This window comes from Collinsella sp. AM09-41 (genome assembly GCF_003473245.1).
Taxonomy (GTDB): Bacteria; Actinomycetota; Coriobacteriia; order Coriobacteriales; family Coriobacteriaceae; genus Collinsella.
Genome location: NZ_QRMJ01000006.1, coordinates 18,247 through 133,589, shown reverse-complemented (window position 1 = coordinate 133,589; position 115,343 = coordinate 18,247). Strand labels below are relative to the sequence as shown.

The 115,343-nt window shown below is 60.7% G+C and carries 106 protein-coding genes and 2 tRNA genes (1 of these 108 running past the window's edge); 17 read left to right on the top strand and 91 right to left on the bottom strand.

Features of this window, described 5'->3' with window-relative positions:
• The 41 genes from miaA to pyrR all read right to left on the bottom strand — a co-directional run.
• Positions 1-910: the 5' portion of a tRNA (adenosine(37)-N6)-dimethylallyltransferase MiaA gene (gene miaA, locus DW112_RS08095; protein ID WP_118328718.1), read on the bottom strand. Its footprint begins 29 nt before the window's first position; the window shows 910 of its 939 coding nt (coding positions 1-910); the start codon lies at positions 908-910; the stop codon falls past the left edge of the window.
• Positions 910-2,280 (bottom strand): tRNA (N6-isopentenyl adenosine(37)-C2)-methylthiotransferase MiaB, encoded by a 1,371-nt coding sequence (gene miaB / locus DW112_RS08090; protein WP_022094691.1) that lies wholly within the window; start codon positions 2,278-2,280, stop codon positions 910-912. The genes miaA and miaB overlap by 1 nt, the downstream gene beginning before the upstream one ends.
• Before the next feature lie 45 nt (positions 2,281-2,325).
• Complete coding sequence (locus DW112_RS08085) at positions 2,326-2,643, bottom strand: stage V sporulation protein S (RefSeq protein ID WP_006235982.1); 318 nt, start codon at positions 2,641-2,643, stop codon at positions 2,326-2,328.
• Positions 2,644-2,717: 74 nt separating this feature from the next.
• Positions 2,718-3,803, bottom strand: a complete 1,086-nt coding sequence (locus DW112_RS08080) for an ATP-binding protein (RefSeq protein WP_117806327.1) — start codon at positions 3,801-3,803, stop codon at positions 2,718-2,720.
• A 1-nt stretch (position 3,804) separates the two neighbouring features.
• Entirely contained in the window at positions 3,805-5,355 is a 1,551-nt protein-coding gene (rny, locus tag DW112_RS08075; RefSeq protein ID WP_089573375.1) for a ribonuclease Y, read from the bottom strand.
• 257 nt (positions 5,356-5,612) lie between these two features.
• Complete coding sequence (locus DW112_RS08070) at positions 5,613-6,305, bottom strand: regulatory protein RecX (RefSeq protein WP_118328717.1); 693 nt, start codon at positions 6,303-6,305, stop codon at positions 5,613-5,615.
• Between the two features lie 11 nt (positions 6,306-6,316).
• The gene (recA, locus tag DW112_RS08065; protein WP_022094695.1) at positions 6,317-7,465 is read right to left on the bottom strand and encodes a recombinase RecA; all 1,149 of its coding nucleotides are present in this window, start codon (positions 7,463-7,465) and stop codon (positions 6,317-6,319) included.
• 257 nt (positions 7,466-7,722) lie between these two features.
• A complete protein-coding gene (locus DW112_RS08060) occupies positions 7,723-8,253 on the bottom strand; it encodes a CinA family protein (protein WP_117639874.1) in 531 nt (176 codons plus the stop codon).
• A gap of 12 nt (positions 8,254-8,265) precedes the next feature.
• Positions 8,266-8,814: a CDP-diacylglycerol--glycerol-3-phosphate 3-phosphatidyltransferase gene (gene pgsA, locus DW112_RS08055; protein ID WP_233545897.1), complete on the bottom strand. Its 549-nt coding sequence runs from the start codon at positions 8,812-8,814 to the stop codon at positions 8,266-8,268.
• A 99-nt stretch (positions 8,815-8,913) separates the two neighbouring features.
• Positions 8,914-10,263 carry a 30S ribosomal protein S12 methylthiotransferase RimO gene (rimO, locus tag DW112_RS08050; RefSeq protein WP_117776236.1) on the bottom strand — a complete coding sequence of 450 codons (1,350 nt, stop codon included), beginning with the start codon at positions 10,261-10,263 and terminating at the stop codon, positions 8,914-8,916.
• Positions 10,264-10,290: 27 nt separating this feature from the next.
• Positions 10,291-10,788: a YajQ family cyclic di-GMP-binding protein gene (locus tag DW112_RS08045; protein ID WP_117758513.1), complete on the bottom strand. Its 498-nt coding sequence runs from the start codon at positions 10,786-10,788 to the stop codon at positions 10,291-10,293.
• Between the two features lie 26 nt (positions 10,789-10,814).
• Positions 10,815-12,326: a helix-turn-helix transcriptional regulator gene (locus tag DW112_RS08040; protein ID WP_118328715.1), complete on the bottom strand. Its 1,512-nt coding sequence runs from the start codon at positions 12,324-12,326 to the stop codon at positions 10,815-10,817.
• Complete coding sequence (locus DW112_RS08035) at positions 12,326-15,106, bottom strand: DNA translocase FtsK (RefSeq protein ID WP_233545896.1); 2,781 nt, start codon at positions 15,104-15,106, stop codon at positions 12,326-12,328. Before DW112_RS08035 ends, DW112_RS08040 begins: the two co-directional genes overlap by 1 nt.
• 1 nt (position 15,107) lies before the next feature.
• The gene (locus DW112_RS08030) at positions 15,108-16,778 is read right to left on the bottom strand and encodes a ribonuclease J (protein ID WP_089573381.1); all 1,671 of its coding nucleotides are present in this window, start codon (positions 16,776-16,778) and stop codon (positions 15,108-15,110) included.
• A 375-nt stretch (positions 16,779-17,153) separates the two neighbouring features.
• Positions 17,154-19,400 (bottom strand): polyribonucleotide nucleotidyltransferase, encoded by a 2,247-nt coding sequence (locus DW112_RS08025; protein WP_118328714.1) that lies wholly within the window; start codon positions 19,398-19,400, stop codon positions 17,154-17,156.
• A gap of 149 nt (positions 19,401-19,549) precedes the next feature.
• Complete coding sequence (gene rpsO, locus DW112_RS08020) at positions 19,550-19,828, bottom strand: 30S ribosomal protein S15 (protein WP_035138510.1); 279 nt, start codon at positions 19,826-19,828, stop codon at positions 19,550-19,552.
• Positions 19,829-19,966: 138 nt separating this feature from the next.
• Positions 19,967-20,716, bottom strand: coding sequence for a DNA repair protein RecO (recO, locus tag DW112_RS08015; protein ID WP_118328713.1), 750 nt, complete (start codon positions 20,714-20,716; stop codon positions 19,967-19,969).
• Positions 20,717-20,731: 15 nt separating this feature from the next.
• The gene (era, locus tag DW112_RS08010) at positions 20,732-21,799 is read right to left on the bottom strand and encodes a GTPase Era (protein WP_233545895.1); all 1,068 of its coding nucleotides are present in this window, start codon (positions 21,797-21,799) and stop codon (positions 20,732-20,734) included.
• Positions 21,800-21,811: 12 nt separating this feature from the next.
• On the bottom strand, positions 21,812-22,189 hold the full coding sequence (locus DW112_RS08005; protein WP_099431794.1) for a diacylglycerol kinase family protein: 378 nt from the start codon (positions 22,187-22,189) through the stop codon (positions 21,812-21,814).
• Between the two features lie 9 nt (positions 22,190-22,198).
• On the bottom strand, positions 22,199-22,708 hold the full coding sequence (gene ybeY, locus DW112_RS08000; protein ID WP_117736687.1) for an rRNA maturation RNase YbeY: 510 nt from the start codon (positions 22,706-22,708) through the stop codon (positions 22,199-22,201).
• Positions 22,705-23,691 (bottom strand): PhoH family protein, encoded by a 987-nt coding sequence (locus DW112_RS07995; protein WP_118328712.1) that lies wholly within the window; start codon positions 23,689-23,691, stop codon positions 22,705-22,707. Before DW112_RS07995 ends, ybeY begins: the two co-directional genes overlap by 4 nt.
• Positions 23,672-24,964 carry a MiaB/RimO family radical SAM methylthiotransferase gene (locus DW112_RS07990; protein WP_117839851.1) on the bottom strand — a complete coding sequence of 431 codons (1,293 nt, stop codon included), beginning with the start codon at positions 24,962-24,964 and terminating at the stop codon, positions 23,672-23,674. The genes DW112_RS07995 and DW112_RS07990 overlap by 20 nt, the downstream gene beginning before the upstream one ends.
• A gap of 9 nt (positions 24,965-24,973) precedes the next feature.
• Complete coding sequence (gene dnaJ, locus DW112_RS07985) at positions 24,974-26,122, bottom strand: molecular chaperone DnaJ (RefSeq protein ID WP_118328711.1); 1,149 nt, start codon at positions 26,120-26,122, stop codon at positions 24,974-24,976.
• A gap of 81 nt (positions 26,123-26,203) precedes the next feature.
• A complete protein-coding gene (locus tag DW112_RS07980; RefSeq protein WP_199575467.1) occupies positions 26,204-27,307 on the bottom strand; it encodes a DnaJ domain-containing protein in 1,104 nt (367 codons plus the stop codon).
• Positions 27,308-27,365: 58 nt separating this feature from the next.
• Positions 27,366-28,598 (bottom strand): radical SAM family heme chaperone HemW, encoded by a 1,233-nt coding sequence (gene hemW / locus DW112_RS07975; protein WP_118328710.1) that lies wholly within the window; start codon positions 28,596-28,598, stop codon positions 27,366-27,368.
• A 2-nt stretch (positions 28,599-28,600) separates the two neighbouring features.
• Positions 28,601-29,644: a tRNA dihydrouridine synthase DusB gene (dusB, locus tag DW112_RS07970; protein WP_118328709.1), complete on the bottom strand. Its 1,044-nt coding sequence runs from the start codon at positions 29,642-29,644 to the stop codon at positions 28,601-28,603.
• A gap of 4 nt (positions 29,645-29,648) precedes the next feature.
• Complete coding sequence (lepA, locus tag DW112_RS07965) at positions 29,649-31,460, bottom strand: translation elongation factor 4 (RefSeq protein WP_118328708.1); 1,812 nt, start codon at positions 31,458-31,460, stop codon at positions 29,649-29,651.
• A 96-nt stretch (positions 31,461-31,556) separates the two neighbouring features.
• Positions 31,557-31,823: a 30S ribosomal protein S20 gene (gene rpsT / locus DW112_RS07960; RefSeq protein WP_022094714.1), complete on the bottom strand. Its 267-nt coding sequence runs from the start codon at positions 31,821-31,823 to the stop codon at positions 31,557-31,559.
• A gap of 133 nt (positions 31,824-31,956) precedes the next feature.
• Entirely contained in the window at positions 31,957-32,919 is a 963-nt protein-coding gene (holA, locus tag DW112_RS07955; RefSeq protein ID WP_117758522.1) for a DNA polymerase III subunit delta, read from the bottom strand.
• A 78-nt stretch (positions 32,920-32,997) separates the two neighbouring features.
• Complete coding sequence (locus DW112_RS07950; RefSeq protein ID WP_118328707.1) at positions 32,998-35,301, bottom strand: DNA internalization-related competence protein ComEC/Rec2; 2,304 nt, start codon at positions 35,299-35,301, stop codon at positions 32,998-33,000.
• The gene (locus DW112_RS07945) at positions 35,298-36,011 is read right to left on the bottom strand and encodes a ComEA family DNA-binding protein (RefSeq protein WP_158571744.1); all 714 of its coding nucleotides are present in this window, start codon (positions 36,009-36,011) and stop codon (positions 35,298-35,300) included. The genes DW112_RS07950 and DW112_RS07945 overlap by 4 nt, the downstream gene beginning before the upstream one ends.
• Before the next feature lie 213 nt (positions 36,012-36,224).
• A complete protein-coding gene (gene thiI, locus DW112_RS07940) occupies positions 36,225-37,469 on the bottom strand; it encodes a tRNA uracil 4-sulfurtransferase ThiI (protein WP_118094257.1) in 1,245 nt (414 codons plus the stop codon).
• Positions 37,470-37,751, bottom strand: coding sequence for a DNA-directed RNA polymerase subunit omega (locus DW112_RS07935; protein WP_035138532.1), 282 nt, complete (start codon positions 37,749-37,751; stop codon positions 37,470-37,472).
• Between the two features lie 5 nt (positions 37,752-37,756).
• Positions 37,757-38,326, bottom strand: a complete 570-nt coding sequence (gene gmk, locus DW112_RS07930) for a guanylate kinase (protein WP_006236131.1) — start codon at positions 38,324-38,326, stop codon at positions 37,757-37,759.
• Positions 38,327-38,635, bottom strand: a complete 309-nt coding sequence (gene mihF, locus DW112_RS07925; RefSeq protein ID WP_006236130.1) for an integration host factor, actinobacterial type — start codon at positions 38,633-38,635, stop codon at positions 38,327-38,329. It abuts the gene before it with no gap.
• A 239-nt stretch (positions 38,636-38,874) separates the two neighbouring features.
• Entirely contained in the window at positions 38,875-39,591 is a 717-nt protein-coding gene (pyrF, locus tag DW112_RS07920) for an orotidine-5'-phosphate decarboxylase (RefSeq protein ID WP_117564271.1), read from the bottom strand.
• Positions 39,585-40,493 (bottom strand): dihydroorotate dehydrogenase, encoded by a 909-nt coding sequence (locus tag DW112_RS07915; RefSeq protein ID WP_006236128.1) that lies wholly within the window; start codon positions 40,491-40,493, stop codon positions 39,585-39,587. The genes pyrF and DW112_RS07915 overlap by 7 nt, the downstream gene beginning before the upstream one ends.
• Positions 40,494-40,507: 14 nt before the next feature.
• Positions 40,508-41,275, bottom strand: coding sequence for a dihydroorotate dehydrogenase electron transfer subunit (locus tag DW112_RS07910; protein WP_118094258.1), 768 nt, complete (start codon positions 41,273-41,275; stop codon positions 40,508-40,510).
• Positions 41,276-41,391: 116 nt separating this feature from the next.
• Positions 41,392-42,681: a dihydroorotase gene (locus DW112_RS07905; protein WP_118094259.1), complete on the bottom strand. Its 1,290-nt coding sequence runs from the start codon at positions 42,679-42,681 to the stop codon at positions 41,392-41,394.
• Positions 42,665-43,645: an aspartate carbamoyltransferase catalytic subunit gene (locus tag DW112_RS07900; RefSeq protein ID WP_222847472.1), complete on the bottom strand. Its 981-nt coding sequence runs from the start codon at positions 43,643-43,645 to the stop codon at positions 42,665-42,667. Before DW112_RS07900 ends, DW112_RS07905 begins: the two co-directional genes overlap by 17 nt.
• Positions 43,614-44,198, bottom strand: a complete 585-nt coding sequence (pyrR, locus tag DW112_RS07895) for a bifunctional pyr operon transcriptional regulator/uracil phosphoribosyltransferase PyrR (RefSeq protein ID WP_117654814.1) — start codon at positions 44,196-44,198, stop codon at positions 43,614-43,616. The genes DW112_RS07900 and pyrR overlap by 32 nt, the downstream gene beginning before the upstream one ends.
• A gap of 450 nt (positions 44,199-44,648) precedes the next feature.
• On the opposite strand from pyrR, the gene rpmB reads away from it, so the two are divergent.
• Entirely contained in the window at positions 44,649-44,837 is a 189-nt protein-coding gene (rpmB, locus tag DW112_RS07890) for a 50S ribosomal protein L28 (RefSeq protein WP_022094725.1), read from the top strand.
• A gap of 218 nt (positions 44,838-45,055) precedes the next feature.
• On the opposite strand, the gene DW112_RS07885 is transcribed toward rpmB, so the two are convergent.
• Positions 45,056-45,832 carry a transposase gene (locus DW112_RS07885; protein ID WP_118328705.1) on the bottom strand — a complete coding sequence of 259 codons (777 nt, stop codon included), beginning with the start codon at positions 45,830-45,832 and terminating at the stop codon, positions 45,056-45,058.
• A gap of 330 nt (positions 45,833-46,162) precedes the next feature.
• On the opposite strand from DW112_RS07885, the gene adhE reads away from it, so the two are divergent.
• Together adhE and DW112_RS07875 are read left to right on the top strand one after the other, a co-directional pair.
• Positions 46,163-48,811 carry a bifunctional acetaldehyde-CoA/alcohol dehydrogenase gene (adhE, locus tag DW112_RS07880; RefSeq protein ID WP_117758530.1) on the top strand — a complete coding sequence of 883 codons (2,649 nt, stop codon included), beginning with the start codon at positions 46,163-46,165 and terminating at the stop codon, positions 48,809-48,811.
• Positions 48,812-48,899: 88 nt separating this feature from the next.
• Positions 48,900-49,664: an aminoglycoside phosphotransferase family protein gene (locus DW112_RS07875; protein WP_006236119.1), complete on the top strand. Its 765-nt coding sequence runs from the start codon at positions 48,900-48,902 to the stop codon at positions 49,662-49,664.
• Between the two features lie 176 nt (positions 49,665-49,840).
• Here the strand turns inward: DW112_RS07875 and DW112_RS07870 are convergent, their stop codons facing one another.
• The 26 genes from DW112_RS07870 to rpsP all read right to left on the bottom strand — a co-directional run bounded on the left by DW112_RS07870 (position 49,841) and on the right by rpsP (position 76,590).
• Positions 49,841-51,562 (bottom strand): proline--tRNA ligase, encoded by a 1,722-nt coding sequence (locus DW112_RS07870; protein WP_233545894.1) that lies wholly within the window; start codon positions 51,560-51,562, stop codon positions 49,841-49,843.
• Complete coding sequence (gene ispG, locus DW112_RS07865; RefSeq protein WP_117779087.1) at positions 51,563-52,645, bottom strand: flavodoxin-dependent (E)-4-hydroxy-3-methylbut-2-enyl-diphosphate synthase; 1,083 nt, start codon at positions 52,643-52,645, stop codon at positions 51,563-51,565.
• Between the two features lie 13 nt (positions 52,646-52,658).
• The gene (locus DW112_RS07860) at positions 52,659-54,020 is read right to left on the bottom strand and encodes an RIP metalloprotease (protein WP_118328704.1); all 1,362 of its coding nucleotides are present in this window, start codon (positions 54,018-54,020) and stop codon (positions 52,659-52,661) included.
• Between the two features lie 25 nt (positions 54,021-54,045).
• Entirely contained in the window at positions 54,046-55,233 is a 1,188-nt protein-coding gene (dxr, locus tag DW112_RS07855; protein ID WP_117635266.1) for a 1-deoxy-D-xylulose-5-phosphate reductoisomerase, read from the bottom strand.
• Positions 55,233-56,147 (bottom strand): phosphatidate cytidylyltransferase, encoded by a 915-nt coding sequence (locus DW112_RS07850; RefSeq protein ID WP_233502990.1) that lies wholly within the window; start codon positions 56,145-56,147, stop codon positions 55,233-55,235. Before DW112_RS07850 ends, dxr begins: the two co-directional genes overlap by 1 nt.
• Before the next feature lie 2 nt (positions 56,148-56,149).
• Positions 56,150-56,944 carry an isoprenyl transferase gene (locus tag DW112_RS07845; protein WP_117635267.1) on the bottom strand — a complete coding sequence of 265 codons (795 nt, stop codon included), beginning with the start codon at positions 56,942-56,944 and terminating at the stop codon, positions 56,150-56,152.
• Position 56,945: 1 nt separating this feature from the next.
• Complete coding sequence (gene frr, locus DW112_RS07840; RefSeq protein ID WP_006236112.1) at positions 56,946-57,482, bottom strand: ribosome recycling factor; 537 nt, start codon at positions 57,480-57,482, stop codon at positions 56,946-56,948.
• A 2-nt stretch (positions 57,483-57,484) separates the two neighbouring features.
• Complete coding sequence (gene pyrH, locus DW112_RS07835; protein ID WP_117583224.1) at positions 57,485-58,207, bottom strand: UMP kinase; 723 nt, start codon at positions 58,205-58,207, stop codon at positions 57,485-57,487.
• Positions 58,208-58,325: 118 nt separating this feature from the next.
• Positions 58,326-59,195: a translation elongation factor Ts gene (gene tsf, locus DW112_RS07830; RefSeq protein WP_022094736.1), complete on the bottom strand. Its 870-nt coding sequence runs from the start codon at positions 59,193-59,195 to the stop codon at positions 58,326-58,328.
• Positions 59,196-59,240: 45 nt separating this feature from the next.
• Entirely contained in the window at positions 59,241-59,969 is a 729-nt protein-coding gene (gene rpsB, locus DW112_RS07825; RefSeq protein ID WP_006236109.1) for a 30S ribosomal protein S2, read from the bottom strand.
• A 219-nt stretch (positions 59,970-60,188) separates the two neighbouring features.
• Positions 60,189-61,097, bottom strand: a complete 909-nt coding sequence (locus DW112_RS07820; protein ID WP_369831357.1) for a tyrosine recombinase — start codon at positions 61,095-61,097, stop codon at positions 60,189-60,191.
• Between the two features lie 8 nt (positions 61,098-61,105).
• Positions 61,106-62,443, bottom strand: a complete 1,338-nt coding sequence (gene trmFO / locus DW112_RS07815) for a methylenetetrahydrofolate--tRNA-(uracil(54)-C(5))-methyltransferase (FADH(2)-oxidizing) TrmFO (RefSeq protein WP_118328703.1) — start codon at positions 62,441-62,443, stop codon at positions 61,106-61,108.
• A gap of 14 nt (positions 62,444-62,457) precedes the next feature.
• Entirely contained in the window at positions 62,458-63,390 is a 933-nt protein-coding gene (locus tag DW112_RS07810) for a DNA-processing protein DprA (protein ID WP_117637281.1), read from the bottom strand.
• On the bottom strand, positions 63,390-64,913 hold the full coding sequence (locus DW112_RS07805) for a YifB family Mg chelatase-like AAA ATPase (RefSeq protein ID WP_118328702.1): 1,524 nt from the start codon (positions 64,911-64,913) through the stop codon (positions 63,390-63,392). The genes DW112_RS07810 and DW112_RS07805 overlap by 1 nt, the downstream gene beginning before the upstream one ends.
• On the bottom strand, positions 64,913-65,398 hold the full coding sequence (locus tag DW112_RS07800; protein ID WP_117637238.1) for a YraN family protein: 486 nt from the start codon (positions 65,396-65,398) through the stop codon (positions 64,913-64,915). The genes DW112_RS07805 and DW112_RS07800 overlap by 1 nt, the downstream gene beginning before the upstream one ends.
• 189 nt (positions 65,399-65,587) lie before the next feature.
• Entirely contained in the window at positions 65,588-66,376 is a 789-nt protein-coding gene (locus DW112_RS07795; protein ID WP_055250018.1) for a ribonuclease HII, read from the bottom strand.
• Positions 66,377-66,469: 93 nt separating this feature from the next.
• Positions 66,470-66,811, bottom strand: a complete 342-nt coding sequence (rplS, locus tag DW112_RS07790; RefSeq protein ID WP_006236098.1) for a 50S ribosomal protein L19 — start codon at positions 66,809-66,811, stop codon at positions 66,470-66,472.
• Positions 66,812-67,021: 210 nt separating this feature from the next.
• A complete protein-coding gene (ppdK, locus tag DW112_RS07785; protein ID WP_117637237.1) occupies positions 67,022-69,772 on the bottom strand; it encodes a pyruvate, phosphate dikinase in 2,751 nt (916 codons plus the stop codon).
• A 346-nt stretch (positions 69,773-70,118) separates the two neighbouring features.
• On the bottom strand, positions 70,119-70,994 hold the full coding sequence (locus DW112_RS07780; protein ID WP_117637236.1) for a pyruvate, water dikinase regulatory protein: 876 nt from the start codon (positions 70,992-70,994) through the stop codon (positions 70,119-70,121).
• Between the two features lie 34 nt (positions 70,995-71,028).
• The gene (gene glyS, locus DW112_RS07775) at positions 71,029-73,125 is read right to left on the bottom strand and encodes a glycine--tRNA ligase subunit beta (protein ID WP_118328701.1); all 2,097 of its coding nucleotides are present in this window, start codon (positions 73,123-73,125) and stop codon (positions 71,029-71,031) included.
• A gap of 3 nt (positions 73,126-73,128) precedes the next feature.
• On the bottom strand, positions 73,129-74,040 hold the full coding sequence (locus DW112_RS07770) for a glycine--tRNA ligase subunit alpha (RefSeq protein WP_006236091.1): 912 nt from the start codon (positions 74,038-74,040) through the stop codon (positions 73,129-73,131).
• A 59-nt stretch (positions 74,041-74,099) separates the two neighbouring features.
• Positions 74,100-74,663 (bottom strand): signal peptidase I, encoded by a 564-nt coding sequence (lepB, locus tag DW112_RS07765; protein ID WP_118328700.1) that lies wholly within the window; start codon positions 74,661-74,663, stop codon positions 74,100-74,102.
• Between the two features lie 2 nt (positions 74,664-74,665).
• The gene (gene trmD / locus DW112_RS07760) at positions 74,666-75,424 is read right to left on the bottom strand and encodes a tRNA (guanosine(37)-N1)-methyltransferase TrmD (RefSeq protein ID WP_117639941.1); all 759 of its coding nucleotides are present in this window, start codon (positions 75,422-75,424) and stop codon (positions 74,666-74,668) included.
• Positions 75,425-75,434: 10 nt separating this feature from the next.
• Positions 75,435-75,926: a ribosome maturation factor RimM gene (rimM, locus tag DW112_RS07755; protein WP_233506183.1), complete on the bottom strand. Its 492-nt coding sequence runs from the start codon at positions 75,924-75,926 to the stop codon at positions 75,435-75,437.
• 34 nt (positions 75,927-75,960) lie between these two features.
• Complete coding sequence (locus tag DW112_RS07750; RefSeq protein WP_171021534.1) at positions 75,961-76,206, bottom strand: KH domain-containing protein; 246 nt, start codon at positions 76,204-76,206, stop codon at positions 75,961-75,963.
• 42 nt (positions 76,207-76,248) lie between these two features.
• Positions 76,249-76,590, bottom strand: a complete 342-nt coding sequence (gene rpsP, locus DW112_RS07745; RefSeq protein WP_022094749.1) for a 30S ribosomal protein S16 — start codon at positions 76,588-76,590, stop codon at positions 76,249-76,251.
• 201 nt (positions 76,591-76,791) lie between these two features.
• On the opposite strand from rpsP, the gene dinB reads away from it, so the two are divergent.
• On the top strand, positions 76,792-78,045 hold the full coding sequence (dinB, locus tag DW112_RS07740) for a DNA polymerase IV (RefSeq protein ID WP_187365005.1): 1,254 nt from the start codon (positions 76,792-76,794) through the stop codon (positions 78,043-78,045).
• A 98-nt stretch (positions 78,046-78,143) separates the two neighbouring features.
• Here dinB and rsfS read toward each other — a convergent pair whose 3' ends face one another.
• The 19 genes from rsfS to DW112_RS07645 form a co-directional block, all read right to left on the bottom strand.
• Complete coding sequence (rsfS, locus tag DW112_RS07735; protein ID WP_118328699.1) at positions 78,144-78,599, bottom strand: ribosome silencing factor; 456 nt, start codon at positions 78,597-78,599, stop codon at positions 78,144-78,146.
• A 28-nt stretch (positions 78,600-78,627) separates the two neighbouring features.
• Entirely contained in the window at positions 78,628-79,161 is a 534-nt protein-coding gene (yqeK, locus tag DW112_RS07730; RefSeq protein ID WP_197736885.1) for a bis(5'-nucleosyl)-tetraphosphatase (symmetrical) YqeK, read from the bottom strand.
• Positions 79,162-79,247: 86 nt separating this feature from the next.
• Positions 79,248-79,925 (bottom strand): nicotinate-nucleotide adenylyltransferase, encoded by a 678-nt coding sequence (gene nadD, locus DW112_RS07725; RefSeq protein ID WP_117637231.1) that lies wholly within the window; start codon positions 79,923-79,925, stop codon positions 79,248-79,250.
• A gap of 3 nt (positions 79,926-79,928) precedes the next feature.
• Positions 79,929-81,395 (bottom strand): GTPase ObgE, encoded by a 1,467-nt coding sequence (obgE, locus tag DW112_RS07720; RefSeq protein WP_199585344.1) that lies wholly within the window; start codon positions 81,393-81,395, stop codon positions 79,929-79,931.
• A gap of 84 nt (positions 81,396-81,479) precedes the next feature.
• Positions 81,480-81,737, bottom strand: coding sequence for a 50S ribosomal protein L27 (rpmA, locus tag DW112_RS07715; RefSeq protein WP_006236075.1), 258 nt, complete (start codon positions 81,735-81,737; stop codon positions 81,480-81,482).
• Between the two features lie 33 nt (positions 81,738-81,770).
• Positions 81,771-82,145, bottom strand: coding sequence for a 50S ribosomal protein L21 (gene rplU, locus DW112_RS07710; protein ID WP_035138585.1), 375 nt, complete (start codon positions 82,143-82,145; stop codon positions 81,771-81,773).
• Positions 82,146-82,212: 67 nt separating this feature from the next.
• Positions 82,213-83,025: a TIGR03936 family radical SAM-associated protein gene (locus tag DW112_RS07705; protein WP_118328697.1), complete on the bottom strand. Its 813-nt coding sequence runs from the start codon at positions 83,023-83,025 to the stop codon at positions 82,213-82,215.
• Complete coding sequence (locus DW112_RS07700) at positions 83,022-84,899, bottom strand: TIGR03960 family B12-binding radical SAM protein (protein WP_118094270.1); 1,878 nt, start codon at positions 84,897-84,899, stop codon at positions 83,022-83,024. Before DW112_RS07700 ends, DW112_RS07705 begins: the two co-directional genes overlap by 4 nt.
• Positions 84,900-84,909: 10 nt before the next feature.
• Positions 84,910-85,839: a YcjF family protein gene (locus tag DW112_RS07695; RefSeq protein ID WP_118328696.1), complete on the bottom strand. Its 930-nt coding sequence runs from the start codon at positions 85,837-85,839 to the stop codon at positions 84,910-84,912.
• 18 nt (positions 85,840-85,857) lie between these two features.
• On the bottom strand, positions 85,858-87,084 hold the full coding sequence (locus DW112_RS07690) for an FtsW/RodA/SpoVE family cell cycle protein (RefSeq protein WP_118328695.1): 1,227 nt from the start codon (positions 87,082-87,084) through the stop codon (positions 85,858-85,860).
• A gap of 9 nt (positions 87,085-87,093) precedes the next feature.
• Positions 87,094-89,163 (bottom strand): penicillin-binding protein 2, encoded by a 2,070-nt coding sequence (gene mrdA, locus DW112_RS07685; RefSeq protein ID WP_118328694.1) that lies wholly within the window; start codon positions 89,161-89,163, stop codon positions 87,094-87,096.
• Between the two features lie 13 nt (positions 89,164-89,176).
• Positions 89,177-89,743: a hypothetical protein gene (locus DW112_RS07680; protein ID WP_118328693.1), complete on the bottom strand. Its 567-nt coding sequence runs from the start codon at positions 89,741-89,743 to the stop codon at positions 89,177-89,179.
• An 11-nt stretch (positions 89,744-89,754) separates the two neighbouring features.
• The gene (gene mreC, locus DW112_RS07675; RefSeq protein WP_118328692.1) at positions 89,755-90,696 is read right to left on the bottom strand and encodes a rod shape-determining protein MreC; all 942 of its coding nucleotides are present in this window, start codon (positions 90,694-90,696) and stop codon (positions 89,755-89,757) included.
• A gap of 78 nt (positions 90,697-90,774) precedes the next feature.
• Entirely contained in the window at positions 90,775-91,806 is a 1,032-nt protein-coding gene (locus DW112_RS07670; protein WP_006236061.1) for a rod shape-determining protein, read from the bottom strand.
• Between the two features lie 127 nt (positions 91,807-91,933).
• Positions 91,934-93,238: a tetratricopeptide repeat protein gene (locus tag DW112_RS07665; protein WP_233503136.1), complete on the bottom strand. Its 1,305-nt coding sequence runs from the start codon at positions 93,236-93,238 to the stop codon at positions 91,934-91,936.
• Between the two features lie 11 nt (positions 93,239-93,249).
• Entirely contained in the window at positions 93,250-93,792 is a 543-nt protein-coding gene (locus DW112_RS07660; RefSeq protein WP_055249980.1) for a peptidylprolyl isomerase, read from the bottom strand.
• Between the two features lie 107 nt (positions 93,793-93,899).
• Positions 93,900-95,042: a zinc ribbon domain-containing protein gene (locus DW112_RS07655; protein WP_158571743.1), complete on the bottom strand. Its 1,143-nt coding sequence runs from the start codon at positions 95,040-95,042 to the stop codon at positions 93,900-93,902.
• Positions 95,043-95,145: 103 nt separating this feature from the next.
• Positions 95,146-97,863, bottom strand: coding sequence for an HAD-IC family P-type ATPase (locus DW112_RS07650; protein WP_118328690.1), 2,718 nt, complete (start codon positions 97,861-97,863; stop codon positions 95,146-95,148).
• Positions 97,864-97,939: 76 nt separating this feature from the next.
• Positions 97,940-98,016 (bottom strand) — tRNA-Arg (locus DW112_RS07645).
• A gap of 204 nt (positions 98,017-98,220) precedes the next feature.
• On the opposite strand from DW112_RS07645, the gene aroF reads away from it, so the two are divergent.
• The 10 genes from aroF (at position 98,221) to DW112_RS07595 (ending at position 108,239) form a co-directional block, all read left to right on the top strand.
• A complete protein-coding gene (aroF, locus tag DW112_RS07640) occupies positions 98,221-99,246 on the top strand; it encodes a 3-deoxy-7-phosphoheptulonate synthase (protein WP_117757147.1) in 1,026 nt (341 codons plus the stop codon).
• A gap of 3 nt (positions 99,247-99,249) precedes the next feature.
• A complete protein-coding gene (locus tag DW112_RS07635) occupies positions 99,250-100,164 on the top strand; it encodes a prephenate dehydrogenase/arogenate dehydrogenase family protein (protein ID WP_118328689.1) in 915 nt (304 codons plus the stop codon).
• Between the two features lie 36 nt (positions 100,165-100,200).
• Positions 100,201-101,307 carry a 3-dehydroquinate synthase gene (aroB, locus tag DW112_RS07630; protein ID WP_118328688.1) on the top strand — a complete coding sequence of 369 codons (1,107 nt, stop codon included), beginning with the start codon at positions 100,201-100,203 and terminating at the stop codon, positions 101,305-101,307.
• Positions 101,301-102,620: a 3-phosphoshikimate 1-carboxyvinyltransferase gene (gene aroA, locus DW112_RS07625; protein WP_118328687.1), complete on the top strand. Its 1,320-nt coding sequence runs from the start codon at positions 101,301-101,303 to the stop codon at positions 102,618-102,620. The genes aroB and aroA overlap by 7 nt, the downstream gene beginning before the upstream one ends.
• A gap of 1 nt (position 102,621) precedes the next feature.
• Entirely contained in the window at positions 102,622-103,719 is a 1,098-nt protein-coding gene (gene aroC / locus DW112_RS07620; protein ID WP_118328686.1) for a chorismate synthase, read from the top strand.
• Positions 103,720-103,762: 43 nt separating this feature from the next.
• Positions 103,763-104,908 (top strand): prephenate dehydratase, encoded by a 1,146-nt coding sequence (pheA, locus tag DW112_RS07615; RefSeq protein ID WP_118328685.1) that lies wholly within the window; start codon positions 103,763-103,765, stop codon positions 104,906-104,908.
• Positions 104,909-106,159 (top strand): shikimate kinase, encoded by a 1,251-nt coding sequence (locus DW112_RS07610; protein WP_118328684.1) that lies wholly within the window; start codon positions 104,909-104,911, stop codon positions 106,157-106,159. It abuts the gene before it with no gap.
• A gap of 64 nt (positions 106,160-106,223) precedes the next feature.
• The gene (gene aroQ, locus DW112_RS07605) at positions 106,224-106,661 is read left to right on the top strand and encodes a type II 3-dehydroquinate dehydratase (RefSeq protein WP_118328683.1); all 438 of its coding nucleotides are present in this window, start codon (positions 106,224-106,226) and stop codon (positions 106,659-106,661) included.
• A 118-nt stretch (positions 106,662-106,779) separates the two neighbouring features.
• Complete coding sequence (locus DW112_RS07600) at positions 106,780-107,241, top strand: DUF4869 domain-containing protein (RefSeq protein ID WP_369834953.1); 462 nt, start codon at positions 106,780-106,782, stop codon at positions 107,239-107,241.
• Positions 107,241-108,239, top strand: a complete 999-nt coding sequence (locus DW112_RS07595) for a translation initiation factor 2 (RefSeq protein WP_118328681.1) — start codon at positions 107,241-107,243, stop codon at positions 108,237-108,239. Before DW112_RS07600 ends, DW112_RS07595 begins: the two co-directional genes overlap by 1 nt.
• A gap of 357 nt (positions 108,240-108,596) precedes the next feature.
• Here DW112_RS07595 and DW112_RS07590 read toward each other — a convergent pair.
• The 3 genes from DW112_RS07590 to DW112_RS07580 all read right to left on the bottom strand — a co-directional run bounded on the left by DW112_RS07590 (position 108,597) and on the right by DW112_RS07580 (position 110,352).
• A tRNA-Arg gene (locus tag DW112_RS07590) sits at positions 108,597-108,673 on the bottom strand.
• Between the two features lie 54 nt (positions 108,674-108,727).
• Positions 108,728-109,495 carry an ABC transporter ATP-binding protein gene (locus DW112_RS07585; RefSeq protein ID WP_117766691.1) on the bottom strand — a complete coding sequence of 256 codons (768 nt, stop codon included), beginning with the start codon at positions 109,493-109,495 and terminating at the stop codon, positions 108,728-108,730.
• A gap of 11 nt (positions 109,496-109,506) precedes the next feature.
• Complete coding sequence (locus DW112_RS07580) at positions 109,507-110,352, bottom strand: ABC transporter permease (RefSeq protein WP_233502550.1); 846 nt, start codon at positions 110,350-110,352, stop codon at positions 109,507-109,509.
• A 160-nt stretch (positions 110,353-110,512) separates the two neighbouring features.
• On the opposite strand from DW112_RS07580, the gene DW112_RS07575 reads away from it, so the two are divergent.
• Genes DW112_RS07575 through DW112_RS07565 form a run of 3 tightly spaced genes read left to right on the top strand, consistent with a single transcriptional unit; the run spans position 110,513 to position 114,844 of the window.
• Positions 110,513-111,475 carry a glycosyltransferase family 2 protein gene (locus tag DW112_RS07575; protein ID WP_118328680.1) on the top strand — a complete coding sequence of 321 codons (963 nt, stop codon included), beginning with the start codon at positions 110,513-110,515 and terminating at the stop codon, positions 111,473-111,475.
• A 5-nt stretch (positions 111,476-111,480) separates the two neighbouring features.
• Positions 111,481-112,449: a glycosyltransferase family 2 protein gene (locus DW112_RS07570; RefSeq protein ID WP_118328679.1), complete on the top strand. Its 969-nt coding sequence runs from the start codon at positions 111,481-111,483 to the stop codon at positions 112,447-112,449.
• Positions 112,433-114,844: a YfhO family protein gene (locus tag DW112_RS07565; protein ID WP_118328678.1), complete on the top strand. Its 2,412-nt coding sequence runs from the start codon at positions 112,433-112,435 to the stop codon at positions 114,842-114,844. The genes DW112_RS07570 and DW112_RS07565 overlap by 17 nt, the downstream gene beginning before the upstream one ends.
• 37 nt (positions 114,845-114,881) lie before the next feature.
• On the opposite strand, the gene DW112_RS10105 is transcribed toward DW112_RS07565, so the two are convergent.
• Entirely contained in the window at positions 114,882-115,325 is a 444-nt protein-coding gene (locus DW112_RS10105) for a sugar nucleotide-binding protein (RefSeq protein ID WP_255413650.1), read from the bottom strand.
• Positions 115,326-115,343: the final 18 nt, after the last annotated feature.

The following is a 115,343-nucleotide window of genomic DNA, read 5'->3' as shown; positions in this document are numbered from 1 at the left end:
CCTCAACGACCTCATCGATCGTACATTCATCCATATCAAACCACACGATACGGTCATCGCGCTTAAACCACGAAAGCTGACGCTTGGCATAACGACGCGAACGCATCTTAATGAGTTCGCGAGCCTCATCCATGCTCATCACGCCATTGAAAGCATCAATGATCTCTTTATAGCCAATTGCCTGCATCGACGTCAGGGCATCTCCCAGCCCCTGGCCCATAAGACCGCGGACCTCATCGACAAGACCCTGCTCAAACATCAGATCGACGCGCAGATTAATGCGCTCGTAGAGCACCTCGCGATTACGCGTCAGACCAAACCAAAGGGCATGATAATGCTCGTGCGGAACACTAAACTGCGACTTTTGCTGCGCATAGGAGACGCCATCATCATGCATCTCGAGCGCACGAATCACACGGCGCACGTTATGGGGATGAATAACAGCAGCCGATTCTGGATCGCGCTCGGCAAGCAAGGCATGCAGTTCTTCCTCGCCAATACGCTCGGCAAGCTCCTGATAGCCCGCACGACGATCGTCCTCAAGTTCACCCGAGGGAAAGTCCATCTCATCGAGGGCGGCCTTGAGATACAGCCCCGTACCTCCGCAAAAAACCGGCAGGCAACCCGAACCAAGGAGACGTTCAACATGCGCGCGAGCGTCGGCCTGATAAAGCGCAGCAGAATATGCCACACCCGGCTCTACAATGTCGACGAGACGCAGCGGCGCCGTGCACTCATCGGGCGCCATCTTTGCGGTACCGATGTCCATGCCGCGATAGATTTGCATCGCATCGCACGACAGCACTTCGGACGAAAGACGAGCTGCCAAACGGTCGGCAACATCACTCTTACCAACCGCCGTCGGACCGACGATCGCAACGGCGGAAAGACCTGCCCCGGGAGAAACCATTAGCGCGGCTCGCCCACAACGGAGCCGGACAAATACCAGGTCTTGGCAACGTCAACGTCAACATCAACGATCTTACCAACAAGCTGATCGATGCTGTAACCCTCGGGGATAGGCGCATGCACGGTCTGATTCTTGGGACTCTTGCCCAGCAGGACCGCGTCGTTCTTTTTACTCGTTCCCTCAATGAGCGCCGGAACCACAGTATGAAGCTCACCCTGGTTATACTCGTGTGCCGTGGTCTCGATAACCTTAACCAGGCGGTTGAAACGCTCGAGAATAACCTCATGCGGCGTAGGATCGTCAATCTCGGCGGCCGGGGTACCGGCGCGCTTGGAATAGATGAAGGTATAGGCCTGAGCATAGCGGACCGTCTCGGCAAGTGAGAGCGTCTGCTCAAAGTCTTCTTCAGTCTCACCCGGGAAGCCAACGATAATGTCGGTCGAGAGCGCGATATCGGGCATGCGGTTGCGAATGCGATCGACCAGGCCCAGATAGTCCTCGCGTGTATAACGGCGATTCATCTCTTTGAGGATCCGCGTCGAACCTGACTGGACGGCCAGGTGAAGCTGCGGCATAACGGCAGGCGTCTCGGCCATGGCGTCGATGGTCTCGGGCAGCAGATCCTTGGGATGCGAAGACGTAAAGAAGATGCGCTCCACGCCCGTATCGCCCACGGCACGCAGCAAATCGGCAAAACGCGGCTTGCCAAACAGATCGCGACCATATGAGTTAACGTTTTGGCCCAACAGCGTAATCTCACGCACACCCTGGCGTACCAAACCGGTCACCTCGTCGACAATCTCCTCGAAGGGGCGGCTCTTTTCGCGACCACGCACGTACGGCACGATGCAATAGGTGCAGAAATTATTGCAGCCCGTCATGATGGGCACCCAGGCGTGATACTGAGTCTCGCGATGCCACGGCATGCTCATTGCATCCGTATCCTCATGCTCATTGGTACGGATATGACGCTTGCCATCAAGGAACGCCTCGGCAATGAGCTCGGCCACATGCGCGATGGAATGCGTGCCAAAGATGACATTGACGTTATCGACGTTGGTGAGCAGGCCCTCGCCATCGCGCTGCGCGATGCAGCCACCAACGGCAACCACGCGCTTGCCCGAAGGCGAAGGCGGCAGGCTTTTGCAGGAATTGCACTGACCGTACAGGCGAGTATCGGCGGCCTCGCGCACGCAGCACGTCATGAAGACAACGATATCGGCATGCGCGGGATCGAGCGCCATGAGGCAGCCATACGAATCAAGCAGACCGCTCACGCGCTCGGAATCGTGCTGATTCATCTGGCAGCCAAAGGTGCGGATAAAGTAGGTTTTACCGGCAAGAATATCGCGTACGGAACGCTGGTCCATGTGCATAAGTCCTAACGATGGGGAGCAAAACGAGGCAATCAGAAGCTATGCCACAGGCTTAACATCATCCATGACGACGTTATCCATAGCAGCTCGATTGATCTGGTGAACGTAGATAGAAAGGCGGATGGCCGTGCGCGACTCCCCGTTAATGAGGATGTCGGAGAACACGGGCGCGCAGGAAATATCAAAACCGGTTGGAATCAAAAAACCGCGCGCGATAGCAACGGCCTTAATGGCCTGGTTGACGGCACCGGCGCCGACACACTGGATGTTGACGGGTACACCATCCTTGACCATGCCGGCGATGGCGCCGGCAACGGACGCGGGCGATGATTTGCTTGATACCTTCAGGCAATCCATGAAGAAACTCCTGCATTTAAAAGTACGTTTTAACTGCAATAACTGTATCGTACCGAGTGGACTCGGTAAAGGCACTATTCCTCTTTGGCAAGATCAAAGGTCACGGTGATTCGATCACGCGAAACACGAATCTTTGGGTCGCCGCAAAGGTTGAGATAGTACCGGGCAGCAAGGTCATTAAAGTCGCGCTCCACAGCACGCGAAAACTGTGCAATGTCATCCTTGGCAATACGTAGCCCGCGACGATCCTTCGCGAGATCGACAGGAGCCGGCGCATGCGAGGACGAATCACGCTCGCGCAGCAGACGCGCGGCCACACCGCGAACGGGCTTAATCTGCCCCGCCAAAATGCGATGGGCCGTGCGCTCGGACATCTCAAGACCCAAACCCGAACAGATACGGATAAAGTCCTCGGCATCAGAAGCAAGGCCTAAACGATCGACAACCGGAAGCTCGCTCTCGTCATCAATGAACAGGAGACGAGACGTATCAAGCCGGCTTGACGCCTGAGCATAAAGGGTCGCGGCAATCTCAGACGGAGAACCAAGATAGACATCGCAACCACGCAACTCCTCGAGCGCAAACTCACATGCAGCGCGAATAATATTATGCGGACCGCGAGCACAGACATAACGTCCGTCCTCATCCTTGACGGCCTGGGGCCAGCTGGACTGATCGGCACGCTCACTGAGGCGGTCGGCCGCGACGCTCACCTTAAAGGCTGAACCAAGATCGACACCGGACGTGACCACACGGGCCTCATCGGTGTTCTGCTTGATCGAAAACAATGCCATGCCACGACCGTGAACGCCCCAACGGTCCATCTTCATGCTCTCGAGCTTGGAGGTAACGCGGGCATCAAAGATTCGCTCTTGCATATCCTGCGGAACGCCCGAACCGTTATCCAGAAAGACAAGCGTGCGGACGCCGTCTTCCTTGGTCGTGGCGAGATAGACCTTGTCGGCGCCGGCATCGCGAGCATTACGGAGCATTTCGATGACGATATCCTCGACATGCTGAATGTCGTGCTTTGCCTGGCGCCGCTCGGCCTCCGAAACGCGGAGGCGGACATACCCCTCGCCAAGGTTCTCCTCGACGCGAAGGTTGCCCTCCCCCGACATCGACGCGATAAATGAGATGAGCTCGTTCGCGTCGCTCATGTTATTTAGCGATATCGACAGCGCGGCTCTCGCGAATCACGACGACGCGCACCTGACCGGGATACTCCATCTCTTCCTCGATCTGATGGGCGATATCGTGAGCCAGGACCGTGGACTGGGCATCGGAGATCTTGTCCGGCTGAACCATGACGTGGACCTCGCGACCAGCCTGCATGGCATAGGTGCGCTCGACGCCGTCATGGGAGTTGGCGATCTCCTCGAGCTTCTCAAGACGCTTGATGTAGTTCTCGGCAGACTCGCGACGGGCACCGGGGCGAGAGGCAGAGACAGCATCGGCGGCCTGCACCAGGACATCGAGCACCGTGTTGGGGTCGACATCGGCATGGTGAGCCTCGATAGCGTGGACGATAACGGGCTTCTCGCCATAACGGCGGGCCAGCTCGGCGCCGATGACGGCATGCGGGCCCTCGACGTCGTGGTCGATTGCCTTGCCCAGGTCATGAAGCAGGCCGGCGCGCTTGGCGGTCACAACGTCCAGGCCAAGCTCGGAAGCCATCACGCCGCACAGATCAGAGACCTCGAGGGAATGCTGAAGCACGTTCTGACCAAACGAGGTACGGTAGCGCAGGGCACCAAGGGTCTTGACGATCTCGGGGTGCAGATCGTGGATGCCGGTATCGAAGGCAGCCTGCTCGCCAGCCTCGCGCACGCGCTGCTGAACCAGGTCGGCGGCCTTGTGATACATCTCCTCGATACGGGCAGGGTGAATGCGGCCGTCGGCGATGAGGTTCTCGAGGGCGACGCGGGCGGTCTCACGACGGACCGGGTCGAAGCTCGAAAGAACGACGGTCTCGGGCGTGTCGTCGATCACGAGGTTGACGCCGGAAACCTGCTCGAAGGTCCGGATGTTGCGACCCTCGCGACCGATGATACGGCCTTTGAGGTCATCAGAGGGAATGTGCACGGAGGTAACGGTGACCTCGGCAGTGTGATCGGCAGCGCAGCGCTGAATCGCCAGAGACAGAATCTCCTGGGCGGTCTTGTGGCACTCGGCGCGAACCTGCTGCTCGGACTCGCGAATGATCGTGGCGGCCTCGTGGGTGACCTCGCCGCGAACCTTATCAAGGAGCTCCTTGTGCGCGTCCTCGCGGGTAAGGTCGGCGATACGCTCGAGCTCGGAGGTCTGCTTTGCGCAGAGCTCCTCGAGCTCACGGGAGCGCTTCTCGACCTGACCGGCCTGGCTGGACAGTTGATGCTCGCGCTTGTCGAGAGCGTCGTTGCGGCGATCGAGAGATTCCTCGCGCTGCATCACGCGGTTCTCGAGCGTACGAATCTCGTTCTTACGCTGCTTGTCCTCGGCCTCAGCGGCCTGCTTGTTCTTGATGATCTCCTCTTTAGCCTCGAGCAGAGCCTCTTTTTTGAGGGTCTCGGCCTGACGCTTAGCATCACCGATCAGGGACTCAGCCTGTGCGTGTGCCGACTGGATTTTTTCGTCGGCCTCGTGAAGACTACCCTGCTTGGCGGTGCGCATGTAGGCAATGGCGGCGATGGCACCCAAAACGATGCCAACGAGCGCTGCGATGATAGGCATGCTCACTCCTTTTTATGGATTCGTTACACAACAAAGCGAACCGTCCTTACGAACGGCTCGCGACATTTGAGTAATATGGGCGCAGCTTATGCGGGTCGGATACAGATAAACATATAAACAAACTCATCACAGATGAGCACATATCACAAAGCAAATGACAGTGTTTATCGTACGTTGAACCACAACAACTGTCAAATAAATGCCCCCAGCACGGCGGCTAAAACGCGGTGAACGGCAGGGCCACAAAACGCATACGCCTAAACCGCACATTCCTCGCGCTCGGCATTAAGACGTGCCTTAACGGCATCGGCGGCGATGTGATACGAGAAGCCCTTGCCCATCAAAAACCGAACCAGTTTTTCGAATCCGCGCGTCTCTGGAACACGCCGCTTGGCGAGCAGGGCTGACGCACGCGCCAAATCGTCTTCGACGGCAAAATAATCCTCGGGATAACCGGGAATGTCATCGAGCACGACATGACGGCGCTTGAGCTCGGTCTCGATTTTACGCTGTCCCCAACCGCGCCGCTTGCGTTCCTCGATAAAGTACGAGCAAAAGCGGTTCTCGTCTAAAAAGCGATACTCGGTGGCGCGCTCGACGGCGAAATCGATCGCGGGCTGGCGAAAGCCGTAGCGTGCCAACTTGTCACGGACCTCACCCGTCGCATGGTCGCGGCGCGATAGCATCTCGGTCACCATGGTAAGTGCACATTTACGCTCGATGAGCTGCACCGCTTCACGAAAGTTATCCCAATCACAGGGAAGATCGGGGCGATTTTTGACATACAAGCGCGCGACCCGCACGGGAATCCAAATGGACCGCTCAAAACCGCCCTCAAGCTCACAATCGATATGTGCGCAAGGCTTTTTGGACGCATACCCGCTCGAGAGCGAGGAGGCCGCCTTCTTATCGGGAAAGACGACCGTGGCCTCGGTCACAGTATACGACATGAGCGTAACCGCTACTCGTCGTCATCATCGAGCATGGCGGAACCATCGATGGCGTAAAGCTCGTCAAACTCCTCAGGCGCAGGCTGATCGGTCAGCTCGACCTCGGACGGAGCATCGTCGTCAAACTCAAGCCCGCAGGCAAGGCGGACCTTATGCTCAATCTCGTCGGCGCAATCGGGGTGTTCGCGCAGGAACGCCTTGGCGGCCTCGCGACCGTTGCCGAGCTTGTCCTCGCCATAGGCAAACCAGGAGCCCATCTTCTTGCAAATGCCGCACTCGACAGCCATGTCCAGAATCGAGCCCTCCTTAGAGATGCCCGTACCGTACATGATGTCGAACTCAGCAGAACGGAACGGAGCTGCCACCTTGTTCTTAACGACCTTGGCGCGCACGCGGTTACCGATAACCTCATCCTTAAGCTTAATGCTGTCGATGCGGCGAATGTCGATACGCACCGAAGAGAAGAACTTAAGGGCGCGGCCGCCCGTCGTGGTCTCGGGGTTGCCGAACATGACGCCGATCTTCTCTCGCAGCTGGTTAATGAAGATGCATGTCGTGTTGGACTTGGACAGCGAGCCGGCGAGCTTGCGGAGCGCCTGACTCATCAGACGAGCTTGCAATCCGACCGTGGTATCGCCGATCTCTCCCTCGATCTCGGCACGCGGGGTCAGCGCGGCGACGGAGTCGACGACGATGGCATCGATGGCGCCGGAACGCACGAGCATGTCAACAATCTCGAGCGCCTGCTCACCCGTATCAGGCTGGGAAATCAGTACCTCGTCGATATCCACGCCAATGCGCGCGGCATACGTGGGATCGAGCGCGTGCTCGGCATCGATAAATGCCACCACGCCACCCATTGCCTGGGCTTCGGCCAGGATCTCGAGCGAAAGCGTCGTCTTACCGGAGGACTCAGGACCGTAAATCTCGACGATACGGCCACGCGGCACACCGCCGATACCCAGAGCGGCATCGAGTGCCAGAGCGCCCGTGGGGATGGCCTCAACCTCAAGCTCGGGGCCGCCGTCACCATACCTCATGATGGAGCCTTGACCGAACTTCTTCTCGATCTCGGCCTTGGTGGTGGCGATCATCTCATCGCGCTCTTTACCCGTCGTGCGAGCATGAACGGTACGTACGGGACCTGAATTCTTGGCCATGAATAGCCCTCCTCTTAACAACCTGCATCGATAATAAACGAACGGCTGTTCGTGGTCAACCGTTCAGGCTAATCATATGCAGGCAGTCTTTCCAAAACCCAACCAAACGCCGACCAAACACTGACCAAATGCTTGACCACAAAGGGCCGAATAAGAACAAGGAAGGCAAGAATACACCTATAACCAGCGCAAACGCTAAATTCGTCAGGGGTCCCTATCTCCACAATTAAGGGGCCCTAAGGCCCCTGAAAACACGTCTATTCCATAGAGTTGAGCACAAGGGCAATGCGTCCCAATGCCTCCGCGACCGCATGGGCACGAACACACGAACGGTCGCCCTCATAGTGGCAGCGCACAGAGTCCACGACCGGCACTTCCCCATCAGCCGCGCGATACGCCCAGCCAATATAGAAAGTGCCAGCCGGATCGTCCTCAGTGCCGCCGCCGGGGCCGGCATAACCCGTTGCGCTCACTGCAATATCGCTCTGGTACAGCTCCAGCGAACCCGCCGCCATCTCGCGCGCGGTCTGATGCGACACCGCGGTATAGCGGTCGAGCGTCTCCTGATCAACGCCCAAAACGCGATGCTTGATCTCATCGCAGTAGGTCACCGCACCGCCACGCAGCACCGCCGAGGCGCCCGGGATATCGGCAATCGTCGAGGCGATCATACCTGCCGTCAGCGACTCAGCCGTCGAAACCGTCACGCCCCGAGCGCTCGCGCGCTCGACAATATGACGCGCCAGCTCCTCGTTATGTGCGGAAATCTGCTCAAAAGAGTCCGTCATACCCACCAGGACCTAGACCGAAAAGACGATCTTGCGGCAGTTCCAGAAGTACTGGGCGCCCGAGATAACGGTCAGGACAACGGCAACGGCGTACAGGAAGCGCGACACCGAGTAGATGCCGAGCGTCAGCGCCAGCGGGCCAAGGTGCAAGCCGGCCATCGCAAAGACGCACAGGTAACCGCAGATGGAGACCATCGTAGTCGCCGTCTTGTACTTGCCAAGCTTATCGGCGGCAACGACCACGCCGGCGGCACACGCGACCATGCGAAGGGCGCTCACCAGAAGCTCACGGAACAGGATAATGAACACGGACCACACGGTCACAGCGCCAAAATCCAAGAACAGCAGCAGAGCCGAGAACACCAGCAGCTTATCGGCGATGGGGTCCAAGAACTTACCGAAATCGGTAATCTCGTTGCGCGAGCGCGCCAGATAACCGTCGACCTTATCGGTGCACGACAGGATAACATACAGAATGAAGGCAGCGGCGGCGAGCGGGCCGTCGAAGGTGCTCCAATCTGTACCGGCAACACTCGTGTGAGAAAGCGCCGACACGATCATGAACACCGGGATAAAGACGATGCGAACGCACGTCACGATGTTGGCGGGCGTCCAAACACTCGTCAGTTCCTTATTGCTCTCGTTTGCCACGATGCTCTCCTACTCCACAACATGGCCGATAAGCTCATAGCAGAAGCTATCGGTAAACTCGACCGTCAGAATATCGCCCACGGACGCCTCGCTGGCGTCCAAGTGCACCGCGCCATCGGAATCGGGCGCCTGGAACCAAGCATGGCCGATCAGCTCGGCGCCGTCCTCGGTCTCCTCGATGCCGTCGACGATCACCTGGGCGCGCTCGCCCACATGTGCGGCGGTGGCGGCAAAACCGAGCGACTCGGCCAGGTCCATGGCCTCCTGGGCGCGCTCGAGCTTGACCTCCTCATCGACCTGACCCTCCATCTTGGCGGCCAGGCTGCCCTCCTCCTGCGAGTAGGCAAAAACGCTCGTGTAGTCAAAGCCGACGGTGTCCATAAAGTCGATAAGGTCGCGGAACTCGTCGTCGGTCTCGGTCGGGAAGCCGACCATGGCCGTGGAACGGATCACGATGCCGGGGATACGCTCACGCAGATCGCGGAACAGGTCCTCGAGCTCCTGGCGCGAACCAGAACGGCGCATAGCCTTGAGGATGCGCGCGTCGCAGTGCTGCACGGGGATATCGATATAAGGCAGCACCTCGGGCGTATCGCGAATCGTATCGATAAGCTCGTCGGTCATGCCCTCGGGCTGCAGATAGAGCACGCGGACCCAGACGTTGTGCGGGCGCACGGCCTCGGCGACGGCATGCAGCAGCTGCGCCAGATTGCGCGGCGAGCCATCGGTGACGTCTTCGTCGGCAAAGTCGGTGCCCCAAATACCCGTGTCCTGGCCAATCAGCACGATCTCGCGCACACCGCCGGCAACCAGGTCGCGTACCTCGGAGATAATGCTCTCGGCATTGCGCGAATGATAGCGACCGCGAATATACGGGATCATGCAGAAGCTACAGAAGCGGTTGCAGCCATCGGAGATCTTGACGTAGGCGACAGCGCCCTCGACGGTGCGCTTGACCTGCGGAATATAGGCGGCAATCTCGCGCTCGACGCCCAGCACGCCATCGATGACCGCCACGATGCCGTCCTCCTCGTCGGCCTTCACAAAGGCAGCGACCTCGGGCAGCTCGTCAGGCAGGTCGTCGCCATAGCGCGACGGCACACAGCCGCACATGACGATGGGACAAGAACGAACGCCGTCCTGAACCTCGTTGGCGAGCTCGAGCGTGGTCTCGATGCTCTCGGACGTTGCGGAGGCGAGGAACGAGCATGTATTGACGATGGCGATATCGGCATCCTGTGGGTCGAATGCCTCCTCGTAGCCCGCGGCGGTCAAAAGAGAACGCATGCGGTCGGTGTCAACCTCGTTCTTAGCGCACCCGAGGGTGATGTAGAGCACGGAGCCCAACGGTGTATCCATGTTGGAGAGCAGTCCTTTCGAATGATATTAGCGGTAGTTGGTGAACTGCAGCGGCTGGCCGTAGTCCTGGTCGCGCAGGAACTGGATCACGGTCTGCAACGCGTCCTTCGAAGCAGAGGAAACACGCAGCTTGTCGGCCTCGATAGTCACCTTGACCTTGAGCTTTTGGTCCTTGATGTCCTTGTTGATCTTCTTGGCGGTCGTCTGGTCGATACCCTCGACGATATGGCCGAGCACGCGCACGGTGCCGCCCGATGCCGCCTGCGGAGCATCCCACGAGACAGCCTTGAGGTCGATGCCGCGCTTGATGAGCTTGGAGCTCAGCACGTCGATAATCTGCTTGGAGACAAAGTCGGCCGGGGCGTTGATCGTAAAGAGCTTGTCGCCCTTCGAAAGCTCGATCGTGGCGCCGGAATCCTTCAGGTCATAGCGCTGGGAAATCTCACGCGTGGTTTGCTGGAAGGCGTTGTCGACCTCTTGCATGTTGACCTCGGACACGACGTCGAAGCTGGAATCTTTAGCCATGATGTTTCCTTTCGCGTACGAGCGGCTTAGTAGCTATCGTACGAATAGTCGGTAGAATCGGTGGGCGTCTGGCCGTCAGTTGCGGTATCGGCGCCATCCGTGGACTGGGCATCGGTGCCGTCGGTGGTGTCGGCACCATCGGTGGTGTCGGTACCATCAGAACTTTCACCATTCTCGGAACCAGTCGTCTCCTTCTTGGGAACGGTGATCGTCACACGCGCCACGCCCGAGGTCTTGGTATCGTAACGGACCTTTTCGCCGTTCTTGGTAACGGTGACATCGGAAGGCTTGGACGTGGTGATCTCGATCGAGGACTCAGGCGTGTACTCCTGCTCAAAGGGGCCAGTCGCCTGGGCGCCATAGACCGACTTGCCATCGACCTTGACCTCAATCCAGGCGGTCTTTCCCTTGGCAACGGAGACCTTGACCTTCGTTACCTCGTTTTCTTCCTTTTTAGCCGTCGTCTTGGTGGCGTCCGAATCGGTCGACTCATCCGTCGCCTCATCGGTGTCTTCGTCCTCGTCGACCGTTTCGGTCTTCTTAGAAGACTTCTTGGGCGTCGTCTTGGTAGCAGTGGGCGTCTCGGGCGTGGTCTCGGGCGTCGAAGATGCGCAGCCGCGCAGAAGTACCACGATGAGCACGATCAGCAGCAACGCCACGGCACCGATGCCGGCGTAGACGATACGCGGATCGAGACCGTTGTTTTGAGGAGTACGGGAGCCGCCGCGTCCACGACTGGAACTGCTGCGGCCGCCTCCCTGAGGCATACGACCACGATTGCTGTCGGAACGGCCGCGATAGCCACCCTGGCCCTGAAGGCTGCGCTGACCCGAGCGGGGCGCAAGTTCACCGCGGCCTTGATAGCCACGCTGGCCCGCACGCGGAGCCGAAGAGCGCTGGCCATACGGCTGTGATTGAGAGCGAAGACGCGGCGTCACCTGCGTGGCATCGGCGTCCGCATAGCCACCGCGAGAGCGTCCGGTGGAGACACCACGGTGACCGCGATCAGAATAGCCGCCGTCGCCGTAGCCGGCACGAGGGTCACGCGCCACGCCGCGGGCAGCGGGAAGTGCACGGTCCTCGGGCATCGGCGTACTGCGGAACCGGTCACGCTGTGAGCGAATCTCCTCGCCCGAACCCGTCTCGGTAATATAACCGGCCTGCTGAGGACGCTGTCCATAGCGGGTCGAACGACCGCCCTGAACCATCAGGAAGCGCCCGTTATCGACCGAGGAACGCGAATTGACGTAGCCGGCGGCGTCCTGAAAACGACCGCCCTGCTGCGACGTCTCGCGTTCGTATGCCATCAGGTCGTCAAAGTAGGCATTGACGACCTCGCGCGGATTGAGGCCCAAAAAGCGAGCATAGCTCGAAATCATGCCCTGCGCATAGCCGCGCGGCGGCATCGAAGCAAAGTTACCGGTCTCGAAAAACTCGATGATCTGCGGCCTGATTTTGATGGTGTTGGCGACCTGCTGAATGGAAAGGCCCATTCGGCGACGCTGCTCGAGCAGCATGTCACCAAAGCGTGCAGCCATCAGAATCCTCCAAACTCACGATCTTCACGTGCCATCTCGGCGTCGACAGATTCCAGCGCGGCAAGCCCCTCCTCGTCCAACAGGACCTCGCGCGGCTTGGAACCGTCGGGCGGTCCGACGACACCCTTTTCTTCCAGCATGTCCATAATACGCCCGGCACGCGCATAGCCAACCTTCAGACGACGTTGCAGGCCAGATGTGGAGCCAAGCTGCGATTCCACCACAATATGGGCGGCTTCCCAGATGAGCGGATCATCGTCTTGCGGCTCGGCGACGCCGGTGCGGACAATGCCGCCGCCACCCGCCATGGACATTGAAGCGGGCGCCACGGCAGACAGGATCTCCTCGTGGTAGTCGGGCTCGCTCTGCGACTTGACGAACTCGACAATCTCGTTGATTTCGTCATCCGAGACAAAGCAGCCCTGGATACGGCGGGGCTTGCCCCAGTCGACCTTGGAGAACAGCATGTCGCCCAAACCGGTGAGCTTTTCGGCACCCATCTGGTCGATGATGACGCGCGAGTCGATGCCCGTGGCGACGTTAAAGGCGATGCGGTTGGTGATGTTGGCCTTGATGAGGCCCGTCACCACGTTGGAGCTCGGGCGCTGCGTGGCTACAATAAGGTGGATACCGGCGGCACGGCCCAGCTGAGCAATACGCACGATCGAGGCCTCGACATCCTTACCGGCGACCATCATCAGGTCCGAGAGCTCGTCGATGATGATGACCAGATAGGGCATCTTTTGCGGCGGGTTATCATAATGCTCAAACTCGCCGGCGGCCTGCTTTTCGTTGTAGGTCGAGATCTTACGCACGTTGAGACGCTCGAAGACCTTCAGGCGACGCTCCATCTCGGACACGGCCCATTGCAGAGCGCTCGCGGCCTGCTTGGGCTCGGTCACTACAGGCACGTAAAGATGCGGCAGACCGTTATAGCCTGCAAGCTCGACGCGCTTGGGGTCGACCATGATCAGGCGAACGTCCTCGGGAAGGGCGCGCATGAGCAAGGTCGTGATGATGGAGTTGATCATGACCGACTTACCGGAACCCGTGGTACCGGCGATCAGCAGGTGGGGCATCTTGGCAAGGTCGGCGACGACCGGCGTACCCTCGGCATCTCGACCGATGGCCAGCTCGAGCGGACCGCCCTTCACATAGGGAAGCACGTCGCCCAGGTTGACGTTCTGGCGCTTGCGATTGGGGATCTCGATACCCACAAGCGAGGTGCCGGGGATCGGGGCAAAGATACGCACCGACTGGGCAGCGAGCGATAGCGCGATATCGTCCTCGAGGCTCGAAATCTTGCTCACGCGCTCGCCCTCACCAGGTTGCAGCTTAAAGGTCGTCACCGTGGGGCCGGCGATCCAGCCGACCACGCGGGCACTGCGGCCAAACTCAAGCAAGGTGGATTGCAGTGACTCAGCGGTCTGTTCCAGCTCCTTATCCGGAGACGCGGCGGAAGCCGACTGCGGGTTGGCATGCAGGATTTCGAGCGGCGGAAGCTTGAGGCCGTCCTCTTCTTCGCCCTCGTTATCTGCGGCGCCGCCGTCCACTCCCCCATCACGAGCCGCAGCCGATTCGACAGCACTCGTGGCAGGCGTATCGGCAACCTTGGGATGCTTCAGGAAGTCGGGAATCTGAGGTGCAGCCGAGACGGGATTCACGGCAAACGGCGGCTCGGACTCGTCAATCTTATCGGGGTGGTCTTCCATCGAAAGCTGGCCGGTTACCTGGCCGCGCTTTGCATGGCGACGCGGCAGCAAAGTTGTCTTTGCGGTCTCAATCGGAGCCTCATCGTCCTCGTCATCGCCCTCGGTGAGCTCAATCTCGCTATCGGACCAAGACGGGTCGGGTTCACTCGTATTGAGCTTAGGCGCAACCTTGCCCTTCTTGGCATGGCGGCGCGGCAACAGCGTGGTCTTGGCCCGTTCGGCTTCAACCGACTCGGATACGTCGACAAACGGGTCATCGTCCTCGTCGTCATCGTCTAAAACCGGGTCCGCATCGTTGCCCATGACCGTGGTCATGGCAGTATCGGAGCCCTTTTGACGAAGAATGCTCAGATGCGGGCGGGCGGCGCCAGGCACCGACAGGGCCCCATCGTCACCCCACGGGCTCGCGTTAACATCGGAACGACGGCGTTCGGCAAAATCTGCCGCACGATCGCGGGCAGAGCGCAGCACGCCGCCCACCGAAAATCCAATGATAACCAGGCCCACAACGACAAGCCCCAGCAGGACTACCATGGCGATGGGTTTACCCAGGGCGTTTTGCAAGGCACTGGCGATAAAGGCGCCAATGTAGCCGCCCGAGGTGGAAAGGTTTTGCGGCGTGAACATGAGGTCGCACGAATCGCTCGTGCCCGGCACCATCAGCGACAGGATGGAGACAATGGCCACAAAGACCACGGCACCGCCAGCGACCGAACGGACGTTGAGCGGCGAGTCCTCGCCCAAAAAGAGCGTGGCGGCAAACAGCAGGATGACAATCGGCAGCACGTAGGCGCCCAGACCAAAGCCCAGGTGGTAGAAACCGGCAACAGCGGCCGTCACGGGCGCCGTTGCCGGGGAAATCACGGCAATGAAGGACGCAATCGCCAAAACGGCGATGACCACGCCGGCGATATCGCGATTGGCCGAGGGCTCGACCAGAGGCTCGAACTCATCGAACTCGGCCTCGTGGCCCTTATTGGCACGCAGATGGGAACCGGCACCCTTAGCAGATGCCGGCTGGTTGTTGGCTTTATTGCCCTTGGCGTTTTGTGCAGATCCGCGCGCCAAACTAAACCTCCATGACGACCGGAATGATCATCGGACGGGTGCGCGTACGGCTCCATATAAAGTTGGAGAGCGAATCGCGCACGGCCTTGCGAATGGCATCGGAGCCGCTGCTGGTAAAGCTGAACTTGCCCTTCTCGATCGTCTTCATGATGGATGCGGAGGCATCCTCGGAGAACTGGTCGTCGATGGCAAACGAGACACCGCGGCCCGAGAACTCGATGGCCTCGATCTTCTTGTGCTTGAGCGAGACGATGGCAACGGCCGTGACCATACCGTCGTTGGCGAGCTTCTGGCGATCGCGTAGGACGATGGGGTCGGTATCGCCGATGCGCAGGCCGTCGACATAGACGACGCCGGACTCGACGGGCGTACCGCGTTTGACGATACCGCCGCGCATCTCGAGCGTGTCGCCGTTATCGAGGATAAAGATATGATCGTCCTTGAGACCCATCTTACGGGCCAGCTGGGCATGGGCGCGTAGATGCACGGCCTCACCGTGAACCGGCATAAAGTACGTGGGCTTGGCCATGGCCATCAGGAGCTTGAGCTCCTCCTGGCTACCGTGACCGGAGACGTGGACGAGAGCGCGGTTCTTATCCCACACGTCGCAGCCGAGCTTGGCCAGGCTGTTGACGACCTGCTGGACGGCTTTCTCATTGCCGGGAACAGGAGTTGCCGAGAGGATAACGGTATCGCCCTCGTGAATGGAGAGCGTCTTGTGCTCGCCATTGGCCATGCGGGACAGGGCCGACAGCGGCTCGCCCTGCGAACCAGTGCACATGACGACGATCTTGTCGTCAGGCAGGTTATCAATATCGAAGGCATCGATGATATCGGCATCATCGATGTTGAGATAACCGAGCTCGCGCGCCACGCGGGTGTTCGTGAGCATGGAGCGACCGGTCACAACGACCTTACGGCCGCACTTGCGGGCGGCATCGCAGATCTGCTGCAAACGATGGATGTGGCTCGAGAACGATGCGACGAACACGCGACCCGGGGCGTTCTTGATGGCGTGCAGCAGGTTGGGACCAACCTCGGCCTCGGACTTGGTAAAGCCGGGAACCGTGGCATTGGTGGAGTCGGAAAGCAGCAGGTCGATGCCCTGCTTGGCAAAGCGGCTGATAGCGGCATAGTCGGGCGTGACGCCGTCGATGGGCGTCTGGTCGAGCTTAAAGTCGCCGGTGTGCATAACGGTGCCCTGGTTGGTGCGAATGAACACGCCCAGAGCGCCGGGGATGGAGTGCGTCATCGAGAAGAAGTCGAGCGAGATGCCGCCGAGGTTGACATGGCTGCCGCCCTTGACCTCACGGAACTTGGGTGCGCGGATGCGGAACTCGGAGAGCTTGCCCTCGATAAAGCCGAGCGTCAGCTTGCTCGAGAAGATGGGCACCTTATTGTTGAGGTCCTGCAGCAGATACGGAAGCGAACCGGTGTGGTCCTCGTGGCCGTGGGTGACGATGATGCCGCGGAGCTTCTCCTCGTTCTCAAGAACATAGGTGTAGTCGGGAAGCACCAGGTCGATACCGGGCTGGGAGTCATCCGGGAACATGAGGCCAGCGTCGACGAGCACCATGTCGTCGCCGCACTCGAAGACCGTCATGTTCTTGCCGATGCCGTCAAGGCCGCCAAGCGGGATGATCTTCAAGGGAGATGATTTTTTAGCTGCCATAGGTTAGTGTGGTTTCCTTTCTTCGAAACGGGTCTGGAACAACCGACGGGGCGCTTCTGGCAAACCGACCGCCGGGAACGTACAAACATGCATCGCAGAGTCGATGCAATAACCAGAGTATGATACCCATTTGCCCACCAACAGACCACCCATGCATCAAAGCCCCATCCAAACCGGTCTATCCCGCCGGTTTCCCGTGGGGCGGGCGCTGATGAAGTTTATCGCGAGCTCCGCACGAACAGGAGGCCACTTAATGTGGCCTCCGTCGTGAGCAGGACTGTAGAGCAGGAAACTTCATATGCGGCCCTCCCGGGCGCAAGCAAAAGGGCGACCCCTGTCCGGAGTCGCCCTTGCGGTGCTGGTTATGTACGGCTGTTACTCGGCGTCGTGGTGGCGGCGGGGCTTGCGGCCTCCGTTGTCGCCGGGACGGCGCGGACGGTCGCTGCGCTCAGTGCGCTCGCGACGCGGACGCTCACGGCGCTGGAAGTGTTCGCCGTCGCCTTCGGAGGAACCCTCGGCGCGAGCCGGAGCCTCAGGCTTGTCAAGACGATCGAGCGAGATCTTGCCGCGATCGTCGACCTCGATAACGACGACCTTGACCTCGTCGCCGACGTTGAGGACGTCCTCGACCTTCTCCACGCGGCCCTTGGCGACGCGGGAGATGTGCAGCAGGCCGTCCTTACCAGGAAGCAGGTTGACGAAGGCGCCGAAGGGCTGGATGGAGACCACACGACCGGTGTACTCCTCGCCCGGCTCGGGAACCTTGATGATGAGCTTGATACGCTCGACAGCCTGATCGACGGACTCGCCGGTGCCGCCGACAAAGACGGTGCCGTCCTCCTGGATGTCGACCGAGGCACCGGTCTCGTCCTGGATGCCGCGGATGACCTTACCACCAGAACCGATAACGTCGCGGATCTTGTCGGTCGGAACCTGGATGGAGACGATGCGCGGAGCGGTGCTGCGCGTGGTGTGGCGCGGCTCGGGGATCACATCGAGCATCTTCTGCAGGATGAAGGCGCGACCCTCCTTGGCCTGCTGCAGGGCGCGGGCCAAGATGTCGAAGGTAAGACCGGTGGCCTTGTTGTCCATCTGCAGGGCGGTGATGCCCTCGGTGGTGCCGGTGACCTTAAAGTCCATGTCGCCCAGGAAGTCCTCGAGACCCTGGATATCGGACAGGACCACGGTCTTGCCCTCCTCCTGGATCAGGCCCATGGCGATACCGGAGACCGGGCGCTTAATAGGCACGCCGCCGTCCATAAGGGCGAGCGTGGAGCCGCAGGTCGAAGCCATCGAAGAGGAGCCGTTGGACTCCATGACCTCGGAGACCACGCGAATAGCGTAGGGGAACTCGTTCTCGTCGGGGAGCACCGGGAGCAGGGCGCGCTCGGCCAGGTTGCCGTGGCCGATCTCGCGGCGCTTGGGGCTGCCCATGCGGCCAGTCTCGCCGGTGCAGAACGGCGGGAAGTTGTAGTGGTGCATATAGCGCTTGCCCTCGGTGGGCTCGATGGTATCCAGACGCTGACCCTCGTTGAGCATACCGAGCGACAGGACGGAAAGCACCTGGGTCTGGCCACGCTGGAACAGACCGGAGCCGTGAACGAGCGGCAGGTAGTTATCCTTCACCATGATGGGGCGAATCTCATCGGCGGCACGGCCGTCGACGCGCTCGCCGGTCTCGACGACCATGGTACGCATAGCCTTCTTCTCGAGCTTCTTGAGCGCCACGGGGATCTCGCGCTCCCAAGCGGACTGTTCCTCCTCGGTGAACTCGGCACGGATGGACTCCTTCAGAGCCTCAACCTTGCCGATACGGGAGAGCTTGTCGGCATCGCGAAGGGCGGCGGCCATCTCGTCGTAGTGGGCGAAGATGCGCTCCTGGACCTCCTCGACGGGCTGGTCGAGCGGGTACTCCTTCTTGACGATGGCGCCATTGACCTGCTCCCACTCGGCAACGAACTCGTCCTGGGCCTGGCAGAAGGCGGCAAGGGCCTCCTGGCCAAACTTCATGGCGGCGAGCATGTCGTCCTCGGAGATCTCCTCGGCGCCGGCCTCGACCATCGAGATGAAGTCGGCAGAGCCGCCCAGCTCCAGGTCCAGGTCGGAGTTCTCGCGCTCCTCGTAGGTGGGGTTGACGATAAACTCGCCGGTCTCCACGTTACGGCCGATGCGCACGCAGGCAAGCGGGCCCTCGAAGGGCACGCCGCCGAGCGTCATGGCCAGGGAGGCACCCATGACGTTGATGACGTCAAAGGGGTTGACCTGGTCGGCGACGAGCGAGGTAGCGACGATGTGTACCTCGTTGCGGAAGCCGTCCGGGAAGCTCGGGCGAATCGGACGGTCGATCATGCGCGCGGTGAGCGTGGCCTTCTCACTGGGACGGCCCTCACGCTTGAGGTAGCCACCCGGGATGCGGCCGGCGGCGTACATCTTCTCGTTGAAGTCGACGGTCAGCGGGAAGAAGTCGTAGTTCTTGCGCTCCTTGGAGACGACCACGGTGTCGAGCATCGTGGTGTCGCCCTGCTTGACCAGACAGGCGCCGGTGGCCTGCTTGGCAAGCTCGCCGGACTCAAAGGTGTAGGTCTTGCCGTACAGCTCAAAGGTCTTGGATACGAGTGTCATTGTTCTCCTTTACCCCACAGGCCCCTTGCCTGCGGGCTTCTCATGTGACGCGGGCCCCCTGCCCCCGCCACGCTTCAGAGCGTGATTGTTCACGCCCTTACACAAAAAGAGCGCCCCGCTGCGCAGGACGCTCTTAGCATGTACAAATCCTACTGGATGTTGTCGCGGATGCCCAGAGCCTTGATGAGCTCACGGTACTCGACGATGTCGTTCTTCTTGATGTAGGAGAGAAGACGACGACGACGGCCGACGAGCATGAGCAGGCCACGACGGGTGTGGAAGTCCTTCTGGTGGGACTTCATGTGCTCGGTCAGCTCCTTGATGCGCTCGGACAGGATGGCGACCTGAACCTTGGGGTTGCCGGTGTCGACCGGGGTGTTACCGAACTGGGCAGTCAGCTCCGCCTTGCGCTCTTTGGAAACAGTCATTGTTTCACCTTTCGTTTCTTGTCGCCCGCGGGCGACTCGATTCGCCTCGGACTGGGAAGCCGCCGGTGGAGCGAGCATCCAAGGTCGAGGTACCAACAGGTCGGTATGTTACCACAAGCAGCCCGCGCCTGCGCATCATCACCGACCCAACATGAATTCCATCGCACGGAGACGTTGATCAGTGTGCGTCGCAGCCCACACGTGCGAAAGCCCCAGCAAAAAGGCAGCGGTATGGGGGTCGACCCTCTCGGCCACAAGCGCATCGAAGGTCATGGACATGAGGGCGCGCAGCCATGCGACCTCACCGGTCGACACCAGCTCGGCACCGGGCACGCTCGACGCGCACGACCCGCACATGAGGCCGCCCGCCTGGGGCGAAAAATACGACAGCATCGGGTCTCCGCACAGCACGCATGCCGAAAAATCGGGTCGGTAGCCAACGTGCGACAGCAATTTAAAGACAAAGGCCGCCACGAGCAGGTCCATATGTGCCGCGTCGAGCCCGCTGCCGACAAGTGTGAGCGCCCGCTGCGTGATGGCAAAGGTAAACGGGTCCTCGGCGTCCTCGAACGAGCACGCGCGCGCGACCTCGGCGATCGCGCTTGCGGCGCATGTCATCTCGTAATCGGGAGCAGCGCCGAGCGGCGCCTCCATAAGCTCGGCCTGGGAAACCACGTCGAGCGACCGTCCATGCGCAAGCAGCAGATCAACGGTACAGAACATCTCGCAGCGCGCAGCCAGGCGTCCACCGGGTTTGCGGGCGCCCTTTGCCACGGCACGAACCTGCCGACCCCGCTCGTCAAGCATCGTCAGGATCAGGTCCGTCTCTTTGAGCTTCGTCTTATCGAGCACGAGCACTTTCGTGCGATATGTACGAGAACCTGCCATTCGCGCCGCGTGTCCCTAATCCTCGGCGTTATAGCCAAAGCGGCGAATCTGGGCCTCGTCGTCACGCCAGCCGGCCTTGGCCTTCACGTCCAGCTCCAAAAAGACCTGGGTGCCAAAGATGCGCTCAAGGTCGCGACGGGCGTCGATGCCGATATGTTTGATCATCTCGCCGCCCTTGCCGATGATGATGCCCTTTTGGCCCTCGCGCTCGACGTAAATGGTGGCGTGCACGCGCAGCACCTTCTTGGTCTGCTCAAGCGCATCGCAAATCACGCCCACGGAGTGCGGGATCTCATCACGGGTGCGGCGCAAGACCTTCTCGCGCACAAACTCGGCAACGAGCGTCTCATCGGAAGCGTCGGTACCCATGTCCTCGGGGAACCAACGCGGACCCTCGGGCAAAAAGTGCGCAACGGTCTCGATGAAGGCATCGACGTTAAAGTTCTTGACCGACGACGTCACGATCTCGTCGTCATATTCCATGAGCTCGTGGGCAGCCTTAAGCTGCTCCATGACCTGTGCGGGGTCGGCCTCATCGGCCTTGGTAAGCACCAGGACCTTCTTGCAACGGGCGCATCTGACGCGCTCGGCAACCCAGGCGTCTCCCCTGCCGATCGGCTTGGTGGCATCAATCAAAAACGCGACGACATCGACATCGTTCAGCTCGAACAGCGCGCTCTTGTTGAGCTCAAACCCTAGACCGTCCTTGGGCTTGTGGATACCCGGAGTATCGACAAAGACCAGCTGGTAGCCGGGGCGGTTGACGACGGCGCGCATGCGGCGGCGGGTCGTCTGGGCCACCGGCGAGGTGATGGCGACCTTTTTGCCATAGCAGGCGTTGAGCAGCGTTGATTTACCGGCGTTGGGGCGGCCGACCAAGGCCACGAAGCCACTGCGGAAACCGGGCTCAACGTCGCCAAAGCCCGCGAGGCTGTCGTCCTCGTCGCACAGGGCGTCGAGCTCCTCGTCGCTCATGCCCTCAAACGGGTCGAACTCCTCGACTTCCTCAGAGGCCTCGGTCGCCTTAGCATCCGGGGACTCGTCGTCCAAAATTTCATCGATAGGCTGCATATTGTCGGACATGGGAATCCCTTTCTAAATAAAGCCGAGCGCGTGGGCAAATACCAGCAAGCCCACAATCGCGGCGGTGATTGAAAGTACGTATACCGAGGCGGCGGCGATGTCCTTGGCGCGTTTTGCCAGCGGATGGAGCTCCTGGGTCGCCAGATCGACAATGGCCTCCATGGCGGTATTGCACAGCTCGCCGTGAATCACCAGGCCGCAGCAGATGATGATCGTGGCCCACTCGGCAATGTCGAGCCCCACGATGCAGCCGGCAATGACGGTGCACACGCCCGCTACGAGCATGACCTTAATGTTGCGCTCGGTCTTGACGGCGGTGACGAAGCCCTCCATGGCGTAGGAGAACGACTTTAAAAAGGACGGATGGTCCTTGTTCGATCCGGGAATCATAAACGGCTCCTAGTCGTGGGCATGATTGGTGATGGGGCCGACGTGAACGAGTTTGGGGTCCTCGCCGCGCTCGAGCGCCAGATCGCGCAGGATAGCGTCCTCGCGGGCCTCCATGACCTCGGCCTCGTCGTCCTCGATATGGTCATACCCCAGCAGGTGCAGCATGCCGTGTACGAGCATCAGGCGGCACTCGTCGGCAGGGCTATTGCCAAAGCCGGGGGCCTGACGGGCAATGACCTGCGGGGCCAAGATGATATCGCCGAGCTCGAGCGTCTCGTCGGCGGGAATATCCTCGTCAAAGGCCGAGTCGCATTCAAACGAGAGCACATCGGTGGTGCGGTCGATGCCACGCCACTCGTGGTTGAGCTCGTGCATCTCGTCCTCGTCGACATACGAAAGGGAAATCTCGACTTCACGTTCAACGTCCTCGGCGGCAAGCACAACCTCGCAAATGTGCTCCACCTCCTGCGCGTCGAGCAGCGTATCGAGCTCGGCATCGTTGCTGATCAATACACTCAACGGGACTCCTTTCGGTCGCGCGAGCGCTGCTCACGCACGTCATCATAAGCATCGTATGCCTCGACGATACGACCCACCAGGGCATGGCGCACCACATCGGCGCGCTCCAGGTGTGCAAACGCCACATCGTCGACACGGCCCAAAATCTTCTCGACATCCGCCAAGCCACCACGACGACCCACCAGGTCGCGCTGGCTGAGGTCGCCGGTAATCACGAACTTGGAGTTGAATCCAAGTCGTGTCAGGAACATCTTCATCTGCTCGGGCGTGGTATTTTGCGCTTCGTCGAGCACCACGAAGGCATCGCTCAGCGTACGACCGCGCATATAGGCAAGCGGGGCGATCTCGATCACGCCGCGCTCCATAAGCTCATCGGTGCGCTCGCGATCCATCATGTCAAAAAGGGCGTCGTAGAGCGGACGCATGTACGGATCGATCTTTTCCTCGAGGGTGCCGGGCAAAAAGCCCAGGTTCTCCCCTGCTTCGACAACCGGACGCGTCAAGATCAAACGGCCCACCTCGTGGCGCTTGAGCGCGGCAACGGCGAGCGCCATGGCCAGATAAGTCTTACCGGTACCGGCTGGACCCAGGCCAAACGTGATGGTATGCGAGCGGATGGCATCCACATAGCGCTTTTGCCCGAGCGTCTTGGGGCGAATGACGCGGCCGCGATACGAAAGCAGCACGTCATCGCGAAGCGACGTAGCCTCGTGCTCACCGTCGCGCAAGACGGCCATGCAGCGAGAGACATCGTCGGCAGACAGGGTACGACCGGCCGCCGCCTCGCGAAAAGCATGTTCGAAAAAGCGAGCCACGAGCTCGACCTCGTCCGGGTCACCGCTCACGGCGATGCTATCGCCACGGGCGACCACGTGAGCGCGAACCAAACTCTCGAGCGCACGAAGGACGCCGTCGCCGGCGCCCAAAACGCGCGAGGGATCAACTCCCTCGGGAACGGTAAGTCTAATCTTCGAGGCTTCCATGGACCTCCCTGCGCGCATGGACCAAGCCGGAATCATCGACTCCGATGATAGCAACATCGAGCAGGCACGGGGCTGTAAGTCCACAGGTATCGTCAAGACGGGCATGATGGAACGAACCGAGCGTCAGGTTGTCACCATACTCGAGCACGGCACGCTCGACAGTGCCCACGCGACGACGAGCATCGGCAATAGCGAGCTCCTGCGCCGTGTCTCGCATACGACGGCTGCGCTCGGCCATAACCTCGGGCGGCACCTGGTCGGGCATGTCGGCAGCAAGGGTACCGGGACGCTTGCTGTAGCGGAACACGTGCATACGCGAGAAACCCACACGGCGGCACAGCGCCAGCGACTCCTCGAACTCCTCGTCCGTCTCACCAGGAAAACCGACGATGACATCGCACGAAAGAGACGCCTGGGGCAAGTTGGCGCGAATCATACGCACCGTGTCCTCAAAGGCCTCCGCACTATAGGGACGACCCATGCGATGCAGGGTCGCCGTACAGCCGGACTGCACGGGCAGGTGCAAAAACGGGGCGATACGCTGCGGATAGCGCGCCATAACCTTAAGCAGGCGCTCAGAGATATCCATGGGCTCGACCGAGGAAATGCGCACATGCGCAATAGTCGTGCGCTCCATGATGGCCTCGAGCAGCTCATCGATTTCGACATGCTCGTCGGTCGCGCTCTTGCCATCGTAGGCACCCAGGTTCACACCGGTCAGCACCACCTCGGGCACGCCGGCCTCCTGGGCCTCGCGAACTTGTTCAAGCACGGACTCGACGGGCACGGAGCGCTCGGGGCCGCGCGCCTTCCACACAATGCAATAGGTGCAGCGATGGTTGCAGCCGTCCTGGATCTTCACGCCCAGGCGAGAGCGACCGAGCGCATCGACCACCTCGCCATCGCTGCAGGCGGGAACGCTATCGGACTCAACGCCCAGCACCTCGCAGACACGTTCGGCGACATCGATCTTGGACGGCTCGGCGATCACGCGATCCGAAAGCTCCAACAGCTCCTCGGGATGCAAATTGACCACGCAACCGGTCACGAGCACATAAGGCTCGTTTGGATGGGCCAGCGCATGACGGACGGCCTTACGTGTCTTGGCCTCGGCCTCGCCCGTAACGGCACAGGTGTTAATGACGATCAGATCGGCATCCTGGGGCTCCACCATGGCAAAGCCCAGGCGCATAAGATCGGCAGTGATACGGTCAGACTCAACCCGGTTGACACGGCAGCCGAGGTTGACGACGGAAATATGGGGTGCGAGCACGCGGGCTCCTTAATCGAGGATATCGTCGAGGGCACTCTTGATACGGTCGGTCACCGACTTCTTACCGGAAGCGACGTCATCGCCCATCTCATCGGCAAAAGCACGGAGCAGCTCGCGTTGCTTATTGGAAAGATTGGTGGGAACGACCACGCGCAGTTGCACGATCAGGCGGCCACGCGAACCGCCACCGCCAATGCGCGGCATGCCGTAATAATTGACGCTCACGGTGTCGCCGTACTGGGCGCCGGCGGGAACCGTCACCTTAACGACCTCGTCGGGCATAATGCCCTCGACCTCGATCTCGCAGCCGAGCGCAGCCTGCGCAATCGAGATATCGCTCACCAAGTACAGGTCGTCACCGTTGCGCTTAAAGCGCTCATGGTCGGCAACGCGCACGTTGACAATCAGGTCACCCGAAGGCTCGCCGCGAAGGCCGGCCTCGCCAAAACCACTCACGCGCAGCTGGCGACCGGTCGAAACACCGGCGGGAATATCGATGTCGATCTTTTCGTGCGAAGGCGTGCGGCCCTGACCGTCACAGGTCTCGCAGGGATGGTCGATAACCGTGCCCTCGCCGTGGCAGTCGGGGCAAGGCGAAGAGGACTGAACCTGGCCCAGGAACGAACGCTGGACCGTCGTGACATAGCCCGTGCCGCGGCAGCGGCTGCACTGCTTTTCCTGTGCACCCTCGGCCCTGCCGGTGCCGTTGCAATCCTCGCAGGGGGCAAGGCGGTCATAGCTGATCGTCTTTTTGCAACCGAGCGCCGCCTCCTCAAGGGTCACCGAAAGGGAGATGGCCATATCGCGGCCGCGACGACGCTCACGGCGATTTCGGGCGCCACCGCTGGCACCGCCGCCAAAGAACGAGGAGAAGAGGTCGTCCATGCCCATGCCGCCAAAGATATCATTGATATCGACGTAGCCGGAGCCACCGGGGCCGTCGGCAGTGCCGTAACGGTCGTAGTTAGCACGCTTCTGCTCATCGGAAAGAACGGAATACGCCTCGTTGAGCTCCTTGAACTTGGCCTCGGCCTCGGGGTCGTCCGAAACGTCCGGGTGTACGGTACGGGCCTTCTTTAGAAACGCGCGTTTAATCGTCCGCGCGTCGGCATCCTTGTCGACGCCAAGTACCTCGTAGTAATCCCTATTTTCCGACACGACCGAATCCTTCCGACTTTCATTATTGTCACAGTGCGTCCTATACCCAAGCTGGGCCGGCCGCAAACAGAGGGTTTGATGTTATTGCATTGCGTAGGGCGAAAGCATGGCACGCTGCGAGCAGCTCGCAAACCAAACCGACACGAGCGCAAACATAAATCCGTTGGCAAAACCATTGGCAAACTGCATCGCGCCGCGCTTCCACCACAGCAGGCTGCGATGCAGTACGCCGTCCGAGAGCACCATGAACAGGCCCATGGCAAACGGAATAAAGCACATCACGGCAAAGGCCGAGAACACGCCCGAGATGGCCGACAGCACCAAAAACGGCGCCACGATGCCCATCAGGTAAAAACCGGTACGGGCCTTGCCTTCCAGGCGCTCGGCCTCAACATGGGCGCGACCGACCAAATCGCCACCCGAGGCACCGTTGGTGCCGGCGTGACCCATACCGCTAATACGGACCTCGTCGCCATCGTGCGTACCGGCAGGAAACTCAATCGTCTGCTCGGAGGTCACACGGGTTCGCCCGCTGCCGCCGCAATCGGGGCAGGGGTCGGCGACGACCTTACCGGAACCGCCGCACTCGGGGCAGACCGACTGAAACGTGCCGGCACCAAACAGGAAGGACAGGTCGACGTCGATGTGGCCGCGACCGCCGCAGCTCGGACAGGTATGTGCATGCTCGGAGGAGACAGAACCCGAGCCTCCGCAGTGACCACAGGTATCGAAGCGCGTATAGCGGACGGTCTTGCGGGCACCACCCTTGGCTTCCTTGGCGTCGAGCTTAATATCGACGACCACGTTGGCGCCGTTCTCGGGATTATAGGCAGCCTGCCCGCGACGCGGCTGGCCCCAGGCGCCACCAAAGGGAAAGCCGCCCTCAAAGGGATTGCCATAGCCCGCGCTACCGGCGTAGCCGCCGCCATAGGGAGAAGCCGCAGGAGCGCCGGCGAAGGGATTGCCCGAGCGCATGGCGTCATAGCGCGCACGCTTCTGCTCGTCCGAAAGCACGGCATAGGCCTCGGAAACCTCTTTGAACTTTTCCTCGGCATCCGGCTCTTTATTGACGTCCGGATGGAGCTTGCGGGCCTTTTGCTGGAAGGCTTTTTGTATATCACGCGAGGTGGCGTCCTTAGAGACACCCAAAATCTCGTAGTAATCTTTTTCGTTCATCGTCGCCATGCGCGGCAACCTCCTGCTCACAGCAGCGTATATATTGCGGTAATTCTACCCGAGCGGCCTAGGCTAGACCCCAAAACAGCTCGAACAGCACATTTCCATCGAGCCAGCCCAAGTGGGTGGGCGCTAAACGAGCACGGACGCGACCTGCGATAACGTCTTTTGAGGTGACGCGTCCCGCATGTCCTTCAATATGATCGGGCACCCAGGCGGCAAGGCCCAACTCGAGTGCACGGTCACAAGCCACTGCCAGTTCATCGGCAGGGATGACACGAGACGCGCGAACCAACAGGTCGGAATCAACACCGCGCGTCATGCGACAAGCGAGCATCAGGTCCTCGGCCGCCGCCTCGCGCCGCGACAGATACTCGGCATCAAACATCGTCGCGGCATCGTCGCGTTGTACCAAACGCACGCGGTGAAAGTCACCACGGGGAGCCACGCCGGGAAACAGTCCAGCCAAGCGGTCGAAATCCTCGTCGTCGAGCATGCCCGCGGCAGAACGACCCAGGCCCAGGTAGCCCCGACCAGTCCAGTAGGCGATATTATGGGCACATTCATGCCCATCGAGCGCGTAGCTCGCCACCTCATACGGATGGTAGCCGGCCGAACTCAGCCGCTGGCGCGCAACGTCCATGCATGCGGCCTGGAAATCCTCATCGGGCTCAAGCGACTCGTCACGGCACACCATGCGGTAAAGCGGCGTGCCCTCCTCGAGCGTGAGCGGATAGACCGACACATGGTGCGGGGCCGCCTCAAGCACGCCATCGAGCGTATGCTGCCAGCTCGCCATAGTCTGTCCGGGAAGCCCGCACATAAGGTCGCACGACACATCGAGCCCAACATCCTTCACCGTCGCGATAGCCGCAAGTGCCCGATTAGCATCGTGAATGCGGCCAATAGCAGCCAGCTCGGTATTGTCGAGGGTTTGCACGCCCAGAGAGATGCGCGTGACACCCGCCTCGGCAAGCGCGGTGGCGAGCTCAGCGGTCAGGGACTCAGGATTGGCTTCGCAAGTAAATTCAACGGGTTTGCACCACATGGAGATACGCCGGGCAAGTTCCACCAGGCGCTCCCCTGCCAGCGATGGCGTGCCGCCGCCAGTATAGACCGTGCGGACCTGCGCAAGCGCCCCGGCGTCGCCAAAGGAATCGAGGCGCGCATACAACTGCTCAAAATAGGAATCGAGCGCGGCATCCAAATCACACGCAGCAAAGCTGCGCGAGTCAAAGTCGCAGTACCGGCACTTTTGAGCGCAAAACGGCACGTGCACGTACAGCGCGGTAACGGCCACCGTTAGGCCTCCAACGGATGGGCAGGCACCGACTCGCCGGCGGCAAGCGCGGCCTCGCAGGCCACCACGTCGCGCTCGATATCATCGACCAGCGCCATAAACTCCTCGTACGTAGAGCAACGCACCACCTGAGCGCGCCAGGCGGCGGCATGGGGCATGCCCTTTAAGTACCAGCTTGCGTACGTGCGAGCACGCGACATGAGCGGCAGAAGCTCGTGCGTCAACGTCAGGTGCTCGCGCAGAGCCTCCAGGCGCTCGACCGAGGAGCGAGAAGGAACCGGCGTGCCATCGAGTGCAAGGGCTCGGGCATCGACGAACACCCACGGATTGCCGTAGATGCCGCGCGCGATAAACACCGCGCTGGCACCCGAGCCGTGCAGATGCTCAGCAGCGTCCTCGGCCGAGAACACATCGCCCGAACCAATCACGGGAATCTCGACAGCGTCGGCAACCTCATCGACGACCGACCAATCGGCCTGGCCCGTGTAGAGCTGCGTGGCGCAACGACCATGCACGGCGACTGCGGCAGCCCCTGCGCCCTCAAGCATCTGGGCAAATGTCGCGGCATTGCGGTCCTCGGCATAAAAGCCCTTGCGAATCTTGACGGTCACGGGCACGTGCGCCGCGCCCACCGTGGCCTCGACGATCTTCTCGGCCAGGTCGGGCGTGCGCATGAGCGCCGAACCCTCGCCCTTGGTGACAACCTTGCGGGCGGGGCATGCCATATTGATATCGATGAGCGACAGGCGATCGCCAACGCGCTCCTCGACGGCGGCGACGGCGCTCGCAAACTGATCGGGCTTGGAGCCAAAGAGCTGCACGCAAATCTGCTGCTCCTCGTCGGCCGGCAGCACCAGGCGCCACGTTTTGTTGCTGGCATAGGCAAGGCCTGCCACGCTCACCATCTCGCTGTAGGCAAGGTTGGCACCGCGGCGGCGACACATGATGCGATAGGCGGGGTCGGTAACGCCCGCCATGGGAGCCATAAGGAACGGCTGCTCGGCATAGGCGCCCAGCAGCCGCAGACTATATTCGGAAAGAGCCATAGACCTACTCGTCCACCTTGAGGATCGCCATAAAGGCCTCCTGCGGGACCTCGACCGATCCGATGGCCTTCATACGCTTCTTGCCCTCTTTCTGCTTCTCGAGCAGCTTGCGCTTTCGCGAGATATCGCCACCGTAGCACTTAGCAAGAACGTCCTTGCGACGCGCCTTGACGGTGGAACGGGCGATGATCTTGTTGCCGATAGCACCCTGGATGGGCACCTCGAACAGCTGACGCGGGATGATCTCCTTGAGCTTGTCGCACAAGCCACGGGCCAGGCCATATGCCTTGTCCTTATGGACGATAAACGAAAGCGCGTCCACCTCGTCGCCCGAAAGCAAAATATCGAGCTTCACGAGCTCGGAGGGACGGTACTCGTTGAACTCGTAGTCGAGCGAGGCATAGCCCTTGGTGCGGCTCTTGAGCTGATCGAAGAAGTCCAAGATGAGCTCGGCGAGCGGCATATCGAAGCGCATCTCGACCGATTTGCTCGTCAGGTGGATCATATCGGTTGTGACGCCGCGGTGCTCAATGGCGAGCTGCATGACGGCACCCGTGTACTCAGGCGGGCAGATGATCTTTGCCTTGAGGTAGGGTTCCTCGATACGATCGATGCGTGTGGCCTCGGGAAGGTCCTGCGGACTGCGGACATCGATCATCTCGCCGTCGGTCTTGTAGACGTGATAGTCGACCGAGGGACTCGTGGCAATGAGGTCCAGGTTGAACTCGCGCTCCAGGCGTTCCTTGACGACTTCCATGTGCAGCAGGCCCAGGAAGCCCACGCGGAAGCCAAAGCCGAGCGCCACCGAGGTCTCGGGCTCCCACACCAACGACGGGTCGTTGACGTGCAGCTTATCGAGGGCGTCGCGCAGATTCTCGTAGTCCTTGTTGTCGATCGGGAACAGGCCCGTGTAGACCATGGGCTTGGCCTCGCGGTAGCCCGGAAGCGGCTCGGGGCAGGGGTTCGAGGCCCACGTGAGGGTATCGCCCACGCGCACGGCCTCGGGGTCCTTCAGGCCCGTGACCACGTAGCCCACCTCGCCAACGGTCAGCGCGTCGACCGGCGTCTCGGCGGGACGCTTGACACCCACGCCATCGACCAAAAAATCGCCCTTGGCCTGCATCATGCGCAGGGTATCGCCCTTCTTGATGGAGCCGTCAAAGACACGGACCGTGGCGACGACGCCGCGGTACTCATCAAAATACGAGTCCAGGATGAGCGCCTTGAGCGGCGCGTTTGCATCGCCCTTGGGCGGTGAGATCAAAAAGACGATGGACTCCAGCAGATCGTGGATGCCCTCGCCGGTCTTGCCCGATACGCATACGGCATCGTCGGCGGGAATCGCCAGGTCATCCTCGATCTCGGTCTTGACCTCATCGGGGAGTGCCGACGGCAGGTCGATCTTGTTGATGGCGGGCACGATATCCAGGTTGGCGTTCATGGCGAGCGTCGCGTTGGAGACGGTCTGTGCCTCGACGCCCTGCGTGGCGTCGACGACGAGCACTGCGCCCTCGCAGGCGGCCAGCGAACGCGAGACCTCGTAGGTAAAGTCCACGTGGCCCGGCGTATCGATCAGGTTGAACTGATACGTCTCGCCATCGTCGGCGTCATAGGAAACGCGAACGGCATTAGACTTGATCGTGATGCCGCGCTCGCGCTCGATATCCATGGTGTCGAGCAGCTGCGACTCCATGTCACGCTCGTCGACGGTATGGGTGAGCTCGAGGATGCGGTCACTGATCGTGGACTTGCCATGGTCGATGTGCGCAACGATTGAGAAGTTGCGGATGTGGGAAATGTCAATTGAAGTATTCATGCGGACTATCTTACCCGAGCGGTACAAAAAATGGAGCCTGTTCCATAAAACAGGCTCCATTTATGCGCGTAATCTGTGTGTTGTGAAATTTACAACTTAGGCGTTGATGCTGTTCACGAGCTTGGCAAGACCGGACTTGCGGTTGGAAGCCTGGTTCTTGTGGATAACATGCTTGGCGGCAGCCATATCGAGACGCTTGGTGACGGTCTTGAGGGCAGCCTGGGCCTTCTCGGCGTCGCCCTCGGCGACGGCAGACTGGACGTGCTTGGTCAGCGTCTTGAGCTCGGACTTGACAGCCTTGTTACGCATGCGAGCTGCCTCATTGGTGCGGATACGCTTCTTCTGAGACTTGATGTTTGCCACTTCTGGAGTTCCTTTCGAGTTCCTTGCAAAAAATGTATGACACCTCTGAGACACGGTGAGGTCATGCAAGCGCCTACTATAGCACGCTCCCCCTCAAAGGGATAGAACGAATTTGTCAAATAGGCAGGTATCATCACGATTTTCTCAAGATGTTCGTAATCCAGAGCAAAAGCGCGGTCTGAGAATCGGCCGAACCCTTCAGCGCGAGCTCCACATCGACCGCGCCCTCGAGCGCGGCAACGAGCTCTGCCATCGAAAAGCGACGTGCCCAGGTCAGGTGATTCTTGACCTGCCAGGACTGGAGCTTAAGTGTTGCGGCCAGCTCACGACCCTGTCCGCGCGCCTCGAGCGCCTTGGCAACGATAAGCTCGCGGATGCGGCCGCACAGCAATGTGTAAGTCCACACATAGCTCTTGGCGGGCAGTAGATTGAAGAGCTCGAGCGAGCGTCGCATGTCACGGGCCGAGACCGCATTGAGAAAGTCCCAGGGTTGAACCTCGGCCGTACGGACAATCCAGCGCTCAACGTCGGCAAGCTCAATCTGGGGCGCCTCGACCATCTGGGCAAGCTTAGCCAAGTCGTTATCGAGCATGCGCGTGTTTTCGCCCGAACGCGAGACGAGCTCCTCGGCGGCCGCCGTCGAAATCGACTTACCGCGCTGCGTCGCCATCTGCTGAACACGGCGCGGCAGTTCCCAGCGCTTGGTACCCGAGCAATCGACGATAGCCTTCTTGTCGATCTTGGCGATTGCCTTATACAGGCGCGTATTCTTGGCAAGTGAGTCGGCGATGATGAGGCAGACCGTAGTGGGGCTGGGACTCGCCAGATACCCAACGAGCGGCTCCGAGACCGCCTTGGCGAGCTTTGAGCAGCCATCGAGGATTACCAGACGAAACTCGCTGCCCATCGGAAAGGTGTTAAGCGATCCGATAATGGACTCGATATCGGGGTCCTTGGTCATGTCTCGCTCGTCGAGGTTGAACTCGACCATACCCGACTTTTCCAGACGCGCTTTCATACGCGAGACGGCGTGATCGCGCTTAACTCCGTCGGTACCGACGATCAGATATGCCGGCAGCAAACCGGTTTCGGACATTGCGCTCCCCTCCCGCAGGCCTTCGCATTCGTTCCGTGCCATTCTAGCCCAGGGGCCCACCACACGCCAACGACGTCGTCACGGTCGCTGGCATCGCATCACAAAGCCATTCGCAGTCGGTGCGACGGTAATGTCGCCGTGTTCGATGGTACACGCGAACACACCACCCGCTTCCTTAACGGCATCGATGCAGGCATCGGACGGATGGCCGTATCGATTCCCCTCACCGGCGCTTGCGAGGGAAAGCTCGGGCTTCAGGACGTCCAGCAACTCACCATCGACTGAAACCTTGGAGCCGTGATGCCCAAGTTTAAGTACATCGATATCCCCCACCTCCTGCACGAATTCCCGTTCTTGGTCGAGCTCGGCATCACCGGTGAGAAGTATTCGCAGGCCCTTACCTTCCTGAACATAAGAGAGCAGCAGGACAAGCGAGTCCTCATTTCCCTCGCCATCCACGGACTCGAATGGCCACATCACGCGGGCGCAAAATGAGCCGATGTCGACCGTATCCCCACGGCGCACCTGCCGATACTCCACGCCGGGTCGGTTCAATACCTCGGCAGGAGCATCCTCCAGCGCATCCGCCGCCACGGCAATCGTTCCGACCGAAAACTGTTCGAGCACGGCAGGCAAACCACCCCAGTGGTCCTCATCCCAATGCGTCACAAAGACGGCATCGATATGGTGCACGTTATTGCGAACCAACGCCGCCACCACGCGCTCGTCGAGCCCGCAGTCGACGAGAGCTACTGCGCCGCCTTGGCGGATAAGAATCGCATCGGCCTGGCCCACATCGAGCACCGTCACCGAAGGCGGAGCGAATCGATCCCAATAGACGTACGGAATCGCAGCCAAGAGCATCAGGCATGCAAGCCCCGCCGCCATAGGACGTGCACGGGGACGCGGCCACCAGACCAGCAGAACCGCCAGAAAACACGGCAATAGGTAAATCCACATGCTATCGGGCGGCACGCTCACGTATGCACCCGGCACGGCGGCAAACAGCTGCTCGAAGAACAGCGCGCAACGGGCGGCAATCATGGGCACAACGAGCGCCCAAGTCCGCAACGGTCCCACGAGCGAAAAGGGAGCCAGCACGATCGACACAGCGAGCAGAACGCTCACCACCGGACCGATGACCGCATTTGACAACGGAGCAATGAGCGAGAATGTACCGAAGGCAGGAATGGTAATGGGAAGTGTCGCCAGTTGCGAGCACAGCGTGACGGAAAACACGCTGGCAACGCCCGATGGCACACCCAGCTCACCCAAAGCATAGGTCGCATAGGGGCAAAAGCACAGAATGGCTAAGACGCTGGCACATGATAGCTGAAAGCCCATCTCGAACAGCACCGTCGGCCGCAGTAGCACAAAGATGGACATGGTTACGAAGAGTGCCGAAAGGCCGTGCCGACGACGCCCCGCGTCGTTTACGACAAGCGTCACGAACACCATGCAGCACGCGCGCACGGCCGAGGGAGACGCGCCCGTAAATGCAGTGTAGCCCACAAGCGTTATCGCCAATATCGCCCGCTGAAGACCACGTGAGCACCGAGTCTTTTGCAATACGCCCTCGATTACAAACCCCACGATAGCCAAATGGCTGCCCGAGACGGCGATAAGATGTGCCGTTCCCGTCACAGAAAACCAGTCGCCCGCCGGCTGGGCGCGCAGCTCGGCCGAACGACCGCAGACGACACCGGCTATGAGCGCACGCGCCGGGTCGGTCGCAGGCGCGATGGACGCAAGCAGCCCATTTCGCAGCCGAAGCAGCGGCCCCGGAGAACCCTCATCGACCGACACAATCCGAACGGCTTTAACCTTACGCACCTCGCCTCGGAGCACGCGCGATCGTCCATATGCATCGTTCTCAAAACGCGAAACGCGACCGATAACACGCACGTGCGCCCCGACCTTGAGCTCACGATCACACGATAGGCGAACCGTTGCCAAGTTCTTACCGTCCGCGCGTGCCTCGCAGGTATAGGAATACACGTCGTCGTTTATGGATGGATCGCCCTGCACGACAAACTCGAGGCCGCTTGCCGCTCGACCGTCGAGCGCCTTCGAGGCGCTGAGCGCACCCACAGCCCACCACGCCGAGACGACCGCTCCCGCCACGAGACCGACGGACGCGGCATACAGCCACCGCTTCCAAGGGGCAAGCCGCGCACAAGATTGAGCCAGCACAACGAATACCGCCGCCGCAACGGGAATGGCCCATAGCAGCCCGACCGCCGGCGCCTGCTCCCTCAGCAGCGCATCAGCGGCCACGTTGAGCACCAAGGCGCAGCTCATGCACATGCCGGCACACAGGGCCATCGTCCACGGCATCAGGGGCCGCGGAGGCATCACATGTTCGCGCTCGGTCGCACTCATACGCAGATGCAATCTTTGATTTTGGCAAGCTTCTTCTCGCCGATTCCCGACACACGCATCAGATCGTCAACCGAGGCGAAAGCACCGTTCTTTGTCCGCTCATCGATAATCGACTGGGCCATGGAGGGGCCGATGCCCGAAAGCGTCTGCAGCTCTTCTGCGCTTGCCGTATTGATGTTTACTAGGCCTGTTGCGCCACTAACGCCCGACGATGCGGAAGTCCCACCATCAACACCGGCTTCCGCAATGGACGCCTGCTGCTCCCCTACCGTTGGAACGTGAATTTTTTGTCCATCAGTGACCTTGGATGCACGATTAAGCCCCGTAACGTCTGCTTCGGGCGCCAGCCCGCCGGCGGCATCAATCGCCTGAGCCACCCGCGCCCCGTCTTTGAGGCGATATACACCGGGTGACACCACGGCGCCATCAACATCGACATAGACCTCTGCCGCGGCAGACGCCTTAGGCGAAGAGCCTTCGGATGTCTTTCCGCTCGAAGCATCGCCGGATCCCGGCTCCACTAACGTGCCCGAACCATCAGTGCGCTCAAACGACACACCGCCGGCACCGCCGCCAAGGTTCGCCATCGCCAGCCCACTCGCCATCGCAATGACGACCAGTATCGCCATCACCACTGCCTTATGACCGAGCAGTTTGCCCGCCCAGTGGTCCATCTTTTTGACTCGTTCGTGTTGTTCGCGCTGCGCCATAGCAAAACCTCCCAACACCATCGTGTCAGGAAAGGAGCTCCACAACAGCCACGCCCCAAAACCGGTTTTTGCGGTCAAACCAAAAACCGACCAAAACCTTGCACAAATCTGTCCATTTATTCAGGCACACGTCAGCAAATGAACGCTTAGCCGCAAAATGCCCAGACAGCAAAAGACCGACGATGCAGGCGCATCGTCGGTCTATGCACAAATTTACTCGTAATCTTGGTAAATCTCACGCGGAGCAAGCTCCGAATGTTTGCGTTTTAAGGTCTTAGGGGCCTTATATGTGTTGCTCTCGAAGTCGATGTACTCGGTCTGCTTGAGCAGGCGCTCAATCATCTCCTCGTGATCAAACAGTTCCCAGGCCTCATGCACGGCATCGAGTTTAGCGTGCGTCTCGGGTCGGCGCGGCATAAACAGCGTGCAGCAGTCGGGAGCGGCCTCAGTCGAGATATCGAACGTACCGATCTCCTCAGCACGCGCGATGATCTCCTGCTTGTCCGAACCGATGAGAGGACGGAACACGGGGATCTTCACGGCCTCGTTGACGGCCATGATGTTCTCAAGCGTTTGGGAGGCAACCTGCCCAAGCGATTCGCCCGTAACGATGGCCTTGGCGCCCTCGATGTGCGCAATGCGCTCGGCAACCGAATACATAATGCGACGATACATGATCACACGCAGGTTGCTGGGGCAGGTGACCGAAATCTCACGCTGGCAGTCGCCAAACGGCACCACGTACAGGCGGCCGATCTGGACACCCGGCTCAAGCGCACGGATGATGTCCTGCACCAAATACTCGCTCGTATCAGGCGTCTGCGGACGACCGGAGAAATGCACCGGCACGCACACCGCGCCGCGACGCGCGAGCATCCAGGTCGCCACCGGAGAATCGATACCCGACGACAGCAGCGTCACGACCTTGTCGGCAGAACCCACCGGCAGACCGCCCACGCCGCGCTCGGAGCGCGCATACACGTAGACACTACCCTGAACCACCAGAACGTGCACCATCGCGTCGGGGTCGTGCATCTGAACCTTTTTATCGGGGAAGGCCTCACACAGTACCTCGCCCACCTGACGATTGATATCGATCGAGGTGAGCTCATAGTCAGTATTGGAGCGCTTGGCGTGCACCTTAAACGAATCGAAGGAACCAAACTCGCGCAGCGCCTTCACGGCGGCGGCGCAGTACTCCTGCGGGTCGCGGTTGGTGTGATACGCCAAAGACACACGGGCAACGCCGGGAACGGTGCGAATGACACGCGCCGCCTCGTCGGCCTGATGTTCGTTAAAGGTCACGAGGATATAACCGGAAATTCGAGACACGGCATTCACGGAAAAGGCGGCCAAGGCCGCCTTGATGTTATCCATGAGGATATGCTCAAAATGTGCGCGGTTCTTGCCCTTCAGCCCAACCTCGTGATAGTGGACTAGGCAGACGCGAGCCGCCATTTAGGCTTCAGCAACCTTGTGGCCGAGCGCCTTCTCGTAACGGGCCTCGTCGTAAGAGATGTCACCGTCGACAATCTCGTCCATAGCCATCGAGATGGTATCGGCACCGGAAAGCCCGATGGTGATGTCATCGACATCCTGGACGGCAAGCACGCGGTTGTGCTGGCCACGCAGCATGCTATTGATGTCGCAGGCGCGCTTGGAGGCAAGCGAAGCGAGCAGGAAGCGGTTGTGATCGGTCTTCTCCAGAAGATCGTCAATGCAAGGCTTTACAACGGACACGGACCTCAGATCCTTTCATGCATATCGAGAACGCGAACGAGCTCATCGGTCGCGCGGTCGAGATCGTCATTCACCACGACGTCGTCGTAGCGGTCGGCAAGGGCAAGCTCATCGGCGGCGTTTGCCATACGCAGCTCAATCGTCTCGGGCGTCTCGGTACCGCGACCGACTAGACGCTCGCGGAGCACCTCAAGCGAAGGCGGCTTGATAAAGATCAGCACGGCCTCGGGGAAACGCTCCTTCACCTGCAGGGCGCCCTGGACATCGATCTCCAAAATCAGAGACGCGCCCGAGGCGAGCTTGGATGTGACCTCGCTCACCAACGTGCCGTAGCAGTTACCGTGGACCTCGGCCCACTCAACAAACTCACCGTTTGCCACGCGGCGGTCGAACTCCTCGCGCGTCAGAAAAAAGTAGTTGACGCCGTCGACCTCACCTTTGCGTGGTGCTCGCGTGGTAGCCGAAACCGTCAGACCCAGGTTCGAGCGGCGCTCGCGCACACGAGTGACGAGCGTACCCTTGCCTGCGCCTGACGGTCCAGAAATCACAAAGAGCTTGGAATCCTGAGCGCTCACTTATTTGGTCAGCTGCTCGAGGAGCTGCTCGCGCTGACGGACGCCGAGGCCCTGGACGCGACGAGTAGCGGAGATACCGAGCTCCTCCATGATCTTGGCGGCCTTGGCCTTGCCATAACCGGGGAGAGACTCGATGAGGGTGGAAACCTTCATGCGGGAAGCGATGGGGTCATCGGAGTTGAGCACGGACTCGAGGGACTTCTCGCCCTTCTTGATCTGCTCGCGAAGCTCAGCGCGGGCGTGACGTGCGGCAGCAGCCTTCTCAAGAGCCTGCTTGCGCTGCTCGTCGGTAAGCTGAGGGAGTGCCATTCGTACCTCCAAATAGTTGGGTTATATCTGATTCAATAATTGGCATTTTAGCACGTAGAACGTACAAAATGCCTAATCGCGGCTCCATAGGTTAGACGATACCCGCAAAAAGTGCAATATACTGCGCCCAAAGTTAAGCCCCTGACCTGCGATTCCACACAAAGGATGGGAAAGTTTACGCAGGCACAGGGGCTATTTTGTGCTAATGAGACCCAAAAGTGGTGACTTAGGGGAATCTTTTACGCGACGTTTTCGACCAGCTCGGCGACGATAGCGTCAAAGGCGGCAACCGGATCGTCGGCACCGGTGATGGGACGGCCCACCACAATGTGGCTTGCGCCACGCTCGATAGCCTGGGAAGGCGTCGCCACGCGGGACTGGTCACCAAGGGCGGCACCCACCGGACGCACACCCGGAGTCACGATCAGGGCATCAGGACCCAGCAGCTCACGCATGTCGTGAGCCTCCATCGGTGAGCACACGATGCCATCGATGCCGTTGGCCTGAGCAAGCTTTGCCAAGCGGGCGGCCTCCTCGGCCACGGGAGACTCGACGCCGATCTCGCTCAAGGCATCCTGATTCATGCTCGTGAGCACGGTGATGGCGACGAGCTTGGCGCGGTCCTCACGCGCCTCCTCGGCACCCTCGCGGCAGGCAGCGAGCATAGCACCCGAGCCCAGGCCGTGGACCGAAAGCAGGTCGGCACCGGCAAGCGAGGCCGAGCGGGCAGCGCCGCGCACCTGATGCGGAATGTCATGGAACTTAAGGTCGAGGAAGACCTTAAAGCCAAGGTCCTTAAAGGTCTTGACGATCTGGGGACCCTCAGCGTAATAGAGCGTCATGCCGACCTTGAGCCAGGCGGCATGGCCCGAAAGCTCGTGGGCGAGCTCGAGCGCGCGCTCACGGTCGCAGTCGAGGGCGACGATAACACGGTCGCGGGCATCATTCTCTAGCATTCGAAAGCACCCACCAGCTCGTTGATGTCCTTTACGCCCTGGGACTCGGCCCAGGCCTCGAGCTCATGCGCGATCTTAAGCGAAGCACACGGATCGACGAAGTTGGCCATGCCGACCGACACGCAGGTGGCGCCGGCCAGGATAAACTCAGCCGCATCCTCGCCAGTCATGACACCGCCGACACCGTTGATGGGGATATCGACGGCCTGGGCAACCTCCCAGACCATGCGCACGGCGATGTGGTGGCACAGCGGGCCCGAAAGGCCGCCCTTGGGCTTGGCCACGCGGGACTTGCGGGTATGGACGTCGATGGCCATGCCCTGGATGGAGTTGATGACCGAAAGGCCGTCGGCGCCGGCAGCCTCGAGGGCCTTGGCGATCTCGGCGACGTTGACCGGCGCCATCTTCACGAACAGCGGCTTATCAGTCACCTTGCGGCAGGCAGCCATAACGGAAGAGGCGCCCTCGGGCGTGGAGCCCATGGCGGCACCGCCGGCGGCGATGTTGGGGCAGCTCACGTTGATCTCGTAGCCGGCAGCCCAGGGGCATAGCTCGACATACATCTCGAGTGCGCGGACAAACTCGTCAACGGAGTGACCGGCAACCTGACAGATGACCTGGCAGCCGTCCTTGGACAGCTGTTCGAGCCACGGACCGGACTCGCGGGCAAAGGCGGCCACGCCGGGGTTCTGAAGACCCACGGAGTTGATCATACCGCCGGGAATTTCGGCCATGCGGGGCGCGGGATTGCCGGGCCAGGGCTCGGCAGCGCAACCCTTGGTGGTGATGGCGCCCAGCTGGGAAACATCAAAGAAGTTCTGGAACTGCCAACCGTAGCCAAAGGTACCGGCTGCGGTGTTAATGGGGTTCTGCATCTTGACGCCGCCGAAATCGACGGCCATGTTCACGGTACCCACTAGAAGACCACCACCTTAGAAGCATCGAACACGGGACCGCACATACAAGCACCCTTCATACCGTCGACCGTCTCGACATTGCAGGTGTTGCAGGCGCCAAAGCCACAGCTCATCATGCGCTCGAGCGACACCTCGCAGTACACACCGGCCTCGGCGGCAGCGGCGGCGACCTTCTTCATCATGACGGCGGGGCCGCAGCTGGCGACGTAGTCGTAGCCGCCCTCTCCAAGCAGCTCGGCTGCCGGATCGGTGCAAAAACCGTGCGTGCCGAGCGAACCGTCGTCGGTGCACACGTTAACCGTGGCGCCCAGCGCACGGAACTCATCGACACCCACGACTTTGGAAGCGGTGCCAAAGCCCAGGCACACGTCCACATCAACACCCTGCTCGGCAAGCATGCCGGCAAGACACAGCACAGGCGGAACGCCGATGCCACCGGCGACGAGCAGTGCCTTCCTGGTGCCCTCGGGTACCATCCAGCCACGGCCACCGGGGCCCAACAGGTTAGAGGTGGAGCCAGGGCCCATCTGGGACAAACGGCGGGTATCGTCGCCCACGACGGCGTACCACAGCTCGACGGTGCCGGCCTCGGCGTCGGCGCGATAGAAGCTCAGGGGCACGCGAAGCAGCGAGGAGGCATCGCCGGGCACGGCAATGTTCACAAACTGACCGGGCTTGAGCGCACTTGCAAGCTTGGGGGCCGAGATTACGAGCGAGAAGATGCCGTCGGCGATCTCCTGGTTCGAGACGACCTCGAAGTCGTGCATGCGTGCAGTGGAAGGTGTGGGCATAGACGCTCCAATCCCCCATGCGGTTGCATGGTCTAAACGAACAGAAAGCGCGGCACCGCAAGGGCGCCGCGCACAAAAGCGATAAGGCTATGCTAGCAGATGCAGCCGTCGGCGAGCGTCTGCTTGCCACCGACAAATACATCGGTGGCACGACCGGTGAGCGTGCGGCCGGCAAAACCGGAGTTCTCGGCGCGCGACTCGTAACCGTCCTCGCCAACCGTCCAGGTTGCGGAGGGGTCGAACACGGTCAGGTCGGCGACAGAGCCCGCCTTGACCTGAACCTGATCGAGGCCCAGAATCTCACGCGGCTTGATGGCCATGAGCTCGACCATGCGGCTCACGCTCATCTTGCCCGTGTTGACCAGCTCAGTGAGCACGAGCGACAGCGAAGTCTCGAGGCCAATCATTCCAAAGGGCGCGAGCTCGAACTCGCGGGCCTTCTCCCACGGGGTGTGGGGAGCGTGGTCGGTAACGATAGCGTCGACGGTACCGTCGATGACACCCTGACGGATTGCCTCAGCGTCCTCATCGGTACGCAGCGGCGGATTGACCTTGAGAGAGGTGTTGTAGGTCTCGTCCAGGTCGTTCTCGGTCAGGAACATGTGGTGCGGGGTGGCCTCGCAGGTAACCTGAACGCCAGCGGCCTTACCGGCACGCACGATCTCCAGGCCATGGGCGGTGGAGATGTGCTGGATGTGCAGCTTGGCACCAGTCAGCTTGGCGATCTCGATGTCGCGGGCGATCTGGAGCTCCTCGCCGGCAGCCGGCCAGCCCTCGAGAGCCAGACGGGTCGAGACCTTGCCCTCGTTGATCTGGCCGTGGCCGACCAGGTCCTCGTCCTGGCAGTGGCTCATAAAGACCTTGCCGAACATCTTGCCGTAGTCCATGCAGCGACGGAGCATGCCCGCGCCCTGCACGCCGCGACCGTCGTCGGTGAAGGCGACGGCGCCATGGGCGACCATATCGCCCATCTCGGACATGGCCTCGCCCTTAAGACCGCGGGTCATGGCGCCCGACGGATAGACGCGGCAGTGACCGACCTCGGCAGCACGGGACTTGACGAACTCCACGACGGTGCCGTTATCGGTGACGGGATCGGTGTTGGGCATGGAGCACACACCGGTAAAGCCGCCCTTGGCAGCTGCGCGAGTGCCGCTCTCGATGTCCTCTTTGACCTCGTAGCCGGGCTCGCGAAGGTGAACGTGCATATCCACCAGGCCGGGGACGAGGTACTTGCCGGAAAGGTCGCGGACCTCGGCTCCCTCGACGGCGAGATTCTCGCCGACCTCGGCGATCTTGTCGCCGTCAATCAGGACGTCAACGACACCGTCAAGCTCGACAGACGGGTCGACGACGTGGGCATTCTTAAGAAGCAAGGCCATTATCGGCACCTCCAAGCAGCAGATACAGGATAGCCATACGCACGCAGATACCGGCGTAGACCTGCTCCAGGATGACGGAGCGTTGCGGGTGGTCGGCCATATAGGAGTCGAACTCGACGCCGCGGTTGATGGGGCCCGGGTGGCAGATGATCGTATCGGGCTTCATGAGCTTCTCGCGGTCCTTGGTCAGGCCGAAGAGCTTGTGATACTCGCGAATCGTGGGGAACGGAGCGCCCTCAAGGCGCTCCTGCTGCACGCGCAGCATGTAGACGACGTCCAGCTCGGGCAGGACGGAATCGAGGTCGCTCGTCACGTGGTCGCAACCCAGAACCTCGGGCGCCGGCGGCAGCAGCGTGCCGGGGGCGACAGCGTAGGTCTCGCAGCCCATGATCTTAAGGGCGGGGATCAGCGAGCCGCAGACACGGGAGTGCGCGATATCGCCGACGACAGCGACCTTCAGACCGTGGAAGTCACCCTTGTGCTCCCAGATGGTGTACAGGTCGAGCAGGGCCTGCGTAGGATGGTTGTGCTTGCCGTCGCCGGCGCAGATAACGCTCGCGGGCGAGTTCTGCGTGACGATGTAGGGAGCACCGGCGTGCTTATCGCGAACGACGATGCAATCAATCTTGTAGGCGTTGAGGGTCTCGACGGTGTCGACGAGGCTCTCGCCCTTGACCGTGGAGGTCGAGGAGCCGCCAAAGTTGAGGCTGTCGGCCGAAAGGCGCTTCTCGGCGAGCTCGAAGGAGCTGCGGGTGCGCGTCGAGGGCTCGTTGAACATGTTGACGATGGTCTTGCCCTTGAGCGTGGGGACCTTCTTGATCGCACGCTCGTTGACCTCGGAGAACGCCTTGGCGGTCTCGAGGATGAGCTTGATGTCCTCTTCGGAGTACTCGGTAATGTCGATCAGGTGCTTATGGTTGAACGCCACGGTACTACTCACCTCCCAGCGGCGCGGAGCCCACATGGGAACCCGGCGCGACGTCGTTAATCTCGACAGCGGTGCGGCCGTCTACTTCCTTCATATATAGGTGCACGTTCTCCTCATGCGACGAGGGAACGTTCTTGCCGACAAAGTCCGGCGAGATGGGGAGCTCACGGTGACCGCGGTCAACGAGAACTGCCAGCTCGATGCGGCTCGGACGGCCCAGGTCCATGACAGCATCCAGAGCGGCGCGGATAGTACGGCCCGTATACAGGATGTCGTCCACCAGCACGACGCGCTTGCCGTCGACGCTGAAGGGAATGTTGGTAGCGTGGATCGCGGGAGCAAAATTGGTAGCGTAGTCATCGCGGTAGAAGCTGATGTCGAGGCTACCGAGCGGAACGTCGACGCCCTCGATCTCCTTGATCTCCTCGGCGAGCTTCTTTGCCAGAAGGTCGCCGCGCGTGACGATGCCGACCAGAGCGAGGTCTTCACAGCCCTCGTTGCGCTCGAGAATCTCGTGCGCAATGCGGGTCATCGCTCGATTGACGGCGGTCTCGTCCATGATGACCGCCTTGGGGGAAGTCGTGCCCATCGATCTCCTTCCTCACATGTCTTGACTGCTGACACAGTCAAAAAAATAGATGCCCGACCGCTTAAGCGGACCAGACACCCACAGGAAAGGCTGCTCTTTGGCAGCTATGTAATTCCATGTGGGTATCTCGTACCCCTTTAATGGCCAAGGGATAGTGTAGCCAACCTCGAGCTTAATTGCGAGCATAAATACAGAGCAATCCGTAAACGTGCGCAGGCGCTCCATAAACCTATATATATTTGTGGGACGAGCTTGAAAACACACGCACGAGCTGGCATAATCCCCTCTGCTGCACGCAAATCGGATCTACGTCCAGGGCCGTAGCGTGGGCACTATCGCCAAAAGAGGAATATCTCTGTGTAGATTGCGCACAGGGAGCGACTTCTGTGCTATAGTTCAGGCTTGTTTGTTAACGCGACATGTTCGTTTGTCGCCCAAGGAGGGTCAGTTATGTCCAAAGTTTGCGAAGTTTGCGGTAAGCACCCCGTTGCCGGTCGCTCCATCAGCCACTCTCACCGCGTCACCAACCGTAAGTTCCGCCCCAACATCCAGCGCGTCTACGTCGTCGTCGATGGTCACCGTCGCAAGATGAACGTTTGCTCCACCTGCCTTAAGTCTGGCAAGGTTGCGCGCTCCTAAATAAGGTCTTACCAACAAGTACCTCGGACTCTCCGGGTCAAAGACCTCGCGTTCATATAGAACTTACCAAAGGCGTCCTCCCCCACGGAGGGCGCCTTTTTGCACTCATTGGGCACTCATTGGGGACAGACTTACATGAGTGTTTTCACGCATTGGGGACAGACTTAGATGAATGCTTTCCTAAGCTCACAGTGCATCGATCGGCCCCAATCCATACCTCAGGCCGCCTCGTTCCAGCCTGTGGTGGCCTTGGTTACGCTTGTAGCGCCGATACCGGTGATACGGGCAATTTGCTTGACCGTAAGATGGGCCCGCCTGAGCCTTAGCAGACAGGCATCGCGTTCGGGGCGTGGCAGGGCCTTGAGCAGCGCAGGATCAATGCTCGGCAGGGCCTCGTGTGCGACGGCAAGGGCATCCTCGTCGGGAATCCGTCGACGCGGAAGAATCTCAACTGACCAGATCCGCTCGGCAACTTCCTTAAGATGCTCGCAATAGCGACGGGAACCCCCGACAATATCGAGCATGGGGGCCGCATCGCAGATATCAAAGGGATCGTATCCCAGCTGGTATGCCTTGTAGCTTGACCAGCGGTAGGCATCAAGCGAGTCGAGCGCACCTTTCACGGGATTGAGATGGATATAATCGAGCAACTGCACCGCCTGCGTGTCCGACTCGACCGCGACCCGCGAATAGCGATTATCAAACAGGTGGCCCGTTCTTCCGGTTTTCCCATTGAAATACTTGGCATAGGCCGTCAGCGCGCACTGCATTGCCTTTGAAAGGTTGTCAAATGGGTCATCAACCATCAAATGGAAGTGGTTGTCCATAAGGCACCAGGCCAACACCGCCACGTCATGGCAAGCAAACCTGTCCGAGATGTCCGATAAGAAACGATAGCGGTCGGAGTCATCTTCAAAAATAATCTGTTTGGAATTGCCGCGGTCATAGACGTGGTAATAGCCGGTGAGCGAAACGGCGCGGGCGCATCGGGGCATAATCTCTCCTTTCAAAACTGTACAGGCAACACCTAAAAGGAGAGAAGCAACGCGAAATGCTGAGCCTGTGACCTATTTATATACAATGAACGACAAAAACATGCCCAAAACGACAAAATGACAAATCGATGTCTGTCCCAAATGAGTGAAAGCACCCATGTAAGCCTGTCCCCAATGAGCGGGGCGATGCAGCAGGCAGATAATTAGTTGAAACGTTTCAGTTTGTTGAAGCGTTTTAGTGTGCCTTTTACAGGAATCTTACCGCTCACCGAATTATTTATTGCTATCATGCAAGGCGTAGGGTAAATCTCCGATCGCAAGGAGACACAAATGGTGAAAAAGTCACCGGAAAACACTACTCCCGCAATTGTGGACAACGTAGAGGCGCTTGAGGCTAAGCTCGCTCAGATGCGAGAGGCCCAGGCGCTTTTTGCTACGTACACGCAGGAGCAGGTCGACAAGATCTTCTATGAGGCCGCCATGGCCGCCAACAAGGCTCGTATCCCGTTGGCGAAGATGGCCATCGAGGAGACCGGCCGCGGCGTTCTTGAGGACAAGGTCATCAAGAACCACTACGCCGCAGAGTACATCTACAACGCTTACAAGAACACCAAGACCTGTGGCGTTTTGGAGCGCGACGAGGCTTACGGCATCACCAAGATCGCCGAGCCCATCGGCATCGTGGGCGCCGTCATCCCGACGACCAACCCCACCTCCACCGCGATCTTCAAGACGCTGATCAGCCTGAAGACCCGCAACGGCATCATCATCTCCCCGCACCCGGCAGCCGCCAAGTGCACCATCGCCGCCGCCAAGCTCGTGCTTGACGCCGCCGTCAAGGCCGGCGCCCCCGAGGGCATCATCGGCTGGGTCGATGTCCCCTCCATCGAGCTGACCAACATGGTCATGCGCGACGTCGACATCATCCTCGCCACCGGTGGCCCGGGCATGGTCAAGGCCGCCTACTCCTCGGGCAAGCCCGCCCTGGGCGTTGGCGCCGGTAACACCCCGGTCATCATCGACGACACCGCCGACGTGCTGCTCGCCGTCAACTCCATCATCCACTCCAAGACCTTCGACAACGGCATGATCTGCGCTTCCGAGCAGTCCGTGACCGTCATCGACACCATCTATGACCAGGTCAAAGCCGAGTTCCAGAAGCGCGGCTGCTACTTCGTCAAGCAGGGTGCCGAGATGGAGGCCCTGCGTGCCGCCATGTTCAAGAACGGCGCTCTCGATCACCGCATTCCCGGCATGGCTGCCGCCAAGATCGCCGAGCTCGCCGGCATCGAGGTTCCTGCCAAGACCAAGATCCTGATCGCCGAGGTCACCTCCACCGACCCCGCCAAGGAGGAGTTCTCCCACGAGAAGCTCTCCCCGGTCCTGGCCATGTATCACGCCAAGGACTTCCAGGAGGCCGTCGACAAGGCCGAGCACCTGGTGCTCGCCGGTGGCCCGGGCCACACCGCCTCTCTGTACGTGCACCCCGCCCAGGCCGAGAAGATCAGCCTGTTCGAGCACGTCATGAAGGCCTGCCGTATCGTCATCAACACCCCGTCCTCGCACGGCGGCATCGGTGATCTGTACAACTTTGGCATGAAGCCGTCTCTGACCCTGGGCTGCGGCTCCTGGGGCGGCAACTCCGTCTCCGAGAACGTTGGGGTGAAGCACTTGATCAACGTTAAGACTGTGGCCGAGCGCCGTGAGAACATGCTGTGGTTCCGCGCTCCTGAGAAGGTCTACTTCAAGAAGGGTTCCACGCCCGTCGCTCTCGACGAGCTCGGTACCGTCATGGGCAAGAAGCGCGCCTTCATCGTCACCGACCAGTTCCTCTTCAAGAATGGCAACACCCGCGCCATCGAGGCCAAGCTCGACGAGATGGGCATCGCCCACGACTGCTTCTACGACGTCGAGCCCGATCCGTCGCTGCAGTGCGCACGTCGCGGCGCCAAGCAGATGGCTCTCTTTGAGCCGGACGTCATCATCGCCGTCGGCGGTGGCTCCGCTATGGACGCCGGCAAGATCATGTGGATGATGTACGAGCACCCCGAGTGCAAGTTTGAGGACATGGCCATGGACTTCATGGACATCCGCAAGCGTATCTTCACTTTCCCCGAGATGGGCAAGAAGGCCTACTTCGTCGCCGTCCCGACCTCTTCGGGTACCGGCTCCGAGTGCACGCCGTTCGCCATCATCACCGACAAGGAGACCGGCATCAAGTGGCCGCTCGCCGACTACGCGCTGCTCCCCAACATGGCTATCGTCGACGCCGACAACTGCATGACCGCCCCGCGCGGCCTGACCGCTGCCTCCGGCATCGACGTCATGACCCACGCCATCGAGTCCTACGTCTCCATCATGGCTTCCGACTACACCAAGGGCCTCTCCGAGCGCGCTGCTAAGCTCGTCTTCGAGAACCTGCCCTCCAGCTTCACGAACGGCGCCAAGGACCCGCACGCCCGCGAGGAGATGCACAACGCCTCCTGCATGGCCGGCATGGCCTTCGCCAACGCCTTCCTGGGCCTCAACCACTCCATGGCTCACAAGCTCGGCGCCTTCCATCACCTGCCCCACGGCCTCGCCAACGCCGTCATCCTGACCCGCGTTATGCGCTACAACGCCGCCGAGGCTCCCGTCAAGATGGGCACGTTCTCCCAGTATCCTTACCCCAACGCGCTGCACAACTACGCCGAGATGGCCAAGTACTGCGGCATCGAGGGCAAGGACGACAAGGAGGTCTTCGAGAACTTCATCACGAAGCTCGAGGAGCTCAAGGACTTCATCGGTGTCAAGAAGACCATCGCCGACTACGGTGTTGACGAGCAGTACTTCCTCGACACCCTCGACGAGATGACCGAGCAGGCATTCAACGACCAGTGCACCGGCGCTAACCCGCGCTACCCGCTCATGAGCGAGATCAAGGAGCTCTACCTGGACGCCTACTACGGCCGCGAGCCTCAGGACTACGCCGTCTGCTAGTTTTAGCACGGTTTTTAACGGCGGGGGTGCACGGGTGTTTCACACACCCCCGCCGTCGCTTCTATCGCATCGTTGAAAGGATGCAACCATGCTGCTACCCGATTCCAAGACCGAGCTCGTCCGCCGTGGCAACAAGGTCGTTTACGACCTGGGCGACAAGATTGTCAAGGTCTTTAACGAGACCAAGCCTGTCTCCGACGTGTTCAACGAGGCTTTGAATCTTGCCCGCATCAATGAGTGCGGCATCCGCAGCCCCAAGGCTCTCGAGGTTTCCCAGCTCGAGAACGCCAACGGCTGGGCGCTCGTGACCGAGAAGGTTCCGGGCACCACCCTTGCCGAGAAGATGACTGCCGAGCCCCAGCGCTTTGGTGAGTATCTCGAGATGTTCGTCGACCTCCAAATCGAGATCCACGGCTACACCTCCCCGCTGCTCAACCGTCAGCGCGACAAGTTCGCCCGCATGATCGACAGCCTTGATCAGCTCAATGCCACCACGCGCTACAACCTTCAGGAGCGTCTGGACGGCATGACCAAGGAGTTCAAGGTCTGCCACGGCGACTTCAACCCCTCCAACGTCATCGTCGGCGACGACGGCCAGCTCTATGTGTGCGACTGGGCACACGCCACCCAGGGCTCCCCTGCTGCCGACGTTGCCACCACCTACCTGCTCTTCGCCCTCAACAGCAAGGATCAGGCCGAGGCCTACCTGGAGCTCTACTGCGACCGCGCCGACATGCCCATGCAGGTCGTGCGTCAGTGGACGAGCATCGTCGCCGCTTCCGAGCTCGCTCGTAAGCGCAACGTGAACGATGAGTTCCTGAAGAACTGGATCGACGTCGTCGATTATCAGTAATATCTGAGCGATTTATTTCGCATCGGAGGCACAAGAAAACCCCGCAGCTCATATGGGCTGTGGGGTTTTCCTTTACCCATCGAGTTTATTCACGCAACAAAATAGACTGCTCCGCATCTCTTCCTAAGAGAGATACGGAGCAGTCCCGCAATTACATCTAATAGCAGAAACGTCGATTAACGGCGGGCCGCCTTAACAAGCTCGGCAACCTTGGCGACGACCTCGTCAATCGCCACGTCCTCGCGCTCGCCCGTGGCACGGTCCTTGAGCTCAACGGTGCCATTCTTAAGGCCACGCTTGCCAAGCACCACCTGATACGGGAATCCCATAAGGTCGTTATCGGCAAACTTAAAGCCGGGACGCTCGTCACGGTCGTCGACGACGACCTCGATACCCTCGGCGCACAAGCCCTCGACGATTTGGTCGCAGACGGTTGCGCACTCCTCCTTCTTGGAATCGAGCGGAATCACAGCGACCTCGTACGGGGCAACGGAAACCGGCCAGACGATACCGTGCTCGTCGTTGTGCTGCTCCACGACGGCAGCAAGCGAGCGGGACACGCCCACGCCGTAGCAACCCATGATAAGCGGCTTCTCCTTGCCGTCCTCGTCCATAAAGGTGGCACCCATGGCCTCGGAGTACTTGGTGCCCAGCTGGAACACCTGAGAGACCTCGATGCCGCGGGCAGCAGAGAGCGGCTTGCCGCAGTGCGGGCAGGGATCGCCGGCAACGACGGTGACCAGATCTGCCCACTCATCGACGGTAAAGTCGCGCTCGGGGCAGGCACCGGTAAAGTGATAATCGACCTCGTTGGCACCGCAGGCCCACTGCTTGGACTCGCGCAGGCTCTCGTCGCACACCAGACGGATGCCCTCGGGCAAGTTAACCGGTCCGATAAAGCCCTTGTGCAGACCGTAGGTCTGAAGCTCCTCGTCCGTCATCATGCGATAACCCTTGCCAAAGACATGCTCGGCCTTGCAGTCGTTGAGCTCATGATCGCCCGGGACGATGGCCACGACAGGCTTGCCCTCGGCATCGATGAGCGCCAGGGACTTGCGCGTGCCGTTCTCGGGGAACCCAAAGAACTTAGCAACGGCCTCAATGGTGCCCATGCCCGGAGTCTCGACCTTGGTAAGCGTACCGTCACCGGGACCCTCAGTCACGACGACCTTGGTGCTTGCAGCCTCATCATCGGCGGCAAAACCGCAGTCATCGCAATAGACGAGAGAAGCCTCGCCGGCGTCGGCCAAAGCCATGTACTCGACGGAGGTATCGCCACCGATCTCGCCGGAGTCGGCAACGACGGGCAAGGCCTTGATGTAGCAGCGCTCGCAAATGTTAGCGTAGGCCTGCTTCATCTTGTCATACTCCTCCTGCAAGCTCTCCTGCGTGGCGGAGAAGCTGTAGGCATCCTTCATGATGAACTCGCGACCGCGCATCAGGCCAAAACGGGGACGGAACTCGTCGCGGAACTTATCCTGGATGTGATAGAGGTTCACTGGCAGCTGCTTATAGGAGCGCAGCTCGTTGCGCACCAGGGCCGTGACGGTCTCCTCGTGCGTGGGGCCCAGCACGAACTCGCGACCATGACGGTCGTCAAAGCGCACAAGCTCCTTGCCATAGGCATCGATACGGCCGGACTCACGCCACAACTCGGCGTCGACCATAATGGGCATCATAAGCTCCTGGGCGCCGGCGGCGTCCATCTCGTCGCGCACGATGTTCTCAATCTTGCGAATCGAGCGCCATGCGAGCGGCAGGTAGGAATACAGACCGGCGGCCTCCTTGCGGATCATGCCGGCACGGAGCAGCAGGCGGTGGCTGGCGAGCTCAGCGTCCGCCGGATCCTCTTTAAGCGTCGGCGCATAGAGCTTAGACATATACATTGCTCGGGTCATTTATTTCTCCTCAATAAGCTTGTCGACCTCTGCCATAAGCGCGTCGACAATTTGGTCCTCAGCTACTTTACCAATGATCTGGCCATGCGAAAAGAGCAAGGCCTGACCACGTCCGCAAGCAACGCCCAGGTCGGCATCAGAAGCCTCACCGGGGCCATTAACGGCACATCCCATGACGGCAATCGAAAGCGGCGCGGAATAGTTCTTAAGCCGCTCGGTGACCTCCTCGGCGATGGGAATGAGGTTAACCTGGCAGCGGGCGCACGTGGGGCACGAGACAATCTCGGGACCACGGCGACGCAGGCCCAGCGACTGTAGAATTCCCCAGGCGACCGGCGGCTCCTCAACCGGATCGGCCGTGAGCGACACACGCATGGTGTCGCCGATGCCTTCGGAAAGCAAGATACCCAAGCCTACAGAGCTCTTGATGGTGCCCTGAAGCTTGGTCCCCGCCTCCGTCACGCCCAGGTGAAGCGGAACGTGGGGAATCTCACGTGACAGGGCTCGATAGGTATCGAGCGTCGTTTGCACGCTATGGGCCTTGGCCGAAAGCACAATGTTCGTAAAGCCGCGATCCTCAAAGTGCTTGACGAAGCGCTCGCTCGACATCACGAGCTTTTCGGGCTGCGTGAGGTCGTCGCGCTCGGCAATATCTTGCTCAAGCGAGCCCGCGTTCACGCCAATGCGAATCGCACAGCCCGCGGCACCCGCAGCATCGATCACCGCGTCAACCTTGGCCCAATCGCCGATATTGCCGGGATTGATGCGCAGCTTGGCGGCACCGGCCTCAACGGCACCAATGGCGAGCTTATGGTTAAAGTGGATATCGGCGACAATGGGCACCGGAGACTCGGCACAGATGGTGCGGAAGCCCTCAAGCGCGGCCTCGGAGGGCACGCTCACGCGCACGATATCGCAGCCAGCCTGCGCCAACGCGCACACTTGCGCAAGCGTTGCCTGGGCATCAGCGGTATCGGTGCAGGTCATAGATTGGACCACCACCGGCGCGCCGCCACCGATCTGCACGCCGCCCACATGCACGGGGCGCGTCAGCTCGCGAGGCAAAGGATGGGATAAAGACAATCCAAACACTCCCCTACAAAATAAATCGAAGGATGTCGGAACGAAGCATATAGACAAACAGGAGCGCAAAGAGCGCGATGCCCACATAGCTCACAATCGTCTGGACCTTGAGCGGAAGCTCGCGGCCCGCAATCTTCTGAATGATCTCGATGACTAGCTTGCCGCCATCGAGTGGCGGGATGGGCAGCAGGTTCATAAAGCCAAGCGAGAATGAAATGAGGGCGGCAAACGAAAGGAACGTGGCAGGGCCGGCAGCAGCAGCCTGTGAGGACATAACGCTAATACCCACGATCGAAGAGGACTGATCGAGAATCTCCATCGTATGCTGCGGCTGGAGCAGGCGCATCACGCCCTCCGCTGTCTGCACAACATAGGAGAACGACAGGCGAGCCGACGTGATGGGGTCTAAACGGACCACCTGCGTAGAGGCATACACACCTAGGCGATCGTCCTCTTTGAGCGCAACCGTGGTCGAATGCTGCTTGCCGTCACGCTCGTACTCAATGGCGATATCGTCCTTACCGGCAGCCTTGCCGATGGCATCGTAAACATCCATCCAGGTAGAGCACGATACTCCGTCAACCGAAAGGATCGCGTCACCGCCCTCGATACCCGCCTTGGCGGCAATCGAGCCTTCGTCAACCTGGCCAATCACATTGGTATCCATCGGCACGGTGACACCCGCAATGGAATAGATGCTCATAAGGAGCAAAAAACCCGTCAAGATATTGACGATAATGCCCGCGAGCAGCATAAAGGCGCGCTTGAGAAAGCCTTGGCCAAGATAGGTGTGCGAGCGCTCTTGCGCAAGGAACTCGGCCTCGCCGCACGGCAGTTCCCACACATCGCCCTCGGCAGTCGCATGTTCGCGATCGAAACGGCGACCATCAAAGGTGGTATAGCCTGCCTTGTCTCGCGGCAACGTCTGATATTTGGTGGGATAGTAGCTCGGCGAGGGCTTCTCCCCTTCCTCATACCAGGGCGCGATGGAGCCCCAGCCAAGCAACAGGGCGCATGCCTCGAGCACATCCTCCTCGGAAAGCTCGAGCTCGACAGCAAGGTCGGCCACGGTCACGCGACCATGACGATAGATAGCCGCGAGCACGCGGTCGGCGCACGAAACATCGGTCGGATCCATACCGCAGATGGCAGCGTAGCCACCCAGCAGCAGCGGGGTCACGCCAAACTTGGTTCCAATGCGACGCGACGTGTAATGGATGTCAAAGCGGCACGGCAGACCCAAAAAGAACTCGGTCACACGGACGCCGCAGGCGCGCGCCGCCAAAAAGTGGCCGCCCTCGTGCAAAAACACGAGGACGGAAAGCATCAGCAGGCCCCAAAAGACCGATGAGAGAACGCTCAGAACAGTATCCATAAAACGAAAAAGCAATCCTTATGGGTTAGGAACGGGTTGCGGCGAGCACCTGCGCAGCCTTTTCACGCGCCCACGCATCGATGTCGCGAAGCTGCTCAAACGAATCGACCACCTGCATATCGTGGGCGTCCATGCAGGATTCCACAATGCGATCGATATCGGTAAAGCTGCAGCCATCGTGCAGGAAGGCATCGACGGCGACCTCGTTGGCGGCATTGAGCACGCACGGCATGGTGCCACCCGTCTTGCCGGCACGCTCGGCCAGTGCCAGACAGCGGAAGGTATCCATGTCGGCAGCATCAAACGTGAGCTGCCCCAGCTCGCGGAAATCGATACGAGGCGCCGGAGTATCCCAACGCTCGGGATACGAGAACGCGAACTGGATGGGAATACGCATGTCGGATGCACCGAGATGCGCCATCACGGAGCCGTCGGCGAACTCGACCATAGAGTGAATCTTGGACTGACGCTGCACGACCACGTTAATGAAATCGAGGTCGCAGTTAAACAGATGCATGGCCTCAATGCGCTCCAGGCCCTTGTTCATGAGGGTGGCGGAGTCGATGGTGATCTTGGCACCCATGGCCCACGTGGGATGTGCGAGGGCATCGGCACGCGTCACGCGATCGAGCTCGTCACGCGTGCGGCCAAAGAACGGACCGCCCGAGCAGGTGAGCCAAATACAATGAGCCTCGCGCGGGTTCTCCCCCAGATAGCACTGGTAGATGGCGGAATGCTCAGAGTCGACCGGAATAAGCTGGCCCGGTTGCGCCAACGGCATAAGCAAGTCGCCACCGACAACGAGGGACTCCTTGTTGGCAAGGGCAAGGCGCTTATTCGAGATCAAGGCCGCATGGCTCGCCTCGAGACCGGCGGCGCCCACAATAGCGACGAGCACGCAGTCGACATCGTCGCGACGTGCGAGCTCGCAAACCGCCTGCGCGCCAACGCCGAGCTTCGTTCCCTCGGGCAACTCCTGCAGCACGGCGTCATCGCCATGAGCGACATCGGCCACGGCAACCGCCGGAACCGAGAACTCGCGGGCAGCGGCAACGAGCTCGGAGGTACTGGAGTTAACGGACAGCGCCGTCACCTGCAGGCGATCGGCATGCTGGCGGCACACATCGAGCGCCTGGGTGCCGATAGAGCCTGTACAGCCCAGGATGGCAACACGAAGGCGTCCATCGGGGCCATACGTCGTCTGGAATGACATTACAGCACGCCTCCGATCATCAAAAGCAGCTGCGCGGTAATGCAGCCAAAGATAAGCGAATCGCTACGGTCGAGCATGCCGCCATGGCCCGGGATAAGGTTGCCGGAATCTTTGACGCCCACACCGCGCTTGATGCGCGACTCGATAAGGTCGCCGATAACGCCCAGAATGGACACGACCACGCCGCACAGCAGCGCATAGGGCAGGCTGAGCTTGTAGAAGTGCGTCGCCCACAGGATGAGCCAAATCAAAACCGAGCCCAAGATGCCGCCGGCAAACCCCTCCCAGCTCTTTTTGGGAGAGATCTTGGGAACCATCTTGTGCTTGCCGATACGGCTGCCCACGATGTAGGCAAACGAATCGGAGACCCAAAGGGACGCGCAAACGCCCACTGAAAGCAGGGCGCCGGCAAAACCGGGCACGGCATCGCGCAGCAGCACGATAGCCGACAGCATAAAGCCAGTGTAGATGGGACCCATGAGCGTCACGGCCACATCAGAGATGCGGGTACGCGGCGACCAAACATACCAAATGCCCACAGCGAGCATCAGGGCAAAAAGCAGGGCATTCAGCAACATCGAATCGCCCAACGCCGACAGCGGAAAGAGTACGGCGGCAGCGATACCCATGCGCTCGTTAGCCATCTTGCCATCGAGCCTCGTCATACGGAAAAACTCATAGCAGCACAGACCGCTCATGACAGAAACAAAGATGGCCGTGGGCACGATACCCAAAACCAGGCACAGGATAAAGACAACGGCGTAGACGATACCGGCGGCGGCACGGGTGATAAAGCCCGCCAGCCACGAACCGGTGCCGCTCTTTGCTGCAGGTGCTCCCGCAGCGGCAGCCTTGCGCGCAGGCGCCGCGGAAACTGGCGTCTTGGGAGCAGATGCCTTGGGACGATCGGACACGATTAAGCCTCCTCGGTCTTACTCAGTCCACCAAACCTACGGTCACGGCCCTGATAGGCCAAAATGGCGTCGACAAGGCCCCAACGATCAAAGTCGGGCCAATAGGTATCGGTGACGTAGAATTCGGAATAAGCCACCTGCCACAGCAGATAGTTCGAAAGGCGCAGCTCGCCAGAAGTGCGAATCACGAGCTCCGGATCGGGAAGACCGGCGGTGTACAGGTGCGAAGCAACCATATCATCGTCGATAGCGGCAAGATCGATCTTTCCAGCGGCGGCATCAAGTGCGATCTGGCGGACAGCGCGGGTGATCTCAGCACGGGCACCGTAGTTAACGGCCAGCGCCAGCGTCATACCGGTATGGTCGGCGCATTCGGCAAGGCCGCGCTCAAAGACATCGCGGGTCTTCTTGGGCAGCGCGGAAATATCGCCCAAAAAGACAACGCGAACGTTCTCGCGCTTCAGAAGCGGCAGCTCGTCGATAAACGTCTTGGCAAACAGATGCATCAAAACGTTGACCTCATGCTGCGGACGGTTCCAGTTTTCGGTAGAAAACGCATAGGCAGAAAGCACGTCGACGCCTAGGCGCACGCAGGCGGTAATGATCTCGCGCAGCGAGACGATACCTGCCTTATGACCCTCGGTGCGCGCAAGACCGCGCGACGTAGCCCAACGACCGTTGCCGTCCATGATGCACGAGATATGGTGCGGAATCTTATTGAGGTCAAGGTCGGAAAAACCGACGCCCGCAGGGGCGTCGGCAAAGTACTCGACCAGTTTATGCTCGTCGTATTGCACCTTAGATCTCCATGACCTCGGCTTCTTTTTCCTTCAGAAGCTCCTCCACCTTGGCGACATACTCATCGGTGTGCTTCTGGACCTTGGCCTGCTCGCGACGGACATCGTCCTCGGTGAGCTCCTCATCGCGCTCGAGCTTATTGTTGAAGTCGCGACGGATGTTACGGATAGACACCTTGGCCTGCTCGGCGTACTCGCGGCACTCCTTGACGAGCTCGCGACGGCGCTCCTCAGTGGGGGCCGGGAACGGCAGACGAACGACGGTGCCATCGGAGTTGGGGGTAATGCCCAGATCGGAAGCGCCGATGGCCTTGACGATAGCGTTGATGAGCGCCTTGTCCCACGGCTCGATGAGCAGCATGTGAGCCTCGGGGGTCTTGACGGCGGCAACCTGCGTGACCGGCGTGGGGACACCGTAATAATCAACGGTGATGTCGGACAGAATGTTGGCGTTGGCGCGGCCGGTACGAACCTTGGAGAAGTTATGCTTGAGGGACTCGAGCGACTTGTCCATATGGGCGGTGATGTTCTCTGCCATGCTTAATCCTCCTGATAGACGAGCGTGCCGACGGGCTCACCCGAAAGCGCGCGCTTGACGGTGTCCTCGCCATCGATGTTGAGGACCAAAATCGGCATACGGTTATCCTGACACAGTGCCGTAGCCGTGGAATCCATAACCTGCAGACCGCGGACGAGAACCTCGTGATAGGTAATCTTGTCAAAACGGACGGCATCGGCGCACTTGACGGGATCCTTGTCGTAGATGCCGTCAACCTTGGTGGCTTTAATCAGAATCTCGGCGCCAATCTCGCACGCACGAAGAGCCGCGGCGGTGTCGGTCGTAAAGTACGGATTGCCCGAACCGGCAGCGAAGATGACGACGTTGCCCTTGGACAGATGGTTGATAGCGCGGCGACGAATATAGGGCTCGCAGATCTCGTTCATCTGGATAGCGCTCATCACGCGGCAGGGAACATCGTTATGCTCGAAGGCATCCTGCAGGGCAAGCGCGTTCATAACGGTTGCCAGCATGCCCATGTAGTCGGCCTGAGCACGCTCCATGCCACCGGCAGCGCCGGCCATGCCGCGGAAAATATTGCCGCCGCCGACAACGACGCCGACCTCATGGCCAACGGCGAGCAGCTCCTTGACCTGTTTGGCAAGATGGTCGGTAACCTTGGGGTCGATGCCATAGTGGCCGTCGCCCATCAGTGCTTCGCCAGAAAGCTTCAGAAGCACGCGTTTATATCGGATGTCGGACAAAGCGATCCTCCTTTAGATTGAACTCTCAACATTCTATCAAAGGCTCTAAGAAGAGCCATGAAAAAGCAGGCTGTGAGTAAAACCCACAGCCTGCTCATTACCAGCTACAAGAGCTTATTTACTCGCCACGGACCAGACGGTCAAAGGCAACGACGGTAATGGTGTCGCCGAGCTCCTTGGAGACCTGCTCAGCGTACTTCTTGATGGTGAGGGAGCTGTCCTTGATGAACTCCTGCTCGGTGAGCACGGACTGCTTGTAGAACTTCTCCAGACGGCCGACAGCCATCTTCTCCTGAATGGCCTCGGGCTTGCCGGACTCGGCAGCCTGAGCCATGTAGATCTGCTTCTCGTGCTCGACGGTCTCGGCCGGAACCTGATCGCGGGTGGCGCAGATCGGGGCGACGGCGGCAACCTGAAGGGCAACGTCGTGAGCGAAGGTCTTGAAGGACTCAGCCTGAGCGGTCTCGGCCTTCTCGAAGGCGAACTCGACGAGAACGCCGATCTTACCACCCATGTGGATGTAAGAAGCGAGCGCGCCGTTCTCGGCCTTGCGGGCGGCAAAGCGGGAGATCTTCATGTTCTCGCCCATGATGTGAATCATCTCGGTGAGCTCAGAGGAAACGGTCTCCTCGCCCATCGGCTTCTCGAGCAGAGCGTCGACGTCAGCAGGCTCGGTGGTAGCGACAACCTCGGCGACCTTGGAAGCAAAGCCGGTGAACTTGGCGTTGGAGCCAACGAAGTCGGTCTCGCAGGAGAGCTCGAGCAGAGCGCCGGTCTTGCCATCCTCGGAGACGAACGCGGCGACAGCGCCCTCGTTGGTCTCACGGCCAGCCTTCTTGGCAGCCTTGGCAAGGCCGTTCTTACGCAGAACGTCGACAGCGGCGTCCATGTCGCCGTCAGCCTCGACGAGAGCCTTCTTGCACTCCATCATCGGGGAGTCGGTCATCTCGCGGAGCTGCTTGACCATAGCGGCGGTAATCTGGGCCATTGTGGTTCCTTTCAAAGAGATGAAAAAGAATTAACTAAGACTGATTTACTCGGCCTTGGGCTCAGCGGCCATCTCGGCCTCGGAGACCTGCTCCTTGCCGGAGCCAGCGAGGCAGGCGTCAGCCATGAGCTCGCACATAAGGGTAACAGCGGAGATAGCGTCATCGTTGCAGGGGATGCCGTACTCGACCTCGTCGGGATCGGAGTTGGTGTCGATCAGAGCGACGACGGGGATGTTCAGGCGCTGAGCCTCCTTGATGGCGTTCTCCTCGCGCTTGGTGTCGATGACGAAGAGAGCCTGGGGCAGACCCTTCATGTCGCGGGCACCACCGAGGTTGGTCTGGAGCTTGGTGAGCTCCTTGCCGAGCACAGCCTGCTCCTTCTTGGGGAGCACTGCCATGCGGCCGTCCTCGACCATGGCCTCGAGCTCCTCCATGCGGTTGATGCGGGAGCGGATGGTGACGAAGTTGGTCAGCATACCGCCGAGCCAACGCTGGTTGATGTAAGGCATGTTGGCGCGCTCAGCAGCGTTCTTGACGGCCTCCTGAGCCTGCTTCTTGGTGCCGACGAATAGCACATTGCCGCCCTTGGCGACGTTCTTGACGAAGGTGTAGGCCTGATCGGCGTCGAGGATGGTCTGCTTGAGGTCGAGGATGTAGATGCCGTTGCGCTCACCGAAGATGAACGGCTTCATCTTGGGGTTCCAGCGACGGGTCTGGTGACCGAAGTGGCAGCCGGCCTCGAGCAGGGTGCGGATATTAATCTTGGTAGCCATGTTAAACCTCCTGTGGTTTGCCTCCGCGCGGGGTCATCCTCCAAAACCAACCCGGACATGTGCTACCAAAGCCCGGGCACCACGGTATGAAGTAGCCGCGCGTGCGTGATAAAAACCTGTTGCCGTGAAGCAACCCGATGAATGATAGCAGGAATGCATCTTCCTGCCAACCCGCAATCAAAACCACACACCTGAGCGCGGCGCGGGACGTCCCAGCCACTATTCGCCTCGGGGATGGGCTTGAGCCACGGCACGTTTGAGCCGATCGGGCGTGAGATGCGTGTAGATCTGCGTCGTGGACAGGCTCGCATGACCCAGCAGCTCTTGAACCGAGCGCAGGTCCGCGCCGCCCTCGAGCAAGTCGGTCGCAAAGGTATGGCGCATCGCATGCGGGGCGATGTCGGCCGGAATGCCGGCGAGCGTCGCCAGCATATGAAACCGCCGCCTGAGCATGGCGGCACTCATGCGATTACCGCGCGCCGATATAAGCAGAGGATGCGGCCCGGTAGCGGGGTCACGGCGCTTTGCCTGAGCGAGCAACTCCGGCCGCCCCTCCTCAATATAGAGACGCGTCGTCTCGAGCGCACGACGATACAGAGGGACGATACGTTCTTTGCTCCCCTTGCCCCACAGGCGCAGCGTGCGTTCGGACCACGCAATGGACTCCACATTGAGTGCTGCGAGCTCAGAGATACGGGCGCCCGAGGCATAGAGCAGCTCGAGCATCGCCGCATCGCGCAGTCCCGCGGGTGTTGAGGTATCAGGCGTCTTGAGCAGCGCCTCCACCTGTTGGGTCGTCAGCACACCGGGTAGATCGCGCGGGAGCTTGGGCGAGGAAATTGCCGAGACCACATCGCCCTCCACGACCCCCTCGGCAGCCATCCATCGATAGAGCGATCGGATAGCCGACAGATGCGCCGCAAGCGTTCGGGGAGCCACCCGCTCACGCGAAAGCTCGGCAAGATAGCGACGAATGGTGCGCACGTCGGCAGCGAAAGCATCGATATCCTCGCGCTCGCACCAGGCAGCAAAGCGCTCCAGCCTCGAGCCATAGGCCGTCACCGTATTGGGAGAAAGCCCCTCGACACGTGCGATATAGGCGATAAACGAGTCGACGGTGTCGTACAGGTCAAAGGCTATGACCGGTCGCCTCCAAACAGATCGGGGCGAGTGGCCAGATAGGCATCAAGGGCCTCGAGCGCACGGTCCGCATAGGCCTGGTAGCGGTCGCGCTTGCTGCAGCGCTTACCATCCTCGAGTGGCGGCACCAGGCCAAAGTTGACATGCATAGGCTGATAGCCCACGGTGGCAGGATCGGTCGCATAGCCCACGAGCGCGCCCAAAGCACCCACGCGCGGCAGCTCGACGGGAGCGGCCCCGACAGCCTCGGCATAGGTGTTGAGTGCCGCGAGCAGACCTGTCGCCACGGCTTCCATGTACCCCTCGGTGCCGGTGATCTGACCGGCCAGGCGCACGCCGGTACCAGGCACGGCAAAGGTGCCATCGAGCACGTGCGGCGCATCGACAAAGGTATTGCGGTGCATGACACCGTAGCGGAAGAACTCAGCGTTCTCCAGGCCCGGCACCATATGGAAGACGCGCTTCTGTTCGCCAAAGGTCAGGTTGGTCTGGAAGCCCACCAGGTTATAGGCGGTCTTCTCCTTGTTCTCGGCACGCAGCTGAATCGCCGCCCAGGGACGACGACCGGTTCGCGGGTCGGTGAGGCCGACGGGCTTCATGGCGCCAAAGCGAATGGCGTCCTTGCCGGTGCGCGCAACTTCCTCGGCAGGCTGGCAGGCCTGGAACAGATCGCCGCCCTCAAAGTCCTTGAGCACCACGCGGTCGGCCGTGGTAAGCGCCTCGATAAAGGCCTCGTACTCTTCCTTGTTGAGCGGAGCGTTGAGATAGTCGCCGCTCCCCTGCTCCTCGTAGCGCGACTGCGAGAACAGCACGTCCATATCGAGCGTGGAGGCATCGACGATCGGCGCCGCGGCATCGAAGAACGCAAGGGCGTCGCCACCGACGAGCTTCATGACCTCTTCGCTCAACGCCGGCGAGCACAAGGGGCCGGCGGCAATGACCACGTGACCTTCGGGAATCTGCGTGACCTCGCCGTGAACGATCTCGATATTGGGACGGGCGGCAACCTCGTCCTCGACAAGCTCGGAAAACTTGACGCGGTCGACCGCCAAGGCGCCACCGGCGGGAACAGCCGCGCGATGGGCGCAATCGAGCAGGACCGAACCCATGCGCTCAAGCTCGGCCTTCAGCAAACCAGCCGCGGAATCCAGACGGGTCGACTTAAACGAATTGGAACAGACGAGCTCTGCCAGGTGATCGGTATGGTGGGCCGGGGAGCTCACCTGGGGGCGCATCTCGCACAGCTTTACGGAAAACCCGCGATCCGCCAGCTGAATCGCGCACTCCGAACCCGCCAGACCGCCACCGATAACCGTCACCTGATCAAACAGCATCTGCAAACACCTTTCTAATTGACATGTTTTCCATTGTGACCGAAGGGTGTCTGGGCGTGAAGAGCAAACTTGGAGGGCGCATACCTTCCATCCATCATGCGCTCGATAAGGCCCTCGAGCTCAAGCGAACCCAGGAGCTTAAGTACGCCAACGGCATCGAGCGAGACGAGTGCCGCGATGTCGTCGACCTTGAGCGGAGAGGCGATGAGTGCATGCATCACGGTCTGCTGTGTTTGATCCAGGTCGGCAATGCCGGGAGCATCGGGGCGCGAGTAGCGCAGGGTGCCGTAGATGCGTGAAATAGCCATCTCGATAGATTCCTCGTCGATGATGCAGCAGGCACCGTTCGCAATGAGGTAATTCGTGCCACGCGACTCGGGCGATAGGATCGACCCCGGCACGGCAAGAAGTTCTCGCCCCAAATCCATAGCAGCCTCGGCTGTAGAAAACGTCCCGGAAGGCATACCCGCCTCGGATACAAAGAGGGCTTGCGACAAGGCCGCGATTACGCGATTGCGGCGCGGAAAGGCAAACTTGCGCGGACCCATGCCCCACGGAGAGATCGACACGACCGCGCCACCCGTATCGAGTGTGCGCGTAATAAGCCCCGCGCTCGAACGCGGGTAGACCACGTCGGCGCCCGTCCCCAGCACCACGACGTGTTTACCGCCAGCGTTGACCGCAGCCCAACCCGAGGCCTGGTCACAACCGACCGCGCCGCCCGAGACTACCGTCACGCCCGCCTCGACCGCTACCTTTGACGCAAGCTCTGCCACGGCAAGACCATACGGCGAGGCCTTGCGCGCGCCGATGATGGAGAGCGCGGGCGTCGAAAGCACCTCGGGGTTGCCGCGCACATAGAGCGTCTGGGGTACATCAGAAAGCTCCAAAACGGTCTCGGGATACAACGTATCACCTGGATGCAGCTCGAAGGTTCCCTCGGCCATCATTGGTCCCTCCTTCCCTGGTACATCGCCGCCTCGAGCACGTGGTCCTGCGTCACATGCTCGCTCTCGGCGACATCTGCGATCGTGCGCGCAATGCGAACCAGGCGCACGATGCCACGGCCCGTGAGATGCGTGCGCTTCGACAGGCCGAGCACACACTTCTCCGCCGCATCATCGAGCTCAAAGGTCGAAACGACGCCGTCAATGGACCGTGTCTCGTCATCCTCGGCCTCGGCATCCGCATCGTCCATACGGGATTCGCGCCAGGCGCGAAAGGCGCGACCGCGCACAACGTAGTCACGCAACTCGGCCGACGACATACCCTCCGCACCCTCGATAATCACTTGGGGGTCGGGACGGGTCACGTCGATCATCATGTCGATACGGTCGGCCAAAGGACCGCGCAGTTTAGACCGATAGCGCTCGACCATCGCCGCTGAGCAGCGACACGGTACCTCGCGATCGCCCATAAAACCGCAGGGGCAGGGATTGCTCGCAGCCAGCAGCTGAAAGCGCGACGGGAAGGTAAAGGCCCCGTCGACGCGTACGATCCTCACATAGCCGCGCTCGATGGGCTGACGCAGCGTCTGCAGCACACCCGTGGGAAACTCGGCAAGCTCGTCCAAAAAGAGCACGCCGCCATGAGCAAGGCTGATCTCACCCGGGTGCACCGGGCGCCCACCGCCGATAAGACCTGCGGTCGAAATACTGTGATGGGGACTGCGGAAGGGCCGGTGCCCCGCCAACAAGCCATCAATGTTCTCACCCAAAACCGAATGGATGCACAGCGCCGCCTGTTGATCCTCAACGGAAAGCTCGGGCAGGATGCCGGTCATACGACGCGCGAGCATCGTCTTGCCCGATCCCGGGGACCCGATCATGAGCAAGCCGAGTTCTCCTGCCGCCGCAAGCGCCATGCCGCGTTTAGCGACTTCCTGCCCCAGCACGTCGGCATAGTCGAGCTCAGGCTCAAAGGTCGCCTCGACGCCCTCGGAATCCAGATAGTGCCGAGCCGCCTCGCCCATGCCATGGGCAAGCCGAGACAAATGATCGATAAAGCCGCAATCCACGCCCGCGAGCGGCACATGCTGGTCGGACCTGCCGGCGATAAAAGACAGCCCCATGTCGCGAGCCAATAGCTGAAACGCCACCTCGCCCTTGACAGGAAGCACCGTACCGTCCAAGCCAAGCTCGCCGGCGATAAGGCAGCGATCGAGGTTGTCACGGGGAATCTGACCATCGGCCGCTAGAACCGCGATGGCGATGGGCAGGTCAAAGCCGCTACCGGTCTTGCGGATATCGCCGGGTGCCAGGTTAACGGTAATGCCCGAGCGCGGGATCTCAAAGCCGGCCGAGCGCATGGCGCACCGGATACGCCCGCGCGACTCCATCACCTCCATACTCGGAATGCCGAGCATCTGGATGCCCGGAACGCCGCCGGCAAGCGAGACCTCGACCGTGACGTGAATCGCCTCGACGCCACGGATGCAGGCCGCGTGAACGGCAAACGTCTCGAACGCCATCACGACACCTGCCAATCGAACGCGTTGTACTGGTGCTCGATCTCGGCGATATGCCCGCCGCGAATGGTGACGCCCACGGCATCGAAGCGAATCGCCTTGAGCGGATAATGCTCCATGAGATAGCAACTTGCGATGCGGCGGTAGCGGCGTTGCTTTTGGGCGTCCACGGCCTCCTCGGGAAAGACCCGCGTGCTGCAATCCAGTGCGACGCGTCTGGTCTTGACCTCGGCCATCACCACGACATCGTCGAGTTCATCGAGCAGCACCAGATCGGCCTCGCCCTCGGAGCAACGATAACCCTGCTCCAGCAAGGTGTAGCCGCGCTCGTTAAAGTAGTCGATGGTGATCAGCTCGCCCAGCATGCCCAGCTCGCGGGGACTGAGTCCCTTGATAAACTCAGGCGTCATCGCCCCGCAGTCGAGCTCGCCGTTTTCCCAACGCTCCTTGAGCTGCTGCGTCTTGCTCTTTTTGCTTGCGGCACTCATGGGGTCTCCTTTCCCGCACGCTGCATTGCCCCGATGATGAGGGCACCTTTCGTGCGGGTAAGTACCGGAAGCAAACCAAAAGCTGACCAAATGCCGTCAAAAAACGGGCCGTACGCAGCAATGGTGTTGCATACGGCCCGCCACCAGCAGGTTTATAAAACCCCAGAGGTCCCTGTCTCCACAATTGACCTAGAAAAGGCGCTCAGTCTGCAGAAAGTTTCCGCAAAAGCTCACGCGGTGCAGTGGACAAAGTCCATGTTTGCGAATGGCCTCGATATGCTCGGGGCTTGCATAGCCCTTCGACTCGGCCAGATGGTACTCGGGATACTCGGCGTCGTACTCGACCATCATCTCGTCACGCGTGACCTTGGCCATGATGGACGCCGCGGCGATGCAGGCGATTTTGGCATCGCCCTTCACCACATCGCGCTCGTTAGGAACGGCGCCCAAGGGGTTACCATCCATGAGGACGCAGTCGGGCTCAAGTCCCGTATCGGCCACGGCGCCCGCAACGGCAGTACGGATAGCACGGGCCATGCCCATTTCATCGATATCCTTCGGCGCGATATGGCAAAAACCGATCGCCGTCGCCACCTCGGCAATCTTCACTGAGAGCAACTCGCGGCGCGCGGGCGTGAGCTTTTTGGAATCGTTGATACCCCAGACGCGCGGCTCCATAGGAAGACAGACGGCGCATACCGTCAAAGGGCCGGCCACCGATCCGCGACCCACCTCGTCGACACCAACGACCACCCCATCGCCACCAAGCTCATGCATAAGCTCGTACATGTCATTGACGCGCTCGCGCTCGGCAAGCTCTTTGGCATGGCGTTTGAGGGCGCGTTCACAAGCCTTGATCACCTGCTGGCGTGGGTCCTCGCGATAATGCTCCACGAGGGCGGGAATCTCCTCAAACGTAGCGCTCGCCAACTCACCGGCAACCTGCGATGCCGAAACCGAGCTCGTCATGTTGGCCATACCAGGCCCTCCTTGCATGCAAATCAGATAAAAAGAAGGGCCACCCGAAGGTGACCCTTGTGTCCAAACGAGTGGACAGACGCTGCGATCTTCTTAGCGCTTCTCGGGGATGCGAGCAGCCTTGCCCACCTTGTCGCGGAGGTAGTACAGCTTGGCGCGACGGACGCGACCATGACGAACGACCTCGAGCTTGGCGATCTTGGGGCTGTGAAGCGGGAAGGTACGCTCAACACCGACACCGAAGGACATCTTGCGGACGGTGAAGGTCTCGCGGGCACCGGCGCCGGCCATGCGGATGACGTCGCCCTGGAAGACCTGGATGCGCTCGCGGTCGCCTTCCTTAATGCGGTAGTGAACCTTGACGTTGTCGGCGACGCGAACCTGAGGAATGTCCTCGCGGATCTGCTGACGCTCGATTGCGCGGATGTAATCCATGTGCAATTCCTTACTCTTCTAGAGGTGCCGTACCACCCTGGCCGGCACGTAGTTGAACAAACGTATTCGAGTATACACGCGCGGGTTTCTGCTGCAAGAACAATTTTTTACGCAGACAAAAAGACAAAACCCGCACATGATAACCGCCCGCCTCACGAATGAGACGGGCGGTATGAAGGGGGACTATGCCAGGCGTCGATGCGCAGGGCGCTAGGCGTTGCGCTTGGCCTCGAGCTTGGCCTGAGCGGCAGCCAGACGCGCCAGGGGCACGCGGTAAGGCGAGCAGGACACATAGTCCACATCGGCCACGTTAAACAGGCCCTTGATGGACTTGGGGTCGCCGCCGTGTTCGCCGCACACGCCAAAGTGCATGTCGGGATTGGTGGCGCGGCCCTTCTCGACGGCCAAGCGCACGAGCTCCAGCACCGCCGTGTCGATGGTCTCGAAGGGGTTGTCCTTCAGGATCTTCTTGTGCAAGTACAGCGGAATGAACTTGGCCTCGGCATCGTCGCGGGAGAAGCCGAAGGTCGTCTGGGTGAGGTCGTTGGTGCCAAAGCAGAAGAAATCTGCGTGATGGGCGATCTCGTCGGCGACCATGCAGGCGCGCGGCAGCTCGAGCATCGTGCCCACGGGAATGTTGAGCTCGACACCTTCCTCGGAGGAGACCTCGGCGATCACGCGCTCGATGACCTCGCGAGTCTGAACGTGCTCGGCCGTAATGGAAACGAGCGGGACCATAATCTCGGGACGCGGGTCGACGCCTTCCTTGATAAGGCGGGCGGCAGCCGTTGCCACGGCACGGACCTGCATGAGCGGCAGGTCACCGAAGACGACGGACAGGCGCACGCCGCGCAGACCGAGCATCGGGTTGGACTCGACCATGCCGTCGATACGACGCAGGCGGGCACGCAGGGCGGCAAGCTCTTCCTCGCTGGCGCCGGCGGCCTCCTTCTTGGTGATGGCGACCTCAAGCTCACGCGGATCGTCAAGGAACTCGTGCAGCGGCGGATCGAGCAGACGCACGACCACATCGCGACCGGACATGGTCTTGAACATCGCCAGGAAGTCCTCGGTCTGGACCTTGAGCAGGTCGGCCAGGGCCTGCTGCTTTACGGCCTCGTCATCGGACAGGATAAAGCTCTGGATGATGTTCTTGCGGTCGCCCAGGAACATATGCTCGGTGCGGCACAGGCCGATGGCCTCGGCGCCAAACTCGAGCGCGAGCGCGGCATCCTCGGGGTTGTCGGCGTTGACGCGCACGTGGTTGGCGTGGCCGCAGGTCTCGTCCAGGCGAATCTCGTCGGCCCAGGACAGGATGGTGTCCAGGTCGCCGGTGAGCTCGGCCGAAACCAGGTCGACGGCGCCGTCGACGACGATGCCCTGGGTACCGTCGATGGAGATGACATCACCCTCGCGCAGCACGCGGTCGCTGCCCTCGATGTGCACGACCTTCTCGGCAGCGTCGATGTGGAAGCGTTCGACACCGCAGACGCAGGGCGTACCCATACCGCGGGCGATAACGGCGGCATGGCTCGTCTTGCCACCGTGACTGGTCAGGATGCCCTCGGCGGCAACCATACCCTTCAGGTCGTCGGGGTTGGTCTCCCAGCGAACCAGAATGACCTTGTGGCCCTCGTTGGCGCGCGCGACGGCGTCATCACTCGAGAACACGACCTCACCCACGGCGGCACCGGGGCTGGCGTTAAGGCCGCTGGCCAGGGCCTCGTACTTCTTGGAGGCGTCGAACTGCGGGTGCAGGAGCTGATCGAGCTGCGCGGGATCGATGCGGCTCACGGCCTCCTCGCGGGTGATGAGGCCCTCCTCGACCATCTCGATAGCGATGCGCAGGGCGGCGGTAGCAGTGCGCTTGCCCACGCGGGTCTGGAGCATCCAGAGCTTGCCCTGCTCGATGGTGAACTCGATATCGCACATATCGCGGTAATGATCCTCGAGCGTCAGGAACACGCGCTCGAGCTCCTCACCTGCGGACTCGAGGCCCGGGGTGGTCTTGAGGTCGGCAATGGGCTCGGTGTTGCGGATGCCGGCGACGACATCCTCGCCCTGCGCGTTGACCAGAAAGTCGCCGTAGAACTCCTTAGTGCCGTCGGCCGGGTTGCGCGTAAAGGCGACGCCGGTCGCAGAGGTCTCCCCCTTGTTGCCAAAGGCCATGGCTTGGACGTTGACGGCAGTACCGAGCTCGTCGGAGATGCCGTGCTGTTTGCGGTAGATGCAGGCGCGCTCGTTCATCCAGCTGCCAAAGACGGCCTGGATGGCAAGGCGCAGCTGAAGCTCCGGGTCGTGCGGGAAGACGGGCTTGCCGTCAGCGACCTCGAGCTCGGGATACAGGGCAGCCTCGACGTTCTCGGAGAAGATGCCCTTAAAGGTCTCGACGAGCTCCTGCAGGTCCTCGGCCGAAAGCTCGGAATCGACGCGAACGCCGGCGACCAGGCGGGCCTGGGTCAGGGCATTCTCGAACAAGTCGGCATCGACACCCATGACGACGTTGGAGAACATCTGGATAAAGCGGCGGTAGCTATCCCAGGCAAAGCGCGGGTTTTGCGTCTGGGCGATAAGGCCCTGGACGGAATCGTCGTTGAGGCCCAGGTTGAGAACCGTGTCCATCATGCCGGGCATGGAGAACGGAGCGCCCGAGCGGACCGACACGAGCAGCGGATCGGAGGCATCGCCGAGCTTCTTGCCGCAGCGGGCCTCGAGGTCGACCTCGGCGGCAACGATCTCGTCGAGCGCGCCCTCCGGCCACACGTTGCCGGCGCCGGAGTACTCAACGCAAGTCTGGCAGGTAATGGTAAAGCCACCGGGAACCGGCAGGCCGATACGGCTCATCTCGGCAAGGTTAGCGCCCTTGCCACCAAGCACGAAGTTCATGGACTTGTCGCCCTCGGTGACACAGGTGCCCTGGGCGTCGGTTCCAAAACGGTAAACCCTCTTGCAATCGCTCACGATACTTCCCCTTCCATGCGCTTACGCGCACGACCGTGGTAACGAATCGACCCGCCGGATGCAGGCCGTGAGGGAACTATACGGCGGGTTTTGGGCAGGCTTGAGCAGAGGGTGCGCGGTTTGGTAAACGTGCTAAAACTAGCGGTAAACGGTAGGTAAAGGTGGTTACCTTATGAAGATACCACTACAAGAAGAATGCAGGTCAGATGCGATGTTTTTGCTAAATCGCTTTATCAATTCAGGCTATTTAGCCACTCCGATGATTTTTCTGGGACGGGGATTAAAAAATCATTGAGTACCTAATGATTTTTTAATCCCCGTCCCAGAAAAATCGTCACAGAAAGGACTACTGCTGTTGAGCGCGGCGGGCGGCACGGCGGGCTCTTGCCTCTTGAATCTCTTCGAGATGAGCAATGATCTCGGCAGCGCTTTCCTCGATGGCTTTGCCGTCGGTACGCACTACAAAGCAGCCCAGGCGTTTCATGAGCGCGCGGGCTTCCGCAAGCTCACTACGCACGCTCTCGGGCTCGGCATAGGAGCCTGCGACGGCGCGGGCGTAGTCGTCGCCCAAGCGGCTATCGCGAATCTCGGAAATCACATCGACGGTCGAAATCAAGCCGAACAGGCGCATCGGGTCAACCTCGTAAATCGACTTGGGCGGCTCCATGCCATGCGCCAGTGGGACATTGGCGACCTTGTAGCCCTGATAGGCTAAATACATCGACAGCGGCGTCTTGGATGTACGCGACACACCCAGCAGCACGATATCGGCACCCGACAGATCGTCGCAACCACGACCGTCATCGTGCTCAACGAAATACTCCATGGCCTCGATACGATGGAAATAGCGGTCATCGGTCTTGTGAATCACGCCCGCAACGCACTTGGGCGGCACACCGATGAGCGACGACAGCACGGCAAGCGTCGGGCCGATCAGGTCGACCGAACGGATATGCAGCATACCCAGGTAATCGAGCACGCGGGCGCGAAGCGCCGGATCGACAATGGTATGGAACACGGCGACATCGCGATGGTCGGCATCGACGCGCGGCCCCACAAATGACTTGACCTGCTCCACGGAGGTCACCTTGGGCAGGCGCAAGAGACGAAAAGCCCCTTCATCAAATTGCCCGGACGCCGCGAGCACCACCTCACAAGCGGTATCGCCGAGCGAGTCGGAGATAACGATAACGGTGGGACGAGCGGTGACCGGGCAATCCATGCGGGGCTCCTTTTGCGCTTATGCGCAGGCTGGCTTACTTTTTGCGGGCAAGCTCACCGATGTTGGCAATGCCGGAGAAAACGGCCTCGAAGCGGTTGAGCAGCTTAAGGCGATTATCGCGAAGCTGCTCGTCTTTGTCCATGACCATGACCTCATCGAAGAAACGGTCGATGGGCGCGCGCAGGGCGGCGAGGGCGGCAAATGCGGCCGGGTAGTCCTCGGCAGCAAGGGCGACATCGACGGCGGTCTGAGCAGCCTCGGAGGCGTCGGCGAGCGCAAGCTCGACCTCGCCCATCAGGCTGCGGTCATACTCCGCACCCAGCTCGGGCTTCGAGATATGCGCGGCGCGGGCATAGGCGGTCGCCAGGTTGTCGAACGTCTCAGCGTCGTTCTTGCGGGCCTCGTCGAGGGCGGCGCAGCGGGCAAAGAAGACGGACGGGGCGATGATGTGCACCGCGGAGACGGCGGCGACGGTATCGGCCGGAATCTTTTCGTCGCGGGCCATGCTCACCAGGCGGCCATGGAAGAAGTCACGAACCTGCTGGGCGACCTCGGCGGCGTCGAACTCAATGCCCTGCTCACTGTAGAGTTCGAGGGCAAAGTCGATGAGCGACGTGGGGTCGATCGGCAGACGGTCGCGCAGGATGTTGATAATGCCGATAGCGGCACGACGCAGCGCGTAGGGGTCGGAGGAGCCGGTCGGGGGCTCGCCGATGGCAAAGATACCGGCGATGGTATCGAGCTTGTCGGCGCAGGCCACGATGCAGCCAGCGGTGCCCTCGGGCAGCTCGTCACCGGCAAAACGGGGACGATAGTGATCGCGAATAGCATGGGCGACCTCGTCGTTCTCCCCCATCGCGGTCGCGTAATAACCGCCCATCACGCCCTGCTGGCTCGTGAACTCGACGACGGCGTTGGACACCAGGTCTGCCTTGCACAGGTGTGCGGCGCGAGCAGCGTCGGCGGCAAGATGGGCGCCCAGGTGAGCCTCGCGGGCGATAGCGAGCGCGAGCTGCTCGATGCGCTCGGACTTGGCGAGCACGCTACCGAGCTTCTCCTGGAAGGCAACCTTGGACAGAAGCTCACGGAACTCGTCGAGGGAGATCTTCAGGTCCTCCTCGTAGAAGAACTTGGCGTCGTCCAGACGGGCGCGCACGACGCGCTCGTTACCGTCGATCACGCGCTCGGCGTTCTCGGGCTTGCTGTTGGAGACGACCACGAACTCACGCGTCAGCTTGCCCTCCCCGTCATAGATCGGGAAGTAGCGCTGGTTGGTGAGCATGGACTCGCAGATAATCTCGTGCGGGACCTTGAGGAACTCCTCGTCGAAAGTACCGACGAGCACCGTCGGCCACTCGCAGAGGTTGATAACCTCCTCAAAGACCTTCTTGGGCGTATCGACATGGCAGCCGGGACGGGCAGCCTCGACCTCGGCGATACCGGCTAGAATCGCCTCGCGACGGCGCTCGGCAGAAAGCACGCCGGCGTCCTCGAGCACCTGCTCGTAGGCGGCGGGGCTAGCGACAACGTGGTCACCGGGGCCAAGCACGCGATGGCCGCGCGTAGTGTTGCCGCTCGTCACGTCGGCAAACGACACGGGCACAACATCCTCGCCCAGAAGGCAGCAGATCCAGCGGACCGGGCGCACGAAGGTGGCGTGCTCGTGGCCCCAGCGCTGACTACGGTAGTTGGGCCACTGCAGGCCGGCGATGGTCTTCTCGCACAGGGCCGTCAGGATCGGAGTAGCCGGAGCGGAAGGAATGTTCTTCTCGGCAAAGACGTACTCACGGCCGTCGGTGTCCTCGCGACGGACCAGATCCTCGGCAGCCACACCGCACTTGCGGGCGAAGCCCTGGGCGGCCTTGGTGGCGTTACCGTCAGCGTCGAAGGCGATGTTGGCCGCAGGGCCACGCTTGACCTCGTGAACCTCATCGGTCGCAGTGGCGACGTTGGCCACGAGCGCAGCCAGACGACGCGGACTCGAGATCACGCGGACCTCGCCATGGGCCAGACCGGCCTCGTCGAGGCCCTTGGCGATCATGGTGCCAAGCTGCTTGACAGCATTGTTCAGCGGTGCGGAGGGCATTTCCTCCGTACCGATCTCAAACAGGAAATCCTTAGCGTCTGCCATGGCTTACGCCACCTCGCCTTCCTGGTCGGCATTCTCGTTGACTCCGGCGACCTCGGCCATATAGGCCTCGCAGCACGCCTTGGCGACGGCGCGGACGCGCAGGATGTAGTTGGCACGCTCGACCGCGGACAGGGCGCCGCGGGCATCGAGCAGGTTGAAAGCGTGGCTGCACTTCATGACACAGTCATACGCTGGCAGCGGCAGCTTGCGCTCCAGGCAGGAATGGCACTCGGCCTCGTAGTCGTCAAACTTCTGACGCATCATCTCGACGTTGGCGACCTCAAAGTTATAAGCACTGAACTCGCGCTCGTTCTCGAGGAACACGTCGCCATAGGTCATGGGCGTACCGTCGGGCAGGTAGCTCCACACCAGGTCGTAAACGGAGTTGACGCCCTGGGCATACATGGCGATACGCTCCAGGCCATAGGTGATCTCGACGGGCACGGGGTCGACCTCGATGCCGCCCACCTGCTGGAAGTACGTAAACTGCGTGACCTCCATGCCGTTGAGCCAAACCTCCCAGCCAAGGCCCCAGGCGCCCAGGGTTGGGCTCTCCCAGTCATCCTCGACAAAGCGGACGTCATGGTCGTTGGGGTCCAGGCCAATGGCGGCCAGCGAACCCAGGTAGAGCTCCTGGGCGTTGACCGGCGAGGGCTTGATGAGCACCTGGAACTGATAGTAGTGCTGCATGCGGTTAGGGTTCTCGCCGTAGCGGCCGTCGGCGGGACGGCGGCAGGGCTGCGCATAGCAGGTGCGCCACTCGGCGGGGCCGAGCGAGCGCAGCGTGGTCGCGGTATGGAAGGTACCGGCACCGACCTCGGAGTCATAGGGCTGCATAATGACGCAGCCCTGCTCGCCCCAGTACTGCTGGAGGCGCAGGATGATGTCTTGGAAGGAAAGCGATGAAGCGTTCATGCCTCTAATATCCCCTCGTCGAAACGATTACACGGTTAGGTACTGTACTATAGCGGTTTTTAGTCGATAGCGCCGATGCGGTTGAGCGGCCAGTAGCGCACAAGCGCCACAGCGATCAAATCAGAGCGATCGACGGGACCAAAGTAGCGCGAGTCGGCAGAGTTTTCGCGGTTGTCGCCCATCACCCACACGCACCCGTCGGGAACGGTGTAGGGATAACTCACCTGGGCGCCAGGCGCTTGGACCGAAAGCGGCCAGCTCATGCCGGTCGTATAGTCCTCATCGAGCGCCTGGCCGTCAACGACCACGCGACCGTCCTGCAAATCGACCGTCTGGCCGGCCGTGGCGATAACGCGCTTGACAAGAATATCGTGCTCGGAGGTGCCATCGGGGTTGTGAAACACCACGATATCGCCCTGCTTGACGGGCTGGCCGAGCTCAAGGCTCACCTTTTGCGCCAAGATCTGGTCGCCAATCTCGATCGTGGACTCCATGGAGCCGGTGGGCACCACAAAGGGCTCGACCACAAAGGTGCGGATCAGGAAGGTGGCCACGAGCGCGATTGCGATGACCGCGATCCACTCAAAGGCGCCCCTCAACGCGGAATGCTGCGATGGAACCATTCTCACTCCTCGCTCTGCGAATACGAAGCGTCCAGAATCTCCTGCGCGTATGCGCGCTCCTGGGGCGTAAGCCGCGCCGTCTCGATCAGATCGGGACGCCAACGACAAGTGCGCTCGATGGCATTCTTGCGGCGCCAGGCATCGACCTTAGCGTGATCTCCGCTCACGAGCACCGGAGGCACACCCTGGCCATTGAACTCAGCGGGGCGGGTGTACTGCGCATACTCGAGCAGGCCTCCGTCCTCGGCGGTCGAGAACGACTCGTCGACGTTGCTCATCTCGTCGCCCAGGGCGCCGGGAATCAGGCGTACGACGGCATCGGCAACGACCATAGCGGGAAGCTCGCCGCCCGTGAGCACGTAATCGCCGATCGACAGGCGCTCGTCGGCATACGCATAGGCACGCTCGTCGACACCTTCGTAACGGCTGCACACAAACAGCAGGCGCTCGCTTTTGAGCAGGCGCTCGGCCACATGCTGCGTAAAAGGCTCGCCGCACGGGGTGAAGAACACCACCGTCGGCTTGGGGCCCTCCGCGCTAATGGCCTCGATGGCCTCGGCGATAGGCTCGACCTTCATGAGCATGCCCTGCCCGCCGCCGTACGGCTCGTCATCGACGGTACGATGGCGGTCGTGCGTCCAGTCGCGCAGGTTATACGCCTTAAAATCAAAAAGGCCGGCCTTGCGGGCGCGGCCCAAAATCGATGTGGACATGACGGGCTCAAACATCTCGGGAAAGACCGAAAGGGTCTCAATCAGCATGTTGTCCTCCCTACTTGTCCATATCGATCAAGCCATCCATCACGTGGACGGAAATTGTTCCTGCATCGGGAAGATCGAGCACGACCCGCTCGATCACGGGAATCAGTACCTCGCCGTACCGATCGCCTTCGACAACCCAAACATCGTTGGCAGGCGTCGACATGATCTCGACAATCGTGCCGAGCGAACCGAAGCGCTCGTCGACCACCTCGCGACCCATCAGGTCGGTATAGGCGGCGTCGAGCGAATCGAGCTCAAAGTCGTCACGATTTGCCAGCACATAGCATCCCGTGATGCCCTCGGCGGCCGTCAAGTCGTCAATGCCCTCAAACGAGACCAGATCGCCATCGCCCGTATCGGTGACGGACACGACCGTGCAAAAGCGGTCGCGCTTGAGCGCCGGCGGCGTCAGGGCGACGCGCATACCCGGCTCTAATACAGAAGGAAGCCCCCGCAGCGGCTGCGCGAGGACCTCCCCCTTCCTTCCGTGCGGCTTGACCACACGGGCGATGTTTTTGTACTGGGACCTCAAGGTCCTAGCCCAGAACCTCTACCTCGACAGCAGTGTCGAGGCGAGCGGCCAGTGCACGGGCGAGCGTGCGAATGGCCTTGATGGTACGGCCACGACGGCCGATGACCTTAGCGACGTCATCCTCGGCGACAGAAACCTCAATCGTAGAGGCGTCATCACCATCAATGACCTCAAGGCTCACGGAATCCGGGTCGTCGACGATCTGAACAACGAGATATTCGACGAGATCGGCGATGCGATCTGAGAGCATTGCCTCACCCTCGAGCTGTGCAGCGTCAACCTCAGGCACGATTTACTCCTCGGCGCCCTCAGCGGCCTCAGCGGCAGCCTTAGCGGCCTCGGCCTCTTTGGCGAGCTGCTTCTTGGACTTCTTGACGACGGTCTCGGTCTTCTCGCCCTCGTTGGCGGCCTTGACCAGAGCGGCGACGGCGTCGGTGAGCTGAGCGCCCTTGGACTGCCAGTCGGCGATCTTCTCGAGGTCGAGGTTGATGGTCTTGGGGGCGGTCATCGGGTTGTAGCGGCCAACCTCCTCGATGATACGACCGTCACGCGGGGCGCGGGAATCGGCGACGACGACACGGTAGTACGGACGCTTCTTAGCGCCGTGACGAGCAAGGCGAATCTTGACTGCCAAAGGAAACTCCTCCAACCAAGCAGCTTTAGGCTGCAACTACAAACAAACAGTTGAACATAATACGCCATCGACGCGGGCAGGTGAAGTCCGTGAGACCAACTTCTTCGGTGTAGTCGAGGGCAAATCCATATCTTAGACAAGAATTCGGGATTTGCAAGCACATACACGCACCCCACATGAGCTGCGCGGTATACTCATGACATGGAAAGACGCGAACATACATACGGTTATGAGGATGCCATGAGCGTCACGCCGCCTCCCTGGACGGGTCCGGCGGTGGGCCTCATGGACCTCGATGCGTTTTTTGCGAGCGTGGAGATGCTCGATCATCCCGAATGGCGCGGAAAGCCACTCATCGTGGGCGGAGACGCCGATTCGCGTGGCGTCGTGTCCACGTGTTCGTATGAGGCGCGCCGCTTTGGCGTGCACTCTGCCATGGCCTCGGCCGAGGCGCGGCGCTTGTGCCCGCAAGCCATTTGGACGCACGGGCACTTTGATCGCTACCGCGAGGTGAGCGCGCAGGTCATGGCGATTCTTGCCGAGGAGACGCCGCGCGTTGAGCGCGTATCCATCGACGAAGCCTTTATCGATATCACACCGGGTCGCTTTGCGCCCGAGGACCCACTGCTGGTTGCACGGCGTATAAGCGACCGTGTGGCAGCGCTGGGAGTGACGTGCTCCATTGGCGTGGGCTGCAACAAGACGGTCGCAAAGATCGCAAGCGAGCGGGATAAGCCGTTTGGGCTGACCATCGTGCGCCCCGGAACCGAGCAGCGCTTTTTGGCCGCGCTGCCGGTATCTGCCATGAGCGGCATCGGGCGCTCGGCCGAGGAGCGACTGCGCCGTATGCGCATCTACACGCTCGGCGAGCTGTCACGCGCGCCGGAATCCACCTTGGCCTCTATTTTTGGCGTCAACGGCGAACGTATGCGTCAGCGTGCGCTGGGACTTGAAATCTCCGAAGTCACGAGTCTCGATGAAGAGCGCGAGGTCAAGTCGGTCAGCAATGAACGCACCTTTGCTAAAGATTTGACTGAGCGTGGGGATATTGAGGCGGCGATTGCGCTGCTGGGCGAGTCAGTGGGACGCCGCCTGCGCCGTCAGGGACTAACGGGCGCCACGGTGACGCTCAAGCTCAAGTATTCGTATGGAAACGGTCGCTCGGCACAGCGCCGGCTGCCTCATCCGACCGACGATGAGAACATCTTCGTGGCGGTTGCACTCGAACTGCTCGACAACATCTGGCAGGAAGGAATGCACGTGCGCTTAGCAGGCATCGGCATGAGCGACTTCGACCACCAAGGCGGCATCCAAACCGACCTGTTCTGCGAGATCGATGACCGCGGAGCCCAATCCAGCGACCGCCGCGACCTCTCCGTCGCCATCGACGCCGTCCGAGACAAGTTCGGCGACACCGCGCTATCCTTCGGCCGCCAATCCCGCTTCAACGATTAACCGCCTTTGGGCAAAAAGAAAGCTGGGCAGGTACGGAAAACCGCAACTGCCCGGCAAAATGCGCGAGGCTAACTAAAAGCCCCGTATCAAATGAGCCACTAGAGGAGGTCGAGGGGGAGCTGGGGGGCGTCACCCCAGAGCTTTTCTAGACGGTAGAAGTCGCGGGCTTCGGGAGTGAAGACGTGAACGGCGACCGAGCCGTAGTCCATGAGCATCCAGGTCTTCTGCTCGCGGCCCTCGATGGAGAACGGATGCTCGCCGCAAGCCGCGGCGACCTTCTCCTCGATCTCGTCGACGATAGAATCGACCTGGCGGTTGTTGGTACCGGTGGCAAGCACAAAGTAGTCGCACACGTCGGAAAGCTCGGTCAGGTCGAGCACCTGCACGTCCTCGCCCTTCTTGTCGTAGGCGGCCTGCGCGGCGGCGCGGGCGACATCCTCGGCGGCGACACCGCTCGCGGACAGCGAGGCGGCGGTGCGGTCGGACGTGGCAACGAAACTCTTGTGCTCCACACCTTCAAGAATCTGCTCGTCAGTCATGGTCTCGTCGGCCATGGAATACCTCTTTCTAGACACACCCGAGCTAGCGCAGCTGGGCGTAATGGTTGTAAATCGTAATAGCCGTGGGATAAAGATAGCGCCCGGACTGGATCACATAGACCAGACCCTGCGCAAAACAGGAGAAGAACAACTCGTCGAGCGAGGACTTCCCCACCATCTTGCGCAGCGCATGGGCATAGTCGCCGTGGCGGTTGGGCTCGATGGCATCTGCCACAAAGACCACCATATCGAGCGGCGTCATGTCGCAAGCACCCACGGTGTGACGGTCGACAGCCTGAAAGACTGCCGGCGACAGCTCGGGAAAAAGCTGCGGAAGCTCATAGGCGGCAACAGGGCCATGCAAAAGCGGCGTCGCGGCGGAAGGAGAGCCGGCAACCTTGATGCCATAGTGAAGCGCGCGGGCCACGAGCTCGTCATCGGAAAGCACCTTGTCCCAGTCGTGAATTAAGCCGGCGGCAGCCGCATCAAAGCGGTCAACGCCGTAGACCTCGGCCAGATGAAGTGCGGTCTCGGCAACACCCAGCGAATGCACATAGCGCTTGCGCTTATCTTTCATGCGAACATCGAGCAGCTCTTGAATGCGCTTGAGCAGCGCGCGCTCATCGCCCTCAAACTGATCCTCTACCGACAACGTAGCCCCCATCACTCAAAATCTTCTTGGCCCAAATCGGCATATAGCCTGCGCTTGCGAATGTAGCCGAGCACGGACTCGCTCGTAAGATAGCGCACGCTCATGCCGCGGGCAACTCGCTTACGAATGTTCGTCGAGCTGATCGCCAGCGCCGGAATCTGAATATAGCGCACGTCGAACGGCAGCCCCGACTCTTTGATTCGGGCACGCGCCGTATCGATATCAAAGCCCGGTCGCGTCGCCGCAATAAAGGTAGCAAGCTCAGCAATTCGCTCGGCATCATGCCAGGTCACAATATCAATAATCGCGTCGGCGCCCGTAATAAAGTAGAGCTTTACCTGCGGCGGATAAAAGTCGCGAAGGGCATGAAGCGTATCGGCCGTATAGGTTACGCCCGGACGGTCAATCTCGAACCGGCTCGCCAAAAAAGCCGGATTCGCGGCGGTGGCGAGAACCGTCATGGCATAACGGTCCTCAGCAGGCGTCACCGGTTTGTCGAGTTTAAAGGCAGGAGAGCCGGCCGGCATAAAGAGCACAGCGTCCAAGTCGAGCGACTCGCGCGCCTGCTCGGCAGTCACCAAGTGCCCGTAATGAATCGGGTCGAAGGTGCCGCCCATAATGCCAAGCCGAAACTCTTTGCCCTCTTTTATGGGCAGCTCGGGCAAACCGATTCCACCGCGCAGCGACATGGCTTACTCGCCCTCCGAGGTCTCGGCATCGTCCGCGGCATCCGCCGCATCGACAACCTCGACGCCCTCATCCGGAGCATCGGTCACGTCAAGGGCCTCAACGGCAACGTCCTCGCCAGCGTCCTCGAGCTCCTCGTACTCCGAGAAGTCCTCGGCGCCCTCAAAGTCAAAGGCGCGCTGGCAAATGCGGACCTCGTCGCCCGCACGGCAGCCGGCCTTCTCGAGCGCGTCGTCAACACCCATGCGCGCAAACTTGTGCTGCAGGTAGATGACGGCTTCCTCGTTTTCCCAGTCGGTCTGGATAACCATGCGCTCGATGGCGCGACCGACCACGCGGAAGGCACCGGGCTCTTCCTGAACAATGCGGAAACGCTTCTCGCGCTGCAGGCGACGGCGCTCCCACTCCTCGTCGCGAAGATCGACCGGCTCATCGGAGACCGCCAGCTCGGCGCGCAGCTTAGCCACCTGCTCACCCACGGCAAGCATCAGCGTGTTGAGGCCGGCGCCCGTCACGGCGGACACGGCAAAGAACATATGTCCATCGTCGAGCGCGGCGCGCTTAAGGTCGGCAATCTTGTCGGCCGTGCCCGGCGCATCGCACTTGTTGGCGACGACGATCTGCGGACGCTCCGAAAGCTCGGCGCCATACTGCTCGAGCTCACGGTTGATGATGCGGTAATCCTCAACCGGGTCGCGATCCTCAAAACCGCCCGTCATGTCGACGACATGCATGATGAGCGCCGTACGCTCGATGTGGCGCAGGAACTGGTGGCCCAAGCCCTTGCCCTCGCTCGCGCCCTCGATGAGGCCGGGGACGTCGGCAACGACATAGGAGTACTCGCCGGTACGCACCATACCCAGGTTGGGCACGAGCGTGGTAAACGGATAGTCGGCGATCTTGGGTCGGGCGGCACTCATGCGCGCGATAAGCGAGGACTTGCCCACCGAGGGGAAGCCCACGAGCGCGGCATCAGCCATGAGCTTCATCTCGAGCTCAATCCAGTGCTCCTCGGCCGGCTCGCCCAGCTGGGCGAATGCGGGCGCGCGGCGCACCGACGTCACAAAGTGCGTATTGCCCAGACCGCCGGCACCGCCGGGCGCCACAACGACGCGCTCGCCATCATGCACCAGGTCGGCAATCTCGAACATCGGGGTCTGCGTCTCGGGGTCGAGCTCGCGCACCACGGTGCCCATAGGAACCTTCAAAATTAGGTCCTCGCCGCTCTTACCGTTACGACGGGCACCCTGCCCGTGCGTGCCGCGCTCGGCGCGGAAGTGATGCTTAAAGCGGTAATCGATCAGCGAAGACAGCTGAGCATCGGCCTGGATGACGACATTGCCGCCACGACCGCCGTCGCCGCCATCGGGGCCGCCCTTGGGGACAAATGCCTCGCGCCTAAACGACATGCATCCGGCTCCGCCGTCGCCGCCGCACACGTTAATGCGGCTGATATCGGTGAACTGTGACAACAGAATCGCCTCCTACAAAAAGAGGGAGACCCTTGAATCCTAAAACTCAAGTGCCTCCCACATATGTGCTCTATGAAGGGTGAATTACGCGTTCGCGAGCGGGCGTACGCTGACCCTGTGCTTGATACCCTTGTGGAACTCAACGGTACCGTCGACCAGCGCGAACAGCGTGTCGTCCTTGCCACGGCCAACGTTCTCACCCGGGTGGATGTGCGTGCCGTGCTGACGGACGAGAATCGTGCCCGTGGTTACCGTCTGGCCGGCATAGCGCTTCGTGCCAAGGCGCTGACCGCGGGAGTCACGGCCATTACGGGAGGAACCGAGTCCTTTTTTGTGTGCCATTGTGTATACCTACTCTTTCGTTACGAGTGTAATCTACTCGGCGACGGGAGCCTCGGCAACAGCCTCGGCCTCTGCCTTGACAGCCTTCTTGGCGCGGGACGTAGCCTGGACCTTCACGATCTTCAGCTTGGTGAGCTGCTGACGGTGACCCTTCAGACGACGATAGCGCTTACGCTTGTGGAACTTGAAGACCAGCTGCTTCTCGCCCTTGAACTGCTCAACGATCTGAGCGGTAACCTTGGCCTTGGCCAGCTTGTCGGGATCGGTGACGATCTTTTTACCATCGTTGAGGAAGATGACCGGCAGGGTGACCTTGTCGCCCTCATTGCCCTCGATCTTCTCGACGGTGATGACATCGTCGGTGGCGACCTTGTACTGCTTGCCGCCCGTGTTAACGATTGCGTACATGTTTACTTGCCCTTCATGCATCAGTTAGTGCAACAGCCGAATATAGTAGCAGGCGAAAATACCCCCGTCAACGAGTATGTGGAGCAAATCCACAAGTTCGCACAGGTATGGGGCTGACGAGTCGGCCCTCGTCGTCCTCGCATGCTTGATTCTGACGCTCGACATCGTAGGAGCAGATGGTCACGAGGTCTTGCATACCGGTGGAAACAATAGGTGCATCCACGCCCGGGGTCAAGCCCTGCAACAAAACATCAGCAGCGGAAAGCAAAATTTCCGGACGCATGGAGCCCTCGTTGTCGGCATGGGTGTCGAGCATGAGCACCAAATGGTCAGGGCGCTCCCCCGCCGTGAGCTCATAGCCCACGAGCGTGTGATCCAAATCCAAGCGCTTGCTCTTTTTGCCGCGCGCGTAGTCGATGCCATGGTCCGCGCGCAGCGTGTCGATCGCACGACGCACCTCGTCGGCGCTTACGGGCGCCTCGGGATCCAAGTGCAGGTCGATGCGATACGACAGACGCGTGAGCTGCGCCGTCAACGCCGGCGTGCGCACGTCGATGTACGCCGCCTCGATGGGCGCCAGATCGGCCGGAGACGCCGCAGCCAGGCGCCCAAACGCCTCGTCGAGCGCCACGAACTCGGTCATAAACAGGTCATACCACTCGCAGGTCGACGACGTACCAACCGGTAGCGCCGAAGAGAAGCCCACGCGCATGTGCGGAGAGAAGCCCTGCGTGACGGCATAGGGAAGTCCCGCACGGCGCACGATGCGCTCAATGGTATGGATTACTTCGAGATGGCCCAGGTACTTAAGACGATCGCGTTTGCCATAGCGAACACGAAGTCTAAAGAGCGTGGGGCTGTCGGTCAGGCGCTCACTCATGCGCGATCACCCATCAATACATTCTTGGCGTGGAGCGTGGGGCAGATTCCGCAGCCGGTGCACGACGTGCGGGTGCAGTCGGGAGTCGTGACACCCTCGAGCGAGCGACGGTACTCGCGCTCGAGGAAGCCGCGCGTGCAGCCGGGGCTCACATGCTCCCACGGCAGACGCCAGTCCAACTCGTAGGGCAGGTGCACGAGCTCATTGAGGTCGATGCCGTTTTTGGCAGCAGCCTCCTTCCAGTTATCGAGCGAGAAATGCTCTACCCAGGCGTCAAAGCGAGACCCCGAGCGCCAAGCATCGATGATGACGGGCGTCATGTCACGACCGGCGCGGGAGAGCGCGGCCTCGATGAGCGAGGTCTCGGCATCGTGGTAATGCACGCGGACGGCACGGTTGCGAACGCTCGTGATAAGCAGCTTCTGGCGACGCTTGACGTCGTCGTAGTCGAGCTGCGGGCACCACTGGAACGGCGTGGCAGCCTTGGGAATAAAGACCGAAACCGAGATGGACACCGAGATGGAGCCGCGGCGCGCCTTGGGCACCACGGAACGGCCAAGTTCCAGCACGTGATCGGCCAGGTTGGCAATGGCCACGATGTCCTCGTCGCGCTCGCCGGGAAGGCCCATCATAAAGTAGAGCTTCATGCGGTTCCAGCCGGCCTCGAAGGCCGCCTTGGCCGCACGGTCCAGGTCCTCCTCGGTCACGTTCTTGTTAATGATGTCGCGCATGCGCTGGCTGCCGGCCTCGGGCGCGAACGTCAGGCCGCCCTTCTTTTCGCCGGCGACCGACTCGGCCATATCCACGCCAAACGAATCCAGGCGCTGCGACGGAATAGACACGCGAATACCCGTATCCTCCAGGCGACGGTTGAGCCTGCCGAGCACGTCACGAATGCAGGAGTGGTCGGTCGTGGAGAGCGAGGTCAGCGACACCTCGTCATAGCCGGTCTTTTCCAGACCCTGAATCACCGACGAGACGATCTGGTCGGCCGAGCGCTCGCGCACCGGGCGATACGTCATGCCGGCCTGGCAAAAACGACAGCCGCGGGCGCAGCCGCGCAGAATCTCGATAGACAGGCGATCGTGAACCAGCTGCGCATAGGGCACGCACGACTGCGACAGCGGATTCGTGGCGCCGAAATCCTCGACGACGCGTTTGTAAACCACGGTCGGCGCATCCTTGCCCTCGCGCGGCACGGTGTAGCCATGCGGCGAGCAGGGCTCGTCGTGACGAACCTCATAGAGCGACGGCACGTAGTTGCCGGCAATGGATGCAAGCTGCTCAACAATCTGCGCGCGCGGGACTCCTTCGTCACGCAGGCGGCGATGCAGCTGGCAGGTCTCGAGCAGCGATTCCTCGCCCTCGCCGATGAGGATGGCATCGAAGAAGGCCGCGTACGGCTCAGGGTTGTACACCGAGGGACCGCCGGCGATGATGATGGGGTCGTCTTCGCCTCGGTCGGCCGCTAACAGCGGAATGCCAGCGAGATCGAGTGCCTCGAGGAAGTTCGTCACCGCCATCTCGTGCGGCACATGCAGACCGACGATATCAAACGAAGCGACCGGCGCTGCACCCTCGAGCGAGAGCAGCGGAATGCCTGCCTCGCGCATAGCGTCACCCATATCGGGCCACGGCACATAGCCGCGCTCGCAGGAGATGCCCTCGGCCTGGTTAAGAATGTTGTAGAGGATGGCGATACCCTGGTTGGGCAGACCAACCTCGTACACATCCGGGTAGATCAAGCAGCAACGGTAGTCGGCATCGGCCTTTGAAAGCGTGCCCCACTCGTGATCGATATAGCGACTCGGCTTTTCGACCTTGGCGAGCAGCGGCTCAATTAAATGAAAACAGTCTTGATACGGAACGCGCAACGGATAACCCCTAAGCAGCGAGATCGGATGCGTCTTGGTAGGACGCCATAGGACGGGTAGCACCCGCGACCGTGGTCACCAGATCGCGAACGCGGGAGAACGTGGCAGTGACCACCTCGTTGGCACGGCTGTAGTCGAAATCGCGCTCGTAGAGCGAAACGAGCGCACGGCCCATGCCATAGGTGCCCGCAGCAGCAGTGAGCGCCTTGACGGCAAACCCAATATGCGGCGTCTGCTTGACGAGCGCGCGGGTGACCGCGCGGATCACAAGACCGCCGGCAAGCACGCCAGCGACCTCGTAGCCGCGCTCAGGCTTAATGCCGCGTCCAAAGACGGCAGCGAGCTCAAAGAGCATGCCCACCTGCGCCAGCGCCATAACGGGATAATCGGCGCCCGGCAAAAACACCAGCGCACCGGTCGCCATATTGGTGAGCGCGCACGAGGTGATGATACGATTGGCCGCCGCGATGCGCATGAAGGCAAAGTTCGCCGCAAAAGCCGTTTCCTTTTCGGTGCGATCGAGAATCCAGCGGGCAAGCGTCTCGAGCAGATACGTCTTATCGGTTGCCGCTACCACGCCGAGCACAGGCGTGGACTCCTCGATAAACGGCACCTCCACAGCAGACTCGGCAAGCACGCACACGGGGGCGCCGGCGATCACGAGCTCCTGCACGGCACTCTCCAAGCGGTCGGAGCCGCACGAGAGCACCAGCACCACATCGGTATCGGTCTTTGGAGCAATTCGCTCCTCCCCCAGACGCTCGACGCGCACAATGCCCGAGGTCGTCTGCGGTACAAAGGCGTCACGCACCGTCTCGGCCAGAAAGCGCGAGGCGGACGAATCCAAATAGACCGAGACGCGCACCGGCGTATCGGAATCCTTCTTAACGGACGCGCCCATCTTAAAAGCGCGGGTCAGCTTATCTACGGGAATTTTCATAGCAAACCCCTCCAGCGGTTACGCGGCGCCCGAACGATGCCGCCATATGGATTGTACGATACCCACCGTCAGCAGCTGAATCATCATCGAAGACGAACCGAAGCTAATAAACGGTAGCGGAATACCGGTAATCGGCATCATGCCGATGCACATGCCGATGTTTTCGAAGGTCTGGAACGCCCACATGCCAACGATGCCCACACACGATAGGCGCAAGAACAGCGACTCACACTTAAAGGCGACGCGAATCGTCGAAAAGATCAGCAGCACGTAGAGGCACAGGAGCAAAAAGGAACCGCAAAAGCCAAAGGTCTCGGACAGGAAGGCGAAGACGAAGTCGGTGTGGAACTCAGGCAGAAAGCCGCCGGCCGACTGCGTCGCATGGCCTAAACCCTTACCAAAGAAGCCGCCCGAGCCAACGGCGATAAGCGACTGCTGCAGGTTGTAGGCATCGTCCGAATCGGCATTATCGGGGTCGATAAAGACCGTCAGGCGGTTCATCTGATACTGCTTGATGAGCACATCGTGGCCGAGCAACGAATCAAAGACCGAATCGAGCGCCAGGACGAGGGCCACCAGGCCCACGAGCAGGGCCAGGGTCGACAGCACCCATTCGCGGCGTGCACCGCTCATGCAGATGACGATGGCGCCCGAGACCAGCACGACCAGGCCCGAGCCCAAGTCGCCCATGGCGACGACGGCCAAAAACGGAATGGACAGCATGCCGCAGAGCTTGACGTAGTCGCGAACAGTATCGATGCGACCGTTATACTGCGAGCCAAGCGTGGCGATAAAGAAGATGGTGATGAGCTTGGCAAGCTCAACCGGCTGGAATGTCAAGCCGATACCGGGAATCTTGATCCAGCCCGTCATGCCCAGACCGCCCGTATAGGACAGGCCCGGAATCTTGGGCGAGAAGATCACAATAAGGTCAATGACGAGCAGCGCCGTCGAGAAGTTAGAGATGCCGCGCAGATCGGTACGCCAGACGAGCACCGCAAGCACCGCGCCAATGCCAATGCCCAGCAGGTGGCGCGAGAATGAGGCGTCGGCCTTAAACTGTGACGCCGACCAAATAATGATGGCGCCATAGGCAACGAGCGCGACGGTAGCCAGCAGCACACCGATATGCACCTTTTGGCGAAACGTACCGCGCGAGGCCGAAAGTTGCTTGTTGACGCGGTCCAGGCTGCTGCGAGAGCCGGTCTTGGTTGAACGGAACAGATCCGCCGAAGAAAAATCCATCGCAACCTCCTATCGAACCGAAGAATCGCCCGAGGCCGAAGAGGTATCGGGCTCGTCATAAATCACGCCGAGCACGTCGCGCACGACATGCATCGCGGTATCTGAGCCACCGCCGCCCTGCTCCAGGACAGTAGCGATGACATACTTGGGATCATCGGCCGGCGCATAGGCGCAGAACCACGCGTATTCGTCCTCGCCGCTTTTCTCGCCCGTGCCCGACTTGCCGTATACCTGCGGCGTCAGGGTGCCAAAGTGAGCCGCCAGGGACGTCGATGCCGTGTAAATCACGTCGTGCATGCCGTTGCGAACAAGAGCCAAATCCGAATCGCTGTTGATCTTGGCCTCCAGGCGCTTCTTCTTGCCTTTGCCGTTGTACTTATAGGCATCGCCGTCGCCATCGCGCGACACGGCAGACAAAAACACGTGAGGCACATACTGCTTACCGCCGTTGGCAAGGCCCATGTAGGCGCATGCCATCTGCAGAGGCGTCACCAAAATGTCGCCCTGGCCGATGGCAATGTTGGTCATATCGCCGGCATTCCACTTGCGGTCCTCGGCAGAGGCGTCGGTAAAGTACGACTCTTTCCACTCGGCATCGGGAATACGGCCCGCGCCCTCACTCGGCAAATCGATACCGCAGGTCTTGCCTAGGCCCCAGCGACGAAAGACCTCCTGCAGGCCCTCGGAATGTTGCTCGTCATAAAAGAACGCCTTGCCCATATCGTAGAAGACGGGGTCGCACGAGTTGGCAATACCCGACTGCAGCGTCATGGTGCCGTGTCCAGACGTCAGCCAGCAGCGCTTGCCCCAAGCCTTGCCCAAGCCCGTCCAATAGCCCGTGCAGTTGGTTGTCTGCGTTGAAGTGTAGGTTCCAAACTCAAGACCGGCCAGTGCCGAGAGCGGCTTGATGGTCGAGGCCGACATGTACTGTCCGCTAATGGCGCGGTTGAGCAGCGGGTGCGAACCCTTGTCATCATTGAGCTCGGTCCACACGTCATTTGAGACGCCGCCGATAAAGACGGACGGATCGAACTTGGGCTCGCTCGCCATGCCCAGGATCTCACCATTGTTGGGATCGAGGCACACCACAGCGCCGTTGCCGGCATTGCTGTAGCCGGTGGTCTTGGCAAGCTCGATGGCGCTCGCCAGCGCCGTCTCACAGGCCTGTTGGATCTTAAGGTCGAGCGTGAGCTTAATGTCGGAGCCGGCCTTGGCGGGCACGGCGCCGGCCTGACCGGTCACATTGCCCGAGGCATCGACCTTGACGGTCTGCTCGCCACGAATACCCTGCAGCAGGTTTTCGTAGTAGCTCTCAACACCCGCCTGGCCCACGATATCGCCCGACTGGTACGTAATCTTGCCAGCAGAAGCATCATCATCGCCAGAGATTTTCTTATTCTGGGCCTCGAGCTGCTCGGAGGTAATGGTGCCGGTATAGCCCAAGATATGGCATGCCGTCTCGCCATATGGATGCTGGCGCTCGGTACGCTCGGCAATCTTGACGCCCGGGAACTCGCCGGCGTGCTCCTGAATATAGGCAACCGTGGAGCGACGGACGTCCGTCGCGATGGTATGCAGGCTCTGGGCGCCCTCGGAATTGTCCTGGATATTGCGCAGAACCGCCACGTAGGGCATACCGAGCACGTTGGCAAGATGGCGAACCAGAACCTCATCCTCGGCAAGGTCGCGGTAGGCCACGACAGCAAGTGAGGGACGGTTCTGGACAAGCGCCACGCCATTGCGGTCGAGGATGCGGCCGCGCACAGCGGGTGTGGTAACGGTGCGCGTCTGATTGCTATTAGCCTGCTTTTCGTAATAGTCCGACGAGACCATCTGCATGCCCCACAGCTTGACGGCAAGCGCCGCGAACATCGCGCCCACACCCGTGGTGAGGATGGAGAAGCGGCCCTTAAAGGCGGTCGCCGCGGTATTGCCCTCGCCCTCGGTGGCGCGCGGGGCCGTCCCATGCTGCGTATCGTAGGTAAAACGAGAATCGCCGCGACGCATGATGACCAGTGCGACCACGATGGCCACAACCAGCACGATACCGGCGATAATAACCGTCATCTGGGAAGACATCTACGAGCCTCCCCTATTTGAGCTTACGGGTCTTGGGCTTAAAGCGCATACCCGTCTGGCGTCCGCCACGTGCGGAGAATCCATAGCCGGACTGCGGCACGACGCCGGACATCAAAAACGGAATGGCAACCAGACCCGTCAGGATCGAAGACGGCAGCGCATGGCCGAAGATCGCCACGACAAAGCTCGTCTCCAAACCCATAAACAGCAAGATGATGCTGTAGATCACATTAATGACGAACGCGAAGGCGCCCACAGTGATGCCGCGCGCACTCGGGGTACCGCCCGTCTGACCGGCAGCGCTATGCACCAGGGCAAAAGAACCCACGGTCAGCAGGAGCGACATAACGCCCACCGGCACGGCAGCGGAAAGGTCATAGAACAAGCCGCTGCAAAAACCGCACATGACGGCACGGGTCGGGTCGCCCGAGAACACGCTTAGGCACACCAGGATAATCATAAAGTTGACGCGACCGCCCGCAATGGAGATCTGCGGTGCCAGGCCTGCCTGCAGCAGCACGCACACAATGGCGGCGATTACAAACGTGCGGGAGCTCATCCCCTGCTCGTGTAGATCCATGGACATGCCCCCTATTCGCTCGAGCCGGAATCGGTCGTCTCGGACGTGTCGGAACTGTCATCCGGGCTCTCGTCCTTCGTCTTGGTCGCAGCATCGCGCGACGTTCCCTGCGGCGTGCTGTTGGCCGTGTTCACGTCCTCATCCGAGGCCGACTGTTCGTCGGTCAGCGAGGTAATGACCAGCACTTCCTCGTTGTTCTCGGCCGTGGTCTGAGCGCGCACCACAATGGTGTAGTACACGTCGTTTGCCGATTTCTCAACCGACGAGACGGTGCCGAGCGGAAGGCCCTTGGGGAACACACCGCCAATGCCCGAGGTCACGATGATGTCGCCAACCTTAACGTCGGAGTCGACGCTCACGTACTCAAGACGCAGCGTGCCGTCAGCCTGACCCTGCAGCATGCCCTGGGCGCGCGTGTCCTGCACCATAGCGGACACGCCCGAGTTCTCGTCGCCAATCAGGCGCACGGTGGACGTCTTGGCCGAGACCTCAATAATCTGGCCTATGACACCGGCAGAACTCGTCACAGGCATGTTGATGGTAAGACCGTCGGCAGAACCCTTATCGATGGTGACGGTCGAGGTCCAGGCATCGCCGGAGGCACCAACGATACGAGCAGCGGTCGATTTGAGGTTATAGGTCGACTGCAGGCCGACCAGCCCCTCCAGACGCTCGGCGGTCTTTTGAGCCTCGGAGAGCTCAGCAACCTTAGAGGTCAGTTCCTCGTTTTGCTTCTTAAGCTCGTCAAGCGTGTCCTGCGACGCCGTAAGGTTAGAGAACACGTTGCCGATCGCATTGAAGGGAGCCGCCACAGCCGAACCCACAAAGCGCACCGGCGAGGTAATCGTCGTCACACCCGAACGCACGGCATGAATCGGCCCCGTCTCGCCCTCACGAATATAAAACGTGAGCAGCAACACCGAAATCAGGCTGAAAACAATCAACGGGCGCATACCCGTTGATTGTCGCTTGGTATTCAGATTTGTGGAGAAACCCGAAGATCGTGCCAAATGGAATCCACCTTTTGGAAATTAAGCATTGGTCTGGACGAAGCCGCCATCAAACGCATTGGCCTCGAGCACGCGGGCACAGCCGTTAACAACGTTATCGAGCGCCGTGGGGCTGACGTTGACCGAAACGCCGGTCTCATCGCGCAGGCGCACGTCGAGACCACGCAGCAGCGCGCCGCCACCGGTCAGCAAAATGCCGTAGTACATAAGGTCCGAGGCAAGATCGGGAGGCGTAGCGTCGAGTGCGTCCTTGACGGCCTTGGCCATCTCGTCGAGCGGCTTGTTGAGCGCGCGACGAATCTCCTCGCTCTCGATGCGCACGGTCTTGGGCAGACCGGTGATCACGTCGCGGCCGTTGACCTCGACGTCGAGTTCGTCCTTAAGCGGCACGGCGGAGCCGACCTTGATCTTGATGTCCTCTGCCGTACGCTCGCCGATGGCCAGGTTGTAGGCATCGCGAACGTGCGTGAGGATGGCCTGATCGAACTCGTCGCCGGCAATACGGATGGACTGCGAGACGACGATGCCGCCCATAGCGATAACGGCAACCTCGGTGGTACCGCCGCCGATGTCGATGACCATGGAGCCGGTGGGTTCCTCGACGGGCAGGTCGGCGCCGATAGCAGCTGCCATAGGCTCTTCGATCAGATAGGCCTGGCGGGCACCGGCCTGGATCGTGGCCTCAAAGACAGCGCGCTTCTCGACCGACGTGACACCGGAGGGAACGCAGACGACAACACGCGGACGCGGAGTCCACGGATAGCGCTTCTCGGACGCCTTGTCGATAAAGTAGCGAAGCATGGCCTCGGTAACATCGAAGTCGGCGATGACGCCGTCCTTCAGGGGACGAACGGCCACGATGTTGCCGGGCGTACGGCCGAGCATGCGCTTTGCCTCGATACCGACCGCCAGGATGCGCTCGTCGTTCTTGTCGATGGCAACAACAGAGGGCTCGCGAATAACGATGCCCTTGCCGCGCACGGAGACAAGCGTATTTGCGGTGCCGAGGTCGATGGCAAGATCGCCCGCATAGCTACCGAAGAACATATCCATCAAAGAAAACAACGCAACTCCTGATGTGTTGGATGATTGCTGGAAAACTACTAGCTCATCATACTAGCGCAAGCCCGGCACCTCACTTGCGGTGAAGCGCCGGGCAAAGCTAAATCCCATAAGGTCACTACTGGTTGTCAGCAGCCGAGAAATCCATATCGAGCGAAGAAACGGCCCAGCCGATATGGTTGTCGGAGCGCACGAATTTGACGGTGTACTCCTGCTCGCCGCCCTTGGACAGCGATGCCTTCACCTTAGCGGTCGTCTCGGTCATGGACTGATCCATGCCCTCGACGGACACGGTGGCACCCTGCGGAATCGAGGAGATGATCATCGACTTAGCGTCCTCGGACAGACTCGAGGCCAGGCAAGACTCGGCCTTTGCGGTGTCACCGTCACCGGCAGCCTGGAACAGATCGGTAACGACAGACTCCTGAGACGGGAAGCCAAAGCCGCGCGTGTAGGCAAAGCCCAGACCGCCCGCGGCGATCAAAATGAGCAGAAGCAGCACGATGAAGACTTTGAGACCCGTGTGGCGATGGCGACGACGGACCTTGGCCTGCTTACGATCCTGACGGTCCTGCTGGACCATCTCGGACTCGGACAGCGTAAAGAAGCCGGTGTCCGAGGGATCGGGCATAAACTGACCGGTCGCACCCGTAGGATCGAGCGGATCGACGGCAGGAGCGTCCATCGCGGGCGCCGGAGCCGTGGCCATAGCCGTCTGGGCAGACAGCGCGGCAAGCGAATCCTGCACGCGGGCAAGCTCATCGGCCTGCTCGGAGGTGAGCTGGTAGATGCCATCGGCAGTAGCGGCGTTAAAGGCATCGAGTGCGTCGGAGGGACGGCCGGCGGCAGAAAGCGCCTGACCCATGCCGGCGTTGAGCGCACGCGTGTCGTCGCGGGGGCCGGCAAAGTCGATAGCCGTGCGGTAGGTCTCCACGGCATCCGCCGGACGGCCGAGCTTAATGAAGCAACGACCGAGCTCGCCGAGCGCGGCGGCAGGAGCCGGATTGGCGCCATCGATGGCAGCCTGACGGAAGGCGGTTCCCGCGTTGGCATAGTCGCCCGACTGGAACAGCGCATTGCCCAGGCCCAGATAGGCCTTGAACGGCGTGGCATAGGAAGCATCCTGCGTAGCAGCAGAGAACGCCTGAGCGGCCGTCGTGTAGTCGCCCACGGCGGCGAGCGCCTTGCCGCGGTTGGTGAGCAGCGCGCCGCGCTTGCCGTAGGTGCCGTCGTTGAGGGCGGCGGCATAGGCCTCGGCGGCCTCGGCATACATGCCCAGGTGCATCAAGGCGTTGCCACGAAGGTGATCGGCCTCGCCCATAATCTCATCGGGAGTTTTTGCCGCCCCAAGCATCTGGGCTGCAGCGGAAAAATCACCCGCGCGGTAAGCGGCGCGGCCCTGTTGGATCAGCTGGCTATTCAAGGAAGTCCCCTTTACTCGTGAACGATCTCGACATGAACGATCTCGTCGCCGGCACGCAGCTGCGAAATCACATCGAGACCCTCGACCGTGGTACCAAAGACGGTGTAACCGGAATCGAGGTTATGCTGGGCACCCAGGCAGAAGTAGAACTGCGAACCCGCGGAATCGGGGTCCATGGAGCGTGCCATGGCAAGGGCGCCATCGACATGGCTGTTGCGCGGATTGGTGGCAAACTCGCCCTTGATGCAGTAGCCGGGGCCACCGGTACCGGGCATGCCGTCGGGGCCCTCAAGACCGGCAGCGACGTCGGCGCCGGACATGTCGCGGGTATTGGGGTCGCCACCTTGGATAACAAAACCGGGCACATAGCGATGGAACTTAAGGCCATCATAGAAACCCATCGTGGAAAGCTCGCAGAAGTTCGCGACATGAATGGGAGCGCCCTCGCCGTCAAACTTGACCTTGATGGTACCCTTCGACGTCTCGATTACGGCGCACTCGTCGCCGACAAGCTGATACTCGGGCGTGTAGAGCTCTTTCTTAAAACCAAACATGTGGTTCCTTCCTCGTGCGTTTAAAGCATATTTGTACGAATTGTAGCAATAAGCACGGGCTTACATCAATTGCGCACGTAGGTTATGCCGACTATGGCGAACTAATTTTAGGAACGCTGCTGCGGCTTCCAGGAACCCACATTGGCGTCGTACTGGTTCAGCGCGCTGTTGCCGCCCTGCGCGATGGGCGCCAGGATCTCGCTTTGGTGGGAACTCATCGACTCGCCATCGGGAATGGCCAGCGAGATATCCCAGCTCTGGCAGATCACGTCGACGCGCTCATACATCCACTCGGCAAGCTGCTTTAAGTGGGCGATGTCATCCGCATAGACCGTATCGTCCTGTACTTTCAGGTTGTTAAGCTCATCTTGCGTCTTTTTTATCTGATCACGCAGGGCGTAGGCACTCTGCGACAGCTCCTGACGGGTGGACAGCGGCGTTCGGAGATAGCCGTTGTTAAAGGAATCGATGACCTCGCCGATCTGATCCTCGTCAGCATAGGACACGATGGTCTGATACAGACCGTCGAGCCTGGTATAGAGCTGATCATCGGTGAGCACGGTTTCTTCCTGGACCACCTCGGCAGAATCGTCCTGCTTGGTATCGTCCTCAGTGGCCTCGCCCTTTTGACGCGTGGGGAAGGTCGTCTGCGCGGCCTGGCCAAACTGGTCGTAGAAGCCAGGCATGACACCCATAGGATCGGCCGTCACGAACCAATAGGCACCGCCGCAAACGACGGCAAGGACCGCGATGATAATGAGCGGCTTGGGGATATGACGCTTGTGCTTGTGATAGGCGTCCTCGTCGGGATGCACCTTGCGCTTGGGTTTTTGAGCATCGTCATGCAGGGAAACGGGCGTGGGAATATCGACCTTGGGGATACCGAAATCCTTATCGAAAGCTGGCAGCACGCAGGTCTCATTGGGGTCGGCGGCGTCCGAAAGCACCGCAGCGGCAGAGGCCGGCGCATGCGGCACCTCGGTATCGATCTGCTCTTGCGTTAGGCGCGGAAAGCCCGCCGTGCGGCCCGCTGCCAGGTCGGATGCGGCCGCGTCCTCGGAGAGGATACCCGGAGCGGGGCGTCCGCATTTGGGGCACGTGCGATCATGCGGAGAAAGACGGGCACCGCAGCCCTCACAGAACACGAACTCGGTGTGCTCCGGACCATCGCCCGGACCCACATAGGCGTTGCAGTAGGGGCAGAACGAGGCGCCGTCCTCGATAGTCTTAAGGCAATGCGGGCAGATCACGGCATCCTCTTTTCGAAGCAATTCAAACAATCGAGGTTAGAGCATAACATCGCCACGGCCCCACAGGAGCAAGGCACCAATTCAACATCGCCAGGGCGCGTAGTTACTTCTTCTTTTTGCTCGGCATCGAGACTTTGATGCCTTGGGCGGACTTGGTTACGCGAGAGCGCTTGGCTCCGCTACCCTTCTTTTTCTTGGGCTGGGCCTGGGCCACGCCCTCGAGTGCGCGGACCTCGGCCTCGCGAACGGTGCGAGCTTCGCGGCGCTGTGCCATGTCGGCGGCGACGCGCTTGGCAAAACGCTCCGCCGTCGAACCCGTCGAGCTCACCTTGCCGCCACCGCGACCCAAGCGGACGCGCACACCGCGGCCAAAACCAGTTGCGGCATGACGACGACGCGGCTTGAGCGAATCCATCATCGTGGCGAGCTTAAAGAACACCGAGCAGGTAAAGACCACGATGACAGCCAAGATAACCATCTGGCCCATCGACAGGTTGGCAATAGACAGCAGCTTCGGGAATCCGATAACGCCCGTCAGAATGCCGACGACTACAAACACAAAGAGCGCCACACGCAAGGGCGTGAGGGGCTGCGAGATACGCCAGATCAGGCTGACGCTCGCCGCGCACGAAGTAAGCAGGCACATCGTAGACAGCGTGAGCTGGTTAAAGCCAAACACGCGCGCCACAAAGATATCGAGCGCCGCGGCCAAAATGACCGCAATCGACGCCGGCAGTGCCCGCTTGAGCACGTTCGTCAGGAACGACCCCTTCACGCGAGCATTGTTGGGCTCCAGGCCCAACACAAAGCCCGGCGCGCCGATGCAGAAGAAGTTAATGAGCGTCATCTGGATGGGCTCGAAAGGGTACGGCGGCAGCGCGATGCACAGCGCCGCCAGGCCCATCGAGAACAGTGTCTTGGTCAAGAACAGCGAAGCCGAACGCTGCAGGTTGTTGATGGAGCGACGGCCCTCGGCCACCACGGCGGGCATCGAGGCAAAATCGTTGTCGACGAGCACGATTTCGGCCACGTTACGCGCGGCATCGGAGCCGGCCGCCATGGCGACGGAGCAGTCGGCCTCCTTGAGCGCCAGCACGTCGTTGACGCCGTCGCCCGTCATGGCCACGGTGTGCTCGCGGCGCTTGAGCGCCTGCACGAGCTCGCGCTTCTGCTGCGGGGTCACACGACCAAAGACATGGTAGCGGTCCACTGCGGCATCGAGCTTGGCCGGCGTATCGAGCGTCGTGGCGTCCACATAAGCGTCCGCCCCCGGCACGCCCACCACGCGCGCGATCGACGACACCGTACGCGGGTCGTCGCCACTGATCACGTTGAGGGTCACGCCCTGCTCGTTAAAGTAGCCGATGGTCTCGGCCGCCGAGGTACGGATCTCGTCGCGGATGGTCACAAAGCCCACGGGCTCGGCCTCGCCCACCATATCGCCATCGGGCGTAAAGCCGTCCACGCGCGCCACCACGAGCACGCGGCAGGTATCGGCAAGCTCGGCGACACGGTTCTCGACCTGCGAAAACGCACGCTCCGAAAGCACAAACTGCGCAGCGCCCATCACATAGGAGCCCTGCGCAAACGAGGCACCACTCCACTTTTTGGAGGACGAGAACGGAATGACCGACAGCGGCTCAGACACCTCGACCGGGCGATCGGCGTAATAGTTGAGCAGCGCCTGGCAGGTCTCGTTGGCATCGGCCGAGGTCGCACGCGCCACGTTAGCCAGCGCAAAATCGAGCACCGTGGTATCGACGGGAACGGCGGCGTCGCTCTCCCCCACACCCATACCCTCGACCGGTAGCGGATAGGTACCCTCGACCTCCATGCGACCCGACGTGATGGTGCCCGTCTTGTCCAGGCACAGCACGTCGACGCGAGCGAGCGTCTCGATGCAGTAAAGCTGCTGCGCCAGCACCTTGCGGCGGGCCAGGCGCACCGTGGCGATGGCGAGCACCGACGAGGTCAGCAGCACCAGGCCTTGCGGGATCATGCCCAGCAGGGCGCCCACCGTGGACAGCAGCGCCGACGAAGGCACATGACCAGCCAACAGCTCGGAGAAGCACCACGAAAGCGCGCTATCGCCCGGGGTTCCCGCGGCATCCCACAGCTCGCTCACACTCGAGGCAAACAACGCCAAACCGAGCGGGATCATGATGATGCTCGCAAAGCGCACGATGGCGTTAAGCGCGTTCATGATCTCGGAATTGACCTTTTTGACGTACTTCGCCTCGTTATTAATTTTGGCCACGTAGTTGTCGGCGCCGACATGGATCACGCGGGCGCGCAGCAAGCCCGAGTCGATAAAGCTGCCGCTCATGAGCTCGGAACCGGGCTGTTTCTTAATGAGGTCGCTCTCACCCGTCAGCAGGCTCTCGTTCACGAGCGCCTCGCCCGAAACCACCACGGCGTCAGCGGGAATCTGGTCGCCGCGCCCCAGGCGGATGATATCGTCGAGCACGATCTGGTCCAGGTCGAGCTCCACCTCGGCGCCGTCGCGCACCGCAATGGCCTTCTTGGAGGTCAGCAGCGTGAGCTTATCGACCATCTTCTTGGAACGCATGGACTGGATGACGCCAATAGCAGTATTGAGGAACACTACGAACAGGAACGTCAGATTCTTAAACGAACCGGTCAAAATGACTAGGAACGCCAAAATCACGTTGATCAAATTGAACAGCGTGCAGAGGTTCTCGATGATGAGCTCTTTGACCGACTTGGTCTTGAGCTCCATGTTGCGGTTGATCTTACCGGCGGCGATGCGCTCCTCGACCTCGGCGGTCGAGAGTCCGCGCTCGATATCCGTTGCTGCCATACCACGTCCCATCACGTCGCGTCGGTATAAGAAAAACCGCCCGGACCATGCGAGGTTCGGACGGTCTCACGTTCGATGGTGCCCCATGTTGGATTCGAACCAACGGCCTTCTGCTCCGGAGGCAGACGCTCTAATCCCCTGAGCTAATAGGGCCAACGTTTGGCATTATACCCAAGTGCACCACGGGCTATCAAAATAAAAGAAAAAGCTTTGCAATTCCGGGGAAGACGCGGCGCAACGGCTCACTTTAGAAGGCAAAAGCGAATCAGATAGTATAAACTCTCATGCACCATATATACACGGCTCGCGATGCGGGCCGTTTTTGCAAGGGTTATCCATCGAGGTGAGAGGCACACCATGATTGCAATTTTAAAGCAGAGCGCCAGCGACGAGGCCGTCAGCCATATCGTCAGCTGGATTGAGAAAAAGGGCCTGAAGACCGACGTCTCGCGCGGCGAGAACGAGACGATCATCGGCCTGGTGGGCGATACGACCAAGATCGACCCATTCCTGCTCGAGTCCATGGACGTCGTCGAGCGCGTGCAGCGCGTCTCCGAGCCGTTCAAGCGCGCCAACCGCAAGTTCCACCCCGAGGACTCCGTCATCGACTGCGGCCACGGCGTACATGTAGGCGGCGACCAGTTCCAGGTCATCGCCGGCCCGTGCTCCGTCGAGGGCGAGAACCTCATCCGCATCGCCCGCCGCGTGAAGGCAGCCGGCGCCACGATGCTGCGCGGCGGCGCCTACAAGCCCCGCACTTCCCCGTACGCCTACCAGGGCATGGGCCCCGCCGGTCTGGACCTGCTGTGCGAGGCATCCGCCGAGCTCGACATGCCGATCGTCACCGAGATCATGGACCCGCGCGACGTGCAGGTCTTCCTCGACAAGAAGATTGACGTCATGCAGATCGGCGCCCGCAACGCCCAGAATTTCCCCCTGCTCAAGGAGGTCGGCAAGACGCAGACCCCGGTTCTGCTCAAGCGCGGCATGTCCGGCACCGTCGACGAGCTGCTCATGGCTGCCGAGTACATCATGAGCGAGGGCAACGACAACGTCATCCTGTGTGAGCGCGGTATCCGCACCTTCGAGACCCGCACCCGCAACACCTTCGACCTCAACGCCGTGCCGGTGCTCCACCACCTGTCGCACCTGCCCGTCGTTGCCGACCCCAGCCACGCCACCGGCTACACCCGCTACGTTGAGCCTATGGCGCTCGCGGCGACCGCCTGCGGCGCCAACGGTCTGGAGATCGAGGTCCACGACGACCCGAGCCATGCTTGGTCCGACGGCGCTCAGGCCCTCACCCCCGACCAGTTCGACGACACCATGCGCCGCATCCGCGCCATCCGCGAGGTCGTCTGCCAAGAGACCGTTCAGGAGTAGCCCATGGGCACGGTGAGAAACGCACGCGTTAACCAGGGTGGCCCCAAGTGCGCCGGCATCGTGGGCCTGGGCCTCATCGGCGGCAGTTTTGCCCGCGGCTATGCGCAGGCGGGCGTCCGTGTGCTGGCCTGGGACCCCGATGACGACGTCATGACGGCCGCCAGCATGGGCACCGTTGCCGGCGAGCTCAACGACGAGACGCTCGGCGAATGCGACATCATCGTCCTGGCATGCTACCCCGAGGCCTGTATCGAGTGGCTCGAGGCGCACGCCCAGGCACTCGCCGACGCCACCGACACCGAGGCCATCATGGGCCCCGTGGTGATCGACACCGTAGGCGTCAAGGGCATCGTGTGCGAGCGCGCCTTTGAGCTTGCCCGCGAGCACGGTTTTTACTTTGTGGGCGCGCACCCCATGGCGGGCACCCAGTTCTCGGGCTACGCGCATTCCCGCGCCGACCTGTTCCAGGACGCACCGCTCGTGCTTGTACCGCCCGCAGTGGACGACGCACTCAAGCTGGAGCTTTTGGGCCAGGTGCGCGAGATGGTACGTCCCCTGGGCTTTGGCAAGTTCAGCGTGACCAGCGCTACCGAGCACGACCGCGTCATCGCCTTTACAAGCCAGCTTGCGCACGTGGTATCCAACGCCTACGTTAAAAGCCCGACCGCTCAGGTTCACCACGGTTTTTCGGCCGGCAGCTACCGCGACCTCACCCGCGTGGCGCACCTCAATCCGCAGATGTGGTCCGAGCTCATGATCGACGACGCCGATGCGCTCGCCTTCGAGATCGACCATCTGATTGAATCGCTCGGCGCCTACAGCCGCGCCCTTAAGGAACGCGACCAGCGCTATCTGGAGAATCTCCTTGCCGAGGGCGATCGCATCAAGCGCGCACTCGACGACGAGGCCTCCCACTAGACAACCCATCACGCCAGGTCGAAAGGACCGAAGCTTATGGCGATTACCATCGATATCGACACTGCACGCCCCTATCAGGTGCATGTTGGCACGTTTTTGCTGGAGCAGGCGGGGCCGCTCGTGCGCGCCACCGCCGGCGGCACCAAGACCGTCATCGTGACGGACACCAACGTGGGCCCGCTCTACCAGATGCCCGTTAAGCAGAGCCTGGAGGCGTCAGGCTACGAGGTGAGCATCTGCACCTTCGAGGCCGGCGAGGCCCATAAGCGCGCCGAGACCTACGTTGCCATTTTGGAGTTTGTGGCCGAGCACGAGCTTTCGCGCTCCGACGTGATCGTGGCACTCGGCGGCGGCGTCGTGGGCGACGTGGCGGGCTTTGTGGCCGCCACCTACATGCGCGGCTGCAAGTTTGTGCAGGTCCCCACGAGCCTGCTCGCCATGGTTGATTCGTCGGTGGGCGGAAAGACGGCCATCGACCTCGCTGCCGGCAAGAACCTGGCCGGCGCCTTTTGGCAGCCGAGTGTGGTTATCGCCGACGTGGGATGCCTGGCCACCCTCACGCCCGAGCAGTTCGCCGACGGCTGCGGCGAGGTCGTCAAGCACGCCGTAATCGCCGACCCGGAGCTTTTCGCCGAGCTGGAGAAGACCCCGCTCACGCTGGAGCTGCTCAACCAGGACGTGGCTCGCGTGGCGCTTATCATTGCCCGCAATATCGACATCAAGCGCGCCGTGGTCGTCGCCGACGAGCGCGAAACCAACCAGCGCAAGCTCCTCAACTTTGGACACAGCGCCGGACACGCCGTCGAGGCCTGCGAGCACTTTGAGCTGGGACACGGCAACTGCGTGTCGATCGGCATGGGCATCATCACGCGCGCCGCGGCCCTGCACGGCGTCTGCGATGCCGCACTGCCCGGTCGTATTGAGGAACTCTGCGCCCGTCATGGCCTCACGACCCGCTGTGACCTAGATGCCGATACCGTCTTTGCCGAGGCGCTCCACGACAAGAAGCGCGCGGGCGACACCATCGACCTGGTGATTCCGCACGGCATTGGCCGCTGCAGCATCGACCGCACACCGCTTTCCACTTTCCACGAACTCATTGCCGAGGGCCTCGGCCAGAAGGGAGACGCATCCGCATGCTAGCCCGCATCACCCCGTCCCCGCTCAAGGGCACCGTTCCCGCCATCGCGTCCAAGTCGATGGCGCATCGCCTGATCATCTGCGCTGCGCTTGCCAACGGCGAGACGCACGTCACCTGCAACACCACCTGCGCCGACATCGAGGCCACGGTGCGCTGCCTTACGGCACTGGGTGCTCGCATCGAGACCGTCGAGGACGGCTTCCAGGTCCACCCCACCATGAAGAGTGTTGAGTTTGGCCTGCTCAAGGCCCTTGCCGGCGGCACGCTTGACTGCGGTGAAAGCGGCTCCACGCTCCGCTTTATGTTGCCCGTCGCCTGCGCGCTGGGCGCAGAGGCCACGTTTGTGGGTCAGGGACGCTTGGGCGCCCGCCCACTCTCCCCGCTCTCGGACGAGATCATCGCCGCCGGCTGCGACCTGCAGGGTCTGGGCGGTTTTCCGCTCAAGACGAGCGGACGCATGCGCCCGGGCACTTTTGTGCTTCCGGGCAACGTGAGCTCGCAGTATATCTCCGGCCTGCTGCTGGCAGCCCCGCTGCTGGCCCAGCCCTCCTGCGTGCAGGTATGCGGCCTTATCGAAAGCCGCCCCTACATCAACCTGACGATCCAGGCCATGAAGGCCTTTGGCGTCGAGGTCAACGTCGAGCGCATTCCGGCCACGGACTGCCAGCTCGAGGTCACGAACTTCCGCGTGAGCAGTGGCTCGTACCGCACGCCCGGCAGCGTAGCCGTCGAGGGCGACTGGTCCAACGCCGCCTTTTGGCTGTGCGCCGGTGCCATCGGCACCGACCCCATCACCGTCGAGGGCGTGTCGCTAAGCTCCGCACAGGGCGACCGTAACGTGCTTGCCGCGCTTTCGCGCTTTGGCGCCCGCATCGTGCGCTCCACCAACGCCGCCACCGTGCAGTCCGACAAGCTCGCCGGCTTTGAGATGAGTGCCCACGACATTCCGGACCTGGTGCCCGTCATCTCGGCCGTGGCCTCGTTGGCACAGGGCCGCACCTTTATTCGCGATTGCGCCCGTCTGCGCATCAAGGAATCCGACCGTCTGGTCACCACCACCCGCGAGCTCACCGCGCTGGGCGCGCAGGTGCGCATTGCCGGCGATGACCTCATCATCAAGGGTGTCGATGCCTTCACCGGCGGCGAGGTCGATTCGCACAACGACCATCGCATCGCCATGATGGCCGCTATCGCCGCGAGCCGCGCCACCGGCGAGGTCGTGATCCACGGCGCCGAGGCCGTCAACAAGTCCTATCCCGATTTCTTCGACCACTACCGCCTGCTGGGCGGCAAGGTCACACTCGAGGAGGAATAGCATGTCCTCGACCTTTGGCAACGTCTTGCACGTAAGCATCTTCGGCCAGTCGCACTCCCCCGCCATCGGCTGCTCCCTCGATGGCATTCCGGCGGGCATCGCTGTTGACCAGGAGCAGCTGCAGGCCTTCCTTGACCGTCGTGCCCCCGGTCGCGACGAGACCGCGACCAAACGCCGCGAGGCCGACGCCGCCCACATCATCGCCGGTGTGGTCGATGGACATACCACCGGCGCGCCCATCGCCGCGATTATCGAGAACACCAACACGCGCTCCAAGGATTACTCCGAACTGCGCCGCAAGCCCCGCCCCGGACATGCGGACTTCCCTGCGCGCGTGAAGTATCACAACATGCACGATGTCGCCGGCGGCGGACACTTCTCCGGCCGCCTAACGGCACCCCTGTGCATCGCCGGCGGCATTGCGCTGCAGGCACTCGAGGCCCGCGGCATTAAAGTGATGGCGCATGTAGCGCAGATCGGCGGCATCTCCGACCTGCCGATGGACGACATGGTCTATCGCGAGGCCGACCGCAAGGCGATCCTTACGAACGATCTGCCGTGCATTGACGCCGCCGCCGCCGGCCGCATGCACGAGGAAATCCTAGCCGCGCGCGACGAACTCGACAGCATCGGCGGCATCGTGGAGTGCGGCATTTACGGGCTTCCTGCGGGCATCGGCGACCCCATGTTCGATGGCATCGAGAACCGCATCGCGCAAATCGCGTTTGGCATTCCCGCCGTAAAGGGCGTGGAGTTTGGCATGGGCTTTGCCGTGGCCGCCATGCGTGGCAGCGAGAACAACGATCCGTATCGCATCGATGCCGAGACCGGCGAGATCGAGATCGAGTCCAACAACGCCGGCGGCATCCTGGGCGGTATTTCGACCGGCGCGCCCGTCATGTGGCGCATGGCCGTAAAGCCGACGCCCTCAATTGGCCGCGAGCAGCAGACGGTGGACATGGACGCTATGGAAAATGCCGAGCTCTCGGTCCACGGCCGCCACGATCCCTGCATCGTCCCCCGAGCCGTCCCCGTAGCCGAGGCAGCCGCCGCCCTTGCCATCTGGGACGCCCTCCTCGAAGACGCCGCCCAGCGCTAACTACCCACCCCTCAACATCCCCCGACACGTGAAAGGGGTCTCCATGGACCTTGCTGACATCCGCCAGGCCATCGATGGCATCGACACCACGCTCCTCAACAGTTTTGTCGAGCGCATGGACATTGCCACCGAGGTCGCCAAGTCTAAAATCGAGATGGGCAAGGCCGTCTTCGACCCCGCCCGTGAGCGCTCCAAGCTCAACAATCTCGCCAGCCGCGTGCCCGAGCGCTACGAGGCCCAAGCCATCACCCTGTTCCGCCTCCTCATGAGCATGAGCAAGGCCGAACAACAGCGCTACATCAACGAGCTCAAGGGCATCACCGTCTCACAAAAGGCCCACGCCACGGCTGCAGCCTTTGACACGCCTTTCCCCCAGACGGCTAGCGTCGCCTGCCAGGGCGTCGAGGGCGCCTATAGCCAAATTGCCGCGTGCAGGCTCTTCGACGTGCCCGACATTGCGTTCTTCGAGACCTTCGAGGGCGTTATGCGCGCCGTGCGCGACGGCTTCTGCGAGTTTGGCGTGCTGCCCATCGAGAACTCCACCGCCGGCTCAGTCAACGCCGTCTACGACCTGCTCGCCCAGTTCGACTTCCACATCGTGCGCTCGCTGCGCCTCAAGATCGACCACAACTTGCTCGTCAAGCCCGGCACCAAGCTCGCGGGCATACGCGAGGTCTACAGCCACGGTCAGGCCATCGCGCAGTGCGCTAGCTTTATCGAGGCGCACGGCCTGCACGCCACCAAGTACCCCAACACCGCCATGTCGGCCGAGATGGTCGCCAGCTCCGAGCGCACCGATGTTGCCGCCATCGCATCGCGCAGCTGCGCCGCACTCTACGGTCTGGAGGTGCTGGAGCCCAACATCCAGGACTCGGACAACAACTACACGCGCTTTGTCGTCATCAGCCGCGAGCCGCGCGTCTACCCCGGCGCCAACCGCACCTCGCTCATGATCACCACAGCCAACGAGCCGGGCGCGCTCTATCGCGTACTCGAGCGCTTCTACGCGCTCAATATCAACCTCATCAAGCTCGAGAGCCGTCCCATCCCCGGGCATGACTTTGAGTTTATGTTCTACTTTGACCTGGACTGCCCCTTTGGTAGCAAGGCCCTCGACGACTTGCTCGACTCCATCGATGACGTGTGCGAGAGCTTCACCTACTTTGGCAGCTACACGGAGGTGCTCTAGATGACCGATACCGCCGCAACCCGCCCCTACGGCGTGCTGGGCCGCGTGCTGGGCCACAGCTACACCCCGACCATCTACAAGGAGCTCGCGGGGCTCGAGTACGTACGATTTGAGCGCGAGCCCGAGGATCTTGAGGCCTTTATGACAGGCGACGAATGGGAGGGCACCAACGTGACCATCCCCTACAAGCGCGCCGTCATGGACTACCTGGACGAGCTGAGCCCACTCGCCGAGCGCATGGGAAACGTCAACACCATCACGCGCCTGCCCGACGGCCGCCTGCGCGGCGACAACACCGACTACTTCGGTTTCCAGTGCTTGGTTGAAGAGCTGGGCGCCCAGGTTGCCGGCAAGAAGGCCCTCGTGCTCGGTGCCACCGGTGGCGCCGGCACCACTGCCAGCATGGTGCTCGGCGACCTGGGCGCCATCGTCGTGCCGGTCGGCCGTACGAGCGAAGTCAACTACGACAACATCGCGCAGCAGTCCGATGCCGCCCTGCTCGTCAACTGCACGCCCGCCGGCATGTTCCCCCATTGCCCCGACGCGCCTTGTACGCTCGAGGGGCTCGATGCGCTCGAGGGCGTCATCGACATTGTCTACAACCCCGCTCGCACGGGACTCATGCTCGAGGCCGAGCGCCGCGGCATCCCCTACATCGGCGGTCTGCTCATGCTCGTGGCCCAGGCGGCGCAAGCCGTCGAGCGCTATACCGGCCAGGTCACCCCGCGTGAGCGCATCCTGGACGTGACAGAACGCTTGTCACGCCGCGAACAGAACATCGCCCTGATCGGCATGCCGGGCTCGGGCAAAACCCGCGTGGGTGAGCAGATCGCCCTGCTCACCGGCCGCGAGCACATCGACTTAGACGCCGCGCTTGAGAAGCGTCTGGGCATGCCCTGTGCCGACTATATCGTCGAGCGCGGCGAGGAGGCCTTCCGCGAGCAGGAGACGGCGGCGCTGGCCGACATCTCCAAGCGTAGTGGCCTGGTGCTTTCCACGGGCGGCGGCGTGGTCACGCGCGACGAAAACTATCCGCTGCTGCACCAGAACAGCCAGATCGTGATGCTCAACCGCAAGCTCGAGGAGCTCGCCCACAAGGGCCGCCCCATCACCGCCCGCGACGGAATCGATAAGCTGGCTGAACAGCGCATGCCGCGCTATCGCGCTTGGGCCGACCACATCATCGACTCACGTGACTGCGCTGCCAACACCGCCCATGCCCTCCTCAACACCCTCCCACCCGCTCTCTAATCAAAACCACCACAAAGGGGACAGGCACCTTTGTGGTGGTTTTCCAACCGCAAAGGAAGCAGCCATGAAAGCACTCGTCATCAACGGCCCCAACCTCAACATGCTCGGCATTCGCGAGCCGGGCATCTATGGCAACGACAACTACGACCGCTTAGTGCAGATCTGCCAGGAAGCTGGCGCCGCACAGGGCTTCGACGAGGTCGAGGTTTTCCAGTCCAACCACGAGGGCAGCATCGTCGACAAGATCCAGGAGGCCTACGGCAAAGTCGACGGCATCGTCATCAACCCCGCCGCCTACACGCACACGAGCGTGGCCATCCTGGACGCTCTCAAGGCCGTCGCCATTCCCGCCGTGGAGGTACACATCAGCGCCGTAGAGACGCGCGAGGACTTCCGCCAGGTAAGCTACGCCCGCCTAGCATGCTTCGCCACCATCACCGGCGAGGGCCTGCAGGGCTACGCGCATGCGCTGGAGCTGCTGAAGCAGCACCTCGAAAAATAGGTTCACGGGCCAAGTTATTCGCCTCGATACACGGCAACAACGACCTTTGCCGGCGGCAGCGACCTCGCTGCTGCCGGCATTTATTTACTGGCATATAATCGTTGCAGTCACGTAACGTCTGGAGACCCGCATACTGAGCATTCACCTGGGAGATTACCCCGGTTCAATTTATGATACCGAGACCTATTTTAGGAACTCGTACCTGGATTCATGGTTCGAAGATCCCATGGCCGCGCAGATCATTAAAGGCGTTGACGGATCTGAACTCGTAGGCCCCCACAACATCATAAGCAAGCAGCTGGGCTCGATTACCCCGCTCGAGATATCCGGTGGCGTGAAGACGCTCTTGTTGGTACGCAATCTTCCAAACATGGTGTTCAACGCATCGACCTGCGGAGATAACTGCGCCCGGTGGCTGCTCAAGATTGGTAAAGAGCAAGACGTCCTCGTAACCCTTTACCACATCATGAAGTTCCCTTGGAAGCGTTTTGAGATTCGCATCGAAAACGACGGGCGCATCGTCAGGAACATGCAGGAGTTCGTCGGCGCCACCAACGACTTTTTGGATGTTGATGAGTAATGAAGGGAACGCATACCGTTGTCGTAGAGCGTGCAAAGGTCAAATACACACTCACCTTTAAACGCAACATTTCCTTCATTCGCGGCAATAGCGGCACGGGCAAAACGACGCTCATCTCGATGATTCGCGACTACAACGACCGAGGACCGGAAAGCGGCGTTACACTCAGCTGCGACGTGCCCTGCGAAACGCTTTCCGGCAGACGCTGGGAGCGCGAGCTGTCGATCATCGAAGATTCGATCGTCTTTCTAGATGAGGGCAACGAGTTTATTTACTCAAAGGACTTCGCCAAAGCCGTAAACGGCTCGTCCAACTATTATGTTTTGATATCTCGTCGTGATGCCAACGAGCTCCCCTACAGCGTTGATGAGATTCTGAAGCTAGTCAACACCACAAGCAAAACAATCAATGGCCGCAAGAGCGACAAGCGTTTTTACTCGGTAACCAAACCGCTTTATACCCACACGGCAAACATGCTGTATCAGGACCTTAACGTAGGGTTCGACAATCCCGATGCCGTGATTGTCGAGGATAGCAAGTCTGGCTATCAATTCTACAGCGCCCTTTGCAACCGACTGGGAATCCCCTGCTATACCGCTACCGGCGTAGCAAACCTAAAACGAACAATTCACGACTGCCCCGAGCAAAACATTCTTGCCATAGGAGACGGCGCAGCGTTTGGCCCCTACATCGAAAAGGTGCTGGGACAGCGCGTTTACAAGAACGTTCGCTTGTTCCTCCCGGAATCATTTGAGTGGACACTTCTGCAATCTGGCCTCATCCCCAACAACGATATCCCAAAGATTCTCGAGGACCCCTCGAACTACATCGAGAGCCGCGACCACCTGAGCTGGGAGCGGTTCTTCACCGACGTATTGATCAAGTACTCTGCAGACACTCGCTACGTCTACAGAAAGGCACGGCTCAACGAGCAGTACCTAAAGCCACAGGCGATGGATGCAGTTGCAAGCATCTTGCCCGAGTGCCTGAAGGCATAATGGCAGTGGGGAGGACCAACTTGGTCCTCCCCACTGCCATGGAAACCCAGCACACGCAATAGCTGCCGGCAAGAGCGGCAACTGTCGCAACCACAAACCCATCCACGCGGCGGCTCGAAAGCTCAAGCCCACTCAGCGCGGCAAGGACAAGCCAAGTGACACCGGCTCCAATAAACAGCAGGGGCTTGCTCACGCTCGGCTCGAGCCCCCCTTGGCGCGCCGTATAGCCAATCCACATCAGCAGCACAACAGCAGCTCGCGCCACGGCTTCGGCCTAAACGTATACCCGGCAAGAATAAAGAACACCTGCATGTGAAAAAAGCCCAGACCACCAAGCGGCCCGGGCTTAATAAACGATGGTGCTCCATGGCGGATTCGAACCGTCGACCTTGGGATTAGAAGTCCCCTGCTCTATCCAACTGAGCTAATGGAGCAAATAACAGCACGCCCAAGCAAGCGCAAGCCTGTCAGGCGCAAGTAATTATAACCTAGTTGAACTGCTCACGGTACGCCTTGCAGACCTTATCGACCGGGCCGTCCATGCGAAGGTCACCCTTCTCAATCCAAACGGCACGCTGGCAGATGCGCTCAACCTGCTCCATGGAGTGCGAAACAAACAGAACCGTCACGTCGCCGCTCTGGATAAAGTGCTGGATACGGGCCTCGCACTTCTGCTGGAAGAACACATCACCGACGGAAAGTGTCTCGTCAACGATCAGGATGTCAGGCTCAGTGATCGTTGCGATTGCAAAGGCAATGCGCGCAACCATGCCCGAGGAGAAATTCTTAAGCGGCATGTCGACAAAGTTCTGAAGCTCAGCGAACTCAATAATGCCGTCAAAGTTGGCATCGATGAACTCCTTGGTATAGCCGAGCAGGGCACCGTTCAGATAGATGTTCTCGCGGGCGGTCAACTCGGGGTCAAAGCCGGCACCAAGCTCAATCAGCGGCGCGATGTTACCGTGCACCTTAACGCTGCCTTCGCTAGGCTCAAGCACGCCAGCGATAATCTTGAGCATCGTGGACTTGCCGGAGCCATTGGTGCCGACCAGGCCCACGACCTCGCCACGATGAATATCGAACGAGATATGCTTGAGCGCCCTAAACTCCTCAAAGAACAGCTCGTGCTTGGCAAGCTTGATGAAGTACTCCTTGAGGTTGGTCAGCGACTCGGACGCCATGTTAAAGATCATGGTGACGTCGTCGACCTCGACAGCCAGAGGCTGCTCGCTGTAATCAACAACAGATTCAGTCATCACAGCACTCCTTAGATGTAGAGGATAAACTTGCGCTCGGACTTATGGAACACGGTGTAGCCAATGACAAGCGCAAGGACCGCCCAAGCGACGCACATACCAAACGTCAAAAGCGAGGGCGTGGTCTGGAACAAGAAGATATCGCGCATAAACTGCAGGTAGTTATACATGGGGTTCGCATACATCAAGATACGCACGAGATGCGGCATTTGCGCAATATAGTCAGTCGTCCAGAAGATGGGCGTAATATAAGTCCACGCCGTAATGACGACGCTCCACAGATGCATAACGTCGCGGAAAAAGACCGTAAGGGCAGAGAGCATCATGCCCAGGCCCATGCAGAAGCACATAAGCAGCAGCAGGCAAACCGGCAGCAGAATCAAATGCCAAGAAGGCATAACGCGGAACCACAGCATAACGATGGCGACGGCGACCAGCGAGAAGGTAAAGTTGACCAGCGAGAAGAGCACCTTCTGCACCGGGAAGACCCAGCGGTGCACCTTAACCTTCTTGAGCAGAGGGGCAGCACCCACGATCGACGTCAGGGCCTGGTTCGTAGACTCGGACATGACGGCAAAGGTAACGTTACCCACGATCAAGTACAGCGGGTACATCTCGGGCGTCATTGAGCCATTGCGGCCCTGGCCAAAAATCGTCGAGAACACGATGGCCATGACGATCATCATCAGCAGCGGGTTGAGCACCGACCATGCGACGCCCAGAACGCTACGGCGATACTTGATCTTAAAATCCTTGGTAACCAGCTGACGAAGGATAAACGCGTCCTTCTCAAATTCGTTCTTAGCAAACGTCGCAGGCAGACTGCGAGCTTCTTGTTGCTTTGTCTGATCCGACACGGATGCAACTCCTTTACTCGTAATCGTTGACAAACGAACAGTATAGACCCGACGGCCATGCAAACGATTCGCGCAACAAAACTGGAGAACTAACCCACATCTTAGGATGCCAAGCCCAAACGGCTATACTTTCAAGGATTGAATGTATAAGGAGCATTGAGTGAATTCTGAATCCATCGCCGTCATCATCCCCTGCTACAACGAAGCCCTCACGATCGGCAAAGTCATCGACGACTTTCACCGCGAGCTTCCGCAAGCGACGGTCTATGTCTATGACAACAACTCGTCGGACGATACCTCACGCATCGCCACCGAGCACGGCGCCACGGTCCGCTTTGAGCCCCGTCAGGGAAAGGGCAACGTGTGCCGCCAGATGTTTCGCGATATCGACGCCGATTGCTACCTGATGGTCGACGGCGACGACACCTACCCCGCCGAGGCGGCAAAGGCCCTCTGCGAGCCTATCCTCAACGGCGCGGCCGATATGACCGTAGGCGACCGCCTTTCCAACGGCACCTACGCCGAGGAAAACAAGCGTGCTTTCCACGGCTTTGGCAACAATCTGGTCCGCGCCATGATCAAGTGGATCTATGGCTACAGCTTCGATGATGTCATGACCGGCTACCGCGCCATGAGCCGCCCGTTCGTTAAAACCTTCCCTGTGCTTTCCGAGGGCTTCCAGATCGAAACCGAGCTCTCGATCCACGCCGTCGACCACCGCTGGCGCATCAAAGATGTGCCCATCGAGTACCGCGACCGTCCGGAAGGCTCCGAGTCCAAGCTCAATACTGTGAGCGACGGCATTAAAGTCGTCGCGATGATCGGCACGCTGTTCAAGGACTACCGCCCGCTGAAGTTCTTCAGCCTCGTCGCGCTTCTGTTTGCGGTGATCGGCCTCGCCCTGGGCATGCCCATCGTTGTCGAGTATTTCCAGACCGGCCTCGTTCCGCGCTTCCCCACCGCAATGCTCGCCGCATCTTTCATGTTCCTTTGTGGCCTGAGTCTCGCGACGGGGCTTATCCTTGATTCCGTTGCAAAGGTTGAGCGTAAACAGTGGGAGGTCAACGTGTATAACACATATGGCTGCAGCATTCCCTCCAGCGCAAATAAAAACGAGAGGTAAGTCGCATGCCGCTCATTTCCATTGTCGTGCCGTGCTACAACGAGCAAGAATCGCTTCCGATCTTTCTTAAAGAGTTCGACAACGTCGTTCGCACCATGACGCAGCAAGACCCCGGCATCTCCTTTGAGGCAGTCCTCATCGACGATGGCTCGGCAGACAAAACGCTCGCCGTCATGAAAGCAGAAGCCGCGGCGGCGCATCCATACGCCATCCGCTGGCACTCTTTCTCGCGCAACTTTGGCAAGGAGGCGGCGCTACTCGCCGGACTCCAGCACGCAAAGGGCGACTATGTCGCCACCATGGACGCCGACATGCAGGACCCGCCCTCGCTCCTGCCGCAGATGTACGAGATCCTGCAGACCGAAAACTACGATAACGTCGCCACACGCAGGACCACCCGCGAAGGCGAGCCTCCCATCAGGTCGTTCTGCGCCCGTATGTTCTACAAGATCATCAACCGCATTTCCAAGGCCGACATCGTCGACGGAGCACGCGATTTTAGGCTCATGAAGCGACCTATGGTCAACGCCATCATCTCTATGGGCGAATACAACCGATTCTCCAAGGGCATTTACGGCTGGGTTGGCTTCAAGACCAAATGGCTCCCCTACGTAAACGTCAACCGCGTGGCCGGCGAGACCAAATGGAGCTTTTGGTCGCTGCCCCTCTATTCCATCGACGGCATCGTCGCGTTTTCCACGGCGCCGCTCTCCCTCGCCGCCCTCACGGGTATCGTTTTCTGTCTCATCGCCATCCTGGGATTCGTCGTCATCCTAGTAAAGACGCTTGTCTGGGGCGATCCCGTCGGCGGATGGCCGTCGCTCGCCTGCCTCATAACGCTGTTTGGTGGCATGCAGCTCCTGTGCCTAGGAATCATTGGCGAGTACTTGGCAAAAGCCTACTTGGAGGCCAAGCGCCGCCCCATCTATATCATTCGAGAATCCAACGAGGAATCTGATGACACGGCCCAATAACAGCACGCTCAAGAATGTGGCGTTCTACGCCGCCTGCTTCGCATTTTCCGTCGCACTCTATGTCGCACTTGCAGTGGCAGGGCATGTCTACCCCTTTGGCGACAACTCGTTTCTCACCAACGATCTCAAATACCAATACATCGACTTCTTTGCCTGGTTCCGGCGCGTCCTTTTAGGCGAGGCAAGCCTTCGCTATTCCTTCTCGCAGGGACTCGGCATGAACACATGGGGGCTCTATAGCTACTACCTCGCCAGCCCCTTCAACCTGCTCTGCGCGCTGTTTCCCGCAGACAAGCTGACGCTCTTCGTGTTTGTTATCTCCGCGCTCAAACTGGGCTGCATCCACATCAGCAGCGCTTGGTATGTGCAAAAGCGCTTTGACCTACCCAAGCCCGCAGCATTCCTGCTTTCCCTCTCATTCACGTTTTGCAGCTGGACCATCAGCAACCTACGCAACCCGCTCTGGATCGATTGCCTCATCCTGCTGCCCATCTGCGCCTACGGATGCTACGAGCTCATCCGCAAGCAGCGCATGATCCGCCTCGTCATCGCAACGGCGCTCAATGTCATGTTCTGCTGGTATACGGCCTACATCAGCATCCTGTTCCTCTGCATCTTCGTATTGGTCGAATTTGTCGATTATGTTGCAGAAGAAGGTTTTAGCTGGAAGCTCATGCTCGATCGGGCCCTGCGATTCGCCGGGGCTATCGTGCTTGGACTGCTTCTGTCCGCCTGGACCTTTTTGCCGACCATCCTTGCCATGTCCAAGGGCGGTCCCGTTCTAGCACTCGGCCCCCTACTTAAAACCAACCTCAAGTCGCTCATCAGGGGCTTTCTTCCCTGCATGTGGGTAAGCAACGAAAGCACACCGCAGTTCTATTGCGGCATCGTCATGATGCTGCTTGCGGTGAGCCTGCTGGTTAACCGCACGGTTTCGATCAAGACGCGCATCGCAACACTCGTCGTCACGATAATCCTGGTCGCAAGCTCCGCTTTGAGCCCACTCGAGTACATCTGGTGCGGCATGCGCGTTCCCAACGGCTTCTACTCGCGCACGGCTTTTTTGCTGAGCTTCTTTGCGCTGTGGGCCGCAGGACACGCGCTGCAGGCGCTCAAAAACCAGCCCAAATTGCGTCAAGCCTATCGTCCCGTCGTCATCATGCCCCTCCTGGCACTAACCGCCATTGAGTTGTTTGCCAACGCCCATGTTATGTGGAACCAGCTGTACACAGGCTATTCCGAAAAAGCTAACAGCGCCTATGTCGCCACCGCAACCGACACTATCACGACCATTCAAGACCAGACTTCGGCGTCGTTCTATCGCATTGACCGCACAACCACACGCGTCGACAGCGCCGCCCTCAACGAAGGCCTGGCGCTTGGGTACAACCAGTTGTCTTCGTATTCGTCTGCCAACAACCCGCAGGCCATCGCACTGCTCAACTCCCTTGGATACAGCAGCGTCGGCGAATTCTCGACCCGTTATGCCGAGCCCATTCTCGCCGTCGATGCCCTACTGGGAGTCAAGTATGCCATTCCTGAGAACGCACCTGCGGGATACGTTTCGGCCAAGATGAATCAGGCCAACTCCACAAGCGCGGTGTACGAGAACCCCTATGCGCTCAGCATTGGCGTCGCAGCCTCAAGCGATATCCAAAACAGCACGCTGAAAAACGAGAACCCCTTCGAAAAGCAGAACGACCTCTACAGCAAAATCCTAGGCCGCGAGGTCAATCTCTATACCAAGATCGAGGCCGCGAGCACGGAGAATAGCGATAGCTTAAAGCAATGGAGCGTTACTGTTCCGGCAAGCTCCATCGGGTATCTCTACATCAACAAAGATGCGACCGCCGGCAGTTATTGGCCCGTCGCCCTCACCATCGACCAGCGAACAATCAAAAACGAGGCTTGGAGATTCGACAACAATATCCGACAGATTGCAGGCGCATCGGACACCCCGAGCCAGCATACGGTGGCAATCGGAGTCGCAGAGGGCTATACAGACATGCCCCAAGACAATGAGCCGGTCTTTTACGCCCTCAATCTGGACGTTTTCGAGCAGATTATTAGCGAGCTTAAGACGAGCGAGTTTATTCCGACGGTTTTTAAGGACGGAAGGATCGAAGGCGAGTATACCGCCAAGGAAGACGGCAACCTGCTGCTGAGCGTTCCGTACGATGAGGGCTGGAACGTAACGGTAAACGGAACCGCCGCAGAACTAACGCCCGCCGCCGATAAGGGCCTGTCGTCCCTGAACATACAGAAAGGCGCGAATAGGATCGTGATGACCTACAAGACCCCGGGCGCCTTTACGGGGCTTGCAGTGAGTCTGGCGACCGCCACCGCCCTTGTTGCAGCGGGGCTATACGCCAGGCATAAGAAAAGCCGCCGTTAAAGAACGGCGGCTTTTACTCTCGAAAAGTTAATAGCGGCTAGAGCGTCTTGAGGTACTCCCCCAGCTCTTCCTCCCAGTCGGGGGTGTGGAAGCCGACCGACTCGAGCCTGGACAGGTCGAGCGCGGAGTGGACCGGGCGCGGGGCGATAGGGCCCTCGGCGCTCGCGTAGTAGTCGGCGGTGCTGACGGGGACCACTTTGTCACCGTTGCCGTTGGCGGCCTCGAAGACGTCGCGGGCGATGTCGGCCCAAGACTTGACGGCGCCGGAGCCCGTGCAGTCGTAGGTGCCGTAGGGGGCGTGCGTCCCCAGCACGTGGAAGATGGCCCCGGCCATGTCGCGCGTGAAGGTCAGGCGTCCCAGCTGGTCGTCCACGACGGTGACCCGCTCGAGCCCGTCCTCGGGGTCGGCGACGCGGTCGGACAGCCCCTTCATGGTCTTCACGAAGTTGTGCCCCTCGCCGATGACCCAGGAGCTGCGCATGATGTAGTGGCGGGGGCA

What these genes read in the sequence shown, in the direction of transcription:
- miaB (WP_022094691.1), bottom strand. Translation starts at nt 2,280, where the DNA reads ATGGACCAGCGTTCCGTACGCGATATTCTTGCCGGTAAAACCTACTTT.
- DW112_RS08085 (WP_006235982.1), bottom strand. Translation starts at nt 2,643, where the DNA reads ATGGATTGCCTGAAGGTATCAAGCAAATCATCGCCCGCGTCCGTTGCC.
- DW112_RS08080 (WP_117806327.1), bottom strand. Translation starts at nt 3,803, where the DNA reads ATGAGCGACGCGAACGAGCTCATCTCATTTATCGCGTCGATGTCGGGG.
- rny (WP_089573375.1), bottom strand. Translation starts at nt 5,355, where the DNA reads ATGCCTATCATCGCAGCGCTCGTTGGCATCGTTTTGGGTGCCATCGCC.
- DW112_RS08070 (WP_118328717.1), bottom strand. Translation starts at nt 6,305, where the DNA reads ATGTCGTATACTGTGACCGAGGCCACGGTCGTCTTTCCCGATAAGAAG.
- recA (WP_022094695.1), bottom strand. Translation starts at nt 7,465, where the DNA reads ATGGCCAAGAATTCAGGTCCCGTACGTACCGTTCATGCTCGCACGACG.
- DW112_RS08060 (WP_117639874.1), bottom strand. Translation starts at nt 8,253, where the DNA reads ATGACGGACTCTTTTGAGCAGATTTCCGCACATAACGAGGAGCTGGCG.
- pgsA (WP_233545897.1), bottom strand. Translation starts at nt 8,814, where the DNA reads ATGATCGTGTCGGCGCTTTCTCACACGAGTGTTGCCGGTACAGATTGG.
- rimO (WP_117776236.1), bottom strand. Translation starts at nt 10,263, where the DNA reads ATGGATACACCGTTGGGCTCCGTGCTCTACATCACCCTCGGGTGCGCT.
- DW112_RS08045 (WP_117758513.1), bottom strand. Translation starts at nt 10,788, where the DNA reads ATGGCTAAAGATTCCAGCTTCGACGTCGTGTCCGAGGTCAACATGCAA.
- DW112_RS08040 (WP_118328715.1), bottom strand. Translation starts at nt 12,326, where the DNA reads ATGGCTGCACGCTTTGGTGACATGCTGCTCGAGCAGCGTCGCCGAATG.
- DW112_RS08030 (WP_089573381.1), bottom strand. Translation starts at nt 16,778, where the DNA reads ATGGCAGCTAAAAAATCATCTCCCTTGAAGATCATCCCGCTTGGCGGC.
- DW112_RS08025 (WP_118328714.1), bottom strand. Translation starts at nt 19,400, where the DNA reads ATGACACTCGTATCCAAGACCTTTGAGCTGTACGGCAAGACCTACACC.
- rpsO (WP_035138510.1), bottom strand. Translation starts at nt 19,828, where the DNA reads ATGACTGTTTCCAAAGAGCGCAAGGCGGAGCTGACTGCCCAGTTCGGT.
- recO (WP_118328713.1), bottom strand. Translation starts at nt 20,716, where the DNA reads ATGGCAGGTTCTCGTACATATCGCACGAAAGTGCTCGTGCTCGATAAG.
- era (WP_233545895.1), bottom strand. Translation starts at nt 21,799, where the DNA reads ATGTCCGACAATATGCAGCCTATCGATGAAATTTTGGACGACGAGTCC.
- DW112_RS08005 (WP_099431794.1), bottom strand. Translation starts at nt 22,189, where the DNA reads ATGATTCCCGGATCGAACAAGGACCATCCGTCCTTTTTAAAGTCGTTC.
- DW112_RS07995 (WP_118328712.1), bottom strand. Translation starts at nt 23,691, where the DNA reads ATGGAAGCCTCGAAGATTAGACTTACCGTTCCCGAGGGAGTTGATCCC.
- DW112_RS07980 (WP_199575467.1), bottom strand. Translation starts at nt 27,307, where the DNA reads ATGGCGACGATGAACGAAAAAGATTACTACGAGATTTTGGGTGTCTCT.
- dusB (WP_118328709.1), bottom strand. Translation starts at nt 29,644, where the DNA reads ATGGCTCTTTCCGAATATAGTCTGCGGCTGCTGGGCGCCTATGCCGAG.
- lepA (WP_118328708.1), bottom strand. Translation starts at nt 31,460, where the DNA reads ATGAATACTTCAATTGACATTTCCCACATCCGCAACTTCTCAATCGTT.
- holA (WP_117758522.1), bottom strand. Translation starts at nt 32,919, where the DNA reads ATGTCCGAAACCGGTTTGCTGCCGGCATATCTGATCGTCGGTACCGAC.
- DW112_RS07950 (WP_118328707.1), bottom strand. Translation starts at nt 35,301, where the DNA reads ATGAGTGCGACCGAGCGCGAACATGTGATGCCTCCGCGGCCCCTGATG.
- DW112_RS07945 (WP_158571744.1), bottom strand. Translation starts at nt 36,011, where the DNA reads ATGGCGCAGCGCGAACAACACGAACGAGTCAAAAAGATGGACCACTGG.
- thiI (WP_118094257.1), bottom strand. Translation starts at nt 37,469, where the DNA reads ATGGCGGCTCGCGTCTGCCTAGTCCACTATCACGAGGTTGGGCTGAAG.
- mihF (WP_006236130.1), bottom strand. Translation starts at nt 38,635, where the DNA reads ATGGCACTCCCTCAGCTTACCGACGAGCAGCGCAAGCAGGCTCTTGAG.
- pyrF (WP_117564271.1), bottom strand. Translation starts at nt 39,591, where the DNA reads ATGCTAGAGAATGATGCCCGCGACCGTGTTATCGTCGCCCTCGACTGC.
- DW112_RS07915 (WP_006236128.1), bottom strand. Translation starts at nt 40,493, where the DNA reads ATGGCCGTCGATTTCGGCGGCGTCAAGATGCAGAACCCCATTAACACC.
- DW112_RS07910 (WP_118094258.1), bottom strand. Translation starts at nt 41,275, where the DNA reads ATGCACGACTTCGAGGTCGTCTCGAACCAGGAGATCGCCGACGGCATC.
- DW112_RS07905 (WP_118094259.1), bottom strand. Translation starts at nt 42,681, where the DNA reads ATGGCCTTGCTTCTTAAGAATGCCCACGTCGTCGACCCGTCTGTCGAG.
- DW112_RS07900 (WP_222847472.1), bottom strand. Translation starts at nt 43,645, where the DNA reads ATGTGGGCTCCGCGCCGCTGGGAGGTGAGTAGTACCGTGGCGTTCAAC.
- pyrR (WP_117654814.1), bottom strand. Translation starts at nt 44,198, where the DNA reads ATGGGCACGACTTCCCCCAAGGCGGTCATCATGGACGAGACCGCCGTC.
- rpmB (WP_022094725.1), top strand. Translation starts at nt 44,649, where the DNA reads ATGTCCAAAGTTTGCGAAGTTTGCGGTAAGCACCCCGTTGCCGGTCGC.
- DW112_RS07885 (WP_118328705.1), bottom strand. Translation starts at nt 45,832, where the DNA reads ATGCCCCGATGCGCCCGCGCCGTTTCGCTCACCGGCTATTACCACGTC.
- adhE (WP_117758530.1), top strand. Translation starts at nt 46,163, where the DNA reads ATGGTGAAAAAGTCACCGGAAAACACTACTCCCGCAATTGTGGACAAC.
- DW112_RS07875 (WP_006236119.1), top strand. Translation starts at nt 48,900, where the DNA reads ATGCTGCTACCCGATTCCAAGACCGAGCTCGTCCGCCGTGGCAACAAG.
- DW112_RS07870 (WP_233545894.1), bottom strand. Translation starts at nt 51,562, where the DNA reads ATGACCCGAGCAATGTATATGTCTAAGCTCTATGCGCCGACGCTTAAA.
- DW112_RS07860 (WP_118328704.1), bottom strand. Translation starts at nt 54,020, where the DNA reads ATGGATACTGTTCTGAGCGTTCTCTCATCGGTCTTTTGGGGCCTGCTG.
- dxr (WP_117635266.1), bottom strand. Translation starts at nt 55,233, where the DNA reads ATGTCATTCCAGACGACGTATGGCCCCGATGGACGCCTTCGTGTTGCC.
- frr (WP_006236112.1), bottom strand. Translation starts at nt 57,482, where the DNA reads ATGGCAGAGAACATCACCGCCCATATGGACAAGTCGCTCGAGTCCCTC.
- tsf (WP_022094736.1), bottom strand. Translation starts at nt 59,195, where the DNA reads ATGGCCCAGATTACCGCCGCTATGGTCAAGCAGCTCCGCGAGATGACC.
- rpsB (WP_006236109.1), bottom strand. Translation starts at nt 59,969, where the DNA reads ATGGCTACCAAGATTAATATCCGCACCCTGCTCGAGGCCGGCTGCCAC.
- trmFO (WP_118328703.1), bottom strand. Translation starts at nt 62,443, where the DNA reads ATGCTGTTTGATCAGGTGACGGTTATCGGTGGCGGTCTGGCGGGTTCG.
- DW112_RS07810 (WP_117637281.1), bottom strand. Translation starts at nt 63,390, where the DNA reads ATGGCCGAGGGAACCTTCGAGCTGCATCCAGGTGATACGTTGTATCCC.
- DW112_RS07805 (WP_118328702.1), bottom strand. Translation starts at nt 64,913, where the DNA reads ATGGCGTTCGAGACGTTTGCCGTTCACGCGGCCTGCATCCGTGGCGTC.
- DW112_RS07800 (WP_117637238.1), bottom strand. Translation starts at nt 65,398, where the DNA reads ATGAGTGCCGCAAGCAAAAAGAGCAAGACGCAGCAGCTCAAGGAGCGT.
- DW112_RS07795 (WP_055250018.1), bottom strand. Translation starts at nt 66,376, where the DNA reads ATGGCCAACATGACGAGCTCGGTTTCGGCATCGCAGGTTGCCGGTGAG.
- rplS (WP_006236098.1), bottom strand. Translation starts at nt 66,811, where the DNA reads ATGGATTACATCCGCGCAATCGAGCGTCAGCAGATCCGCGAGGACATT.
- DW112_RS07780 (WP_117637236.1), bottom strand. Translation starts at nt 70,994, where the DNA reads ATGGATTGCCCGGTCACCGCTCGTCCCACCGTTATCGTTATCTCCGAC.
- glyS (WP_118328701.1), bottom strand. Translation starts at nt 73,125, where the DNA reads ATGGCAGACGCTAAGGATTTCCTGTTTGAGATCGGTACGGAGGAAATG.
- DW112_RS07770 (WP_006236091.1), bottom strand. Translation starts at nt 74,040, where the DNA reads ATGAACGCTTCATCGCTTTCCTTCCAAGACATCATCCTGCGCCTCCAG.
- lepB (WP_118328700.1), bottom strand. Translation starts at nt 74,663, where the DNA reads ATGGTTCCATCGCAGCATTCCGCGTTGAGGGGCGCCTTTGAGTGGATC.
- trmD (WP_117639941.1), bottom strand. Translation starts at nt 75,424, where the DNA reads ATGCTGATTGAGACCCTTTCGGTCTTTCCCGAGATGTTTGAGCCCGTC.
- DW112_RS07750 (WP_171021534.1), bottom strand. Translation starts at nt 76,206, where the DNA reads ATGCTCTCAGATCGCATCGCCGATCTCGTCGAATATCTCGTTGTTCAG.
- dinB (WP_187365005.1), top strand. Translation starts at nt 76,792, where the DNA reads ATGGAAAGACGCGAACATACATACGGTTATGAGGATGCCATGAGCGTC.
- rsfS (WP_118328699.1), bottom strand. Translation starts at nt 78,599, where the DNA reads ATGGCCGACGAGACCATGACTGACGAGCAGATTCTTGAAGGTGTGGAG.
- yqeK (WP_197736885.1), bottom strand. Translation starts at nt 79,161, where the DNA reads ATGAAAGATAAGCGCAAGCGCTATGTGCATTCGCTGGGTGTTGCCGAG.
- nadD (WP_117637231.1), bottom strand. Translation starts at nt 79,925, where the DNA reads ATGTCGCTGCGCGGTGGAATCGGTTTGCCCGAGCTGCCCATAAAAGAG.
- rpmA (WP_006236075.1), bottom strand. Translation starts at nt 81,737, where the DNA reads ATGGCACACAAAAAAGGACTCGGTTCCTCCCGTAATGGCCGTGACTCC.
- rplU (WP_035138585.1), bottom strand. Translation starts at nt 82,145, where the DNA reads ATGTACGCAATCGTTAACACGGGCGGCAAGCAGTACAAGGTCGCCACC.
- DW112_RS07705 (WP_118328697.1), bottom strand. Translation starts at nt 83,025, where the DNA reads ATGAGTGAGCGCCTGACCGACAGCCCCACGCTCTTTAGACTTCGTGTT.
- DW112_RS07695 (WP_118328696.1), bottom strand. Translation starts at nt 85,839, where the DNA reads ATGAAAATTCCCGTAGATAAGCTGACCCGCGCTTTTAAGATGGGCGCG.
- DW112_RS07690 (WP_118328695.1), bottom strand. Translation starts at nt 87,084, where the DNA reads ATGGATTTTTCTTCGGCGGATCTGTTCCGTTCAACCAAGACCGGCTCT.
- mrdA (WP_118328694.1), bottom strand. Translation starts at nt 89,163, where the DNA reads ATGTCTTCCCAGATGACGGTTATTATCGCCGGTATCGTGCTGGTTGTG.
- DW112_RS07680 (WP_118328693.1), bottom strand. Translation starts at nt 89,743, where the DNA reads ATGGATCTACACGAGCAGGGGATGAGCTCCCGCACGTTTGTAATCGCC.
- mreC (WP_118328692.1), bottom strand. Translation starts at nt 90,696, where the DNA reads ATGCGCCCGTTGATTGTTTTCAGCCTGATTTCGGTGTTGCTGCTCACG.
- DW112_RS07670 (WP_006236061.1), bottom strand. Translation starts at nt 91,806, where the DNA reads ATGGATATGTTCTTCGGTAGCTATGCGGGCGATCTTGCCATCGACCTC.
- DW112_RS07660 (WP_055249980.1), bottom strand. Translation starts at nt 93,792, where the DNA reads ATGTTTGGTTTTAAGAAAGAGCTCTACACGCCCGAGTATCAGCTTGTC.
- DW112_RS07650 (WP_118328690.1), bottom strand. Translation starts at nt 97,863, where the DNA reads ATGGCAGCAACGGATATCGAGCGCGGACTCTCGACCGCCGAGGTCGAG.
- aroF (WP_117757147.1), top strand. Translation starts at nt 98,221, where the DNA reads ATGATTGCAATTTTAAAGCAGAGCGCCAGCGACGAGGCCGTCAGCCAT.
- DW112_RS07635 (WP_118328689.1), top strand. Translation starts at nt 99,250, where the DNA reads ATGGGCACGGTGAGAAACGCACGCGTTAACCAGGGTGGCCCCAAGTGC.
- aroB (WP_118328688.1), top strand. Translation starts at nt 100,201, where the DNA reads ATGGCGATTACCATCGATATCGACACTGCACGCCCCTATCAGGTGCAT.
- aroA (WP_118328687.1), top strand. Translation starts at nt 101,301, where the DNA reads ATGCTAGCCCGCATCACCCCGTCCCCGCTCAAGGGCACCGTTCCCGCC.
- aroC (WP_118328686.1), top strand. Translation starts at nt 102,622, where the DNA reads ATGTCCTCGACCTTTGGCAACGTCTTGCACGTAAGCATCTTCGGCCAG.
- pheA (WP_118328685.1), top strand. Translation starts at nt 103,763, where the DNA reads ATGGACCTTGCTGACATCCGCCAGGCCATCGATGGCATCGACACCACG.
- DW112_RS07610 (WP_118328684.1), top strand. Translation starts at nt 104,909, where the DNA reads ATGACCGATACCGCCGCAACCCGCCCCTACGGCGTGCTGGGCCGCGTG.
- aroQ (WP_118328683.1), top strand. Translation starts at nt 106,224, where the DNA reads ATGAAAGCACTCGTCATCAACGGCCCCAACCTCAACATGCTCGGCATT.
- DW112_RS07595 (WP_118328681.1), top strand. Translation starts at nt 107,241, where the DNA reads ATGAAGGGAACGCATACCGTTGTCGTAGAGCGTGCAAAGGTCAAATAC.
- DW112_RS07585 (WP_117766691.1), bottom strand. Translation starts at nt 109,495, where the DNA reads ATGACTGAATCTGTTGTTGATTACAGCGAGCAGCCTCTGGCTGTCGAG.
- DW112_RS07570 (WP_118328679.1), top strand. Translation starts at nt 111,481, where the DNA reads ATGCCGCTCATTTCCATTGTCGTGCCGTGCTACAACGAGCAAGAATCG.
- DW112_RS07565 (WP_118328678.1), top strand. Translation starts at nt 112,433, where the DNA reads ATGACACGGCCCAATAACAGCACGCTCAAGAATGTGGCGTTCTACGCC.
- DW112_RS10105 (WP_255413650.1), bottom strand. Translation starts at nt 115,325, where the DNA reads ATGCGCAGCTCCTGGGTCATCGGCGAGGGGCACAACTTCGTGAAGACC.